The following is a 115343-nucleotide window of genomic DNA, read 5'->3' as shown; positions in this document are numbered from 1 at the left end:
GGTAGGTCAGCCTGTTAATTATGATGATGTGGTCCCTTTTAACGATATAGAAAAATTTGGTAGTCAGGTTTTCAAAAAGAGCCAAAAACCGGTATTTGTAACCTGCGGCGAAAGGGGCATTATCTCATTTGATGCCAACGGTCATTATCATGTCCCCGGTTTACAGCTGAAAAATAAACTGGATACTGTTGGAGCGGGCGACACCACAATCAGTGCAATAACGCTCTGTCTGGCCGCAGGAATACCTGTATCCGAAGCTGCTGTCTTTGCCAACTTCGCAGCGGCCGTAACTGTGCAAAAGAGATACACCACCGGCACGGCAAACGGAAATGAGATCAAAAATATCAGCCACGAACCGGATTTTATTTACAACTCCGACCTGGCCGCCGACGAAAGAAGCGCTGTTTTTGTCCCCGATACTGATTTTGAACTTTGTGATCCGGAAGTAATGGAAAAACTGGGGCATATCCGTCACGCCGTTTTCGATCATGACGGCACCATCAGTTCCCTCAGACAAGGCTGGGAGGAAATTATGGAACCTGTGATGATGAAGTCCATTTTAGGCGCGCAGTACACTACCATAGATCAGGAAACTTTCAGGAGCGTGTTGGCACAAGTGAAAGAATTTATTCACAAAACAACTGGTATACAGACCATTTATCAAATGGAAGGACTGGTGGGGCTTGTAAAAGAATTCGGATTTGTACCTGCGGATCAGATCCTGGATAAATTCCAGTATAAAGAAATGTACAACGATGCATTGATGGAGCTGGTGAACAAGCGCATGGCAAAACTGGAATCAGGTGAACTGTCACAGGAAGATTTTACAATGAAAGGCGCTGTAAATTTCTTGTATCTGCTTAAAGAAAGAGGCGTAAAAATGTACCTGGCAAGCGGAACGGATGTGGATGACGTAAAAAAAGAGGCAGAAGCGCTCGGTTATGCAGACCTGTTCGACGGGGGTATTTATGGTGCATTGAGAGAGTACACCAAGTTTTCGAAAAAGATGATCATTGAGAATATCATAAAAGACCACAATTTGAAAGGTAACGAACTGGCTGTGTTCGGAGACGGCCCAGACGAAATTCGGGAAGGAAGGCGGGCAGGAGGCATTTCGGTAGGGATCACGAGCAACGAGCAGCAACGTTTCGGACACAATCCGGCCAAACGTCCAAGACTTGTCAGAGCCGGCGCCCAATTGCTTATTCCTGATTTTTCTCAATACAAAAAATTGGCTTCGCTCCTGTTTCAGGAACAGGAAGACTATACAAATGCCTGATAATTATTCAATACAACAACTTATAATCAGCCACTCCACGCGCCTGATTTCCTTAAAATGAAAAATTATTTTTTAACAATATTACTATTCTGTTTGCCAGGCTTTTTGTCGGCTCAGATTGTACAGCAGGGACTGGTTTTTCCGCAACAGGAACAGCATGTACACGGCAGCAGCCTGGTGAACCTGCCCAATGGCGATATGCTCATTGCATGGTTTCAGGGAAGCGGCGAACGCAAATCGGACGATGTCAAGATAATGGGCGCAAGACTTAAAAAAGGCCAAAAAAACTGGTCCGAACCATTTTTGATGGCTGATACACCTCACATCCCCGACTGTAATCCTGTATTGTTTCTGAATAGCTCCGGAAAACTATTTCTGGTTTGGATTGCGGTACAGGCCAATTTATGGGAACAATCCATTCTGAGATTAAGAACTTCTGTAAGCTATGAAAAAGATGGTGCTCCTGAATGGAACTGGCAGGATAACATTCTCCTTAAACCCGATCAGAAATTTGCAGAAGAGGTTGAAGCAAAATTTAAAAAACTTCCGGAATCTGCCATTGGCTGGGCAGGTTATGCTCCCAAATATGATGCAATGATCATTGAAGCTTCCAGAGATTCACCAAAAAGGAGCATTGGCTGGATGACACGCATAAAACCATTGCTGTTACCAAAGGGCAAAATTGTATTGCCTCTTTATTCGGATGGTTACAACATGTCGATGATGGCAATATCGGAAGACGATGGTACAAGCTGGCTGCCCGGACTGCCCGTAGTTGGCCGCGGACCTATACAGCCTGCCGTTATCAGGAAAAAAAATGGAAATCTGCTCGCTTACATGCGTGATAGCGGCGATGGGCCTACACGTGTGCATGTCAGCGAGTCTGCTGATGGAGGCGTAACATGGGATGCCACAAAGAAGACAGACATTCCGAACACGGCCAGTGTGGAGTTATTGGTATTGCAGGATGGGCGATTGGCTTTTCTTGGAAATGACATTTACGATGGCCGCTATCAGTTAAGTCTGCGTATCTCAGACGATGAAGGGCAGACCTGGAAATGGAAAACCTATATTGAAAATGACGAGTCAAAAAAAGGTGGATACTCCTACCCTTCGCTGATCCAGACCAAAGACGGCATGCTCCATTTATCTTATTCCTATCATCCTGAGAAGAACAAAAAATCAATTAAATACGTGGTTGTGAACCCAAAGCTGATCAAATAATTTTTGGTTCCGATAGCAGATTATGACTCAACATCAAGGCAATTTTAAATACCAGACAATGCAAAAAATCCTAACCTTCCTTTTGATTTTAAGTATATCAGGAATGCTTTCCTGTTCTAAAAAATCAACCCAACCCGTACATGAAGACAAGCCATTTGTGCAGGATCTCAGTGTAAAGTATTATTCCGATACGGTAACACAAAACCTGCTGCAAGCCTTTTCGGACAACAACGGGAAAGTACAAATATTATCAAAACAAGGCCTGTTACATCCTCATAACGGTCGTTTTCTGTATCACGGCACCATTTCGCCGGATAACTCGTACCGGTTTATGAAAGACAAAAAAATATCCGCCATTGGCAGTTATGAGAATCAACTCGTATACCTGAGCGACTCCGTGGTTTTTAGCAATGCCTGGGCAGGAAAGCTATTTTCCAGACATACGCTCCCCGGTGCACGGATATTTGAAGGAGGACAAAATTTTGCTTTTCTTATCTCCGACGGCAGGTCATTACAGCTGATACAGGATTCTAAAAATCTTTGGAGCGGAAACCTTCCGGATGATGAAGTTTTGGAAATACGATACAATACAGTTGACTCCCAATTCTGGATTCTTGGAAAAAAAACGCTTTCAACATTTAGCCCAACTGACAAGAAGCTGCTAAAGGTATTGGAGGGTAGCAGCTTTACATCCTTTGATCTTTACAAAAAGCAAACCATTGCCATAATCGGAAGCAACGACGGTTATCTGGAATACGATATTAAAGCAAAGAAGCAACTTGGCGAAATCAACAGAAAATTGCCAGTCACCAACATCGAGTCGGTGAAAGTAATTAATGAAAAGCTGTGGTTTGGATCAACAGACGGCACATTTGCACTGCGTGCCGACGGAAAATATGATTACTACAACGGAGAACGCTGGCTACCGGGCAATAAGGTCCGACAAATCAGCGCAGGACCGAAAAATTCTGTGCTGGTACTGACTAATTCCGGTCTGGCGCAAATTGAGTTTAAGGAAATGACATTGGAACAAAAAGCGCTTTATTTTGAAGAGCAGGTAAGGCTTCGTCACATCCGTAATGGTTTTAATGCTACGGTACGCGGAATGAATCGCGGTGACCTATCCACCGGATTTATGGAAGATTCGGACAACGACGGACTATGGACTTCCATGTATCTGGGCGGCGAGATTTTCAGATATGCAGTTACCAAAGATTCTGCCGCGCTGCAAAACTGCCGGGAATCAATGGATGCCATGGAGAGGCTGTATGATATTAATCCGGTTCCTGGTTTTCCTTCAAGATCTTTTGAGCGATCCGGTCACATCAATGAACTTGGAGATCCGGAACGTTGGCAACATGCTTCAAATAAAGAATGGGACTGGAAATCGACTACGAGCAGTGACGAGGTAATCGGGCATATATTCGCCTTCGGAGCGATGGCGGAGCTGGTTGACGATACCAATCTTAAAACCCGCGCCATTACGCTGATCGACACAGTAATGTCTCATATCATTAAAAATGACATGTATCTGATCGACTTCGATGGCAAACCTACGATGTGGGGAAAATGGAATCCGGAATATGTGAACGCTTTTCCTGTCAATGTCGGGGATAGAAAACTCAACTCGTCCAACATTGTGTCGATGTTGCAAACGGCTTATCATTTTACCAAAAAGGAAAAGTATAAGGAAAAAGCATTGGAACTGATGACTAAAAACGGTTATCTCGAAAACCTGATGCGCCCGATGAGTGTGATTGGAAAAGCACCGGAAGATGCCGATGAACACAGCAAACACATGTCCGACGGCTGGAACCACTCCGATGATGAAATGTATTTTGTGGGCTATTGGGGACTTTATCGTTATGCATTGAACGACACCCTGAAGGCAAAATACAAGGAAGCAATTCTCGACCACTGGCAGGCAGAAAGACCAGAAAAAGAAGGAGCCTGGAATATTTTCACTGCCCTGACCGGCACAAACAAGTTTGACTTAAATGAAGCGGTCTGGTACCTGCAGGAACATCCTTTGGATCTGATCGACTGGCAGATTAGAAACAGCCATAGAAAAGACATTGAGATGGTAGAACCTAATTTCCGGAAACAGACAACCAAAGAAGTACTTCCACCCGATGAAAGACCAATCCAAAGACACAACGGAAATACTTTTAATCTCGACCGCACCCACAGCAACGGTTCTTCTGAACATAGTGCAGGTGACATATGGCTGCTTCCTTACTGGATGGGCAGATACCTTGGCGTGATTAGCGCACCGGTTAACAAATGATATAGTCAAGCAGGTTTTTCCTTTTCCAATAAACATACCCGCTGTAACTTTGAAATCAATTCTTATTATTTTACTTATTGCCGCAATGAGTTCCTGCCAAACCGATTCGAACGAGAAACAGATCACCACAGATTTGAGTTATAACCACGATCTGGACAACAACGATAATTTTTCGCCCGACGGTGAATGGCTGGTGTATGATACCCGCACGGATGAAGGAGGGATTCCGGCTTCGTCCAGGATCGAGAAAGTAAATATCCTGACAGGCGAAAAAAAGATTTTATTTGAAATAAAGAATAATCAACCCTGGGGACCGGGTGCGGGAGCGGTTAGTTATAGTTCAAAGGAGAATACAGTCGTGTTCATTCATGGATTGGCATCAGGTACCAAAGAAAATCCCTACCAGCAATGGCGCCGCACGGGAGTAATTATCGAAGATCAAAATCCGAATGTGCCTGTTTACATGGATGCCCGTGACGTAACATTTCCATTCACGCCCGGGGCTTTGCGGGGAGGAACCCACAGGCACGAATGGAGCGGAGACGGACAGTGGATTGGATTTACTTACAACGACGCCATTATGAAGGCATTGGAAGACAGCTCAGGTACCCGTCAAAATCTTCGGACGATCGGGGTTTCCCGAAGAGGAAAGGCTGTGGAAGTTGACACAAACGAAGAGAATGTTTCCGGAAACTGGTTTAGTGCATTGGTTGTACTTGTAGTGCCTGAGCCAAAATCAGGTAGTGACGAAATCAGCCATGCAGCCAGTGACAGCTGGATTGGCACAAACGGATATTTACAAAAAGACAACAAAAGACAACTTGCAAGGGCATTTCTGGGCACGGTAAGAGACAAAAACGGAAAAGATGTTCCGGAGGTATTTGTAGTGGATATACCCGAAGACATTACAATTCCCGGAGAATCTGGTCCATTGGAAGGTACCGAAACAACTTTTCCAATGCCACCAAAAGGTGCAGTTCAAAGACGCCTTACTTTCACCGCCAATTCAGCCAAACCGGGTTGTTCAGGCATTGTACGGTCCTCACCCGACGGATCCATGCTGGCATACATGGCATACGACCAAAATGGAGTTCAGCAGGTTTTTATTATTTCTCCAAATGGTGGGAGTGCAACACAGCTGACAGAACATAATTCGGACGTAGCAGGAAACCTTCGCTGGCATCCTGACGGAAAACATGTGAGTTATGTTTGGAATGGCAGTCTGATTTTGTGCAGAACAGGAAATGATCCTTTTAGCAAAAGATTTGAAAAACTAACAGAGGCCACTGCGCCTGCGCCTACCAATTCTGTTTGGTCACCGGACGGTAAAACAATTGCATTTAACAGGTTTGTAAAATCTGGAAAAAGCGGTGTTGCTACCCAGCAGATTTTTGTCAAAAGAGTAAGGTAAAAAAACACTTTGGTGACAGAACTAATTTACCTGATACTTTCCTGTCAACTTCAAGGAAGAGTCTCTGACAATCAGATCTGACTTCATGATAACTGTGTTTACAGTGTCCATACTCACGGTTCCGTTCAGATGGTCAATCATTGTTTTGACTGCAATTTCGCCCATTTCTCTGCCAGGATAATATATCGTAGTCAGGTTGGGCTCCACTACTTCCGCTACCGGATCATTGTTGAACCCTGCAACGGCAATATCCTCGGGAATTCGGTAGCCACGTTGTTTTAACTCTTTCACACAACTGATTGCACAGACATCGTTTGCTATAAAAATGCCATCCGGGAGGATTGACATATCCGCAAGTTTCGCAATTGCATCTTTGCCAGCCTCTCGTGAAAGATCCGTTTCGGTTACAAGTGACTCATCGAACAGCACACCATGAGCTTCCAATGCACTTCGATATCCCCGGTACCTTTCCGAATAAACGTTTCTTTTCAGATTACCCGTCACGTGCATAATTCTGTTGCAACCCTGCATGATCAGATGTGAGGTCACATCATAACCTGCCTGTTCATTGTCGATAACAATGGCAGCACAGGCATCATGATCGAAAATTCTGTCGAAGAACAAAATGGGGACATTCTTCTTTACAAAATTTTCAAAATGATCAAATCCGTCAGTATCATAGGCCAGAGAAACCAGCAGACCGTCCACCCGACTGTTATACATGGTTCGTGCATTGGCTCTCTCCTTGCTTTCCGATTCCAGTGACTGGCTTATTAACAGGTTATAACCGGCACGATTTGCAACAGATTCCATTCCTGCCAGCACCGCAGACATAAAACTACTATCCAGCCTTGGCACAATAACACCGAGCGTGCTCGTGCTTTTACGTCTCAGATTACTGGCAAATGTATTGGATCGGTAGCCCAATTCCGCCGCCTTTGCTGCTATGGAAAGTTTTGTTTTACTATTTATCGCCGGATGATCGTTCAAAGCCCGGCTTACCGTAGCCGGAGAAATATGGAGTATTTTGGCAATGTCGTATATAGTAACTTCTTTTTCCATCAGGCGGAAGGTCTTAAATTTCTATTCAATTAATTTCTTTCAAATGTAAGGGAAATTGCAACCGATTGCGTCACAATACATATCCCCCGATATTTTGCCGGCAGTAACATCCAAATTCAGAATAACCCAATTTATAATTATTTATGCAATCGGTTGCAATGCAAAATAATATAAAGATATTTATACATCAATTTTTAGCAGTGAATTAATCCTATGATACATACCATGCGCTGGTTCGGCCCCAATGACCCAGTCTCTTTGATGGATATTCGTCAGGCCGGCTGTACCGGAGTTGTGAGCGCGCTACATCAGATACCCGTGGGAGATGTGTGGAGCGTGGAAGCCATCCAGGAGAGAAAAAGCATCATAGAAGCTGGTAACGAGGAATACACTCCGTTGCAGTGGCTCGTAGTAGAAAGTCTGCCTGTTCATGAGCACATTAAAAAAGGGCTTCCAACCCGCGAGTTGTATATTGAAAATTACAAAGAATCGCTCAGGAATCTGGCTGCATGCGGTATCAACACGGTTTGCTACAACTTTATGCCGGTTCTGGACTGGTCGCGTACACAACTTGATTATACACTTCCGGAGGGACATAAAACCTTACGATTCGTTTGGGAAGATTTTGCTTTGTTTGACCTTTATATTCTGAAACGTCCTAACGCGGCTTTGGATTATGAATCTAAAATTCAGCAATCTGCTCTGAGCAAGTTTCAAAGCATGTCTCAAGATGAAATTGCAGTGTTAACGAATACTGTTTTACTCGGTTTGCCCGGTTCCGAAGAAGCTTTTGATCTTTCCATTTTTCAGTCTTTACTGGATGCTTACTCTGAGATAGGAGATCAGCAGCTTCGGGATAACTTATATTATTTCGTCAAAGAAGTCGCACCGCTTGCTCAGGAGCTGGGCATCAATCTCTGTATTCATCCCGACGATCCGCCAAGGTCGTTACTAGGTCTTCCGAGAGTTGTCAGTACCCAATCAGATTTTGAGCAATTGATGAATGCGAGTAATGTACGTGCAAACGGTATCACATTTTGCACCGGTTCACTTGGTGTGAGAGCAGACAATGATCTTGTAGAAATTATCAGAAATTATGGAGGCAGAATCCATTTTGTGCATTTGCGTACAACCAAAAGAGAAACGGGTACCCGAAATTTTCATGAAGCACCGCATTTGAACGGCGATGTGGACATGTATGAAGTTGTGAAAGCGCTTCTGGAAGAAGAACAGAAGCGAAAAGCAACAGATAATCCCGGTCAGGAACTACCGATGCGGCCCGACCATGGTTTCCAGATGCTGGAAGATTTACATAAAAAAACATATCCGGGATATTCCGGCATTGGCAGGCTGAAAGCGCTGGCTGAATTAAGAGGATTGGAAATGGGCATCAAACGAGCACATCATTTAGGCTGACATTTTAAAAACATCACATCATAAATCTATGAGTACAGATCACAATGTATCTGAGGCAAACATTCACCAGCAAGCTTTTTCACTGGCTGGCAAGATAGCAGTAGTAACAGGCGGAGGCAGCGGTATTGGATTTTATATCGCACAATCCATGGTACAGGCCGGCGCAAAAGTGATTCTCACCGGTCGCCGTGAATCGGTATTACAGGAAGCAGTCGAAACGCTGGGATCAAATGCATCGTATATGGTTAATGATATAACCAAACTGGAAACCATTCCTCAACTTGTTGCCGACATTGAAACCCGGAACGGACTGATTGATATTCTGGTCAACAACGCGGGCATCAATATGAAAAAACATGCTGTGGAGGTTACCGATGAAGATTTTGACAAGATTGTCCAAACCAATCTTTATTCTGTGTTTTCGATGACCAGAGAATGTGGAAAAAGAATGATTGAGCGTAAACAGGGTTCAATTATCATGATCACCTCCATGGCAGCGCTGTATGGTATCGACCGTGTGGTGGCTTACACAGCTTCAAAATCAGCAGTGGGCGGAATGGTGAAGGCACTGGCGACAGAATTTTCTCCGCACAATGTAAGGATAAACGCCGTAGCTCCTGGTTTTATAGAAACGCCTATGATGCTAACTGCCATGGGAGGTGATCCGGCGCGGCGTGACAAGGCAATGGACCGTACACCAATGGGAACCTGGGGCAAGCCAGACGATATCGGACTGGCCGCCGTATTCCTGGCGTCTTCCGCTGCCAAGTTTATTACAGGTGTGACATTGCCGGTAGACGGTGGAAATTCAATCGGTTTTTAATGCTTAATTCTATTCCTACAATGAAAAAAATCAGTTTCGTTAAAAGCTTTATTTGCCTCCTGATCCTGTTAGGAGCCGGTTTTAGCAATCCATCATTTTCTCAGAAAATTAAGTGGAACAAGGTAAAAATCCTGTTTTATACCAAAAATGGAAAAGGTTATGTGCATGACAACATCGCAAATTCGGTTGTTGCCATTCAAGCGTTGAGTAAGCAACACGGGTTTACCGTGGACGTTTCAGATGACCCTGGAAAATTTACCGACGAAAATCTTAAACAATATGATGCGCTTGTATTTTCGAACACGAACAACGATGTTTTCGATACGGATGCACAGCGGGTTTCTCTCATGCGTTACATTCAGGCAGGTGGAAACTTTGTCGGTCTGCACTCTGCATCGGGTACCGAGCGTAAATGGAGATGGTTTAAAGACTTGCTCGGCGGAACATTCTTCTGGCATGAACCCGGACAAGGTTTTACAGTGAATATTTTGGATGAGAAAAATCCGTCATTGGCTCATTTGGGAACAAAATGGGTTCGGGAAACGGATGAATTTTATTTTATCAAAGAATTGGGTGTCAACCTGAATGTTCTTGCGGTGAACGATCACACAACCATCCAGAAGCCAGGCGGCAAAGCACTTGATACATTCGGCACCGTATTTCCCTCCGTATGGTGGCATGAATACGATGGCGGCAGGGCGTTTTACACATCATTGGGACACGAAAAAGGTGACTATCTCAAACCTGATCTGCAAAAGCACATTCTGGGAGCAATTGAATGGGCAATAGGTCCGCAAAAGCCCAGAAATTACAGCAAAGCCTACGCAACCACCCCAAACGATCCGATAAAAAAACGCTAACCCTAGCCTGAAAGGCTTTCATCTCTCAAAGTCGGACAACGTCCGACGAACCGGGCACAACCGGCGAAGTAATGAATGACCAGTCAGCTCATATAACACATTCCTGAACTTAACCCAGAATAAAAATGAACATCAAAAAGGAAAACAACCAGGACAGAAGATCCTTCCTTAAAAAAGCAGCAACCGGAACAGCAGGTATTATCGCCGCTTCTATGTTCCCGACCATCGTGCCGGCGAGTGTTTTTGGCAAAAATGCTCCCAGCAACAAAATCAATATCGGTCAAATCGGTTTCGGACGGATTGGCTCCTCTCACGATTTGCCAGAAGTAATTAAAAATGAGGCTGCACACGTTATAGCAGTTGCCGATCTGGATAAAAACCGACTGGCGCAAGGAAAAGCCTGGATCGAGAAAAAATATGCGGAACGTACCGGAAAAGAAAAATACCTGGAAGTAAAAACTTATGACGACTACCACGAAATTCTTGCAAGAAAGGATATAGATGCAGTCATTATCAGTACGCCTGATCACTGGCATGCACAACCTGCTATGGAAGCTGCCGTGGCAGGAAAGCACATATACATGCAAAAGCCTACTTCCCTGACCATCAAGGAAGGAAGGGAAATGGCTGATATGGTGATCAAAAAGAAGGTCATTTTCCAGCTTGGGAGCCAGCAACGCTCCGTGAATCCCTGGCCACAGTTTAAAAGAACCTGCGAACTGGTCAGAAATGGCAGGATTGGGAAACTGAAAAAAGTATATGTTGGACTACCGGGCGATCCGGCAGGTGGGAATCCCGCTCAGATGCCAGTGCCTTCTAATTTAAACTATGACATGTGGCTGGGCTCAACGCCAGAAATATATTACACACTGGACCGGGTTCATTCACAAACCGACATGCACAACGAAAGACCGGGATGGTTGCGGTTGGAGCAATTTGGTGCCGGAATGATTACCGGTTGGGGTTCACACCACATCGACATTGCACATTGGGGAATGGATACCGAACTTACGGGACCAATAGAAATTGAGGGCACGGCAACATTCCCGGCTCCGGGTTCAGGGCTTTGGGATGTTCATGGCGATTTTTTGGTCAATTCTAAATATGCCAATGGCGTAGAAATGGAAATTGGCGGCACCAATCCAAACGGAGTGAAATTTGAAGGAACAGAAGGGTGGATATTTGTTTCCCGTGGTAATGTAGGCGTAACAGCAACCGATCCCGGCGCGTCGCAAGCCAAAGAAAACAAGGCATTTTATGCAAGCGATCCAAAGATTTTAGGATCGGTAATCGGTCAAAATGAAACCCATTTGTACGAAAGCCCTGAGCAACACCAAAACTGGATTGAAAGTATACAAAGCGGCAAGCAGACCATCAGCCATGCAGAAATTGCGCAGCGCTCCTGCACCGCCTGCCTTCTGGCGCATACAGCAATGAAGCTGGGGAGAAAACTGAAATGGGATCCTAAAAAAGAAGATTTTATAAATGACAAGGAGGCATCAGCAATGCTTTCCAGACCACAACGCGGAATTTATGGCACTTCGAAGGTGAAGGGATGATTCTTAGTAATTTTCATTTGTTTGAAACAACCTCTGTGGGAAGCCATAGAGGTTGTTTTCGTTTTGCGTGATTCAGGGAGAAAAGTATAAATTGCTCAAAATTCAGCAACAGGTTAGTTTGGCACCAACAAACATTAAAAATGAACAAATTAAAATTCCTGATCTCCCTCCTATTCTCCGGCAGCAGTTTGTTCGCTCAAACTAGCAAGCAAATACAGATTCCCGGCACCAAATACAGCATGGTTCCTCCGGCTGGTTTCGTGGCATCCAGCAATTTTAGCGGATTTCAGAATAATGTTGCCTGTGCTTCCATTATGGTCAGCGAACTTCCTGCACCTGTTTCAACAATTAATAATGGCTTAACAGCAGATGCGCTCAAAACCAAAGGAATGACTTTAATTGAAGAGAAAAGTGTAGATTTTAACGAAGGTAAAGCGAGAATTTTGAAGATCAGTCAGCCTGCGAACGGGACTGTATATTTGAAACAAATGCTGGTTTTCGGAGATAGCCTCAAAACGGTAATGGTCAATGGTATTTATCCCGAAGCATCTCAAACCAACGAAGCCGCGCTGCTGGACGCCATGCTTTCCACAACTTTTGATAAAAATCAGAATGACAACCCGCTGGATGCCGTTAATTTTAGAATTGACGTATCGGGTACCGAATTCAAACTGGCGAAATACATGAGCGGAAGCATCATTTATACGAAGGACGGCAAGATCCCGACAAACAAACCTATGTTCATTGCCGGTGGTTCTATTTCCAAAATGGCTATCCTTGATCGAAGGGTTTTTAGCATTGAAAGGCTGAGAAAATTACCTGGTGGGGAGTCAGCAACAGTTGAGAAAATCAATGAAGTTGAAATTGACAAGCTTCCCGGTTACGCCATCCTCGGACATAACGATTCGGATAGCAGTACGATTTACCAGGTGATACTGTTCACTGACACAGATGATTATTACATCCTGATCGGCATTGCGAAGGAAAACAAAGAAGAAAACCTCGCTTTGTTTAAGAAGGTTTCTGAGAGTTTTAGGAGGAAGTAATAAGATATCAGTTTCAGAAAATTATGTTCAGTTTATTGTAAAATTGCCTGTACTATTACGGACATCAGAAATATGAATCAACCGAAAATTATTGGAGAGGTAGATACACTTTATACCAGTATTGCTGAGCTAATTAGCCAAGCAAAAACGAAGGTTGCTATTACTGCCAATGCAGAATTAGCATTGTTAAACTGGAAGGTTGGGTTGTACGTCAATGAGTTTGTATTACAGGGTGATAGGGCTAAATACGGCAAACAAATTGTCTCTAATTTGTCCAAAATGCTTACTGCTAATTTTGGCGGCGGTTGGGGTGAAAAACATATTAGACATTGTCTCCGCATTGCAGAGACAATTGATGAAGAACAGATTGTCTACGCAGTGCGGAGACAATTGAGCTGGACACATTTAAAAACAATAGCTTATGAAGAAAATCCAATAAAACGACTGTTTTATATCGAAATGGCCATTAATCAACGCTGGAACACAAGAAAACTGGCGGATGAAATAGATAACATGCTTTATGAAAGAACGGCCATAGCAAAGCACCCCGAACAACAGATAAAACTGGCCTTACAAGAATTACAAACCAAGGATGTTATCAATCCGGATCTCTTTTTTAAAAGTACCTACGTACTCGATTTTCTGGGATTGAAAAACACCTATTCAGAAAAAGATCTGGAATCAGCTTTGGTGAGCAATCTTGAACAGTTTATTATGGAACTGGGTAACGGATTTGCCTTTATGGAAAGACAAAAACGAATCAGTATTGATGCTACTGACTATCACCTGGACTTGCTGTTTTACCACCGAAAACTAAAACGTCTTATTGCGATTGACTTGAAACTGGGAAAGTTTAAGCCCGGTTATAAAGCACAAATGGAGTTGTATCTGCGATGGTTACAAAAAAACGAAATGCAAACCGGCGAAGAAACGCCTATTGGCTTGCTGTTGTGCAGCGAAGGCAATACCGAACATATAGAACTCCTGATGCTGGACGAAACTGAAATTAAAGTAGCTCAATACCTTACCGAACTACCAAGTAAAGATTGGTTTGCCGATAAACTGCACAAGTCCATGGAAATTGCAAAAATGAACGAGTTAAACAAATACCAAAGAGAAGGTTAAATAAACGAAGGCGAAATTTTCGCCCTTTGCAGTCACAAGATATTTCTGATCAATAATTCCCCTTATACTCTCTCGGTGTATGCCCTATGTACCTTTTGAAATTTCTGTTAAAATTCGATAGAGAATCAAATCCGCTATCGTAGGCAATTTGTGCAATGGTCCACTGGTCTTCCAAAAGCAGTTTGCAGGCATGACCAATCCGGATCTCATTCACGAAATCAATGAAGGTTTTATTGGATCTTGCCTTAAAATAACGGCAAAATGCAGCTTCACTCATTCCTGCCAGTGATGCCACATCCCCCAAGCGAATTTCCTGCGCAAAATGCTGCAACACATAACTATGCACTTTTTGCATCCGTTCGGTTTCCGAAATCTTGTAAGTGTTCACATATCCGTAACTGGCAATAGGCGTTCCGCCTTCCTCCTGAGACAATTTGTGCAGCAATGTCATTAACCGAAGCACACTTTGAAAACCTTCTTCATGCATCATTCCGACCAGCTCTGAGCGAACGTGATCTCTTAACGCTCCCTTGTAAGCAATTCCCCTTTTTGAATCAATCAGCAATTGCCTTAGTCCAAGCATTTCTTGCCTGTCCAGAAAGTCCTTTCCCAAAAAATCCTCCTGAAAATAAACCACGATCCCATGTGTAGACAGCCCGGAATCCGGTAGAAAATAATCAGAATCGCTCCTCCATAAATGTGGAATATCCGGTCCCAGAAAAACCGTATCGCCTGGTTCAAAAGTATGAATTGAGTCGCCTATCAATCGCTTTCCTGTACCTTCCATCACAGTGAACAGCTGGTAGTGCGGATGAAAATGCCAATTGGGGTCAAAATGCGACTCTTTCAATTCCTGAACGGTCACTGTCCTCACCTGGCTTTCTATATTTTTATGGATGGGCGCCTTCATATCACACCTTTATTTTGATCAAAAATATTGAATTCAATACAAATATATATCAAAATATAGCGCAATTAGCATTTTTTTAGTTATTTTAAAATACAGACTTTCAGGACTGCGTATATCTCTTAAACGGCATTTATACAGATTCTGAATAAATAATTCGCAAAAGAAAAAGGCAGAAAAATCGTTATTATTCTACCCTAAAACTGAAACAATGCAGATTCTGGCATCATTTTTACTTGTCAGAAACGATATAACGTGACGCGTTAACCCATGTGAACATTGAAGAACACAATCCTTTTATTGGTCAGAAATATGCATTTTATGAGAAACTTTAAGCTATGGACAGTTTTACTGTTATCTGCTATTTTGGCTGGCTGTGGAAAAACCGCAACAACAATTGTTAGTGACAAAGAAATTACCGGAAAATGGGAACTCGAGAGCGTTGTTCAGAAAAGGGATACCATTCACAGACCTGCAAAAAAGAATGGCATGTACGACGTGAGCTTAACTTTTAAAGAGAAGGGCGACCTGGAAGCAACATCTTCTACCAATTACCTCACCGGATTTTACGAAACCGCTCAGTTGAATGCCATTCACCTTGGTGGTGACGGAACAGAAAGAAAAGAAACATCATGGGGCAACCTTTTCGTAAACGCTCTGCCGCAGGTAAACCTGTACGACCTCAAATCGAACAACCGCCTGATCCTATTTTATAATAATGATAGCCAGCTGATATTTAGCAGAGCACGATAAACAAAGCTATTTCAACTTTCTTAATAAAACCGAATCGCGAGCATGATCCGGTTTTATTTTGCCCGGCATACTTTATTTTGCCAGAAAAACCGACCATAACATGATTACAAAATCAATATTTAGTCAATACTAATCAAATGAGATTATATGGTTAGCATTTTATTTCTGTAAAATTGTACAAAAAAGCCTGTTAGTTCGCTTTCGGGCAAATGCTACTAAATCCATTTATGTAACTACGGTGCAGCCACACGGCTTTAACCGTTCAAAATTGATATTGATGAAATACAGTATGAACCTCCTTTTGTGGGGGAATCAAATTGATGAAAGTCTTTTTCCAACCCTTGAATTAATTAAAGAAATTGGTTTTGACGGTGTAGAAGTCCCCATTTTTAACACCAATCCTGAGCACTGGTTTGGCTTCCGCAAAAAACTGGACGAGCTGGGTCTTGCCTGTGAAACGGATACGATTTGCGGTCCGGATACCCACCTGATCAGCCCCGATCCGCAGATGCGCAGGAAAACGATCAATCATCTTAAAAGCGCATTGGACTGCTCGCTTGTTTTGGGTGCAACCAAGCTTATGGGCCCTTATCATTCCGCATTAGGTGTTTTCACCGGACAACCAGCAACCGAGCAGGAATGGCAATGGGGAATTGAAGGAATTCGTGAGGTTGCCGACTATGCTGAATCTCTGGACATTACACTGGGTTTGGAATATCTGAACCGTTTCGAGTTATACCTGACAAGCTGCGGAGATGAACTGATCCGGTTTGTTGATGAAGTAAATCATCCAAACTGCAAGATTATGTTCGATACTTTTCATGCAAACATTGAAGAAAAGAATATAGGCGATACCATGCGTAAAGCCGGAGATAGGATCTCATTTATTCAGCTTTCAGAAAACGACCGCTCTACACCCGGCAAAGGAAATGTAGACTGGGATGGTATTTTCAAAGCTATCAAAGACATTAAGTATGATGGCTGGATCAGTATTGAAGCATTCAGCCCAAAACTTCCGGTAGCCAATATATGGCGCAAAATGTTCGACTCGGAAGAGCAGTTGATGCGTGACGGACTGTCGTTTATTAAGGCGAATATTTAGGCAAGAATGGGAGAAAGAATCCTGTGTCAAAGCTTTCTCCCATTTAAGTATAAAAAGTAGCTATTCAATTTTAACGATTACAAACCCATTATTATAATTTCCTTTTAAAGTCTTTCCATTTTCAAGCATAAGATTAAAAGACACTTCATAAGAAGGCGCCTTACCACTCACATCGACATAGCCGGAAATTGCCTCAAATTCCTCAAAATCTAAGGCATCAGCATGTTTTTTCTGGTCCTTACTGAATAATACATAGGCATATCCAGAATTCTTTTCTTCTTGGCCGGTGGAATCTACGATTGTATATCTGCCATTTGTAAATTGATCTCCTCCACTATACAGATCCAGATCTATAAGAAAAGACATGGAAACATCTTCCACCTCTTTCGTTACAGGATTATAGGTTATCTTATCATCAAGCATGTAAAATTCCAGATTATACTCCTTCTCCCATGCGCCATAGTCCTCAATCAAGCCATCTTCCAATGATATTTTTCTTCCTTCGAAGTCAACTTCATTGGTGAATGGAGAAATATCTTCCTTTTTTGATTTGCTACAAGAACTTAATGTGAATACTAAAAAAAGAGCAGAAACAATTATAGACGCTTTCATAAACAGGAAGGTTAGTAGATAAATAGGACTAACAAGATCATTTAAAGTCACCTAGCACACATTAACTTATAACATCACCACTCAAAAAACCTGTTCAGATTAGATCTTTCCGAAATGAAAATCGAAGCTACCAACACTCTTTATTGCAACAATTTAAAATCAAATTCCTATAACCAAAAGTGACTTATTTTTTACACAAAAATTCTCTCTATATTATTTTGCATTAGTCTAAATAAGACTACTTTTGCTCCCCAATTCAGCAAAATTTTATTCAGACAATGAGAATATTCTTTACGTTTCTTCTTTCGTCACTGGTCTTTTCTGCATTTGCACAAACGGCCGAGATCAAAGGAAAAATCACCTCACAAAATAATCAGCCCGTAGAACTTATTAACCTCATTCTCAAAGAGACAGGAAAAGGAACGGTTACTTCCGAAACAGGAGAATTTGTGTTTACAGGACTCGAAGCAGGCAGTTATCAGATCATCGGTACCGGTATTGGATTCAAACGTATTGAAAAACAGGTATTGCTCGCAGAAGGCCAGATTGTAACTGTTGAACTCGAAGCCGTTGAAGACGCCCGCCTTCTTCAAACCGTGGATGTGATCGGAAATTTGGAGTCGAATTATAAAACAGATCTGTCATTTATCGGAAGTAAGACGGCAACTCCTATCAGGGAAGTACCGCAGGCGATCTCATACATTACAAAGGAAGTGATGCACGACCAGGGAACGTTTTTGATGGGCGACGCTGTCAAAAACATGAGCGGGGTGAATCAGTTTACCTTTTATGATGACCTTACAATCCGTGGCTTCAGAATGAATGGGGGCAGTACTACACAGCTGTTCAACGGATTACGTACGTTTTCTGGTTTCTGGAAACAACCACCCGTAAATTACCTTGAAAGAGTTGAAGTAGTAAAAGGTGCAGCATCGGCTCTGTACGGAAATACTTCGCCTGGAGGAACCATTAACAGGGTTACCAAAAAACCATTGATGACGCCAAGGAAGTCGCTGTCATTCACAACAGGAAGTTTCAATACGCTGCGCGCACTGGCAGACTTCACAGGTCCGATGAACGAAAATAAAACCCTCCTCTACCGACTAAATGTCGGTTATGTAAATGCGCAGGGATTCAGAAATATGCAGTTTGACAAAAACATCATCATTGCTCCATCTGTTTCTTTCCTGCCAACACAAAAAACCCGCATCAACTTTGACCTCGTATACAACAACTCAAAAAGCCGGCTGGATCGAGGACAGTCTGTGGCAGGCAATGACCTTTATTCGAGCTCAATTAAAACCTCACTCAATGCGGTGAATGATTATTTGAATGAAGAAACGTATCTGATCACGACATCGCTCAACCATCAGTTTACCCAAAACACTTCTTTAAACGTTGCCTATCTGCGTACAGGTTACAACGAAGATTTACTTGAACACAGAAGCAGCAATGTAAATGGCGTGGATTCAACGGGCGCGGCTGTGCCAAATCTGGTGGGAAGACAGGTTTTTATTCGCAAGACAAAATCGTTTATGGACAACGTAACCATGTTCGTAAACCACAATTTCAATACCGGAAAAGCAGAACACAAACTGGTTGCCGGTTACGATTACATTCAATCCTATACGCCGAAAGGATCCGGTCAACAGACTGCCAATGGTTATCTACTCAAAGCAGGAGGTGCGGCAAATTACAATAAGGACACACCTGAAAAATACGTGTTTTACAATTATACGGCAAATGGTATAACCCGAAGCATTCCAAAACCAAATATCACTCACTACGATCTGACGTTGCAGAATAACCAGATGGAAGATCTAAGCAAATACACTTATAACTTAGTTACAAATGCGGCTACAACACCAGTATTTTACCAGTTGCACGGTTTGTATTTACAGGAACAGGTGAAGATTAACCGTCTTCAAATATTGCTTGGACTTCGTTACGATACCTACATCGACAAAAAAGGATATACCACAAATAATGAAGAAAATGTGACCCAGCATGCTTTATTGCCACGGATCGGTGCTGTGTATACGGTTAATAAAAACATCAATATTTACGGAACCTACACCAAAGGATACAATCCACAGGATGCCGCCATCCAGGTAAATCCATTGGCAGGCGGACCTTTTGATCCTGTTCGCAGCAGTCTTATTGAAGGTGGAGTAAAATCGGAGTGGTTCGACGGACGCGTTACAGCAAACCTCTCAGTTTACAACATCACCCAAACCAATACACTTTACAATGCCAATGTTGACGGACGCCCGGATTTGTTGCAACAAATAGGCGAAGAACAGGCAAAAGGTGTTGAATTTGATGTAACCGGCAACATCCTGCCAAACTGGAACCTGATCGTAGCGTACAGTTACAACGATGCAAAAGTTACAGATGCAGGTACGAAAGCAATTGATCAGGTGTTGGTGAACATGCAGAAACCAAATGCTCCTAGAAATCAGGGTAGTATCTGGACAAAATATACATTTACAAACAGAGGCATCAACGGACTTGGTTTAGCTATTGGAGGTAACTTTGTGACAGAACGTAATTTATCATTAAGCAACACGCAAACTTTGCCTGGCTATGTAGTTCTGAACGGAGGTATTTACTATAAAATCGAAAAATTCCAGTTTCAGGTCAATCTGAACAACCTGGCGAATAAAACCTATTGGGTGGGTGGCTATGATTACCTGAGATTATTCCCGGGAGCACCACGTAATTTTATGGCGACCGTTTCCTATACTTTTTAGCATTCAATTTGTAAGCAATACCTGTGAAAAAAATATTGAAGAACATTGCTTCGCAACTGCATTTATGGCTGGGGGTTTCCTCCGGCCTTGTGGTTTTTATAGTGGCTCTTACCGGCTGTCTGCTCGTTTTTGAAGAAGAACTTGAACCGGTTATCAATAGATCATTTCACATTACAAGTGTACCCTCCGGTTCCGGACGTTTGTCTCTTGACAGCCTGACACAAGTCATTTCCACTGAATATCCGAACAACAAACTTTCCAGAATCATTGTCGAACCCGAAGAAGACCGGACAGTCGTTTTCGGTCTAAAACAAGGAAAAAGTGAAAAGGAGCTGCTGTCTGTAGCTGTTGATCCGTACACTGGTAAAATCACGGGTAGCCGCCAGGAACACGATACTTTTTTCGAAGTGGTGATACGCCTGCACCGGTATTTATGCATGGGCGACACAGGCAAAATCATTACTGGTATTTCATGTATATGCTTTTTAGTCATCATGATCACCGGACTGGTGCTCTGGTGGCCTGGTCGCAAAAACAGAAAACAGCGGTTTAAAGTTAAATGGGATGCATCACCTAAAAGGCTCAATTGGGATTTACACGCGGTTTTTGGTTTTTATGCACTGCCATTTGTTTTCCTGATCGCTTCAACAGGATTGGTGTGGAGCTACAAATGGGTAAATAATCTCATCTATCTTGCCTTCGACGGCAAACCTCAGCAAAAACGAGAAGCACCTTCAAACCTGATTTCGTCGGCAGCAAGCGTTACACATTATCAGCAAATACTCAACAAAACCGACCAACTTCGTTCTCACACCGGAAAAGTAACTTTCACCACGCTTGATACGGACAGTTTGAGTATTACCGTTGCCAAAACGGATGATGAAGCCGCGATCAGCAACATTGTGAGCTTTCTTTATTTTGATAAAAACACCGGCTCGCTGATATCAACCCGGCTATACGAAAACGAGACGCCCGGTTTTAAAGCAAGAAGGGTAGTTTTTCCAATTCATACAGGAAGTTTGCTTGGCTGGCCTACCAAGATCATCGCATTTATTGCCGCACTTATAACCGCCAGCTTGCCCGTTACAGGCATCATCATCTGGCTGGGACGCAAAAAGAAAAGGAAGAAAAAGGTGCAGAAAGCTATTTCCCAAAGCAGCCTCGTTGAAACGGAAGTTGCTGTTCAGAAAGGTGTTTTATAGGATTCCCTGATTTTGTGAAACGGAAAAAGAAGACGGAATACAAAGAATTTTATACTCTTTTGTATTCCGTCTTCTTTTCCAAAAAATTAATTAATATTCACCAAAGCCCACCAGGGAGCAGACTTTTCTCCGTTTTCATAGATCATACGAGCCTCATAATTTCCTGAGACAATATCTGCAGGAATTTTATATTCACAATAATACAATGGAATACTTGCGTCAGCATATGATGGATCTCCATTGGTTTTGGCAGAAATAACGATTACACTTTTGTTATTCTTTAATTCCAAATCAGGCATTTTTTTATTTGGATCCCAAGGTTTATAATAGTCTCCATAAATCCAGGGTTTGGGGTCTGCATAAAAAACCTGTCCTTTATTAAGACTCACTCTTTTTGAATCCTTAAACAGAATAGAACCTGACGGATATTCTAATTTTTCTGTCCATAATTTCCCTATACCTTTAACAGGCAGGTTCTCATCTGAGACTAAAAAATTTGTACTTGAAAGCAAGTTTTCGCCCTCGTAAATACTAAAAAGATAATCTCCATTAGTCACTCCTTCCGGAATTACAAAAGTTAAATTAGCTGGTGTTTGGACCTCGGCATTCAACCAAATCGGCTCCTTGACAAAATCATTTTCCATTTTCACCTGATACTTTATACCATTTATGAAATACCCGCCAGAGATTTCAATAGCTTTCTTTTTTGCAAAAAAAGAAAAAGTATGCATTCCAGCTCTGACATCCCCCCTTACTGGTTGATACGTATTGGGGAAAGTGAAAATTTTATCACCATACATAAGGCTTACCGAAAGTTTGGATGATGCAATTAATGATTGAGCATTGGGGAAGTCCAAATGACTGGCATAAGCTGATCCTTTGACAGTTATGTTTTTTTCTAAATCTGCCAATCCTGCACTAAGTGTTTTTAAATCTTCTGGTCGCTCCGGGATTGTTCCAACACCAGACAATAATTTGATTTGTGTATATATAGTTGATCTTGATTCTCCATAAATTGCCTGCATCTCCAAAGGTGATGTGATTTCGGCAGTGAGTTTACCCTGGTGCTCTACATAAACCTTATAATCTTTCGCAAACCAACGTTCGCCAGTCTTTTTCCTAATCGTAAAATCTACCGGTCGCGCCCCTTTGAAAATAAAACCAACTTTATTTTCTGTGATGTATGTATCTCCCTCATAATACTGTAAACTAGCACCGTCATGGAAGGTCAGATCCAGAGATACAATATTATCCGTATAACTTTCGGGAAGTAAAACCTGGATTACACTGGTGGTAGTATCCCAGGACACTTTAAGAGCTCCTTTCACATTCACGGTTTTGAGGAAATCCCTTTCTTCCGGATTCGATATTTCAATAATTGGCTGCTCCTTTTGTATCTCTGATTTTTTGCATGTCTGAAAAACCATTGCCAGACAGATGAGGGGTAAAAACAACCTGATTTTCATGATAACGAGTTGATGAATTTGGCAAATACAGTATCAATATTAGATCAATTTATATAATATTTATGATTAATGTAATGCCGCCAAATCTTTATGTTACGTAGAGAAACAAAAGAGTAAATGCAACAAAGAGCATAGTCAGTTCTCACCACAACAAAAGTTGCCACCAATGCACGGATAAAAATCTAAAATACATTCGTGTAAATCTGTGTATCCGTGGCACAAAATACAACAGAGCCACAGAGTTCTATTATATTTCTCTGTGGCTCTCCCTTTAAACTCTGTGCGCCTCCGTGTAACCTTCAACAACCCGCAACGACTTAATACACCTTCGCCAACAAATGCGGACGCTCTTTTTCCAGTTTCAGGATCAGCTCACCAAACAGCGTATTTACCCATGCAAACCATTTTCGGGTGAACTTCGCCTGATCGTCCTTATCAAATGACTCATGCATAAAACCGGTGTTATTGTGCGTCGTTTTCAATAAACGCAGCTGCGCTTCTATTTCCTTGTCGTCGGTTGAAGTTATAGCACGTGCGATGATTCCCATAGGCCATATCTGATCCACAAGTGTATGCGGACTACCTAATCCCTCTCCTGCTTTTCCTTTGAAGAAATAAGGATTTGAATCACTTAAAACAAATTTCCGCGTGTTGATATAGACAGGATCTTTCACCGACATCGCTCCCAGGTAAGGCATGCTGATCAGTCCGGGAATACCGGCATCGTCCATCAGCAGATAGTTACCAAAACCATCCACTTCAAAAGGATATATCTTACCAAACTGCGGGTGATTGTATACGGCATGTTTCTTCAATGCTGCATCAACCTCTGTTCCAAGAGCCTTAAAATCAGCAGATAACTTAGCGTCCTTTCCAGTTTTGTCAAGTATTTCGGCTACCTGCTTAAAAGAAACCACTGCAAAGAAGTTTGAAGGGATGAAGAACAGGTATTGAGAAGCATCATCGGACGGACGAAACGTACTGGCAATCAATCCGTTTGGCTTGATCGGATTTCCATATCCATTACCGGGCACCGTGTCAGTAGACCAGGCCGTGGTTCTGCCGAACTTGTAAGGACCACGATTTTCCTTTCGTTGTTGCTCCCGGCACGTTTGCAGCACAAGCCGCATTGCTTTAAGCCATTCGTCGTCGAATACGGAAGTATCTCCGGTCGTTTTCCAGTAATGGTATGCCAAACGAATGGTGTAACAAAGTGAATCCAGCTCCCACTTTCTTTCATGCAACATTGGCTTCATCTCCGTGTGATCGGTGGTCCACTCACTTTTCTTCGGCCTGTCGTAAAACGCGTTGGCATACGGATCGATGATGATGCATTTTGTCTGATGGTTGATCAGCCCTGCAACCATGTCCTTCAACTGTTTATCCTCTTTTAAAAGCGGCAGATATGGCCAAACCTGCGCAGTGCTGTCGCGAAGCCACATGGCATCGATATCGCCTGTAATTACGAAGGTATCCGGCTTGCCGTCAATGGGTTTGTAATGAACTGTTGTATCAATTGTGTTAGGGAAACAGTTCTCAAAAAGCCATGCGAGCTCCGGATCTTTGATCACCTTTTTCATACGGACAATCGTAGCCTCCACCGCTGCACTGGTAAAACTACGCTTATCAGCAGACGTACGAACTACCGGAAAATCAGCTGCGTTTTTAGCGAAAGACCAGTTTGAAATTGCCATTCCGGCCACAGCAAGTGTACTCTTTTTTATAAAATCTCTGCGTTGTGTCATTGGGTTCAGGTATTTATTAAAAATTTTAAAGAAGCAATTTAGGTAAAAATCAGTCTTGCGTTTTATTGTGCTGCAAGGTAATTTTCAAGATTCTCAAAAGGTTTTATAATAAACTCATATTCAGTTATTTTGAAATAGTTCAACCTCATAATAACTCGTAAAAATGCATAATTGTAATGCAACGATTTGTTTATATCTTTATGTGTAAATTAATATCAAAATGAAAATCAGCAAGATATACTTACCCTTGATCTTACTTGTTGCTATAGGCGGCTGTACGGAACAGGATATGGTTTCCACAGACGAGCCATTAATTCTTAGTCAGGAAATCTATTTTGAAGTAGCTCATAGCAACCAGGCATGGGCAAGCATGCACGAAGGATTTATTGTGGACAACGCAGGTGCGGTAAGAACTTACAAAAACCCAACTGCCTGGAACGAAGCAACGAATACCAAAGGATTGCTGACCTCGACTCAAATAAAAGAAAACATATCCAAAACCATAGCGACTGATTTGAAAGTTGATGTTACGGAGCTAAAAGCTCTCGTTGGAAAAATACCTAAAATCAGCACCACTGACTTCACAAAACGTATTGCAGGGGGCAATGATATGGGGCAAACCAACTTTTACGCATATCAGTATGACACCAAAAAGGAAGCTTATGTGCCCATTTTATTAAGTGAAACCGGCGACTGGCAAAGTCAGAATAAAGATAAGTCGGCAATAGAAATATCAGAGTGGCTTGAAACCATACAGGCAAAATTAAAGTAGACAAAGGTTCATTATGTAATACAACGCCTGATCACAATTCGAGATCGGGCGTTATTTTTTGCTAACAGGGCGGGTTTTACAGAGCCATGGTTGAACTACTCCTACTAAGTCTGCCTTACAAGTTCCGGAGAAACGCTTCAATTCTGCATGATAGCAGTGATACGGATGAGCATTTAAAACTTCCTACTAAAAAAGAGATGTTCTTAAAGCCGGAACTTTAAAAACATCTCTTCTACAATTTTCAGAAAAACGACACTATAACTTCAATACCGAGAAATTATAACTCGCTTTGTCATCCGATATTACCACCTGATACACGCCCGTTCCTAGCTTCGACATATCCTGCGTAACAACGCCTCCGTTGGCTTTAACCTTGGATTGCTCAATCACCACTTGCCCCGAAACATTAATGACCTTTAATGTAACCAGCTTCATATCCACATCAGGTAGCTCAATGCTAAGTACCGATTGTACCGGATTGGGAAAGGACTTGGTTTCCCTGGAGTTATGCGCATCTATGGCTATTATTTTGCTGTAGGCAAGGGAGCCGTCTTTATCCACCGACCTGAGTCTGTAATAGTTAAGCCCTCTTCCATATTTACTATCCGTAAAGGTGTAATTGTTGGTGATGGCCGAATTTCCGTTACCAGCCACTCTGCCAATCTCCGAGAATTTTTTGACATCGGAGGCCCGTTCCACGGCAAAGAAGTCGCTGTTTACTTCGGCAGTAGTTGCCCACTTCAGCAGGTTTCCTTCTGAACTATGCTTTCCTTCAAACTTAACCAGCGTCACCGGCAAACTGCCCACAGGTGGAGCATTGGACAATCCAAATCCTGAGAAGCCCGAAGTGAATTTAGCGGTATAGGCCCAATCGGTGTTAAACGCCGAACTTACCTGTATCTCGGCAAAAGAACCCGCACCAGTATTATCAATTGTGATACCATCTTCACTTTTACCCATCGAAGTAATCGACTCTTGATAAGCTCCCAATTCAGTATCTGTATAATAGAGTGTTATATTATACTCACCTGCCGGATTCGGGTTGGAGGGAGTCACCTTAACCGTTTTTTTGGTAATCCTATAAGCAGCAACCCATTCTTCGGAACCTGTACCTGCCCTATCTATCTGTACTGAGGTACAGCCATAATCATGCGTGGTTAGGTTCTCTATTTTTGCAATCAGGTTTTTCGATATGGGATCGTAAAAATAAGCCGTTGCCAATGGTCCGAGGTACTGCTCATCGGGAGGGGCAGTAACGGTGGTAGATATTTGTGTAGGGAACTGACCAGTAACCTTTATATTATCCAATGCCCAATAATAATCCCAATTTGCTGTGTACTGAAATCTAAGCTTCATTGCCGCATTGGCATATACAATTGGGATGGCAATATTTTGTGCGTTGGCGGCTCCGTAGGCACCGGATGTACCTGAGGCTTCTGTATGAGTTAACAAATTATGCCATGCGGCACCATCCCATACGTCAACCTTGGCACTCTCAGCAAAATCACCTGCTGCGTTGTACACCCTGAATGCTTCTAAAAATGAAAGATTTAAAGATGTCATTCCCGAAGTGTTGAAAGGAGCGGTTTCAATACTCCATGTTCTTTCTCCATCACCATAAGAGTCACTATCGGCAATTAAGAATGGTTGCCCCTCCGGCATGTTCGTATCCAGGAAAACGGAGTTAGGATTCTCTCCCCATACCACAGCCCAGTCATCTGGATAAATATTACCTCCTGACCAGCCTGGTGGCAAAGCCTTATCATTAAAATTGGCATTCAAAACTTCAACGGTGTTAACACCAGGTAGAAATTCATTATCCTGAATGGTTATTGTATGGATTTGATTTATACTTTCCGGAATTCCATTCCCACCTGACAATGTATATGACAACACAGCCGTTTCTTGACCTTCTACATACACATCGTTATATATTCGTACCGTTACATCCTGCATTAAAGAACCTGCCTGAAGAATGACAGAGGCTGGCGAGAAGGAATAATCAGCTGTTGCTCCCAAGGTAGCCGTGCCTGTTGGCGTATTGAAAGTCACTGTAACTGGTGCTGTGGGAGCCTGGTTAATTTTCACCTGTACGATCTTTTCTAGGTAAGGCAAACAATCAGCAGACCCGGGACCAGGGTTTACAGCTTCCGCCTCATTCACGATTGTTGTAGTGGTCACAAATTGAACGCCTGGAACAGCACAGGAATAAATGCGGACATCGTCAAGATACCAGCCATCCCAGCCACCACAACCATCAGTACCCAAATCCCATCGAAACTGAACTGATTCTCCGGGATCTACTCCCAGAGCCGTCAGATTGATGCGGCTTTGTCCCCATGTACCTGATACCGATCCCGCATCAGCTCCTGAAAATGCGCCCTGCCCGGCAAGTGGATCGGTATTACCTCCGGCAGTGGTAACCAAAGTTTGGTTGTATCCGTTTGCAACAAAAGCAGAAGCGGGCACGAGTATCCACGCTCCGGCTCCGATTTTATATCTAACATTACCTCCGTCGTATCCCGACTCCAATGAAATGTAGTGATCAAAGGCCAAAGTCAAATCCGTCGGTGCACCGGCTGGTATGGCCATTACGGGGCTTAACACGCTCATTACTCCGCTTTCGTTATCACCAGCACAATCTCCTCCGGGATAGTTTATAGCCGAAATTGCATTTCCCGGATGGTTATCAGGTGCAGCGCTGTTTAAGACCCACGTACGAGTAAACCAGGTCGCGTTGTCAACCGGCGTGCTTAATACCGTCCAGGCATCAGGACCAACACCAAGCCCAGATTCGAAATTGTAGGAAAACAGTGGAGTGTTGGCTCCTGCGCAAAGTGTCGCTACAGGTTTCAGTAAAGGGGCGTATCCGCAGGTATTTTCAGCTCTCATCTCAACTGCCAGCAGTACTTTCCGCAACTGTCCCAAATCAGCAGCGCTAATAAATTGCCCTGATAATGTTGGCAGAGCGTCAGCAGTAGACAGATTCGGCAGGTTCACATTTGCAGTTATCAAAGCCTGTGCCGCCGCTTCCAGAATATCAGCCTGAGCTGCAAAATCAGTTGTTTTACCCATAAAATTAGCCTGCGCATACCAGAAAATATGGGCGGCTTTGGTAAGGCCTATCCCAGTAATGGTTTGCCCGTTGTAGGTGCCGCCGTCTACCAGCAATGCATAAGCATGATTAATAACGCCGGAGTTAATATGCACGCCACCCTGATCATTGGAATTCGTAGGCTGCCCGGTCGTACAATAATATATCGGATCCAGAACACGCCCGGGATCGTTAAAACAGTTTGGATTATACATATCTCGTATCGCCCCATTCGGGGAGGTTGCCTGCTCACCCACTCTCCATCTTGACGTGGTTGCCACTGTCGGGCAGTCACCACCAGAAGGAGGTCTCATTGCTATGCCTTCCCCGCCATCAAAATAATTATTAAGCTGATCCACTGTTTCTCCCCATATATCCGAATACGCCTCATTGAGCGCTCCCGCCTGCCAGGCGTAGATAAGGCCGCTTGTGTATTCGGTGTAGGCATGCCCCCATTCGTGGGCTACAACATCGTCAGTAGCTATGCCTACACAATAGTTAGCTGTTACGCCATTCCAGTTCGCATTGGGACAACTGATGCCCGGATTATTGTGCGTGGTGATCATTTTTGCGTCATTATCATCATAAGATACATGACCAAAGGCATTTTTCATCATATGATAAATTTGGCCCGCAGAAACAATTTCTGACTGTTGCCAGGTATCCAATGCACCCGGAAAGGCCTGCCCCTCAACCCAGGTTACAGTTGGTACTGTGGATGTAGTTGATCCCGGAGGATAAGTACGCAATTCACGATTCAGAACCTCGTGCATTCCCGCAAATTGCTCAACCAACTCTTTTGAGTGTGCATCAATGTAAAGGAACTCTCGCACATCGGCATCATTACGTACTTCAACTTCATACACAAGATGTTTGCGTCCTTCGTACCCCTGTGCAAGCCCTTTTTGAAAAACGTAGAGCGTGCTTTTGTTAACTTTTAAGGGTGACTTCGGCGGATCTTTGAACTCCCTCGTTTTTTGGGACAAGACCATTTTAATGGCCAAAGCATCTGCAACTTCTTTACTAATGGTTGGCCTTGTATTCAACTTCTCAACCTTGATAAAATTCCCATTGAGCGAAGAAAGATCATTTGCCTTATTAAAATGGAATTTAAGCACGCCGTCAAACACAGGCACTCCGCTAACATATTGTTGCAGAGCAACATGTTCCATCCCGTAGTTGTCTTTTTTGCTTTCCTTAACCTTATATCCATCTTTACCAGACTGAACGGCAAATATGCCGGAGTTCTGACTGATAAAATTAAGGGCTTTTTCCTGCAATGTACCTCCAGTGAGTTTCAGGGGTCTTGATTCCGGAAATCTCAACGAACTGACAGAAGAAGTAGCCCTGTCAATGGTCGGGGCTGCTCCGGTTTTGGCGACAAATGCATCCAGTTCTCCCTGAACGGCATTTTGAGCATAAGTCACTGAGGAATACAGTAACAAAGTTGCAATGAATCGTAAAGCTAACTTCATATGTTATAGTTATTTGGGGTGATTTTTGCACAATGTAAATGAATATTTCCGTAGGGTCTGTAAATATTTATTTCTTGGTAAAAAATATTTACAGACCCTCCATTTACAAGGCAATTGAACCACAAAAACGCTAACAAACACCACAGTGAAATTTGTACCTGCCCCTCCTGTCGTAATTAAAATGCTGTGCAGAACACTTTCGTCTGCTGTGTATTTCCAAAAAAAATTTACACCACCTCCTTCACCATGTGAAAATAACGATGTCCCATAAACGCTTTAATTCCTGAAACCTTAAAACCCAGGTTTTCATAAAATTTTTTAGCCCGCGGGTTGTCCAGATCGACGATTAACCCCACACGGTTATATCCCAGCAATTGCGCCTTGTTGCAAAATGCATGAATCAGTTTTTTACCAATGCCTTTTCCCTGATGATCGGGATGAACATTGATACAATCGAGGTAATATTCGCCTGCTTCGGTTTCATCATCCGGCGAAAAATCAGGTTTCGTTTTTCGGAGCTGATCCAGAATGGGTTGCCTGAGCAGATGCAACAGCGCTCCGTCGTAACCAGTTACAGATCCTGTCACGACGCCTTCCTCTTCACATACCAGTGTAAATTCATGACTGTACTGATTTCCTTTCCTGATAAAAAAATCTTCAAAAAATGGAATTGCATCCTCGTAACGGTCCGAATTGGCAAAAATTCCCGCTATATGCCCCATTGCAAGAATAAAAAGGGGAGCAACCTGAGTTGCATCGTCGGTAGTGGCTGGTCTGATCATATCCTCAAAATAACCACTTTTAAATGATACTCACTGTTTCGAAAACCTGATTCGCTTTTAAAATTCACATCATAGTCGTTGATTATACCAATATTTTGCTCAAAAATAGCTGATCAAATAAATAAAGATCAAAATACAGCCACTACTAATCAAAAGACGAAAAGTTTTTAGCATTATTTTGTTTTAAAATTGTATTGTCAATTTTGTGCATTTTGAATGACCTTTTGCTTGCACGGTACAATATCATTCTTCATCCTAAATTCATCATTTTCAATTCAATAAATATGTCGAAGAAAATTAATGTTGCTATTGTTGGTCTTGGCTTCGGAGCCGAATTTATCCCTATTTACCAGCAGCACCCAAATGCGAACATGTATGCGATTTGCCAGCGTACAGAATCTAAAATGAATGCTGTGGGTGACCAATACGGTATTGATGTTCGCTATTCCAGCTATGACGATCTTCTGGCTGACCCGAATGTAGACGCGGTTCACATCAACTCCCCTATTCCTAACCATGCAGAGCAAACATTAAAAGCATTGCGGGCTGGGAAACACGTTGCCTGTACCGTTCCGATGGCAACTAGTGTTGAAGATTGCCTTGAAATTGTAAAAGCGGTTAAAGAAACAGGTAAAAAATATATGATGATGGAAACCGTGGTTTATGCACGGGAATTCCTTTTTGCAAAAGAGCTATACGAAAACGGCGAATTGGGTAAAGTTCAGTTCCTGAAAGCGAGCCATCAGCAGGATATGGAAGGATGGCCTGACTACTGGCCTGGGTTGCCTCCAATGCACTATGCAACGCATTGCGTGGGCCCGGTTGCAGGTTTGCTTAAACTGGAAGCTGAGTATGTGTCCTGCTTCGGTTCAGGGACTATCAGCGAAGATCTTGTGAAAATCCACAATTCTCCTTTCGCGGTAGAATCTGCTCATATTAAGTTTAAAGACAGCGACTTGTCTGCTTACGTGTATCGTTCTTTATTCGATGTTGCACGTCAGTACCGTGAAAGCTTTGAAGTATATGGCAGCAAAAAATCTTTTGAGTGGCCATTGATCGAAGGTGAAGATCCGGTAATCCACACTGCGAAAAAACCAGAACACGAAATCGCAGAACGCGTACCAACTCCTGATTACGCACATTTGCTTCCGAAGGAAATTCAGCATTTCACAGGAAAGGGCGTTTATGATTTGGACGACAACTCCCACCTTTCATTCGTACAAGGTGGTGGTCATGGAGGTTCGCACCCGCATTTGGCACATGAGTTCATCACGGCATTGATAGAAGACCGCGAACCTTTCCCGAATGCAGCCCAATCTGCAAACTGGACAAGCGTTGGGATTCTGGCTCATGAGTCGGCGATGCAAGGCGGAGCTTTGATTCAGCTGCCTGATTTTAAGAACGTTTGAAATTGAAATGTTTGATTGGTTTTTATTGCGGTGCTCTGCACCTTAAAGAATTAGTCAAGCATATCGTTTTCTACCGCGCGGCGGACCGCAATTAGCACGGTGCCCTGCACCTGTCGATCAGGTTATGAAAGGTGCAGAGCACCGAAATATTTGTAGAAAAAACAATACAGCAGGCTTTAACCTAAGGTGCAGCGCACCGAAATAAATAGCTCAACGTCGAACCAGAATATTAACATACTCAACGAAATCAATATGTAACAACCAAATCACTTCATCATCCCATGGCAAATACCTACACTCAATTATACATTCAGCTGGTATTTGCTGTGCAGGGAAGAGAGAGTTTGGTTAAAAAGATCTGGAAAGACGAGTTGTACGCTTATATAGGAGGCATTATCAACAACAATAAATGTAAACCTTTGGCAATAAACGGAATGCCGGATCATATACATATTTTTATTGGGTATAATCCAACAGTATCGTTGCCTGATTTAGTGGAAGAAATTAAAACATCATCCAACAAATTTTTAAAAGAAAGATACAAAACATCAGTATTTAACTGGCAAAGAGGTTACTCTGCATTTTCGTACAGCCGCTCGCACGTTGATGCAGTTATCAAATACATTATAAATCAGGAAAGTCATCACAAGAAACACACATTTGAAGAAGAGTATTTAAAAATGCTCACAGATTTCGAAATAGAGTATAACGACAATTATTTATTTGATTTTCAAGACGTTTCGAACTGGGATATTTAAAGAGAAAGTAAAGAAGACAAAAACCTATTTTAAACTATTTAAATGAAAACCAAAGCCTTATCCTTTCTATTCGGTCTCGTCCTGCTTGGATGTGCCGTGCAACCTTCTTCCCAAAAGGCTTCTTTGACGGCAGAATCTACAAAAGACGCAAAAAAGGCGCGCCGTTTGGAAATCCTGTTTATGGGAGACAAAGTGGGGCACCACAAGCCTGCCGAACGTCTTCCTCAGTTGATGGCGGCCTTGGGACCAAAGGGATTCAACTTCACCTACACGGATGATCTTGAAGACCTGAACCCGGAAACACTTGGCAAATACGACGCCCTGATGCTTTTTGCAAACTGGGATTCTATTGCGCCGCAACAGGCGAAATCTTTGCTTGATTTCGTAGCCAGTGGCAAAGGTTTCATTCCTGTTCACTGTGCATCTTACTGTTTCCGCAACAATCCTGAGGTTGTTAAGTTGATGGGTGGACAGTTCTGGAGACATACTTTTGATACGATTCAACCTGTATGGACGAAACCTGATCATCCGGCTATTGCTGGTGTAAAGCCATTCAAAACGGTGGATGAAACGTATCTTCACAAACTCCTTGAACCAGACAACATCGTACTTACCGAACGTCTGGTACAGGCAGATCAGGAAAAAGACAAGCCCGGACGTGCCAACGAACCTTATACATGGGTGCGTACACATGGAAAAGGCCGCGTATTCTACACAGCTTATGGTCACGATGAACGTACATGGGCTACCAAAGGATTCCAGGATCTGATTGAGAAAGGAATTCTGTGGGCAGTGAATGATGATGCTAAGAATGCATTGACTGCACTGGCGCCAAAGCCATTTGAATACCGCCCTGCTGTACTTCCTAATTACGAACAACGCCCTGGACAACAGCTGCAACAATTACCACTTTCACCGGAAGAATCTGTCAAACACATTCAGATTCCGGTTGATTTCACACTTGACGTTTTTGCACACGAACCAGATGTAATGCACCCGATCGCTATGACCTGGGATGAGCGCGGCAGATTGTTCGTATTGATTACAAAAGATTATCCTAACGAAAGAAAAGATACAGGTGGAAGCGACTACATCCTGATTTGCGAAGACACCAATGGTGACGGCAAAGCAGATAAGTTCACGAAGTTCTCTGATGATTTGAGTATCCCGACCGGCTTAGTATTTGCCAACGGAGGTTTGATCGTTTCTCAGGCTCCGCACATGCTTTTCTTGCAGGATACAGACGGTGATGACAAGGCTGATGTTAAGAAAATTCTTTTCTCAGGTTTCGGAACGGGTGATACGCACGCCGGACCATCTAACCTTCATTACGGATTTGACAACTGGGTATATGGTTCAGTTGGTTATTCAGGATTTAAAGGAGTAGCAGGCAAAAGCGATTCTCTTGATTTTGGACAAGCGCTGTTCCGCTTCAAACCGGACGGTTCTGACATGGAAGTGGTTGCCAAAACTTCTAATAATACTTGGGGACTTGGTTTCAATGAAGCTGGTGATCTTTTCGGTTCCACTGCCAACAACTCGCACGGCTGGTACAGTGCCATTCCTAACCGCTACTTCGGAAAAAGCCGTGTAGACAATGGAAGCCGCAGTACAGATACGCATAAAGACATGCAGCCTATCACAGAGAAAGTACGTCAGGTTGACGTTTTCGGAGGTTTTACAGCAGCCGCAGGTCACAATTTCTACACTGCCCGTGCATATCCTAAAAAGTACTGGAACAAAGTAGCGTTCGTATCTGAGCCAACAGGACACATCCTGCATCAGAACTTCATGGAGAAAAAAGGAACGGACTTTGAAGACAAACTGGGTTTCAACCTGCTTGCCGGTGCCGACGAATGGGTTGCTCCTGTATTTGCAGAAGTAGGTCCTGATGGTGCTGTGTGGATAGCAGACTGGTATAGCTACATTATCCAGCATAACCCAACTCCAAAAGGTGCTGAAAACGGAAAGGGAAATGCATATGAAACGCCTTTGAGAGATTTCACACATGGTCGTTTGTACCGTGTTGCTTACAAAAAAGCACCTGCCTACAAGCCGCTTTCATTAAGCAAAAGCCGTCCTGATGAACTGGTTGCGACTTTGAAAAACACCAACATGCTTTGGAGAAGACACGCACAGCGTTTGCTTGTGGAACGCGGAAACAAAGATGTGGTTGCCAAACTGGTTGAGCTGGTAAAAGACAAATCAGTAGACGAAGTAGGTTTGAATACTGCTGCAATTCACGCATTGTGGACTTTGCACGGATTGAATGCAACTGGTGATGCAAGCGTGCTTGCTACCATTACCGAAGCACTGAAACATCCATCCAATGACGTTCGTAAAACTGCGGTTCAGGTATTGCCACGCACCGCCGGTTCTGCACAAACACTACTTGCGATTGATGCATTGCATGATAAAGATGCACTTGTAGTACTTAATTCGTTGCTTGCTTTCTCTGAAATACCATATACTGCCGAAGTAGAAACTGCTATTTTAGGATTGCTTGATACTTATGCTCAGGCTGACGATCGTTGGATGCCGGATGCTTTTGCAGCCGTATTGAATGCGCAGGATGGCAAATTGATGAAAAAATATCTTGCTCAGCGTGCAAGCAAAGCTGGTTCATCGCAGTCATCTGCAAAAACAGATACCAAAGCAGCAGCGTCTTCGCATGCAGGTATGGACCACAGCAACCACGGTGCTAGCAAAGTAACTGTGCAGGGAACTGCCGAACTGGCAATTACCAACATTACCATTGACCCGGCTACACCTTATGTACGTGAAAATGCTCGTGTAACCATTGAGATCACCAACCAGGGAAGTGTAGCGGTGCCGAAAGGAGTTGTTCCTGTTGTAAATGTTGGAATCAGAAGCCGTTCATTGAACAGCAACTACATCAGCAAGCAGCTGATGAACGGGATAGAACCAGGTGAAACCATCAAACTTACCGAAGGAAACAATGGCCCATGGAAGAGCGTTTTCAACTTTACTTCTGATGAAGCAGGCAAAGTAAATGTAACGGCGACCATCGATCAGGACAACGTGGTTCCGGAGAAGGATGATTTCAAAAACAACACGTTGACAAAATCATTTGAAGTGCGCCGTCTGGATCGTTTGTCCGACTTCGCCCTCGAACGTGCTACACGTGGCTACACATCTTATGCAAGCGGAAGCGAAGTTGTTGATCTGATCAAAACATCTCAGACACTTGATGCACAGGGACGTAATGCAATACTGAAGGGTGTGCTTGGCGCATGGAACCCACGCAGAAAAGAAAAACCATCGGATGCGGATAAAACCATTCTTGCTTCAATCAAAAATGATGTTCCAGAAGACCTGAGCGCACGTTTCAATACACTTTTGGAATCATATGGATTGAAAGAAGAAGCTCCTGTGGATCCGAACGTACAGATCGTGAAAATCAAGGCGATTCGTGAAGAAATGAAATTCGATATCACAGAGTTTACGGCAGTTGCAGGTAAAACAGTGGAAATCGTGTTCGAAAATCCGGATGCGATGCAGCACAACATCGTAGTTGGAAAACCAAAATCAACCAATATCATTGGTACAGCAGCTGACAAAATGATTACTGCGAAAGACGGAGCAGAGAAAAACTATGTTCCTTCTATTCCGCAGATCATTGCAGCATCACCACTTGTGAATCCTGGCCAAACATTCCGCCTGCGGTTTGTGGTACCTGATGTACCAGGTGACTATCCATACGTTTGTACTTTCCCTGGTCACTGGAGACTGATGACCGGTGTAATGAAAGTTGTAAAACAATAAACAGTGTCTGTTAATAAGTGGTTTTATCAATCATTTTTTAACATTTAAACAAATACCGTTCAGCATATCAGAAAGAATAAGCTCTGATATGCTGAACATATTACTCTCCTGACGTTTGTGACCATCTACCCCGGTGGCCGGGAATCGTATTGCCATGTCAAAATAAATATATAATTAAAACAATATTTTATGAAATAAAACAAGTAAAAAAGAGAGAATATGTTTCCAATTCAGCTTCTAACCAAATCACTTTATGTTTAAACTTAGACGAAATCTCTTCCCGGGACTTTTCAGAGGATGCATTGCTCTGATCATTTCCGGAACATTTGCCCCCCAGCTGCTTAGTGCAGCCACTCCGGGCAGCACCACCCGAAAAGTAAGACTGATGAAAGTTATCGACAAGACACTTTCAGGTAAGATTGTTGACGAAAAAAATACGCCGCTTCCGGGTGTGAGTGTAGTTGTGAAAGGGTCAACGGTGGGTACAACCTCCGATGGCGACGGAAGTTTCAGCCTGATTGTTCCGGACAATACGCAAACGCTGACATTTTCCTTCATTGGTTACACGTCTCAGGATGCGACCGTTGGCAATCAAACTAGTTTCAATATCACCTTACAGCCGAGCAGTGAAGAACTGACGGAAGTGGTGGTGGTTGGATATGGTACGCAATCAACTGCAACTGTAACAGGTGCAATCAGCAACGTGCAGGCTAAGGACCTGATCAGAACACCGTCTGTCGGAACCTCAGATGCCCTTGTAGGTCGTGTGCAAGGAATCACTGCCAGAAAAGCAGATGCACGTCCAGGTAACGCAACCTCGATTCAAATCAGGAATCTGGGAACACCCCTGTATGTAATCGACGGTATACCATCGGACGCAGCAAACTTTAATAACCTGGGTCAGAACGACATCGAAAGTATTTCCATTCTAAAAGATGCTTCGGCTGCGATTTACGGTTTGCGGGCTGCAAATGGTGTTATATTGGTAACTACCAAAAGAGGAAAAGCAGGTGACGGTCCCGCCCGCATCAACATTTCAGGATACTACGGTTTACAGAACTTCACCCGCTACCCAAAACCGGCTAATGCTTATCAGCACATGCGCGGACTTGTGGAATCGGACGTAAACCAGGGGCGTACGCCTTCGATTACTCCAGAAGAACTTGCAAAATGGAAAGCAGGAACAGAAAAGGGCTACCAGAGTTTCGACTACTACAAAATGGTAATGCGCCCGAACGTACCTCAGTATTCCCTGAATGCCAATGTTTCCGGCGGAACCGATAAAATTAGCTATTTCCTTTCTGTTGGACATTTGAGTCAGGATGCGTTGATTGAGGATTTCAAATTCAAGAGAACCAATATTCAGGCTAACATTGAATCAAGTGTTACAAAAAGGTTAAAAGTCGGAGCACAAATAAGCGCCCGTTTGGAAGACCGCCAACAGGCTGGTGTTCCAGGGCTTGATGATTACTTCAATCCCTTCCTCAGTATTTTCACCATGTGGCCTACCGAGCGTCCTTATGCGAATGATAATCCGAAATACATCAATCAAACACATAATGTAAACGTAAACCCTGCTACTTACAAAAAATCTATCACGGGGTATGTTGATGAGATTGATCGTGTAGTGAAAGGAAACTTTTACGCTGAATATGATTTCTCGTTTGGTTTAAAAGCAAGAGGAACATACTCCTATCAATATCGCAATCATGATTTTGATGGTTTTGAGTATACTTATGATGCCTACACCTACGACGCAGCAAATGATGCTTACAATGTAGTTCCGGGTGGAGGTAACCAAAACCCATGGAGAGAACGCCGCAAACGGAATACGGTTGACCGCTTTGCACAGTTCCAACTGAGCTATAACAAAGCCTTCGGTGATCACGAAATTTCTGCTGTTGCTGCTTACGAACAGTCGGACCTTGTGCATACCAATCTGGTTGTACACACTGTTCCTCCTAACAATTACATCCCACTGATGTCATTTGCAAATCAGGATTTGCTTATCGATGAGTGGAATACAGAAGCACGTGCAGGATACATTGGGAGAATTAATTATAACTACAAGCAGCGATACCTAATCGAGGGTGTAGGCCGATATGACGGATCATTCCTCTATGCTGCGGGCAAACGTTTTGGATTCTTCCCCGGAGTATCTGCCGGATGGAGAATTTCAGAAGAAAATTTCTTCCAAGGAAAACTTAAAAACGTATTAAGTAACCTGAAACTTCGTGCCTCTTACGGACGTACAGGTAGCGACAGAAACGCTACTCTTCCAAACGATCCGTTTATTGTTGCTCCTTTCAGTTATTTGCCAGGATACAACTTCTTACAGGGAAGTGCAATATTCGACGGACAGTACAACATTGGTGTTCGTCCAAGGGGTTTGCCGATCACCACGCTTTCATGGATTACCAACGTTTCTACAAACATAGGTCTTGATTTTGGTCTTTTGGATGGAAAATTGAATGGACAAATTGATATTTTCGAAAGAAAACGTGAAGGACTTCCCGCAGCACGCTATGACGTTCTGCTGCCATCAGAAGTAGGTTATACCCTGCCAGATGAAAACCTGAACAGCGACACGCACAGAGGCGTAGAAGGTGTCTTGACCTACAAAAGCTCAGTCGGACAGGTTGAATATACCATTGGTGCCAATGCTACGCTTTCACGTCGCCGTGACCTGGACTTTTACAAGCCTCGTTTTGGTAACTCCTACAACGAATACCGTGATTCTTATGTGGATCGCTGGGGAAATATCAACTGGGGATATCAGGTAGTTGGTCAGTTCCAGTCTCAGGAACAAATTGACAGCCATCCGATCAACAATGACGAACAGGGTAACAGAACGCAATTGCCGGGAGACTTTATTTACAAAGATGTCAATGGCGATGGTATTATAAATAACCTTGACGAACGTCCTATCGGTTTTGCAGAAGGAGCCAACCCTTACCTGAGCTTTGCTTTAAACACAAGCTTCTCGTACAAAGGTTTCTCTTTGTTCATGGATTTTGCAGGTGCTTCACTACAAAGTTTCCAACGCAACTGGGAATTGAAAATACCATATCAGAACAACGGAACTTCTCCGCATTTTATGCTGGAAGATCGCTGGCACCGCGCCGATCCCTTCGATCCGAATAGCGAATGGGTTCCGGGAACCTACCCTGCTATACGCAAAGACAATTCGAGCCACGTTAATTTCCGCAAGAGCGATTTCTGGATTACGAACGTGAGATACATCCGTCTTCGCAATATTGAGCTGGGTTACACTTTTGATTCAAAAGTATTCAAAAAACTGGGCAGTAGCGGACTACGCGTTTATGTAAACGCCAGCAATTTGTGCTCAATTGATAACGTAAAGAAATATGAAATCGACCCGGAAATTTCGTCCGGAAATGCCTTGGTATACCCACAGCAGCGGCTATTTAACGCAGGTTTCAACATCACTTTTTAATTCGAATCAGCTATGCGCAAATTATCAACATATATTCTTGCCCTTTCCATCCTGATACTCTCGGGATGCGCAGAGGAATGGCTCGACAGAAAGCCGCAAAACATCATTCTGGAAGATCAGGTTTGGAACGACTCCAAAATGATCACGGGTTTACTGGCAAACTATTACGATCGTCTGCCATATCATACAGATCTGAACCACGGGTCGACAACAGACGTCAACATTCCCAATAAAGAGGGATGGCAGGATTTTGCCGCCTATGATGAGGCCATGTGGTCTAATAATGACGACGCAAGAAACAATATTGTCTCGTACGCTTTTCAGAGATGGAGATTGTGGGATTATGCCTTGATCAGAGATATAAACCTTGCTCTGGAAAATATGGATAAATTTGGTACATCTTTATCCGCTACTCAAAAGGCACAATTTTCTTCCGAATTCAGATTCCTGCGTGCGCAGGTATATTTCGACCTGGTAAAAAGAATGGGAGGGGTTCCAATTATCACTCAACAATTGATATACAATTTTGACGGGAATCCGCAAGCATTACAGCAGCCACGCAACAAGGAAGAAGAAGTGTACGATTTCATTGCCTCGGAGCTTGATGCCATAAAAGAAACCATCGGTAACGGCACCAGCAACACGCGTGCAAACAAGTATACTGCCATGGCACTGAAAAGCCGTGCAATGCTTTACGCAGCTTCTATTGCCAAATACAACAGTCGTATGGCCGTCCCTATTTCTACTCCGGGTGGAGAAGTGGGTATACCGGCATCCAGAGCAGCAGGTTATTATGCGCAGTCACTCGCCGCTTCGGAGGAGATCATCAATAGCGGCGTTTACCAGCTTTACAATACCAATCCGAATGTAGGAGAGAACTTTTATGAAGCCATCACTAAAAAAACTGCGAACAGAGAGGTAATACTTGCACAGGATTTCCTGGTAAGTAAAGATAAAAGACATGGTTTCACTTATGACAACATTGCCCGTAACGTGCGTGAGGACAACCTGTCGTCATCTTCCATTACGCCGTCTTTGAACCTTGTTGAGGATTACGAATATCTGGATGGAACCTCTGGTGAATTAAAGATCAGGAACGCAGGCAATACCGATTACATCTATTATGACAACCTACAGGGTGTATTTGCCAATAAGGATGCAAGGTTATATGGTACTGTCATTTATCCCGGCACCTCTTTCCGCGGCACACCTGTGCAGATTCAGGCTGGTGTAAAAGTATGGAACGCGGCTTCTAACAGCTTCCAGAATGTGGAGTCAAATACACTTGGATCCACATATGATGATGGCGGATTGCTGACCGGCGCCTCAGGACCTCAGCGCTCACAAACAGAAGTGACTAATTCAGGCTTTTACCTGAGAAAGTACGTAGATCAGGCTGCTATGTCCAGCACGCGTGGTATCCGGAGCGATATGTGGTGGGTAAGGTACCGCCTGGGAGAAATATATCTCAACGCAAGTGAGGCTGCACTCGAAACCGGAAAAACCGCAGACGCGATTAAGTATGTTAATGTTGTTCGTGAACGTGCAGGTTTCGGTGCTAACAGCTTAAAAGCGCTTACCATCGAAAGGCTTCAGAATGAAAGACGTGTTGAACTTGCCTTTGAAGACCATCGCGTTTGGGATTTAAAAAGATGGAGAATAGCACATGAAGTTTGGAACGGTAATGCAAACAATCCGGACGCAGTAATTTACGCACTGTATCCTTATCGCGTTATTCGTCCGGGCCATCCAACACACAACAAGTACGTATTCGACAAGTTGGTTGCGCCCCGATTCCGCGCGCCCCGATTCTTCCAGATGGGAAATTACTATTCGTCTATCGAACAGGTTGTAATAGACAACAATCCTAAAATTATCCGGAATCCTTTCCATTAATTCTGAAACTATGAAAAAGCAAATCATATTCTCATTCAAATTTTTCCTGGGAGCGTTAGTAGCCACGAGCTTACTCACTTCTTGTGAAAAGGACAATCGTGCAGAACCAAAATCGGTTTTAAAGGGACGTATCGTGCACGATGGACAAGCAGTAGGTGTCCGCTCCAATGGCGTGCAGCTGGAGATATGGCAAAGTGGCTATCAGCTTTTTACCAAAATTCCTGTTTACATTAATCAGGACGGAACATTTTCCGCTTCGCTTTTCGACGGCGATTACAAACTCGTTCGGTTGCGTGGAAATGGTCCCTGGGTTGACAATACCGACACCATCAATGTTGCACTTCGTGGAACCCAGGAGCTGGACGTACCGGTAACACCTTATTTCATCTTCCGCAATGATACCTATTCCAAAGGCGAAGGGAAAGTTTCCGCTACTTTCAATTTACAGCAGGTGAATACTTCCAGAACACTGGAGCGTGTAAACCTGTATGTGGGCACCACCATGATCGTGGATCCAAACAACAATGGCGGTAATGCTCAGCAATTGGCCGCAGCGATCACGGATCTTACAAAACCAATTACTTTAACTGCGACATTATCCCCTGCCCTGGCCGGTCGGGAATATGTGTATGCACGAATTGGTGTAAAAACTTCCGGTGTAGGTGAAATGCTTTTCGGAGCTCCACAAAAAATAATGTTGAAGTAAATATGATAAAGCATCTGGCTATTATCTTCATCGTAATCCTGAGCGCGAAAATTTCCTGCGCTCAGGATTCTTTGCAAAAGGACATCCCCGTTCATGATCCCGTCATGATCCGGCAGAATGGCACTTATTACCTTTTTGCCACAGGACGCGGTATAAGCACCTGGTCGTCGAAAGATATGAAAGACTGGAAAAAAGAAAAACCGGTTTTCAGTTCTCCTCCCGAATGGGCAATGAAAGAAGTTCCTGGTTTCAAAGGCCACATTTGGGCACCAGACATCTCCTTTTTTCAGGGCAGACACTATCTCTATTATTCAATTTCAACTTTTGGTAAAAACAGATCCTGCATAGGCCTTGTTACCAATGCAACGCTGGATCCTGATTCACCCGAATTCAAATGGACGGATCATGGAAAGGTTATTGAATCCGTTACAGGAAGAGATGAATGGAATGCGATTGATCCCAATTTTATACTGGACGAAAATCAAAAACCCTGGCTTAGCTTCGGCTCGTTCTGGAATGGCTTAAAACTTGTCCGTCTTACAGATGACGCCACCGCCGTTGAAACCAATCCACAGCAATGGCATAACATCGCCAGCGTTCCCCGAACTCCTCCGGCCAATGGCGCGATTGAAGCTCCGTTTGTATTCCAGAAAGGGAAATACTATTATCTTTTTGCCTCATACGACCTGTGCTGCAAAGGAGAAAACAGCACGTACAAAATGCGGGTTGGGCGTTCAGAAAAACTTACAGGTCCATATTTGGACAAGGACAACATACCGATGACCAAAGGTGGAGGAACATTACTCTTACAAGGTGATGCAAACTGGCACGGTGTCGGGCATAATTCAGTATACACTTTCGATGACACCGACTACCTAATTTTCCACGGATATGACGCCAAAGACAAAGGCCGGTCGAAACTGCGTGTAGAAAAATTAGACTGGGATGAACAAAATTGGCCTCACATCAAAATCAACAATTAGCGCAAAATTGGTAAAATACGCACACTTACTTATCATATTTTAACAATTAAGAAACCAGATTTATCATCTCATTGTAAATTTTGATCATATTTTATATTTTAACAAACCAATTTTGATTCAGACACCAAGAACCACCGTATTAGCCAGATGAAAGTTGTACAATTCACCATTCCTGTTTCCAAAGAAAACACCATTGTGGTGCAGGAAGACATCCTTCCGCATTATTACAACCATCTTCACCGGCATAGAGAAGTACAAATAGAATGGGTCATAGAGGGTACCGGAATTCTTGTTGCAGGAAATTACATGCAGCGTTTTGAATCTGGTGATGTATACATTATCGGAGCCAATCAATCACATATTTTCAAGAACGACGAGATCTATTTTGATCCGGACGAAGGAAAGCAAATTCATTCAGTATCCATCTTTTTTAATCCGACCCAACTTACCAACAACATCCTGAACCTTCCGGAAATGAGCGGGATCAGGAAGTTTGTGGACGGACTACATAACGGATTTCAAATACCAGAGGCTTCTGCTGATTTAATAAAGGCGACGATCTCAGAAGTGATGAAAACAAAAGACAGCCTGCGGGTAGCGTCGTTTATCACACTGCTTCATTTGTTTTCTACTGTAAGAAATATGAAACCGCTGGCTACCAACAACAGCGAGCACATCATTTCGGAAGTAGAAGGTATCCGTATGGACCAGATTTTTCAATATCTGGTTACCAATTACAAGAATCATATTTCTTTGAACGAGATTTCGGAAATAGCCAGTCTGACTCCCCAGGCATTTTGCCGTTATTTCAAAAAACATACTGACAAAACCTTCGTCAGTTTCCTCAATGAATTGAGGGTAAACGAAGCATGTAAAATGATTGTTTCGGGAAAATTCGATAGCTTTTCGGAAGTTTCGTATCAAACAGGATTTGATAACGTAACGAATTTCAACAGGGTTTTCAAAAAAACAATCGGGAAGTCGCCACGGGAATATCACCGGGATTTCCGTGCAAGACTGATCTGATAAATTTGTAATCGTTATTCCAAATAACTTGGCAACTTCTAGCAATCCAAACTGGAAAATAAATATTGATACCGGAGGTACCTTCACCGACTGCCTCGCAACAGCTCCTTCCGGGGAAACACTGCGTATCAAAGTACTTAGCTCCTCCCGTCTAAGGGGAAGGGTTACTGAAAAAGCAGCTCCGTTTATTTTCAGATTTGAAGCGCCCTGGTTACACGAAAGCAGCGTTCTTGCTGGCTATCATTTGCAGATTAATGGCGTTACAGCAAAGTTGTGCTCCATAGATTATGGCAACAGTACACTTACTGCTGACACGGATTTAGACTTCGCAGAAGCGACGGATTTTGAGCTTTACGCCAATGAAGAAGCGCCTGTACTGGCTGCAAGACTATTGACAAAAACAGCACTCAACGAACCACTTCCTCCCATAGACATGCGGCTCGGAACGACCAGGGGAACCAACGCTTTACTTGAAAGAAAAGGTGCAAAAACCCTGCTCGTTGTGACAAAAGGATTTAAAGATCTGGTTTACATAGGCAACCAGCAAAGGCCTTCGCTGTTTCAACTCAATATTCCCGAACCCCGTGTATTGTATTGCGATGTGCTGGAAATTGACGAAAGACTTGATGCCGACGGGAACACGATACAGCAATTAGACATACCTGAACTTGATGCAATAGATTTCCAGTCTGTCGCGGTTTCTTTATTGCATTCCTATAAATCTGACGAACACGAAATATCAGTTGCAGATGCTTTCAAACAAGCCGGTTCAAAATATGTATCTACATCAGCCAGTCTTTTTCCGTTCTCTCATTATCTGAGAAGGACCCAGACTGCTATTGTAAATGCTTATCTGGATCCGGTTTTGGATACATATCTGTCCAACATAAAAAATACATTGCAAGCCGGTAGTCTGAAAATCATGACCAGCACCGGCAGTCTTGCCGAGCTTGCCGGATTTCGTGCAAAGGATAGTCTGCTCAGCGGACCGGCCGGCGGAATGGTTGCGGCTGCAAACAAAGCCAGACAACTCGGTATTGAGAAAGTGCTCACTTTCGATATGGGCGGAACCAGCACCGATGTAGCAAGAATCGACGGCGAACCGGAGTTGAAATACATTACAGAAATTGATGGCATCGAGTTTCACAACCCAACGCTGGCCATTGAAACAGTGGCCGCAGGGGGCGGATCTGTTTGCTGGTTTGATGGTTTCACTTTGCAAGTAGGACCTGAAAGTGCAGGCGCTTCCCCCGGACCGGCCTGTTATGGAGCCGGTGGTCCGCTTACGATCACCGATGTAAATTTTTTATTGGGGAAACTCGATCCCGCCAAATTCGGAATACCAATCAGAATAGATAAGGCGATTGAAGCACTGGAAAAACTGGTACTTAAAATTGAAACTTCAACAGGTAATTCACTGACCGGCTACGAAATACTAACTGGTCTGGAACGCATTGCCAATGAGAAAATGGCGGATGCGATACGTAAAATATCCGTTGAAAAAGGCATTAGTCCCGAGGAATATGCATTAATCACTTTCGGAGGTGCGGGAGGTTTGCACAGTTGCCAGCTCGCCGATTTACTCGATATCAAAAATGTGATCATTCCCTACGATGCAGGGCTTTTCAGTGCAGTCGGTATTGGCGAATCACTGGTGAGCACGATCGTATCCAAACAAGTTTTACAACCCTGGGAAAACGCCAAAGCACAAGTTGAAAATTGGAATGAGGAACTGATCATTCAGGCAAAAAATATATTATTTCAACAGAAAATCAAAGATTACGAGATTGCGTTTTGTTCGGTTTTTCTTCGTTTTACAGGACAGGAAAATGCGATTGATGTAGCATGGCAGGGAGCTAAAACAATCGACCGCTTTCGTGAGCTATATAGCAATCAGTTTGGTTATTATCCTGAAAACATTCCCGTTGAACTGGAAAGTATCAAGATTAAAGTTCAGGAAAAAGCACAAGTTCAGCCTGTAAATCCTCAGTTGCGGTCTGGCGATCCGGCAGCTCCTATACGTAAGATCCAACCCGAGTTTTCAGCTGATAAAACCAGTGTAAATATTTATGAATGGGATGCTCTAAAATCCGGTGATCGTATCAATGGTCCGTCGATTTTGCTGAACAATACTTCCACTGTTTTCATACCCGATAATTGGGAATTGATCATCCAGTCGAATAAAGACGCTTCCGCATTCAATCTGGCACAAAGCGGCAGCCACATTACGGAGGATAAAGAAGAGGTTGCATTGCAGCTTTTCACCAATCGGTTTGAGGCAATTGCCGAAGAAATGGGCGCGCAATTACAACGGACAGCATTTTCGGTGAATGTGAAGGAACGACTCGATTTTTCCTGCGCATTACTGGATTCAGAAGGCGATCTTCTGGTCAATGCACAGCACATTCCCGTACATCTGGGTAGCATGGGAATATGCGGCAGGCTTGTATTGGACGCCATTGAAATTGGTCCGGGAGATGTTGTCATCACCAATCATCCCAAATACGGAGGTTCACATTTGCCTGATGTTACATTACTTTCAGGTGTTTTTACCAATGAAGGGGAATGTTTGGGATACGTAATCAACCGGGCACATCATGCCGAAATTGGTGGAAAAACACCCGGCTCCATGCCGCCGGATGCGACTTGTCTTGCAGAAGAAGGTGTTGTGATCCTGCCTCAATATCTGGTTAAAAACGGTGAATTTCAATGGGAGAATCTGAACCAGCTTTTCACTGAGGCATCTTATCCGACAAGGAACTTCATGTCTAATGAAGCCGATATATTGGCAGCATTGTCGGCGCTGAGGAAAGGAAGTGAACAGCTACTGAAACTTGCAGAAACGCATGGATCTTCAACCATAAAAAAATACATGAACTTGCTAAAAGCAAGTGCCGCTTCGCAGTTGAAAACAACCCTGTTACCGCTTCGTGGCAAAACATTCCATGCAGTAGAATTTCTGGATGATGATCACCGGATTCAGGTTTCGGTTTCTATTAATGACAACAAGCAAATCTTTGATTTTACAGGAACCTCGCCTGTGCATCCGAATAATCTGAATGCCAATATTTCCATTCTGCACAGTGCCATTCTATATGTTTTAAGACTTTTGGTAAACAAAAAAATACCGCTGAACGATGGTTTGATGAAGCATGTAGAAATCATTTTGCCGGAGAACAGCTTTCTGCATCCTCAGTTTTCCGACGATCCGTTACTTTGTCCGGCCGTGGTTGGTGGTAACACCGAAGTAAGCCAGCGTTTAGTAGATACTTTGCTTAAAGCATTTGAGCTTGCCGCTTGCAGCCAGGGAACGATGAATAACTTCCTGTTCGGCAATAAAGCTTTCGGGTATTACGAAACCATAGGAGGCGGAACGGGCGCCGGTGTCGATTTCAACGGACGATCAGCCGTTCACCAGCATATGACCAACACCCGCATCACCGATCCCGAACAACTCGAACGCAAATATCCTGTGCGTTTGCTCGAATTCGGAATCAGGAAAAATTCTGGTGGAAAGGGCAAGTACAAAGGTGGTGATGGTATCACACGAAAGGTCCAATTTCTGGAAAACTTGCAGGTGACGTTGTTGGGTCAGCACCGAAAATATGAACCATATGGCCTGGAAGGCGGCGAGAACGGCAAATGCGGTGAACATACTTTACAGACGAACGGAACGACATTGAAGCTGCCTGGTATATGTAGTTTTGAAGCACAAGTCGGTGATGTATTGCTAATAGAAACTCCGGGCGGCGGAGGGTTTGGATTAAATGAAAGTTGAGGAAACAAAAATTACACAGAGAGCCACAGAGATAAAAAGAGCGGACGCCGCGCGGGTTCACAGAGGAAAATTTGAAGCTCTTGTCCGTGAGTCTCTTTTTAACCACCACGAAACTCTGTGTTATGAAATGAAAAATGATTAAACAAAAATTACACAGAGATTCACAGAGTTAAAAAGAGGGGACGCCGTGCGGGTTCACAGAGGATAATTTTTCTCTAAGTCTCCCTTCATAAACTCCGTGTATCTCTTCAAACCTCCGTGAAACTCTGTGTCCCATTTCACTTTGTGTCCCATTTTAAAAATATATGGCTAAATCTACTTCTAAAACCTTGCTCGGTGCTGCCTTCCTGATGGCTACTTCGGCTGTTGGGCCTGGGTTTCTTACGCAGACCACCGTGTTTACCCAGCAGCTCACGACCAGCTTTGGCTTCATCATCCTGATCTCAATCCTGATCGACCTCTGCGTTCAGTACAACATATGGCAAATTATAACCGTGTCCGGAAAACATGCACAGGATCTTGCCAATGCGCTATTCCCGGGTTTGGGTTACCTGCTCGCATGCCTGATCGTGATCGGTGGACTTGCTTTCAACATCGGTAATGTAGCAGGAGCTGGTCTTGGTATAGAAGCTATGACAGGTATTCCGGTACATGTGGGGGCAATTGGCAGCGCAGCCATGGCAATTGGTGTTTTTCTATTCAAAGAAGCAGGAAAAGCGATGGACAGCTTTGCCAAAATCCTTGGACTACTCATGATCGCCCTCATTTTGTATGTTGCATTCACATCGCATCCGCCTTTGGCAGCTGCTGTCCATCACACTTTTTTACCGGAACAGTTTGATCCCATTGCCACGCTGACCCTCGTTGGTGGTACAGTGGGTGGATACATCTCTTTTGCAGGGGCACACCGTCTCCTTGACTCAGGCATTTCGGGAGAGGCAGCATTACCGCAGGTAAACAGAAGCGCGTCCACAGGAATTTTACTTACCGCATCCATACGCTACCTCCTTTTTTTGGCAACGCTGGGTATCATCATGACAGGCGCAGTCATCAATCCCGAAAATCCTACTGCTTCTGTCTTTGAAAGTGCGGCTGGCTCATTCGGCAGACAAATGTTCGGACTCATGATCTGGTGCGCAGCGATTACCTCGGTAGTTGGGGCAGCTTATACATCCATTTCGTTCCTTCGCTCATTCCATCCGCTTCTTGAAAAATACCACACATACCTCACCATTCTGTTTATTCTGATCTCAACTGTTGTATTTCTAGCCGTTGGGAAACCTGTTAAAGTGTTAATTTTTGTAGGAACGCTCAACGGATTTGTGCTCCCGGTTGCTCTCTCCATCCTATTGGTTGTGAGCAGAAAATCCAGACTAATGGGGAATTACAAACATCCGGTATTACTACAAATTGCAGGTTGGGCAGTTGTGCTCATACTGATAGCCATGGGAATCAATTTATTTTAAATCAACGTTTTAATTATGCTTAAATACTTCAAAACCTGCCTTTTTATATTCTTACCCATAATTTCATTTGCACAAAAAAGCAAACCACTTACTGTAAAGATAGACGTCCAAAAACAAGCACAACGCATCGACAATTTTGGTGCAGCCGGGGCATGGTTTTCGGAGGGAATTGGCAAAAACTGGCCAGCTCACAATCGTGAACAAATGGCGGAATGGCTTTTCAGCAAAGAATTGGATAGCAACAACAATCCGAAAGGAATCGGCTTATCAGCGTGGCGCTTCAATATTGGCGGAGGAACAGCAGAACAGGGCGATAACAGCGGTATTTCCGATTTCAGAAAACGTGTGGAAAGCTTTCTAAAACCCGACGGAACATACGACTGGACCAAACAATCGGGCTACTTATGGTTTACTAGGAAAGCGAAGGAATATGGTGTCGAAAATCTGATCGCGTTCTCCAATACGCCCCCGGTTTTTTTCAACAAAAATGGTCTTGGCTACAAAACAGATAAAGATTACGTATCCAATTTAAAGCCGGAAAACTATGGAAAATATGCCGGATTTCTTGCCACTGTGTTGAAACACTTTGACCAGGAAGGTTTGCATTTCAATTATATCAGCCCTGTAAACGAACCGCAATGGGACTGGTCGCACAGCCCGGGTACACCAGCCAAACAAGAAGGAACCCCATGGCGAAATGCGGAAATCGCAAAAGTCGTTTTGGCTCTGGACAGTGCATTGACCGCTACGCAATCATCCTCCAAAATACTGATTACCGAGGCCGCCCAGCTGGATTATATGTACGGCGCCAAAGGAGGTGCATCACGACAGATTCAGGCCTTCTTTGATAAAAACAGCCCTTTATATCTTGGTAAAACCAAAAATATGCCTTCCATTATAGGCGGCCACAGCTACTTCACCGACAAAGGAGACAGCAGCCGGATCGCCATCAGGAAACACGTTGCAGATACCACAGCAAAGTATGGTCTAACATTCTGGCAAAGCGAATATTCCATGCTCGCGGACGGTTATAAAGAAGGAAAAACAGGGAAGATTCCGGCAATCGATTGTGCGCTGTTTCTTTCCAAAGTGATTCATGATGACATTGTATATGGCAATGCTGCTGCGTGGCAGCTCTGGAATAGCTGGGAACCCGGCAGTGCAGATTTTGATACAAGATATTATGTGATCGCTTTAAAGCCAGATAATAAGGAATACACAAACGGGACCGTTACGGCAACGAAAAATCTTTGGGCGTTGGGGCATTACAGTCGGTTTGTACGTCCCGGAATGAATCGGTTGCAGGTATCAAGAAATGACAATCTATCTCCGATTCAAATTGCGCAGGATCTGATGGTGACAGCGTACACAAACGAAAAACAAATTGTATTGGTAGTGATTAATTATACCTCCGAACCCCGAACTTTGAAGCCGGAAATCAGCAATGCCAAATTTCAAACCAACTTTGACCAATACCTGACAACGGCAGACAAGGATGTAAATATGAAGTTTAGTAAAGGGAAAAATCTTACAAAAGGTGTTGTTGTTCCGCCAAGATCGTTGGTTACGATCGTTGTAGATAAAAAGTAATTTTCAAAAGTTTATAAATATGTTTTCAAAAGAAACCTACATCCAAAGACGTAAGGAATTAAAACAAAAAGTAGGGAAAGGATTAATTCTTTTTCTGGGGAACGAAGAAACGGGAATGAACTACCGTGACAACGTGTATACTTTCAGACAGGATAGCAGCTTTTTATATTATTTCGGGCTCGATGTGGCTTCGCTTCATGCTGTGATTGATGTGGAGAACGATCAGGAAATTATTTTTGGTGACGAACTGACCATTGATGATATCGTATGGACGGGTCCGAAAGAACCGTTATCTGAAAAAGCTGCCAAGGCGGGTATTGTAAATGTAAAACCTTCGGGAGCTATTTCGAGATTTTTGAAAAACGCAAAATCCTTGGCTCAGACCATCCATTTCCTCCCTCCTTACCGTGGCGAGCATTACCTGAAATTGCAGGAATGGTTGCAGATAGCGCCTGCTGCCGCGGCAGAGCTTGCTTCGGTTTCGCTTATCAAGGCGATTGTTTCCATGCGTTCCTATAAATCTGCTGAGGAAATTGCTGAAATTGAAAAGGCAGTGAATACCTCTGTGGATATGCATTTGGAGTTCATGCGCATCACACTCCCGGGAATGACAGAAAAGCAAGTTGCAGGCCAGCTACAAAGTATGGCAATAGGACAAGGCGGAGACATATCCTACCCTATTATCCTGACTGTGAATGGGGAAATCCTGCATACACATACCCGTGACCTGATCATGCGCGATGGGCAACTTTCACTTTGCGATGCCGGAGCCGAAACAGCCATGCATTATTGCGGCGATCTCACACGCACAATCCCGACAGGCAAAAAGTTTACAACCCTGCAAAAGGAAATGTATGAGATTGTACTGAACGCAGAGGAATCGGCTATTGCGGCCGCCAAACCTGGCGTTTTGTTCAAAGATCTGCATACGCTTGCCTCAACCAAATTGCTCGAAGGATTGAAAGCAGTGGGCATCATCAAGGGCGATCCGGCTGAGGCTGTTGCGCATGACGTCCATACCTTGTTTTTCCAATGCGGACTGGGTCACATGATGGGGCTTGATGTGCACGACATGGAAAACCTGGGTGAACAATATGTAGGCTACACCGACGAGCTCAAAAAGGGAACAAGTTTCGGATGGAAATCGCTGCGCCTGGGACGTGCTTTGGAACCCGGTTTTGTGGTTACAGTCGAGCCGGGCTTATATTTTATCCCAACGCTGATTGACCGCTGGAAAGCAGAAAACAAACTCTCGCAGTTCATCAATTACAACAAACTCGAAAGCTTCCGCGATTTCACGGGTATCCGCATTGAAGATGATGTGGTAATTACCGAAGACGGACACAGAATACTTGGAAAAAAGCTGGCTAAAAGCGTGGCTGAAATTGAAGCTTTACGGTGATACGAGAAAAGTAGAGGTCATAAATTGTAAAAAATGACACAATCATGATGTATAGATGATCAATTCTAAGTCTTAAATCTTTTTTGTAACTTTATAATTATGAAAACAAGACCAGAAAAGCTTTCGAAGCATACTACGAAGGATGGCTATGAGTATCTTACCAAAAGAACATTGGTGAGTAAGGCTCAGAGCGCAGGAAAGATTGCGGCTAAAAATGCCATGAATATCATGGGTTACATTGTTACCGTGCAGGATGGTTGGGTTGTAAAACGTTATGAAGACGGTAAAATTGAACAACTTCAACAACTTGAACAATTGTAGATTTGGTTGATAATATCCCTTCAAACTCTCAGTTACGCTTACGTGTATTTGCCGGTCCGAATGGGTCAGGTAAAAGCACCGTCATCAAGTCTATTCGGGAAACCGTCATTAATAACCGGAATCTGGATTTTGGCACATATATCAATGCAGACGACATTACAGTAGCCTTAAATGAAAAACGTTTTTCATTTAAGGCTTACAAATTAAAACCCAAAAAAGAAGACATAGTCAAATTTGCCGAATCGTCCGGTTTACTATCAACTCCAACTGATCTTCTTAATTTAACCAATTCTTTTGCGCTTAAAAACAGTAAAGTATTTTTATCTGACGGCTTCGAAGCAGATCGCCTTGCGCAAATTATAGCCCGCTTTTTAAGAGAAGAATTGCTCGTCTCAAGGCGTAGATTTTCTTTTGAAACGGTATTTTCTCATGAATCAAATCTTGATATCATGAAGAAAGCTGTGGAAGTCGGTTATAAGGTTTATTTATATTTTGTCTCAACAGAATCTCCGGAAATCAATAAATATCGAGTAAAATTAAGGGTAAAGCAAGGTGGACATACTGTGCCAGAAGATAAGATTGAGAGCAGATACTATCGTTCATTAGGTTTATTGAAAGAGGCGGCTGACATAGCTTATCAAGCATTCTTCTTTGATAATTCCATTGACAATCAACCTTACAAACTTGTTGGACATTTTAAAAAGATAGGTTCTCAAAAAAGGTGGGATAACATTGAAGATTCAGAGATTTCTAATTGGTTCAAAAAGTACTATCCCGGTGTTTAAGCCAAAGCCCAAATGATCAACTTGCTTTGTCTCACTAAATTTTAAATATTACAATTCCATTTAACCAATCCTATTACTGTTATGAAAGAATACAAAGTGGAGTCACTGATTTTTTATTCCAAAGTAACTCTTGATTCTGAACACATTGCAAAAAAATCAAAGGAAGACATACAGGTTAAACTGGACGAATATGCCGCGAATGGTTACAGGCTCGTGTCAACAAATTCGACCAACTTTGGCCTGGCGATTTATGTGCACTTGTATTTTGAGAAGGATATTTGATTTATCCCAAATGCGAAGAAATGATATTAAGTAAACAGTAAGAAGATCACAGTAGACACGACTGCTCTGCTTGATAGGCAAAAAAATGGCAACCGAACAGTACTTCACTGCATGGTTGCCATTTTTATGTAATCACGGAATTACACTACCGGCTCACGCCCGTTGCTGTACGTGGTTTAGGTAATTCTTTTCTTGGTATTTTCTGATCCAATTGTGCCGTGTTATACACAAAAGCGGCAACCACAACAGCCATTTGTTTCAAATCGTCCATAACCAGCCGCTCATAGGTATCCACGTTGGTATGATGCGTACGGGTATTGTATTCTATCCCGTCCTGAATAAACTGAAAGCCGGGCAATCCCACAGCATCAAAACTCTGGTGGTCAGTCCCACCTGTATTACGCGAAGTTACGGTTGGATGATCGATAATATCGACAAACGGAGCCAGCCATTTTTCGAAAGTTGAACGCGGACCTTCATTGCCTTGCAGATAAATACCACGAATACGCCCTGTTCCATTGTCAATGTTGTAATAAGCCGAAAGCTTCTCATGAGCAGGCAGCAATTTCATCGTCTGAGGATCTCCGAATGTATTTTTTACATAATTTCTCGAACCGTGTAATCCTTGTTCTTCACCTGACCAAAGAGCGATCCGTATGGTTCTTTTTGGTTTCAAACCAGCTGCCTGAATAATCCTTACAGCCTCCATCATCACCGTGCAACCCGCTGCATTATCCGTAGCTCCGGTTGCGCTATGCCATGAATCCAGGTGACCTCCAAGCATCACGATCTCATCTTTTAGTTTTGGATCGCTTCCGGGAATTTCCGCGATGACATTTCCTGTTTTCAGGTTTTTATCATAAAATGTAGTTTTAGATTCTGCTTCCAGCGTTACAGGAATACCACTTTCTACAAGTCGCGCAACAAGACCCGCATGCTCAGCCGCCAGCTCAAATGCCGGACCCGCAACCGGCGAATCGCCTTTGTAAGAAGCGCCATTACTGGTGAAGAATGTTCCATGTTTCCCGCTGCGGCCTGATAGCTCCAATTTGACATTTTGCGCTTTGAGTGTACTGTCAACCTTTCCGCGGAATGAACGTGCAGCCATTAACTTGGCCATTTGCTCAGGTGTAAAGTTGCTCTGGCCGAAAGGCTGGGAATTCGTCATTTTTTCCAGATCTTCTTCTGTGTAACGGGTTGCGTCAGGCTTAAAAGTTGGATCCGTGTCACTGGCACCTTTTACCAAAACAATTTTACCATTCAGGTTCCCGCCTGCATATTTTTTCAAATCCTCTTCATTCTGGATATTCACCACCACCACTTCGCCGGATACCGCACTTCCTGTTCCTGCCGTCCATGCTTTTGGAATGGCAATAAAAGGCATGTAATAGGGTTTCGTCATCGCCAGATAACTCTTTTCAACCTGCCATCCTTTTCCAAACTCACCCCATTCCTGAAGATTCGCATTTTTCAATCCCCATTCTGTCAACTGCTTTACCGACCAATCGGCCGCCCTTTGGAATCCCGGAGAATTAGTAAGTCTTGGTCCGGTAACGTCCGTGAGTTGGTGGGCGATTTGTGTCACTTTGGAATTTTCGAGCCCCTCTTTTCTAATTTTTGCAATAGCAGCAGGATCGGCTTCCTGTGCAAACAGAAATCCTGGATAAAGAAATAGTAAAGGGTAACAAATCCGTTTCATATAAGTCTGGTAATCGTTGAAATGAAATAATAAGCAAATGTAACTATTTTGAACTAATGGCACATACACCTATCAAAACGTTCAACAAATTAGATATTTACAAAATTAAATTTCGCACAATTAGCAAATAATACAATTTTAACAAAAGTTAGAACATTTACCCGGCAAACATTTTTTCTAGGTAAATTGACTCAGAAATAACTGAAATCACCGTGTAAAGATCTGCCAGCCGGTATCTGACACATCACCCGATTTTGGGTTTTTATTTCACGTAGGCATGAAATTTTAAGAATTAGCTTTGTAATAGCGATCATTTTAATACTTTGCAAAATGAACTCAGCTGAGCAAAAAGAATACGAACACGCGACTCCATCGGAAGATCAGATTGAGGAAACCATCCAAATGGTCTCCCGCAAATTACAGCATCCGATTACCAACCGGGACGAAAATATAGGCCTCAAGAACGGATATAGAGAAGCTATCAAGATCCTTGCCGGCAATATACGGTCTTATGACAAGATCGATCTGATGCTGGAAGCTGGATTACCGCTTTCCATTGCCGTAATGGCAGTTGACTATCTGAACGGAGAGTGCAGCCAAAAAGCACTGCTGGCAGTAGAACCTGCGAGGTAGATCACTTTAAGCCAAAGAGTACCAAATTTTGTAACAATTATAATCACCGGAACATCACTATGGGCAAGGGAAAAGACCTATTTGGACATTACAATGATCTTGGAAAAGAAAAAGGACCAGACAGCGAAGAATACAATTATGCCGGTGTTCTGTTTCAGGCATTATTGATTTTGGGAGAAAGAAAGACCTTTGAACTACTTGAAGAAGCTGATGTGACTGGCAAAAAATTGGCATTACAATATAGCGAAGCTACTCCTGACACCACTCCCACACCGTATGGAGTTACTTTAGTCTAACAGACTGAAATTCAAAACGTAACATCTCATAATGCCTTTAAAGAGCCGAATAAAAAACTTATTCGGCTCATATTTTTGTTATATTTGAGCCGAATAAATGAATTAATCGGCTCATGACATATAACTGGGAATTACCCGATTGGCCAAATTTCAGGTACTCGCTGAATGGCATAGAATCTCTGACATACCGGTTTGCACTGGAAACAGGTGAAATAAACGGCCTTCTAAAATCATTGCCTGAGCATATCAGGCAAGAGTTACTGCTGGAAATAATGCTTTTAGAAGCGATCAAAACCTCAAAAATAGAGGGCGAGTTTCTAAGCAGACAAGATGTTATGTCATCGATACGGAATAATCTGGGTCTGAATGTACCCCAGGAAAAAGTCAAGGACAAACAATCTCAGGGCATGGGAGAACTGATGGTTAGCCTAAGAACAACTTACCAAAAACCCTTGACTGCGGAACAGCTATTCATATGGCATGAAATGATTTTGGGCAGCTCATTGCATATCCGATCCGGACAATGGCGAACCGGAACAGAGCCGATGCAAATTATTTCCGGAAGCACCGGAAAAGAAAAAGTCCATTTTCAGGCACCTCCGTCATCGCAAGTTGTTTCTGAAATGGAAGCATTTATAAAATGGTTTAATGAAACCGCACCAGATGGCACCGCACTAATAGGCAGTGCTCTTGTACGTGCGGCAATAGTCCATTTATATTTCGAAACGATACACCCTTTTGAGGATGGCAATGGCAGAATAGGCAGAGCTCTGGCAGAAAAAGCCTTGGCGCAAACTTCCGGACAACCGCTGATGCTTAGTTTGTCAAGAACAATCGAAGCTGATAAGAAGTCCTACTATGAAGCTCTGGAAACAGCTCAAAAACACAACGAAATTTCCGCCTGGATTCAATATTTCTCCGAAGTAGTATTGAATGCACAAATTGCCAGCAAAAAACTGATTGATTTTACCTTACAGAAAACCAAAGTCTTCGATCAGTATGCCACTCAGCTAAACGAACGACAGATAAAAGTGACCAAAAAAATGCTTGAAGCCGGAGAAGACGGTTTTGAAGGAGGAATGTCGGCAAAAAAATACATGTCTATTGCCAAAACATCAAAGGCAACCGCGACACGTGATCTACAAAATTTGCTTGAAAATGGCGTGGTAAAAGTAGAAGGCGGTGGTCGAAGTGTAAGATATACTTTGGTATTGAAATAAAAAAGCCCGATCATTTCTGACCAGGCTTTGTCGGGATGACAGGATTTGAACCTGCGACCTCTTGCACCCCATGCAAGCACGCTACCGAGCTGCGCCACATCCCGTTATTTTCAAGGCTGCAAAGCTAACAATCTTTTTATAAAAGTATAAATGTCCCACACAAAAAGTCTGTGGGGACATTTATACTTGTCATGTTAAATACTTTCGTTTCTCCAATTTGGATTAATCACTTCCTGCTTTCCTTTACGGAACCATTTGTCTCTTATTCTCTCGTTCACATAATACATACACGGAACGAGCAAAAGTGTAAGTATGGTGGAGAAGGTAAGTCCCATAATGATGGTCCAGGCAAGGATATTCCAGAATACTGAACTGGCTCCGCCTGTAACAAAATTTGGCTCGAAGTATCTGAACAATCCAACAAAATCAAGCGTTAAACCGAATGCCAATGGTATCAGCCCAAGTACAGCTGCCGACGCGGTTAGTAGTACAGGAGTCAGACGGATCGCTCCTCCTTCAATGATGGCGTCACGCAATGGATAACCACGCTCACGAAGTTCGTCAATGAATTCAATGAGCAGAATCCCGTTTTTAACTACGATACCGGCAAGTGCTATAATACCAACCCCAGACATGATCACGGAGAAGGTTTTGTCGAAAATCACAAAGCCTAACAATACTCCGATCAATGAAAGTACGATGGTAAAGAATATGATAAGTGGCTTCACTACCGAGTTAAACTGTGTTGCAAGGATCAGATAGATCAGCAAAATAGCAGCTCCAAATGCACCTGTAAGGAAGTTCATAGATTCTGCCTGATCTTCCTGCTCTCCACCCATTTTCACCGTATATCCGCTTGGCACTTTCACATCAGTTAGTAAATCCTGTATCTGAGCTACAATTTCATTGGCATTAAATCCAGGCAATACATCTGAACTCAAAATCACAATCCGCTGCTGATCCTTACGATTGATCTGACTGAAAGTGGTAGTATATGAAATGTTAGCTACTGACGTAATCGGCACCTGACGTAGCGCTCCACCGGAGTTCATATCCCGGTATACGATATTCAAACTCAATAGTTTTTCGATCTGCTGACGGTCATCTTTTTTCAAACGAACCATGATCGGATACTCATCTTTGACGTCACGGAACTTGGAAACTTCCAGACCAAAAAGAGCTGTACGAATTGCCAGTGCAATTTGGGAAGAACTGATCCCTTCACGTTGTGCTTTCTCACGGTCAATATCGATGGTGATTTCAGGCTTGTTGGTCACCAAATCCGATTTCAACTGATCAATACCCTGTATTCCGGATTGCTGAACTTTCTGTAACAGATCTTTTTCAAGTGTCTGAAGTGTCTCAAATTCATCCCCCGAAATCTCGATTGAAATCGGCTTTCCGGTTGGAGGACCTGTACTTTCTCGTTCTACCGAAATTTCTGCTCCCGGTATTCCACTCACAGCATTACGCACTTTGGTAAGTAGCTCCTGTGTAGAGCGTCCGTCACGCGACTCACTCTTAACAAATGCCACAGTTACTTTGGATTTGTGTGGTGTAGCCGAACGGTCAGGGTTGTTAGGATCACCCGCATTTTTACCAACATTGGCAATAACCGAGTTCACGATGTTCATCGCTTTTTCATTTTTCAACACCGTGAAAACCCTTTTCTCAATAATCCTGGTTACCGAATCCGTTGTGAGTGCATCTGTACCAGCTGGCAGTTTGTTGTAAACATAAATGTAATCAGGATCTCCGCTTGGGAAGAAGGTTACTTCCGGCTTGGCAATACCGACAATCACAAAAGTGGCGAACAATAGCACCACCATGGATATAATAGCTGCAACCGGTCTGTAACCTTTAATCAGCCAGGTAATCAAACCTTTGTAATTGCGTTTAAGCGCCGGTAACAACCTGTCCTGGAAAGGAACCAATATTTTTGGCGTAAGTATGTAATGGTTAAATACATACAGACCCAGAAGAATCACGAAGAAATTACCAACACCGCGATCTATAAAATACCCTATTATAGCAATCACTCCCAGAATAATCATAGGGCGCATGATGGCTTTAATACTCGTATCATGTTTTTCTTTTTCATCCTCATGACGTCCCATAAACGACACTGCAAAAACGGGGTTGATCACGTAAGCCACGAAAAGAGATGACATCAAAGTAAGGATCAGCGTAAGTGGGAGGAATTTCATAAAGTCCCCCACAATACCTGGCCAGAACAACAACGGGAAGAACGGTGCAATGGTAGTGAGCGTACCAGAAAGTACGGGTACAAACACCTCGCCTGCTGCCGCTTTCACAGCCTGCTGGATCGTCCAGTCCTTGTGATTATTAAATAGCCTGTGCGTGTTTTCAATAACCACAATCGCATCATCCACCACCAGACCAATTCCCAGCAGGAAGGCAAAAAGAACAATGGTGTTCAAAGTGAATGCAGTGCCAATCAAAGGCCCTATCACAGGCATAAGCATAAAGGCAACCAGCGCCGACAAAGGTACCGACAGCCCGATAAAGATTGCATCACGGATACCCATGAAGAACATCAGAACCAATACCACGAAAATAAAACCGATGATAACCGTATTGATAAGCTCATGCAGATCTGCACGTGTACGCTCCGACTGATCGGCTGTGATACGAATATCCAGTCCGGATGGCAATTCGGTCTCTTTCATTTTATCAATAATCACTTCAATATCATCAGCTGCCTTCACCAGGTTGGAGCCGGCTCTTTTGATAACGTTGAGTGTAATTACAGATTTGTCATCCAGACGGGCAAAGTCAAGTTGTTCTTCGAAACTGTCTACAACCTCAGCCACATCACCAAGTCTTACCACGGCTCCGGTTGAGGTACGAATACGCAGATTGGACAGTTCAGTCATATCCAGGAATTCACCTTTCACGCGAAGCGTACGCCGAACTTTACCCACTTTAAGATCACCACCAGAAACGTTGATATTTTCACTTTGTACTGCCGACTGAATGTCATAGAAAGTGAGTCCGGTAGACTGCATACGTGGCAAATCCAGATTGATCTGAATTTCACGGTTCAATGCCCCAACAATATCCACACGGCTGATCTCGGGCATGGCTTCAATCGCATCCTGCATATCTTCCGCATATTCTTTCAACTGTTTCAGGGAGTAATTCCCCGCCAGGTTTATGTTCATGATCGGAAATTCCGAAAAGTTTACATCCTGAGCCGTAGGACCTGAATCCAGTTCCTGAGGTAAATCCTGTTTTGCTTTGTCAATCGCGTCCCTTACCCTCTGCAAGGCATCGGAAACCTCTACATCCGGCGTAAATTCTACCAGAATAACCGATACGTCCTGTAAAGCATTGGATTTGATGTGCTTAACACCATTGATCGATTTTAACTGCTTTTCAATGGGTTTATTAATTGTATTCTCCACATCCGCGGGAGCCGTACCAAAATACACCGTATTGATATAAATCTGGGGTATTTTGATATCCGGAAACTGCTCCTTAGGCAGGTTGTTGTATACCACAAAGCCTGTCAACGTGATGATAAACGTAAAGATGTAAATCGTCGTCCGATTCTCTACGCACCAGTTGGTAAAACTGAGGGTTTTATGATCTTCAAATTTCATGAGTATGCTAGCTGAAAGTGAATGTTTGTAAAGCGCCTGGCCAGGAAATATGATTTTCGCAAAATCCTATTTCCCGAACCCCATGCTCAAAGCTTAATACGAGATCGTTTGCCCATCAGCGACTTCCTGGTAACCAGTAGTGATGATTTGATCTCCCGCCTGTAAGCCTTCCGTAATTTCTATTTTACCATTGTAGATCAAACCTGTTTTAACCAGTTTCGATTTGGCAACTTTCTTGCTGCCCTCTTCCACGGCCACATATACAACCTGACCTTTTTCAGTTCCCTGAATAATATTCTGATCTACGATAAGTGTATTCTTTTTAGTAGCATCGTTAATCTGCACTTTGGCGATCATATTTGGCTTCAAAGAAGGATTTGAAGGAAGATTCGCTTCAATAGTAAACGTGCGGCTAAGCGGATCAACTGTTGTGCTCACGAAAGAAACCTTTGCAGTGTAGTCCTTTTGCAAGTCAGGGAAACTGATCAGAATTTCATCTCCGCGTTTCACACTGGCAGCGTAGGTATCAGAAACTTTTGCAACAACTTTAAGATTACCAAGATTTACAACCCTGAAAACCCCAACTCCCGGAGCTGCCGATTCTCCGATTTTGATATTAACCTGATCTACAACACCTGAAATTGGTGACACAATTTTGGATTGAGAAAGTTGAGCATTAAGCGTAGCCAGCTTTCTCTCAAGTCCTTCCTTATTGTTTTGTGCCTGCAGGAACTGAAGTTCGGTACCTATTTTCTGGTCCCAAAGATTTTTCTGTTTGTTATAAACCGTATTTGCCAGGGTTAGTGAGCTGTTGAGCTCTTCTATTGTTTCACGCAAAATACTGTCGTCAACTTTCGCCAGAACACTTCCTGCTTTCACCTGATCGCCTTCACGAACGTAAACGGCAGTAACCGAACCACCTGATTTTGGTGTTACCAAAACACTGTTTTTTGCATCAATAGATCCTTGAAGCTCTACATAATGGCTCAAAGTTCCGGCTGTAAGCGGCTGAACAGTAACAATTTTAATGTTCGTTTCTTCTCTTTTGGTAGTATCCAGTTTCGCTATTTCGGATTCAAGTGCCTTGATCTTTTTATCAGTCTCACTTTGTTCCGTTTTAAGCTTGGTAAGCTCTTCTCTTTTTCCTTCTAAACCTTCCTTTTTTTCACCAGAGCAGGCGGCAAGAAAAGCAGCTATTGTGGTTATTAATAAAATATGTCGTTTCATGATATTGATATGTAGTGTTATTTCCTAAATTCTTAATGCCGGGTCGCCGGTGCGATTAACGTGTTTGATTTCCAACTTAAAACCAGAAAATCAACCATTTCTTGTCCTGTTACTTTTCCGTGTAAAGCTCTCCTTTTGCCTTGCTCATATCCACTTTTGCAATCATCAGATCGTACAGTGCAGCGAAATAATTTGTTTGAGCTTCTTTGAAAGATGATTCCGCGTTGATCACCTCAATGTTGGAACCTACGCCTTCTTTGTATTTGATCTTGGAAACCCGAACAATTTCCTGCGCCAGATCCAGATTACGCTTTTGTGTTTCCAATGTTGCAAAAGCGTTTTTGATGTTAATTCCTGCCTGACTTGCTTCCAGATCAATGGATTGTTTCAACAAAGTCTGGCTGTTTTTGACTTTGTCCAGTGCAATTTTCTTTTGTTCAATCTGATAACGCTTGGTAAAACCATCGAAGATAGGAATGTTTAAATTCAGGCTTAGAACAGAATTGTTAAACCATTTGGTAGAGAAAAGATCTGTAAAGCTATTCCGTCCATTATTATGCCCATAACCTAATGACGCAGATGCGTTTGGCAAATATCCACTTCTGGTATTTTTTATATCCAGGTTTGCCAATTTTTCCTGCGTTTCGAGCAATGAAAATTCGATGCGGTTTGCATAACTCAAATCCCTCGATACCGTTTCTATTTTGAGTGCTTCAATGTCAACATCACTGATCTTGTCTTTCAAAGTAATGGGTTCGTCCAATGGAATAGACATCTGATACTTTAATAGTGCGTAGCTCAAATCAATCAAATTCTGCACTTTTTGGCGTTCTGTTCTCAGATTATTGATCTGAACTTCCAGGCGATTTACATCCAGTAGCTCCACGAAGCCACTTTCATTCATTGCTTTTGTTTCTCGCAAAAGCGTATCCACTCTTTCTATATTCAGGTCCAGAACCTTTGCTCGCTCTTCTGAAACCTGAGCGGAGTAATATGCTTTTGTAACAGATTCTGCCACTGTAACCTTGGATTGAACTACACTTTTACTGGCGAGTTCACGATATGTAGCAGCAGCTTTCAAGCCTACGAAGTATGAGCCATTGAAAATAAGTTGATTCACCGTTGCCGATACACTTCCTGAATATTTGATACCGAACGGAACGGCTGCCGTTGCGTCAGCTGGTGCAGTGGGATCAAAAATATTCGCTGGTAATATCATCTTTTGAATGATAAGATTGTCGACTACATTGAAGTTTGCAGATGCCTGCGGTAATCCTGCCGCACGTATTTCTCCGATTCGGGCTTCGGCAGAAACGGCGTCCAGCTGAGAATTTTTTACATTCAGATTATGCTTAATGGCATAATCAACGGCTTGCTCCAAGGTAAAATTTCCATCCTGAGCCCGCAATGGAGCAATACTCAGGCATACCGCAAGCATGAATAAACAGCTGCGTATTAATTGTTCATTTTTCATGGGTGTTAAATTCAATTACTGATTTATCTTTTATGGTGTTGTAATACTCAAAACCTTTTTCCGTCATAATCCCCCTCAAAAAATGATGTACAAACTGCATCTGTACGCGCATCATGTGAAATTTGTCGGGAGGAAATATGGATGGATCAAAGGCAATCTCAAATTCTTCTATGCGCAAAAGAGAAAGCACATCAACGTCAATATCGGGCCGGTAAAAACCCAGAGAAATCCCATGATACATATTGTCCCGTATCCCCTTTAAAATAAATTCGTGTTTGTAGGATTGAAATAATCCCCACGATTCGGGATAATACTTTTTAAGGTCATAAAGTAAGGCGGGATTCATATGCGCCATTGCTGTTCTCATCTGATCTGTCGCCTGGATCATCTGATCAATGGGATTGTCTGTCATTTCATCCAGCTGCTCCATGTCACATTGCTGTGAACTCAGCTCTTCCTGAATTACCACTTTTAAAATTGCTTCCTTATCGGAATAATGTTGGTAAATGGTTCTTTTGGAAATGCCCAGTTCTTTGGCAATATCATCCATGGTAACACTTTTGATGCCGTAGCGCCAAAAGAGATTTAATGCTGATTTTACGATTCTCTCTTTCACAAAGCAAAGTTGTAGTTTTCAAATGAAAAAAACTATGAAAACTTTCATTATGTTCAAAGTTTTCTAATAAGTTCAAAAAAAATGAAAACCACGCTAAATAGAAAAATACAATATTCAGCATAATATTATGATACACAATACTTTAAAAACATATACACGATGAACAGACAGGATTGATCACCATCACCCTTTCTAAGTTTTTACTTTATTTAAAAATTAGCAATTATAACTATATAAAGATTATATATTAATTCAGAAGACTAGACCAGCTCGAAAATTCACGCTCAGTTGTACACGATTACTTCCTAAAATTAGCGTAAATGCTGGCAGGCTGACAATCAAAAAAGGATGAGAAAGTGATTTCAAGGGATAAACGTATCGTTTTGAACGATAAACCTCATCCCATAGGAATGATTTATAAGCAAATGATGTTTGGAATTAACATATATTCTGGGCAATTTTCGGGTCTTTTTTGTTCCGCACTACCTGCAATATTAACAATTTGATAAATCGGGTAATCAGTGGCACTAAAGAATAATGAAATCCGGTTTTAAACGTATTGTAATCAATCACTCACAATTCTAAACAGCAGTCCGCAACCAACAATAAATGAAAAGCTACATTGACCTGATTCAGCAAACGTTCGAGTTTCCTACAATGGAATTTAACGTTGACAATAATGAATTGCTGTTCAACAATGTACCATTGATGGACATCATCAAGGAGCATGGTACGCCGTTAAAACTAAATTATCTTCCCAAGATTGGAGAACATATTTCAAACGCGAATATGTTTTTCAAAAATGCCTTTAAGAGGCATAACTACAAGGGAAGCTATACCTATTGCTACTGTACCAAGTCGTCGCACTTTAGTTTTGTGCTGGAAGAAGCCCTGAAGCATAACGTCCATCTGGAAACGTCATCTTCGTTCGACATTCCCATCATTCGCGAGCTGTACAGACGTGGCAAAGTGAGTAAGTCTACTTACATATTAGCAAATGGCTATAAAAGACCCCTTTATACACAGTATTTAAGCGAGCTCATTAACGAAGGATTCAACTGTATTCCTATTTTGGATAACCTTCGTGAAATAGAAGCTTACGAAAAGCTGGTTACAGCCGACTCTGTAAATTTGGGAATTCGTATTGCAACGGATGAAGAGCCTAACTTCGCCTTCTATACATCCCGTCTGGGTATCCGATACAATGATGTGACTGAGCTTTACAAGGATAAGATTGCATCGAATCCGAAGTTCAAGCTTAAAATGCTTCATTTCTTTATCAATACAGGAATTAAAGACAGTGCCTACTACTGGAGTGAGCTCACACGCTTTATGTTCAAGTACTGTGAAATGAAGAAAATATGTCCGGATCTTGATTCTATTGATATCGGAGGTGGCTTGCCAATCCAGACATCATTGTCGACCGGATATGATTACCAGCAGATGATTGACGAAATCGTTGAAAACATTCAATGGATTTGTAACAAGAATAACGTTCCTGCACCTCATATCTTTACCGAGTTCGGAAGTTACACTGTCGGTGAAAGCGGAGCGGTAATATATGAAGTGATTGACAAAAAACTTCAGAATGATAAAGAGCTCTGGTACATGATCAATGGCTCGTTCATCACGCAGCTTCCTGACTCATGGGGAATGAACCAGAAATACATCATGATGCCGATCAATAACTGGGACAGCCCGTATCAAAAGGTAAACCTTGGCGGACTGACTTGCGACTCGCAGGATTTCTACAACAGTGAGATGCACAGCGCCGATTTGTACATGCCGATTTACGAAGATGATGAACCACAATACATTGGTTTCTTCCATACCGGTGCATATCAGGAATCATTGGGCGGATACGGCGGCATACAGCATTGCCTGATTCCGGCACCAAAACATGTGTTGGTAGACCGTGATGAAGAAGGTAAGATCACCACCAAGGTGTTTGCGGTGGAACAAAACAGCGATTCTATGCTCAGAATACTGGGTTTCAAAGATGAATCCTATGTTTCGCCTGATGTGAAGGATCAAAAAGATGATGAGCCTGCTGAGCAGGTTGAAGAACTGGCAGAAACAAAAATCTGATCAGTTATATAAAGTTCTTTGAATGAGTTCGTTATTAGTCAGACTAAAACGCTCATTCAAAGAATTATTTTTTATAAATTTGCAGTGACATCTAACATTTCACACCTGATGAAAAAATTATTATTCCTTCTTGCAGTTTGCGGTACAATGGCAATGGCATCCTGCACCAAACATGCTTGTCCTGCTTACGGATCAAGTCAGAAAGCAGCACCAGTTAATCCTTCGGAGCGCGCTTAATTCATTTTTTTGTTGAATATTAAGCATACAGGCTTTCAATGAAGTTTGTATGTATTTTTATTTCGTGCCACTAGCCAATATTATTTTGGCTGCTTCCAGCAAATTAGCCGAAAAGTAATCCCCTGTCGCCGTCTCATCACCCGTCACGATGTGAATTGTTTGTAAGTCCACCTTTTTCCCTGCTTCCATATCACGGGCTCTGTCTCCTACCATCCACGATTGTGAAGGATCAATGTTGTATTTAGCTATGGCTTTTTCAAGCAGCAGAGAGTCCGGTTTTCTTGAAAGAGACCTTCCTGAAACAGAAGGATGATACGGACAAAAATAAAGATCATCCAACATGCCTCCCGAAGCTTCCTGCATTTTTTCATGAATGGCATAAACCAGTTCCGGACCATACAATCCTTTTGCAATACCAGCCTGATTGGTAATCACAATCAATAGAAAACCTGCGGATTTTAATAACTGCAATGCCTCGGGAACTCCTTCGGGAATGATCAGATCTTCCAGATTTTGTATATAATCACCCAATTCTTCATTCAGAACACCGTCACGGTCAAGAAATACGCATTTGCTTTTTGGGGGCATAAAGTGGTTTTAGGTTACACAGAGATTCACAGAGATTAAAAAGAGCGGACGCCGCGCGGGGTCACAGAGAAAATTATTGGCTCTTTAACCGGGACTTGAGATTTTAAATAAAACTCTGTGTACCTCCTTTTATCTCTGTGTAACCTAACAACTAAGCAGAATATTCTTTAACAGATTCGATGAAGCAACGTACTTTATCGGGATCAGTGTCCGGATAAACGCCGTGACCAAGGTTTGCAATGTAATTTTGCGTTCCAAACTGGTTCAGCATCTTCTTCACTTCCAGTTTGATCTGATCATAAGACGCATATAAAACACAAGGATCAAGATTTCCCTGTAACGTTTTATTTGGAATAAGCTTGCGGGATTCGGCGATATCCATGTTCCAGTCGAGCCCTACAACGGAGCAACTCAACTGACTGATTTCTTCTCTTGCAAAGAACGCACCTTTGGCAAAAACCGTAACAGGCACCTCCGTTATCGCATCGCAAATTTGCTTGATATACGGCAAAGAGAATATCCGGTATTGCTCAGGAGAAAGGATTCCAGCCCATGAATCAAATATCTGAACCAGATCAGCACCAGCACGTATTTGTGCTTTCAGGTAAGCGATTGTACTGTCTGTTATTTTTTGAAGCAACAAATGAGAAAAAGCCGGATCAGCGTAGAGATGTTTTTTGGCAACCGAGAAAGTCTTGGAACCTTTCCCTTCCGTCATGTAACAAAAAATCGTAAAAGGAGCTCCTGCAAAACCGATCAGCGGAACCCGGTTATCAAGTCCTTGCTTTGTCAGTTTGATAGCGTCAAGTACGTATTTAAGATCCGTTTCCGGTTCAGCAACATGTAGTTTTTCCAGATCCGCGGTTGTATGAACTGTATTCGGGAATATTGGTCCACGCTGTTCAGCCATTTCGTAAGGCAAACCCATCGCTTCGGGAATTACCAGAATATCGGAGAATATGATCGCGGCATCCACTCCAAGCAGATCCACAGGCTGCAATGTCACTTCCGCAGCCATTTCTGGCGTAGTCGCAAGGGTGATAAAACTTCCTGCTTTTGCACGTACAGCTCTATATTCAGCCAAAATGCGACCAGCCTGGCGCATCATCCAAACAGGAGTACGTTCGGTTTTCTCGCCCCGCGCCGCACGTAGTAAAAGGTCATTTTTCAAATTCATGCGGCAAAGGTAACCAGAAAGTAGATAGATAGACAAAACAGATGAGTTACGTTCACGATTTAGCTATCAAAATTTCTACAATATAGAAATCTCAATATTTGTATGCTTCTGTATCCTCTTAAAATCTGAATTGTTATAGGTGTAGAATTTTGTAAGAGAAAGACTTTCTGCCAAAGCAGTGTGAACGCAATCATTGATATGTTTAAAGCCTATCATTTTAGCAATATCCAACGCTCTTACGATATTGGCCTGTGTGACCACAGCAAGATCAAGCGAAGCGATGAACGAAAGTTTACTTTCAATTTCATCGTTTGAGAGGCCAAACCTTGCAAGACCGTAACCAACCTCCTGGATAGTGAGTGTTGAGGTAACAAAGGTCCCTTTGCCAATGGCTTTAAATACAAGATTCCTGGCTTCTTCATGCTTATCAGGATCCTGGATTACAAGAAAATTAAAAATTACATCTGAATCGAAATACTCCACAATCAACCATTCATTTCGTTAACGATGGAATTGAAATCAAGGTCATTGGAAACCCGTTTTGGGGGATATTTTTTTTCCAGTTCCAGAAACCGATATACAGGATCAAGAGCTTCACTCGTCTGTTCGGATGAAACGGTAATTGTCAACACTTCTTCTCCTCTAAATTGGCTTTTTATATCAGCAATGAGGCTTGTATTTACGTCACTTGCTTTTATGTGATATGTTGTTTGCATACAAATGGGTGGTTTTGCAAGTTCCTTTCAGTCCGGATTTAACATTAAATATAACGATTTATCAGATTATAATATACATAAGGACATTACAGCAAATCCCGTACCATTTTAACCTCGGAGTTAAAAGGAGTTTAAACACGGGGCTTCACTGAGATATTTTATTATAAAACTCCGTGAAACTCTGTATTTCCTCCTCTAAACTCCGTGGTCAATACTTAAAACTTAAAATTAACCCCAACTAAAAAATTCGTCCCGGCCTGCGGAAAATAGAAGTTCTCCCGGATTTGCTGGGGATTTGGCTGAGCTTGTGTTTTTTCAGGATAAAATCCATAAGTATAACCATTAGACTCATACCGCTCATTCAGAATGTTATTGACCAGCAAATTGAAGGTAATTTCTTTCATCCAGGATGGCTTCACCGTGTAAGTCAACCGTACATCATTGGTAAAATAGGCATCCAGTTTTCTGGTTTCGTTCGATGTGTTATCGAGATATTGCTTGCCTACGAACTTGGTCAGCAAGGCGAGTTCCAGGTTTTTCTTTGGGCTGTATGTCAACTGGCTGCCAACTATGACATTAGGAGAAAACGAGATATCTGTTTTCCCATGCCCGATGGTACGGTATTCATAAGTATCATAATCGATTACGTATTCTGTAAAATTATTGATCTTGTTCTGGCTAAAAGTGGCGTTTGCATTCCATTTCAGATTTTTATTAAACACAACGGCACCTTCCAGTTCAATACCCATCCGGTAACTTTTCGGTACGTTTACGCGCATCGCATTTCCTACGTCATTAATCTGCCCGGTAAGAACAAGCTGATTCTTGTAATTCATCAGGTAATAGTTGGCTGCAAAAGCCCAGATTCCTTTTTGTGTACGCACTCCTGCCTCTACATTATGAAGTGTTTCGTGTTTGGGGAATAATTGTGCCGTCGCGTACGTGAAATCGTCCCGGTTTGGCTCCCTGTTACCCATGCTGTAAGAGGCGTAAATTGAACTCTGAGGAGCAATCTGATACGTCAAACCTGCCTTGGGATTCACAAAAGAGTAAGATTGATCCACCGCATGATTGATCAGATCATTATCATTTCCATGAATGGAGTGACTCACAGTCCGGAATTGTACATCAGCAAATCCATTCAGCTTTTCGGTAAACTGATAATAGAGTTTACCATAGATATTGAAGTCTTTTTTAATACCAGTATTGAAATAGTACTGATGCTCATTACTAATGTTGCCTGCATTTTTTGCCCAGATAATCTGTCCGTAATGCTCGCCATCATATTTGTTCCATCCTCCGCCAACGCTTGCCGTCAGTTTTTTGAAACTGTTGTAATCCAGTGAGAAAGTCGTTCCGTAAAAGTAATTATCCAGCCACCTTCTTCTGATGATATCCGTTCGTTCCAGCGTGTCGGCTCCAACGACTACGTTCGGCAGATTGTAGCTGCTGTATTTTGCACCAGGCCTGAATTGCTCGTAATATCCCAAACCGCGAACCATGAATGCGTTCAGGTTAAGCGTAAGATTATCGGTAAGTGTATGTGAAGTCACAAGCTGGTAATGATCCTGGCGATAGTTGTCTACCTCATTTTTATAAGTATATGAATTGTAGGTTCGGTCATCTGAATTCAAAAGATTTTCTGCATCCTTTTCACTCAGTTCATTTCTACCAATGTATTCCAGCATACCTTCCCGATCACCCCTCAGCTTTGCCTCTGGCACACCGTTCCACGACTGATACGTACGCTCTTTCCCCGAAAAGACATTGGCACGTATAAAACTCTTTTTACCATAATATGCTCCCGACAAATAATAGGAATGAAGCTCCGAAGAAGCGCGGTCTACAAAACCATCCGACGATATTCTCGAAAGCCGGCCATCCACTGAAAACTTATTGCTGATCAGCCCGGTACCCAGTTTGATGGTATTTTTAAAGGTATTGAACGAGCCAAATGAATTATTCAATTCTGCATAAGCTTCTTCCCGGAAAGCATTGGTGCTGATATTGACACTAGCTCCAAATGCTCCTGCACCGTTTGTAGATGTCCCGACGCCGCGCTGCACCTGAATACTGCTGACCGACGAAGCAAAATCCGGCATATTCACCCAAAACACACCCTGGCTTTCCGCATCATTGTAGGGAATTCCATTAACCGTAACGTTAATGCGCGTTGCATCCGATCCACGGATACGAATTCCGGTATATCCCACACCACCACCGGCATCACTGGTGCTCACCAGCGACGGCGTAAAATTGAGCAAAACCGGCAAATCCTGACCAAGATTCTGTTTTTCAATAGTCTCGGCACTCACATTGGTGTAAGCCATTCCCGTTTTATCATTCACACGCGTTGCGCTGATGATAACTTCATCGGCTTGGTAAGTGCTTTTAGTCAGTGTTACATTTACAACGCTGCTCTGTTCCGTAAGATCAAGCTTCAGAGATTGATAACCAACATAGGAAACATTCAGGATAGAAATATTTTCGGCAATGTTCTTCAAAGAAAAGTTGCCGTTTTTGTCGGTGGTAGCTCCCCGAATTTCTCCTGCTCGGACAGTCGCACCAGGCAATGGTTTGCCATCGGCAGCATCGGTAACTGTGCCGGAAATTGTTTTTTGCGCCCAAACATGGGACACGGTTATTGCACTAAAAATCAGCACAAACAGATAGGTCGTAAATTTTCGCATAGCGATAAAAATATTTACGAACAGGCAGGGGCCACCTATCCTCGATTAAAAAAATAAAATGCGATAACAGCTAAGAATGGTATTCATTTGAAGGTTATTAACCTTCGTATTCTTTCATTTAAGCTTTCTCTCCCTACGCCGGCATTATCCGGATCAGGTTGTATGGGTATGATCTCAGCCCGTTCGGTTGGGCACCCCTATGAGATTCTGCTGCAAAGTTAGCGCAGGAATGCGAATGAATCACCAATAGCTCGATAATTATCCTCTATCGTCCCACAAAGCTGGATTTCTACTGGTATGTAGCACCGCTACAATTATTACTGTTTTGTATTATCATTAACCGTAAAATGAATCATGAATGGAAAAACATCCAACAAAGCAGTGTGCACGTCAGAGTAACGAACAATGTAAAGCTGAGGATTAAGTAAAACTTTGGAGACTTTTATTCTTACAAATCGGATGAAACGATTGCCAAGTCCCCGCTGCTGTTCATTGTACCAGAGAGCAGCTTCCTGAATGTCCTTTTTTGCATCAGGCAGAATTACAGCCCTGTACATCAGATATTTTTTTCTAAATCATCCATCGCCGATTCAAAATCCAAAGCGTACTCAGGATTTTTTTTAAATTCTTCCAGGCGAGATAAAACTACATCTTTGTGCCACTCAGGAATATCATAGGTTTCCTCTTCTTCTATTCCTTTGAACCTCGTTTTCAATTCCTCCCAATCGGAAATGGGTATATAAACACCAGTCGTAATACCCTCGCTATCTGCGATATATTGTAACTTCATAGTTGTGTTTCCTAGTTAATTGAATTATACGGATAGAAATTTAAATCCTTAGGCTAAAAACAAAAATCACTATTAACAAATATAATCATTTTATAAATTAATGCATGGCAACAGGCCATACCTGATAATCAGTAACCTTTTATGTATTTTTACTAACCAAATCTAACAACAGCTTAAAGGCGTATATTTAATGACTCACTATACAGATACTACTTTCGTGGATGCTTCTCAACATGCAATAGAGCTTGAATACCGCTACGGTGCTCACAATTACAAACCGATGCCGGTTGTGCTTGCAAAAGGCCTGGGTGTGCACGTATGGGACGTTGAAGGCAAGCAGTATTTTGATTTCCTGTCTGCGTACAGTGCCGTAAGCCAGGGACATTGCCACCCGAAAATTGTGAATGCAATGGTGGAGCAGGCTCAAAAACTCACACTTACTTCACGTGCTTTTTACAACGACAAACTTGGAGAATGCGAAAAGTTTCTGTGTGAATATTTCGGGTACGATAAAGTCCTGATGATGAATAGTGGCGTGGAAGGTGGCGAAACTGCACTCAAACTTACCCGCAAATGGGCGTACAAAGTAAAAGGCATTGCCCCAAACCAAGCCAAAACGGTATACGCTTCCGGAAATTTCTGGGGCAGAACGCTGGCAGCCATTTCGTCTTCAACGGATTCGTCAAGCACCGACGACTACGGTCCGTTTTTACCTGGAGTAATAATTATTCCTTATGACGACCTCGATGCTCTTGAAAATACTTTAAAGAATGACCCGGACATCGCAGGTTTTATGGTAGAACCCATTCAGGGCGAAGCAGGTGTGGTGGTCCCGAAGGAAGGATATCTGAAAGGTGTAAGGGATTTGTGTACAAAATACAATGTCCTTTTCATTGCTGATGAAGTTCAAACCGGAATAGGACGTACCGGAAAACGCCTGGCGTGTGACTGGGAAAATGTAAAACCGGATATTCTGGTTTTAGGAAAGGCGCTTTCCGGAGGTACAATGCCTGTTTCGGCCGCTTTGGCTAATGATGAGGTAATGCTAACGATTGCTCCCGGCGAACACGGTTCTACCTACGGAGGCAATCCGCTTGCCTGTGCAGTTACCATTGCTGCTTTGCAGGTGGTTGATGATGAAAACCTGGCAGATAATGCTGAGAAAATGGGACTCTTGTTCCGAAGTAGAATGGAGGATCTTCAAAAGCAATGTAATCTGATTGAAATCGTTCGTGGAAAGGGGCTTTTGAATGCAATCGTGATCAACGATACGGAAGAAAGTAATACAGCAATGGACCTTTGTTATAGAATGATGCACAAGGGTTTGCTTTGTAAGCCTACGCATGGCAATAAGATCAGGTTTGCACCTCCGCTGGTTATCAATGAGGAACAAATGAATGATGCATGCGACATTATATGTGAAGTTTTTATGGATTTCAACAATTAGAAAGATGCGATTAAAACGTCTGCTGGCAATTTTGATAATGGCGGGAGCCTTGTCTTCCTGCAAGGATAAAACGGTGGATCCGGCTTCGGACGGCCAGACCAATGACTGGATACTATCTAACATGAAGTACTGGTATTACTGGAATGAAACCATTCCGGCGAGCCCGGATAAATCTCTGAAACCAGGTGCATTTTTCAGTTCACTGCTTAACAAATATGACGCAACAACCAATCCCAACGGAGACCGGTTTTCGTGGATACAGGAAAGCGCGGATGAACTTGAGGAATCTCTGAACGGAAAATCGACAACTACCGGAATGGACTTCAAACTCGTGTATTACCCCAGCGGATCCACAAACGTGGTTGGAATTGTGTTGTACACGCTCCCGAATTCCCCGGCCGCCAAAGCAGGTTTCAAGCGCGGCGATATTTTCACGCACATTAACGACCAAAAGCTAACCGGCTCCAATTATAATGCTTTACTAAATGCCGACGGTGCTCTGACTTTCACACTAGGAAGCATCGACGACGCCGGAGTGATTACGGAAGGAACATTAAAAAAACAGGTTACAAAACTTTCGTTGCAGGAAGACCCTGTTCATTTTGATACCCTTTACCAATACGGCTCCAATAAAATTGGCTACATCGTTTATCACCAGTTTGTTCCGGGACCTGACAGTGTAAGCGGGTCAAAAGCTTACGATCAGAAACTGGAAGGTATTTTTGGCAAATTTAAATCTGCAAATGTAAATGCACTCATTCTGGATTTACGTTACAACGGTGGCGGTTATGTGAGCTCAGCCACAAGTCTTGCCAGCCTGATCGGGAAAGTGACTGCCAACGATGTTTTCTACCACAAAGAATACAACAAAACGGTAACTCCGGCTCTGGAAAAACAATATGGTGCCAGTTTCTTTTACGAGAAATTCCAGACAAAATCCCAGAACATCGGAGCGAACCTTACCAATCTTGTAGTTCTGACCTCCAAAAACTCAGCTTCTGCCAGTGAGCTGCTCATCAACGGGCTTAAACCATTTATGAACGTGACGCTGGTTGGTGATGTAACTTATGGTAAAAATGTAGGTTCCATCACGATTACGGGCAAGGACAAGGGTATAAAATGGGGTATGCAACCTATTGTTACCAAATCTTTCAACAGCCTGAAACAGTCGGACTACTCCGTAGGATTCACCCCCACTGCTAAAGTAACTGAAGGAACAAAGCTGTATCCATATGGCAGTGTAAAAGATCCGCTTTTGAACAAAGCGCTGTCACTCATTACAGGCGCTCCGGTAACCCGCCAAAGTTCGGCGCGTATCCAGGCAGATTACCAGGAAATAGGTTCTACAACAGCAAAAAAAGCCGGTGGCAGCAATATGTTTTTTGACAAATAATTAATTCGTTATCAACATTATTCCTGAATAGAATGAAGATGCTTTTTTCTGAGGCACGCTTTTTATAATATTGACAATTAATTTTTCACAATAAACTAAAGACATAATGGGAATTTTAACCTGGATCATTGTTGGCCTTCTGGCCGGAGCTATTGCAAAAGCACTTCACCCTGGTAAAGATCCGGGTGGTTTCATCATCACCATCCTAATCGGTATTGCCGGTGCAGTGGTTGGTGGATGGATATCGTCCATGTTCGGCTTTGGCACCGTCGACGGATTTAATATTGGAAGTCTGTTTATAGCAATACTTGGAGCCGTTTTGCTTCTTTTTATTTACAGAAAGTTCAGTACCAGAGCTTAAGATTTAAATCATACAAAGCTTGGTGAGGGAAACAGTTCCATTCTGTTCTCTCACCATTTTTATTTGCTATTTTTACGAAATTTCAAATTTAAGGTCTTAACCATCCCACACGTTATGAAACTGGTGAACGATATGACTGTCTGGTTTTTGAAGCGACGCTTTGAAAGGATAGAACAGTTTATGAAAAATCCGGTTGAAACCCAGCAACGTATATTTTCCGAGCTTATCGAAACGGCCCGGTATACCGAATGGGGAACAAGGCATAACTATGGCCAGATCAAAACGATTAAAGAATACCAGGAACAGGTTCCGGTCTCTTCCTACGAAGAATTATATCCATACATAGAACGTGTGTTGAAAGGCGAGCCGAATGTACTCTGGCCCTCTCCCATCGAATGGTTTTCAAAATCTTCCGGCACCACCAACGCCCGCAGTAAATACCTTCCCGTATCACCGGAAGCACTCGAAGATTGCCATTATGAAGGTGGAAAAGATATGATGTCGCTTCTGATTCATAACCGCCCCGAAACGCGCGTATTTGATGGAAAAGGTCTTTCTATCGGTGGAACTTTGCATGCTAATCCCTTCGATGACTATACACAGGTGGGTGATGTATCCGCAGTGATTATGCAAAATTTGCCTGCCTGGGGCGAACTGATGCGTACTCCTCCATTGGAAGTCGCACTCATGGATCACTGGGAAAGCAAACTTGAAAAAATGGCAACCATATGTTCCAAGGAAAATGTAACCAGTATTCTTGGTGTACCTACGTGGACGATTGTTCTTTTGGATCAGATTCTTGATCTGACCAAAAAAGACAATATGCTGGAAGTATGGCCGGATTTCGAGGCATTCATACATGGAGCAGTTTCTTTTGAACCATACCGAGAACTGTTTACTAAAAAATACTTCCCATCCGATCAGGTAACATATCTGGAAACGTACAGTGCATCCGAAGGCTTCTTTGCAATTCAGGATGATCTGAGCAAAATCGGAGAAATGTTGCTCATGCTGGATTACGGTATTTTTTATGAATTCATCCCCATGGATGAATTGGGAAAACCTCATCCCAAAGCGCTGTTACTGGACGAAATAGAAACGGGTGTAAACTACGCGCTCGTTATATCCACCAACGCCGGTCTTTGGCGTTACCTGATTGGCGATACGGTCAAATTCTCGTCCAAATATCCTTTCCGTCTGAAAGTAAGCGGACGTACCAAACATTTTATCAACGCTTTTGGAGAAGAAGTGATCGTTGAAAATGCGGACCATGCTATAAAAGTGGCGGCTAGTGAAACGAATGCACTTGTGGCAAACTACACAGCCGGACCGGTGTATATGGGCGACGGCTCCCGCGGACGTCACGAATGGATCATAGAATTTACTGAGGAACCTGATGACCGGGAAAGATTTTCACAAATTCTGGATAAAGTACTTCGTGAAGTAAATTCGGACTATGATGCCAAACGCTATAAAGACATGGCACTACTGGAACCCCTGATCCATTTTGTGCCTGCAGGAACATTCTATGCATGGATGGGCAAACGCAAGAAATTGGGCGGGCAAAACAAAGTCCCAAGACTGAGCAACGACAGAGATTATCTGGACGATCTGCTTTCCATGATCATGGACGAACCCTCGGCTTCAAGCAGATAAAAATTATCTTTCTAGAAATTGACCATTTAATAAGCCAACGGCCTTGGGCAACCTACCCAAAAGCTGAAAGCCAACCGCTGTGCTATGATTCCTAAATACCTCAAAATTAAAGGTTTGTATTCTTATCAAACCGAACAGGAAATCCATTTTGATGCACTTACGGATGCCTCCTTGTTTGGTATTTTTGGATCAGTGGGGAGCGGAAAATCATCCGTTTTGGAAGCCATTACTTTTGCCCTTTATGGTGATACTGAACGCCTCAACAAAGCCGGGGACGACAGAACATACAACATGATGAACCTGCGGTCAGATGAACTGTTGATCGATTTTGAATGTATTGCAGGAAAAAATGCAGAATTATACCGCTTTACGGTAAAAGGAAAACGGAATAGCAAAAATTTTAAAGAGGTAAAAACCTTCGAAAGAAAGGCATACATCTGGAAAGAAAATAACTGGATACCCCTTTCAGAAAATGAAACAACAGAAAGCATCATTGGTCTGAGTTACGATAATTTCAGACGTACGATCATCATTCCTCAGGGCCGTTTTCAGGAATTTATAGAACTGAAAGATGCAGAGAGAACCCGTATGATGAAAGAGCTTTTCCAGCTCGAAAAATACGACCTGAGCAGGAATGTGGGCACGCTAAGTAAACGCAACGATCTTGAACTTTCCAATCTGGATGGGCAGTTGCAAGGTATTGGCGACGTAACGCAGGAAATGATCGCTGAACAGGATTCCCTCAAAACGGAGGTGATATCAAAAATTACAGCAGTCAACAACCAGCTTATAAGCCAAACTTCGCAGCTCGAACAATTGCAGCAAGTAAAAGCCGCATTTGAGAAAATGCAGCTTCTTAAAAATCAGCTTTTGGGTTTTGAGTCGCAACAGGCAGGCATACTTGAACGTGAAGAAAATCTTAGAATTTTTGAAATCTGCTCGCTTCACCTCAAGACTTTTCTGGATCAGCAGAAAAGACTTAAAACTGATATAATCCGGGATCAGTCTTCTCATGAAAAGAATACCATTCGCGAAACGGAGCTGGCCAATCTATTAAATCAGAAAAAGGAAATCCTGACCAGCTTACACGATCGCTACGAAAAACGTCAGGAATTGCTGGACCTGGCCGAAGAACTCGAAAAAGTGATTCAGATTAAAGATCTGGCATCCAGGATAAAGAATCATTACATCGCACTAACTCAAACCGAAGAAAAACTAAAAAATCAGGAGGAGCTTATTGCGTTATACAAAAAAGAGAAACTAACTATTGAAGACGAAAATGAGCTCAAAAAAGGACAACTCATTGATGTCAATATATTAAGCCAAATTAAGGCATGGTTTGCTCTTTCAGACGAATTGGAGCAAAACCGGAAAGCAGTTTACAAAGAAGCCATTGACCTGGATGCCGAAATTAAAAACGCCACAACAGCACGTGAAGAAAAAATAAGCAAAGCAAGCAGTTTCTTCGGTCTGAACTTAGAGGTTGGTTCTTCAAAAGAGACGATCGCTGCCAGTGTTGAAAATTATTTAAGGACAAGTGAAACAGAAAAAGAAGGCCTGACCAAACAGACTCTATTGATCCAAACCCAAATGGCTTTGAATCAGTATGCAACAAATCTCGCAGATGGCGAACCATGTCCTTTATGTGGAGCAGAGCATCATCCGTCCGTATTGCATGTAGAAGAAAACTTGGCGGAACAAATTACAGTTAAGGACAGTCGCCGCAATCAGATTCAAAAACTGGAAGATTCCATACGCCGTTTCCACGCCGATATTGAAAAAGATTCAGCTGCAATTGATCATTTGGGAAAACAAACGACCGCTATAAAAGCACGGTATACAGATTTGAAGGACCGTATTAAGGCACATGATCTGCTTTTTGTCTGGGAAAAATTCAGCAAAGATAACCGTGAAGCTTTTGAAAGTAAGCTTGCACTTATGGAGCAGCTCCAAAAGCAGATTAAAGACAATGAGATTAAACTTAAAGCCAAAAACGCAGACATAGAAAAAGCTTCTCTCGACAAAACAGAGCAGATTGAAAAACCGCTGCAAGAGCTGAAAAATGAAATTTTAAGGATTGAGAATACTACGTCAACTTTGTCCGGGCAGCTGGTTCAGGTCAGTTTGACAGAATTTAGTCATACAGAAAAACAGGAAATAATTGAAAAAGTACTCAGTCTCAAAAAATCGTTTGAAGAAGTAAAACAAATTTACGAGCAGACGGAAACTCAGATTGACGTGCTGGACAAAGAAAAAAATACGATTTCGGGTAGTCAGGCTACGTTACTGGAAACACTCACAATCAACCAAAATGAATTGAAACGCATACAGGTGTCCATTCATGAGCAGTTGCTCAAACATGAGTTTGAATCAGAAAAACAAGTAGAAAGCATACTTGAAAAGCACATCTCAATTGATGTGGAAAGAAAAGAAATTGATGCTTTCAAAACTGCGCTGGGAACTGTAAAAAGGGACCTGGAAATCTTACAAAAAGAAAATCAGGACAAAATATACAGTACTGAACTGCACGAACAGCTTATTAAAGAAAAAGATGAACTTACTGTTAATCTGAACGCACTGCGAAAAGAGGAAGGACGGCTGGATGGTTTGCTCAAAAAACTAACAGACGATTTTTTAAAGAAAGGCCTTCTATTGAAAGAAAAAGGTCGTTTACAGGTCAGAAAATCACATCTTGATGATCTTGCCAAACTTTTCCGGTCAAGTGGTTTTGTCGACTATGCTTCCAGTATTTACCTGCAAAATCTGATTCAGGCTGCAAACCACCGATTTCATCAGATGACGCATCAGCAACTGCATCTCGAACTGGGCGAAGGAAATAGTTTCTGGGTGCGGGATCTGCTCAATGGCGGGCACATGCGCTTGCTCAAGACGCTATCGGGAGGACAGAAATTTCAGGCTGCGCTTTCCCTTGCTTTGGCACTTGCCGATCATATTCACATAAGAAATGAATCCAGACATAACTTCTTCTTTTTGGATGAAGGCTTCGGATCTCTGGATAAAAATGCTTTGCAAACTGTTTTTGAGACTTTAAAATCCCTTCGTAAAGAGAACCGTATCGTTGGTATAATAAGCCATGTAGAAGAGCTTCAACAAGAGATTCAAACCTATTTAAAGATTGAACAAACCGAAGAGGGTAGCCGTATCGTTTCGAGCTGGAAATAGTCACATCTTGTTGAGCGCATTCAGCCAGGAAGGCGAGATTTTGTTCAATAGGAAATTAGCCATTGCTGCTCACCTGTACAGTACAATGTTTGGTGTATACAAATTTTACGATAAAATAATTCGGAATATTTTTTAAAGACTACAAATAAGATATTTTTGCTATAAGAATTCGAATTAATTTTCTAAACAATTGGTATTAGAAAAATATTAAATCGTCATATTTGATAAATTTTACATCCCTAACAAATTCATCCTCTATGCCACATTTAGTTGAGCTGAATACTTTTAGCTCAGACGCAGGCAACCTCACCGTTCTGGAAAACATCGTCCCTGGCGCTATTAAGCGTGTTTTTTATATTTATGGAGCAGGAGATGCGAGCCGTGGCGGTCACAGACATCACAAAACCTGGAATGCACTGATTTGCATACATGGCAGTTGCCGGGTATATTCCAATGACGGTGTAAATGAGGAGTATTTCTCACTGAATAATCCAACGCTATGCCTCATTCTTGAACCAAAAGACTGGCACATCATGGATTCGTTCTCCGAAGATGCTATTCTCCTGGTACTCTCAAATGAATGCTACGATCAGGCAGATTATATTGACGAACCATACGAACTGAACCAGCTTATTTCTCAATGATCCCGTTTCTGGATTTAAATCAGATCAATGAACCTCATCTCGAGGCCATTGAACAAGCTTCACTACGCGTATTGAGATCGGGCTGGTATATTTTGGGTAACGAACTTAAGACCTTTGAAACATCATTTGCCAATTACTGCGAAAGTGATCATTGTGTTGGTGTTGCCAACGGACTGGACGCCATCACGTTAATATTGAAGGCGTTTGATTTCCCGGTCGGGAGCGAAATTATTGTTCCTGCCAACACCTACATTGCCTCGGTTTTGCCGGTAAGTTATCTTCACCTGACCCCCGTATTGGTAGAACCTGATAATAAGACAATGCTTTTGGATCCTGAACTGATCGAAAGCAGAATCACTGATAAAACGAAGGCAATTATTACGGTAGATCTTTATGGCAGAAGCTGCGAGATGGATCAGATTATGGAAATTGCCGGTAGACACAATCTGAAAGTAATTACTGATGCTGCACAGGCGCACGGAGCCGTTTATAAAAATCGAAAAATAGGAAGCCTTGCCCACGCAACTGCATTCAGTTTTTATCCGACCAAAAACCTGGGAGCTTTGGGAGATGCCGGAGCTGTAACTACATCGGATCCCGAACTTGCCGAAAAGATCGCTTATCTGCGCAATTACGGCTCCAAGGTGCGTTACAAGAATGATTATCAGGGTGTAAACAGCCGTTTGGACGAAATACAGGCAGCTATTCTGAGCATTAAACTTCCCTTCCTTGATTCTGACAACCAGAGAAGAAAGGAGATTGCGCAACGATATCTGAATGAAATAAAAGTTAAAAACCTGCTGTTACCTCCCGGCGACAGACCCGAAGAAGATGCATGGCATATATTCGTGGTGAGGCATCCGGAAAGACAAAAGCTGGTTGATCATCTTGACAGTATGGGTATACAAACCAACGTTCACTATCCTGTTCCGGTACACAAGCAGCTGGCTTACAAGCATCTTGCGAATCTGTCGCTCCCCATTACGGAACAGATTCACAATGAGGTATTGAGCCTGCCATTACATCCAATGCTGACGGAAAATGAAGTTTCGCAGATCATAGAAGCACTCAACAACTTCGACCTCTAATAAATAATTAAAATGAAGTTATCTGTAATTATTCCCGTGTACAACAGCGAGTCAACCATACGACAGCTGGTGGAGCGACTTCAAACTGCCCTGGAAACCATTTCTTTTGAAATTGTGATGGTTAATGACAGCAGTCGCGATGCATCGGAAACAATATGTAAACAAATAGCCTCAACTTATTCCAACGTTCGTTTCATATCGCTCAGAAGAAATTACGGGGAGTTTAATGCTGTTATGTGCGGGCTTAACTGGGCCTATGGCGATTACGCTGTCATGATCGACGATGACTTCCAAAACCCTCCAGAGGAGATATTGAAGCTACTTTCCGTAGCTGAAAACGGCCGGTATGATGTTGTTTATACTCACTATGCTAAAAAGCAGCATGCCCGGCACCGAAATTTCGGCAGCAAAGTAGTGAACTGGATCACCAGCTATTTACTCAACAAACCAAAAGATCTCTATTTATCGAGCTTCAAACTAATCAAAAAGGAGGTAGTTGAGGAAATTATTAAATATCAGGGACCCTATCCTTACATTGATGGACTGATCTTCCGGATTACCAACAACATTGGCAAAGTGCAGGTATCGCACTTAAAAAGGGAAGAAGGGACATCCAATTACACCTGGCGCAAACTGATATCCCTGTTCCTTAACATCCTTTTCTGCTATTCTTCACTACCCATCAGGCTTTTTATGCCAATTGGTCTTGGTTTGTTTCTGCTGGGATCTTTACTGCTCATGTTTCTGCTTGGGCAATGGGTTATAGGCCCCGATCCCAAAGGATGGCAGGTTGTTACTGCTGCCATTATGTTTATTGGTGGCATTCAATGTATGCTTCTGAGTGTGTTGGGTGAATACATCGGAAAAAGCTTCATGGCACAGAGCGGCCAGCCTCAGTATGTTATAAAATACAATAGCACCGAGAGTATATGATAGATAACCGGCTCGAATACCAAAAAATGTATGATGTGGAGCGAACACTTTGGTGGTATCAAATACTACACAACAAAGTTTTGACGCAAATAAAAAAACATTTTGGAGGAATCAATCCGGAGCTGAAAATAATGGATGCCGCCTGCGGTACAGGCGGACTGCTTTCATTTCTTAAAGAACAGGGTTTCAAAAATTTGTCTGGATTCGATTATTCATCCCACGCAGTTGACTTTTCATTGGAACGAAATCTGGATGTGGGACCAGGAGATTTAAAACGTGTCGAAGATTTCCGTCCATCTGAAATGTATGACGTCATCTGCTGCAACGATGCACTTTATTTTCTGACGGATGATGAGATTGTACATACATTATCTGTTTTCAAAAAAAGGCTAAAACCGAATGGAATCATCATCATCAATATTCACGCATTTGAAGCATTTTCAGGTACGCATGACCTGGCTGTGGGAAGCTCACGACGATTTGTGCTCGACGATTTCATCGGCTATTCCAAACGTGCAGATTTAAAGATAGATTACCGTACCTACTGGCCATTTTTACTTTCTATACCCATCTGGGTTGTGCGTCAATTTCAGAAATATCAGATTAAAAAAGGCCTGGTAAATGTATCCGAGCTCGATTCGGATGTAAAATACCCGGGTGATTTCATAAACGGTCTGCTCCATCTTACCATGAAAACCGAAGAAACAATGCTTTCAAGTGGCCCTTTTGGCAGCTCACTGTTTCTTGTTTTGAAGTAACGCTCTTTGCACTCAAAATTGCGACACTACGTTTATTGCATATCGTTCAATTTAAGTACACTTAAATATATTTAATTGACGCAATATCCAGCAGGCAGGCAGTGATTATGCCGAATAATAAGTAAAAGGTAATAACCTGAACGGTAAAGTATTATATCATTAATTTTATCAGAACCCTCACGGTGACGATCTTAATGATATAAACTATGGAAAGCGCAAATATTATTGCCGCAAAGGAAATAAAGCTTGCACCTGTATCGCAGCTCAACCGTATAGAAACCATTGATGTGCTGCGGGGAATTGCCCTTCTTGGAATACTCTTGATGAACATCCCGGGATTCTCGATGCCCTCCCGATATTCTGAAATTTTCAGGACTGATCCTGAAAACGTTAATTTTTGGGTGAGAGCGGTTATTCTGGTTGTTTTTGAAGGAAAAATGAGAGCCTTATTCTCAATGCTTTTTGGAGCAGGAATCCTTCTGTTTACAACAAAAAAGGAAGCAGCAGGCAAGTCAACCACATTTTTATTTTATCGCAGAATGGGCTGGCTTGTACTTTTTGGCCTCGCCGATGCCCATATCTTGCTATGGGAAGGTGATATTCTGTATTCCTATGGTGTCATCGGCATGATCGCCTTCCTGTTCAGAAAAATGAAACCAATGTACCTTGCTTTCGGAGTACCACTTGTGGCGATATTAGACTTCGGTTTGAGCCATTCATTTTACAAAGACATGCGTCAGAAACGGCTAGATTACGTGAAGGTGCAAAAGGAAATTCAGGCAGGTGATAAACCAAGTGCAGCTCAACAGACCGTGTTGAGTAACTGGCGCGAAATTGAAAAAGAGTTTATTCCCAACGAACAGGATATTCGTGATAATACAAAGAAGATGAAGTCTGATTACAGTACCGTTGCAAAAAAGATACGAAAATCGTCCTGGGACTTTCAGACAAAATATCTTATGTATACCATAGCAGATCCGCTGGCGCTCATGTTACTTGGCATGGCCTTTTTAAAATGGGGCTTTTTTACAAACCAATGGTCGAAACGACAGTACAAGTTCACCATCCTGCTAGGCTACGGACTTGGCCTTCCCCTTGTACTCTATGACTTTTATTACGGCTTTGTTAACATGCCGAATCTGGCTGCATCGTTCGTCCATATGGAGCAGCACCCAATTGTATGGGTTAATATCATTTACCCGTTTCAACGCATTTTACTGGTGATGGCACATGCATCTCTGGTTATGCTTATTATACGTTCAGGAGCTATGCAGTCACTTTTAAATAAACTGGCAGCTGTGGGGCAAATGGCTTTCACTAATTACGTCATGCATACGGTGATCTGTACGCTTTTCTTTTTTGGCTACGGTCTCAATTATTACGCAACCTTAGAATACTATCAAATTTTCTATGTTGTATTTGCAATATGGATTTTACAAATTTTCTTGAGTCCGCTGTGGCTGCGCCATTTTTATTTTGGTCCGCTGGAATGGTTGTGGCGCAGCCTTACCTATTGGAAGATCCAACCAATGCGAAGAAGGAATCAAAGCTGATGTGATATGTTTACTGTATAAAAAAGCCAGATGGATTCGTTTGAATATTGGTGGATATTTACTTAATCCGGAAAAGATTTATGTTTTCAAAACAAAATTAACTAGCTTTCTACAAGTAAACAGATTTGTGTCTGGCTCCAACGAGACGTGAGAAATGAAGCATATAAACCACAAAACAATCGATTCTGCTGCGAATACATCTGAAAACACGCATTCCTCAGATGATTCTTCCTTTTCTGAGCTCACCGAGGGTAAGCAAAGCAGACTCATTGAGAAAATCAAAGTGAGTATTGCTGAAATAGTGAATGGTTCTGAAAAACCGCTGAATACTAATTTCTCAAATTACCTTAGCGCCAAACTGAGATACAACTACACCTACATGGCAAACCTGTTTTCCAAGGCGCAGGGCATGACCATTGAACGTTATATCATGCTTAGAAAAATAGAGCGGGTGAAAGAACTGCTCATTCTCGGAAAACTCAACCTGACAGAAATCTCTTACGTGCTGCATTACAGCAGTGTAGCACATTTGTCGAACCAATTCAAAAAAGTGACCGGTTTCACACCCAGTTTTTTCAAACACAAGTCTGAAAAGCGATAGTCACCTATAAAATGTGTGAATCATGTAACTCTTAATTCATTTTGCACACATGAAACCATCTGCCGATTGGCTATCTTTGACATTCTACTTATTTCGATTACATCTCTAAATACCGAAAACATGTCAATGATATCCGGCTTGATCAAAAATCTGAGAGAACTGATCGGGCAATCAAATAATCAGGAAGACTCCGAAAAGAAATCAGATAATAATACACAACAAGTATACGTTCCTGTTCGCTACAATCCGTCCAAGAACGATAAATCGAAACCAGAAGAAGTGAGATAATAATTTGATCACTTCCATCAAAAAAGCACAGACCGTAACTGCGGCTGTGCTTTTTTGATATATGATCTACCAGAAAAACGCATTTTCTGTACTGAACGCTTTAAGCGAATAGTCAATGGTTAAACATCAATAGATGTACTCTCCCGTTTCAGTCTTAATGGTCAGCTTCTTAACCGGCGACTCCTCAACCCTGCCAATGACCTGTGCATCAATCCCAAATGACTGCGATATCGCCACTACTCTATCTGCATGTTCTTTCGGAAGATATATTTCCAGACGATGCCCCATATTAAACACCTTGTACATTTCCTGCCAGCTGGTTCCGCTTTCTTCCTGTATCAGTTTGAACAATGGAGGAATTGGCAGCAAATTATCTTTAATAATATGCAGATTATCTATAAAATGTAAAATCTTGGTCTGTGCGCCTCCGCTGCAATGTACCATACCGTGAATGTGCTCACGAAGTTCATCCAACAATGCCTTTGCAACAGGCGCATACGTACGAGTCGGAGACAAAATGAGTTGTCCAACATTCACCAGTGCTCCTTCCACAGTATCTGTCAGTTTTTTGGTACCGCTGTATATAAGATCTTCACTAACCTCCGAATCAAAGCTTTCGGGATAAATGGATGCAAGATATTTACCCAGCACATCGTGGCGTGCCGAAGTAAGTCCGTTACTACCCATTCCACCGTTGTAGGCAGTTTCGTAGGTAGCCTGTCCGTAGGAAGCAAGACCTACAATCACGTCACCCGCCTGGATATTGGCATTGTCGATTACTTCTGATCTCTTCATTCTTGCAACAACCGTACTGTTGACCGTTACCGTTCTCACAAGATCACCTACATCCGCCGTTTCTCCACCGGTACTGTATATCTCAACACCATAGCTGCGCAGCATTTCCAAAACCTCCTCAGCTCCGTTGATCACCTCGGCAATTACTTCACCAGGAATGCGGTTTTTGTTCCTGTCTATCGTAGAGGAATAAAGCATTGGACCTGTGGCGCCCACACAGAGCAGGTCGTCTGTATTCATCACAATGGCATCCTGGGCAATACCTTTCCAAACAGAAATATCACCTGTTTCTTTCCAATACAGATAAGCCAGGGAGGTTTTTGTTCCTGCACCATCGGCATGCATGATTGTGCAATATTCGGGATCTCCGCCAAGGGTATCAGGTACAATTTTGCAAAAAGCCTTTGGATATAAGCCTTTGTCAATGTTTTCAATTGCCTTGTGCACATCTTCTTTGGATGCTGATACGCCGCGTTGCAGATAACGGTTGGTGGTTTTCATTCAGGAACGTTTTAGAATTTACTCCATTTGGAGCCACAAAAGTAGGAAAAAAGAAGGGTCGGATGAAGGAAATATGTCTTTCAGGGCGGTCATTAAACCTTTACTTTCACAGAAAGCACCGTGTTTACTAGGTTTCAACGATTTAACAAAAACACTATAAAAAGATATGAAATTAAAAGAAAACAAATCAAAAAATGATGGCTAGCTTTACAAATCATAGATAAAATTACAAAAGGCAAAATATTCTCTTGTGCAGATATTTTGTATTCTGAACCAAACTGAATCCTGATGCAATTTTCGATTGGACGCTTAATTTTCTTTTTTACCATACTTTTAGTTTTCACTGCGGGGAACCCGTCAATCGCTCAAACCAATAAAAAAGCCGTAGCAGCTGCCGACACGCTTAACCCCATCGAATCCCTCGTTTCTTTCGCTACAAAACACCTTCACATACCTTATCGCTCCGGCGGATCATCTAAAAAAGGATTTGACTGTTCCGGTTTCGTGAGATACTGTTTCAATAAGTGGGATATTACATTACCACATTCCAGTGCCGCACAGGCAAAAAAAGGGCAACTTATTGAGCGCAAACAGGCAAAGCCCGGAGATCTTATCTTTTTTAAAGGCAACAGCACAAAAAGTGAGCACGTGGGTCATGTGGGTATTATCACAGAGGTGACGCCATCTTATGTTAAATTCATCCATTCAGCCTGGAATGGAGGTATCCGCTATGATCTGCTGGATGCCGATTATTACCAGAAACGATTTGTGGCCATTCGTCGCCTGATCGATTAAAACCAGAACTTCTTCCTATCCATAGCCGGAATTTCGGTCCATAGCGTGTAAATTTGCAAAGGAATAAATGAGAGATTTATCTCAATCACCTTTTCAACTTCTGCATTTTGAAACTCTGGCAAAAAGAAAATACGGTTACTTCTGAGAAAATAGAACGGTTTACAGTTGGTAAGGATCGCGAAATGGATCTGAATCTGGCGGAATTTGATGTGCTGGGCAATCTTGCGCATGCCACCATGCTGGAAACAATCGGACTACTTACCTCAGATGAACTTACTGCACTTCGCGTTGAACTTAAAAATATCTACACCCAGATAGAGAATGGTGATTTTGTGATTGAAGATGGCGTAGAAGACGTTCACTCACAAGTGGAGCTGATGCTGACAAAAAAATTGGGCGACACAGGTAAAAAGATCCATAGCGGCCGCTCCCGTAACGACCAGGTTTTGGTAGACATGAAGCTCTACACCCGTGACCGTTTGTTTAAAGTTGTACAGGCTACGGAAAAGCTCTTCTCCGTACTGACAAACAAATCGGAAGAACATAAAAACGACCTTTTACCGGGTTACACGCATTTGCAAATTGCGATGCCGTCGTCATTCGGACTTTGGTTTGGCGCTTATGCCGAAGGATTAATTGATGACGTAATACAGCTCAATGCTGCTTACAGACTGGCAAACCGGAATCCACTGGGGTCAGGAGCCGGATATGGTTCTTCTTTCCCTTTGAATCGTACACTCACAACAGAATTACTGGGATTTGAAGGCATGCACCATAACGTGGTGTATGCTCAAATGAGCCGCGGAAGAACAGAGCAGGCTGCCCTTACAGCAATATCATCTCTGGCCGCAACCGTTTCCAGACTGGCCATGGACGTATGCCTCTACAACAGCCAGAATTTCAGTTTCATCGTTTTGCCGGATGACCTCACAACCGGAAGCAGCATCATGCCGCACAAAAAGAATCCGGACGTGGCTGAGCTATTAAGAGCTAAAACCAATAGGATGAAAGCGCTGCCAATGGAAATTACCATGGTATTGAGCAATCTACCCTCCGGTTACCACCGCGATATGCAGCTATTGAAAGAGATTTTGATGCCTGCTTTTGACGAAATCCTGGATTGCCTCGACATTGCTGCTTTTATGCTGGAAAACATGAAGGTAAAACAGAACCTGCTCGACGACGCTAAATACGACCTGCTTTTCAGTGTAGAAAGGGTAAATGAGCTGGTGATCAACGGTGTACCTTTCCGGGACGCATACCGCCAGGTAGGTACCGAAATAGGCGACGGAACATACATTGCCCCACGCGAACTCAAGCACTCACACGAAGGAAGTATCGGAAATCTTCAGACGAAAGAGATTAAGGAGAGGATGGAGCGGGAGATTGCGGGGTTTGGGTTTGAGGAGGTGAAAGAAGCACTCGCTAGCTTGATTAGTAAGTAGCTGATATGTTGATAGTCAAAAAAGGCCTGATTGTTTCTCTTTCGGTTTGGATAACCAGCCTATCCATAAATACTACGGCAACCGAGCCACGTACGAAGCTCCTAGCTAACATAAACCCGATCCTGCTAGATTCAGCTACTTCCGGCAAGCAACTGGCTATTGAATACTGTCAGCGATGTCATCTTTTTCCTGAACCCGTTCTCCTGGACAAAAAAACCTGGATCTCAAGTGTATTGCCCAATATGGGACAACGGTTAGGTCTAAAGTTTCAGGGGTTGGATCCGCTTGAGGATCTATTACCCGAAGAAGAAAAGTTGATTCGTGAGCTTAACATCTACCCTGAAACCGCCGCAATATCTAAGGAAGATTGGGAGAAAATTGTAAAATACTACGAGCAGGAAGCGCCGGAAGAGCCACTTCCCCAGAAAAAAACGGCCGAAATTGCTGATCACCTTCCGTTGTTCAAAGTCCAAGAAATTTCTATTGGAGATAAGCCCTTCCCACAAACAACGCTCTTAAAATTTAACAAAGCGTCTTCGTCGCTTTACGTTGGAGATGCTCAAAATTCGCTTTATGTCCTAGACAGCTCTTTTCAATTAAAAGACACCTGGTGGATCGATACACCTCCTACCGATATTGATTTTCCAAAAAACGCCATGCCCCGATTACTTACCATTGGTATTTTCAAGCCTTCGGAACAAAAATTGGGAAGACTTATGTCGTTGAATAAAATATCAAACCCGACATCAGATGTTAACATTCAAACATTACCCAGACCTGTTCAATTCGCATCTGGCGATATCAATACGGATGGCAAAGAGGATGTTGTTATCTCAGGATTTGGAAATCATTCGGGTAAGTTGCTCTGGTTGGACAATTTTCAACCAGAAAAAGAACATGTTTTGAAGGCTTTGCCTGGTGCCCGTAAAGTAGAGATTACTGATTTTAACAAAGACAAAAAACCCGACATTATAGCATTAACAGCACAGGCGAGAGAGGAAGTTTCCATTTTTTACAATTTGGGAAACGGCAAGTTTAGAGAAAAGATTTTGCTACAATTCCCTCCTTCCTACGGCATGAGCTACTTTGAAATCGTCGACTTTAACAAAGATGGTTTTCAGGATATTCTGGTTACGAATGGCGATAACTGGGATCTTTCTCCTATTCAGAAGAATTATCACGGAGTAAGGCTTTACCTCAACGACAAAAAAGACAATTTTAAAGAAGTTTTCTTTTACCCATTACATGGAGCTAGCAAGGCCGTTGCAAGGGATTTCGATAACGACGGCGATATCGATATCGCTGCTGCGTCTTTCTATTCCGATCTTAAAAATCCAGCCCATGGATTTATCTATCTTCAAAATGAAGGTCAACAGGACTTTAAACCATTTTCCACACCAGAAGCAGCCTCCGGCAAATGGTTGACTATGGAAGCAGCAGATATTGATCAGGACGGCGATTTAGACATCGTCCTAGGCTCTTATTTCCACACGCTGAATGAAATGACCCAACTTGTTTTTAAGGGAGTGTTATCCTTTCCGCAACTTCTGGTTTTGAAAAACCAAACCAAATAAACTGTTCAGCCTTACGCCCTACCGATTACCAATAAAAAGGCCGACAAACTTGCCGGCCCATTTATACATTAACTAAATCAATTATTTTTACTCTTATTTTACATCCCAGAACAACTTGGTTGTAAGATTGTCTTTGGCTCTCACCGCCTCATAATTTGTTGGGTTGTAGGTAATTTCGTGGCTTGGAATCGTCCATCTGAAAGGAGGTAGAGTCTGGTTATTAGCGTTGTCAACCTGAAACTCCAGAGTCGGAAGATCTAATTTTCTAACATCCGCCCAGTTTTCGTAAGCCTGAACGATGTTGTAGTGTAACCATTTTTGTGTTGCGACCAAAGCTAGCTTTTGTGCACTTGTGGTAGCAGATGCCCAGTTGACGCCACTACCGGCGATATAGGCCGCAATTGAAGCATCTGTTGCCTGTGTAGGTATTGTTGCATCTGTAATACCTGTTGCATTTGTAATTGCCAAAATTCCATTATAGAATTTCACCGACTGTGTAATTGCAGTTTCATATGCCGTTTTAGCTGCTGCATCATTTCCGGTTCTCAGGTAATATTCCGCCTTGATCAGGTTCACCTGAGCAGCATTGATGATCACACCTGGGAAGAATTGATTGTGGCTCAATGTATAGCGATTGTATATCGCTACTTTACCATCCTGATACATTGCAGTTTGGGAAGCCGAAACCGCTGTTGGATCAATACCCATATAAACACCACCAGCTTTCTGTCCCGGTTCAAAAATAATTTTCAAACGAGGATCGGCATTTGTATTCATGTGATCAATCATCTTTTTACCAGCAGTGTTTCCAAACCAGTCACCACCAGAAGCAATCCCGTCTTTAAATCCCTTTGAATTAATATCGGTATTGACATCGTAAACATTTATTTGAATATTTTGATCATTACTTTCCACTATAGGATAAGTCGCAGCATTTCCTAAAATTTCAGTGATCTCAGTATTTGATCTTGATTTGAAGCTTTCCGCATCAGAAACACGATTTAGCATTCTTAAACGCAAAGAATTACAATAGCGCTTCCATGCAGTAAGGTCTCCTTTGTTGACGTAATCCTGAGTTTGGAAAGGCTTTTGATATACTGATTTTATTGTAATACTGTTTAGCTCTTGCGCAATACCTTTCAAATCGTCCAGCATAAGCGTATAAATTTCTTCGGCAGAATCAAACTTAGCATTTGAATTGGCATAATCTTCATTTTTCTTGGTTAGCAAACCTGCCTCAGTAAAAGGGATTGCTCCATGAAGGTCAACAATTCTTTGAGTATAGTCGTACAAATAAATCCTTGCTGTCAGCATGAATATCTTTTTGTCAGCTTGCTCCTCAGCAGATTTCGCGACGTAAACCTTTTCTAATTCGCGGTATTGGGCAAGTGTATTGTAGTAGTTAAACCAAAGCTCCTGCGCACCAGCGGAACCTGGAATATACTGCCCCGAAGCGTTTGGCCAGCCGACTGCCTGATTGTAACGGTTAAGGGATGTTCTTAACGTTACGAAATAGTTTCCATACCCGGGAAGAATGTACTCCCTGTTGGTATACATCATACCCGTGTATTCTTTTTCAATTGTCGTTTCCGCAATTTTTGAAGGATCCGGATATCTTTCCGTGAACTCCGATTCTTTACAGGACACTGCAACCAGCATAAACCCTGCTACTATGAAAGATGATATATTTTTCATTGTCATGATATTTTAAAATTAGAAACTTGCTCTTAACATAGCACCGAATGTACGGAACGACGGATTACTACCAGCGTTGGTGATATTCTCATACCATCTTGAACTGATGCTGGTTTGTTCTGCGTCCATATCTTTAATTGTTCTGTAGATAAAGAACAGGTTACGTCCGAAAACAGAGACTGACAAGTTTTGAGCTCCTATTTTACGTGCTATACCAGATGGCAATCTGTAAGCAAAAGAAAGCTCACGCAATTTGATGAAGGTATTCTCCTTAATGTAAAGCTCGTAACGTGAGCTTCCGTACTGCGGACCACCCCAGTTATAAGTACTGTTGTAGTAAGTAGCCTGAGATATCACGTTCGTATTTGGACTTGTAGTTGTCACCCCATCCTTCGTTGTAGCTACTACACCTTTCATAAGCATACCGTCATTGTACACAGTCTGACCAGCCGGCCCGACAGATTCTGATGTTTGTACACCTTTTCCGTTGGCATCTACGTAGTAAGAAAGACCACCATGTTCTTTGTCCATTGCAGTTAAACTTTCTTCTGTCAACCCTCTTGAAGTCATCCAGTTAATTCCTGTTGGCATGAGGTGACCTCCATAACGAAAATCAACTACAACATCAAGAGAAAAATTTTTGTAGCTCAAATTATTCAGCAAACCACCCGTTAATTTAGGCATTGCATTACCTACCTTTTTCCAGTTAACGCCGTCCAGCTGATAAAGACCATTAGGCCCTACTACATCTTCACCATTTGCATTTTTAAGAATTCCATGTGCAAAAATATCACCCATTGGCTGGCCTACAATTGATCTTACCTGAGCTGCATTTCCATCATAGTCAGCATGAAGCAATTCTTTCGAATTGTTAGCAAGCTTCTCAACTTTGTTTATGTTTCTTGCAAGATTCAGATTCAAATCCCAGTTGAAGTCATTGATGGTTGTTCCTTTGATAGGGCTAACGTTAAACGCTACTTCCACACCCTGGTTTCTTAATGTACCAATATTTGCAAGAATTGTTCTTGCTCCCGTAGTCGCAGCAATGTTCAAAGGCAAAATCTGATCTACGATCTGTGCATTGTAATAAGCGATATCAAAACCGATGCGGTTATTAAACAATTTGGTTTCCAAGCCGAATTCAAATTCTCTCTTTTGTTCTGGACGAATTTTGTCATTTCCCCGCTCAGCAGTCATTGTTGTATACAATACAGAGCCGCCCCCCTTTTCCTGTAAGCTCAAATTACCCTGATTAAATGCAACGTTTGCCCTATATATCTCCGGATAATTACCCACGATACCGAACGAACCTCTCAACTTACCGTAGCTAAAAAATGATGGCAGAGAAAAAGCATCGGTGAACACAAAGCTTGCGTTAACAGATGGATAAACAAAAGCATTGTTTCCCTTAGCCAACTGCGAAGTACGGTCCCGACGAATCGTTCCTTCAATAAAGAACAGGTTCCTGTAATCAAAATTAACAGTCCCCATGTATGCATCTCTAAGAGATCTTTCTCTTTTTTGCTCTCCATTAGCAGTGTTAACAGTAGCAGAAATGTCAAAGAAGTTTTCAGTACTCAACCCGCCATTAGTAGATCTTGACAAAAACGTGTTCAACATTTTATTGGCAGTGTATCCCCCCGTCGCAGAAACTGTTGCCTCCGAAGAAAGCTTTTTTGTGTAAGTAAGAAGAACGTCTCCGTACACATTGCTGAACAGGTTGTTTTTCATATTGAATTCTCCTGAATAACCAAATGCCAAAGGTACAGTGCTATATCCACGGTTTTCCAATCTTTCGTCGGTATAATCCGTTGCAATACGACCTCTTAACTTCAAATCCTCAATTATTTGCCAGTGCTGAGTCACACTAGCAATAACCCGGTTGGTATATTCATAAGCCTGATTTTTTCTCGTATTCCACACATATTCAGCAATATCACCTTTAAATCCGTTGTAACGAATATTTTCGTTAGGTGTTAAACTCTGTGTTCCAGCTCCGTTAACAAATCTATAACCCAGGCTGGTTTGATATCTGTCGTTGTACCAGTCAGCTGATTCAAAACGGTTCATCATTCCGGTAAAGTTGTTGATCATACGATCCACTTTAAAGGGTCTGTTGTAGGTATACTGGTTAATATAGTTTACCATCAAATCCGTTTTTAGCTTTTTATTCAGATTGAAGCTGGCATTCAGGTTAGCAATATTCTTGTTGTTTTTTGCACCATAACTGATCATCCCATTGTCCTGGCGAGTAAAAGAGAAACGCAGGTTAGAATTTTCAGTAGCTTTCGAGATAGAAAGGTTGATATTTGAGCTGCTCGCATTTTCAAACAAATCAGCGTAGCTGTTATTTGATGCCGAATATGGTCTTATTTTGCCATCCCATGCCATTACTGGTTGTCCGTCAAATTTAGGACCGAAGTTTACCGTTGCGTCCAAAAGCCCTCTTGTCTCATTTTTACCGTCACCATCTGTGTCGTAATATATAAAACCAGCTGCATCCTGACCACCATTGTTGTAGTTTAATGGATAGCCCGGCCCTCTTACATTTTGATATCTTGGCAGATAAGCGATTTTATCCACATTATAACTTGCGCTGAAATCAACACCAATTCCTTTTTTGCCTTTTCCTGTTTTGGTAGTTACAAGCAAAACCCCATTAACAGCCTCAGAACCATAAAGAGCAGCAGCAGAAGCACCTTTAAGAACAGAAATATTTTCAATATCAGCTGGGTTCAAATCCAACAATCCGTTTCCACGAATACGTTGATCGTTCCAGTAATCCCCGTTTCTTGACTCCCCATTACGGATTGGAATACCATCAAGAACAATGAGTGGCTGAGTATTACCTGTAATTGAACTGAAGCCACGAATGTTAATACTCACACCACTGGTAGCTCCACCTGGTGTAGCATTAATGGTTACACCAGGAGCTTTTCCGTAAAGTGCTGTTGCGAAGTTAGGCGATGCCGTTTTTACCAGCGATTCGTTATTAATTGTTGAAGTAGCATAACCCAAAGCACGCGATTCCTTTGCAATACCAAGAGCGGTCACCACAACTTCGTCCAATTGAGAAGCATCTTCTAACAGAGAAACCTCAATAACCGAATTGGCCCCAAGGAGTACTTCTTGTGACTTGAAACCAATGTAAGAAAACACAAGAGTTTTGCCTGATTCAGCAGAAATACTAAAAGATCCTTCACTATCAGTTGAAGTTCCGTTAGTTGTTCCTTTAACCAGGACAGACACTCCCGGCAACAGAGAGCCATCTGCCCCGGCCTTCACTTTCCCAGTGATGGTTTGTGCCAACACAGGGGAGCTTACCATCACAAAGACAATAAGTCTGAGTAAAAAATTTCGCATAGAATTTATTGAGGTTATAGTGAATATTAAACTTTTACATCACAAAAAACTGCATTATAATGATGAAAAGAGAATTATGGCACCAAATTAATAAATTATTTTAATAACTAAGATTAAGTTAGTTAATTTTCTTTTCATTATACTTCAAAATACAGCTTCCGATACCTATTAAACCAAAATTATCTATGGCAAATCAGCGCGTCTGCGGAAAATAATTTTAAGCATCAGCAAATAAGAAGTACAAACAAGTAACTGTAAAATAAATCAATTTTTTATTTAAATAGTATAATTTAAAACTCTCAGTTACTATTGAATGAGCTAAAACGGTTTAGTAAAATTATATTCCCTATGCAGAAAAAAGCATCGTCCCCGCCGAGCCGGCTACAGCCTGCCTGAGTTCACCCGCATGACAGATGATTACTTGTGATACCCCTTGCTGAAGGGCGGCAAATGCATTGTCGAGCTTTGGTATCATTCCTTTATTAATGGCACCGGTAGCTTTGTAAGAAGCGTAGGAATCAGGTGTAAGTGAAGCTATTACGGAATCATCATCGTCAGGATCGGAGAGCACTCCTCTTTTTTCAAAACAGTATATTAGTTTCACATCTGCCTGTTTGACCATGGCCACTGCTGTTGCCGAGGCCATTGTGTCTGCATTGGTGTTCAAGAGTAACCCCTCAGAGCTATACGTAAGCGGTGCAATCACTGGAACAAGACTGCTATTTAACAAGGCTTGTATCTGTTCTGCATTTACTGATTCGATATCACCAACAAATCCATAATCGATCGTTTTGACCGGGCGTTTTACCGAACGTATGATACCACCGTCGGCTCCAGTGAGACCGATCGCATTACAATTTGATGCCTGAAGTTGCGCAACGAGATTTTTATTAACCAACCCTCCATATACCATGGTCACAACATCCAGCATTGCCTGGTCCGTGATACGGCGACCTTCCACCATCTGAGTCTCGATTTGCAGCCGGGAAGCCATCTGAGTCGCTACTTTACCGCCACCATGTACCAGTATACGTAACGATGACAATTGGGAAAATTCTTTTAAAAACCGGGAACAGGCCTCCGGATTGTCAATTACATTTCCACCAATTTTAATAACGTATAAGGACTGAGACATAGAATCTGATATTTTTGTGCAAGCAATTTAGAGCGCCAAAGTTAAGTGTTCACTTTTGAACCTTCTTTGCCGCAATGAATTTTTTCCTGAAAATTACGTTCCATTAATGAAGCCAAGACAAAAGTCTATAAGTTTACTAGATAAAATCAATACTGAATTTATTTTTATTCAGCTTTTACCATTTTCCGACAAGATGAAGCGAATCATTTTTCTTTCCCTCTTTTTTCTCTCATTATTTACAACCGCTAATTCGTTTGGACAAATCCAAAAACCGGCGACCTGGACTTATACCTTCTCGAAAAATGAGGTTAAAAAAGGAGAAACGGTCGACTTGATATTTACAGCCATTTTGCAAAATGACTGGTACATCTATTCAACCGAATTTGAAGCGGACGGCCCTATTCCAACCAGTTTTACTTTACAACCTCATGCGTCTTTTGAGCTTGTCGGCAAGGTAAAACCACAGAACCCCAAGGAAAAGTATGATGAGATATGGGAAGGCAAAATTCGTTTTTTCGACAATAAAGGCGTTTTCAAACAAACCGTAAAAATACTGACCGACAATCCTGTTATTAAAGGTAGCTCGGACTATCAGACTTGTCGCCATACCAATGGTGTATGTGTTGGGGGTAATCAGGATTTTGAATTCAAAGGAATTAAAGTGCTTGCCGGTGCAGCTGTACCTGAAAAGGAAACAATTGAGACAAAAACAGAGGGCACCCAAGGCACGGCTAATCCCGAAGTTGCTGCTGCTACGGACACTACTTCCCAAGAAATCATTTCAGCAACCGGCGTAGCGACTGACACAACGGTTTCTACAACATCTGACGATAGTAACGTTGTCACCAGCACTGATGAGGCTGCCGGAGATAAATCACTCTGGGGTTTCGCTCTGGCCGCATTTCTTTCCGGTTTGGTAGCACTACTTACTCCCTGCGTTTTCCCGATCATCCCGATGACGGTGAGTTATTTTACCAATCAGGAAAACGGGAAAGTAAAGGCATTGCTTTACGGGATATCGATCATTCTTATTTATACCTTAATTGGCACCGTCGTTTCCCGAATCAACGGACCGGCTTTTGCCAACTTCCTGAGTACACACTGGTTTCCCAACCTGTTGTTTTTCGCCATTTTCTTTGTTTTCGGACTTTCATTCCTGGGCTTGTTTGAAATCGTTTTACCAAGCGGTTTTGTAAATAAAATGGATGCACGTGCCGACAGAGGTGGTTACGCTGGAGTCTTTTTTATGGCATTCACATTGGTACTAGTATCTTTCTCTTGTACAGGACCGATCGTTGGTAGTTTGTTGGTTGCTTCTGCGGGCGGTGAGGTTGTGAAACCTATCATCGGTATGGCTGCATTTTCAGCAGCTTTTGCCATCCCTTTCACGCTGTTTGCCTTATTTCCTCAATGGTTGAAATCGCTTCCAAAGTCTGGTGGCTGGCTCAATACAGTTAAGGTTGTGTTAGGATTTCTGGAACTGGCGCTCGCACTTAAATTTTTCAGCATTGCCGATCAGGTATATCACTGGCGACTGCTAGACAGAGAAGTTTATCTGGCTTTCTGGATTGTGATATTTGGCATGTTAGGATTTTATCTTTTGGGCAAGATCCGCACTCCACATGATTCGGTAACCGAAAAAGTGAGCGTACCGCGCCTCCTTCTTTCCATTATCACTTTCACGTTTGTGGTATACATGATACCTGGAATGTGGGGAGCTCCGTTAAAAGCGTTGGCGGGATATCTTCCTCCTCAATCGACATTGGACTTTGATCTGAGTAAACGGACATCCGGAACAGCCAAGGTCACCTCAGGCGAAGTAAAAAAATATGCGGATCTTTTTCATCTTCCACACGAATTGGACGGCTTCTTCGATTACAAGGATGCACTCGCGTATGCAAAAAAGGTTAACAAACCTGTTTTTATAGACTTTACCGGTCACGGGTGTGTGAACTGCCGTGAAATGGAAGCACGTGTGTGGCCGGATCCTGAGGTATTAAAAAGGCTGGAAAATGATTTTGTGATCGTTGCTCTGTATGTAGACGATAAAACGGAGCTGTCGGAATCACAATGGTATACCTCCAAATACGACAATAAGGCAAAAAAGACAATCGGAGCGCAAAATGGCGACCTGCAAATCGTGAAGTACAATAACAATGCGCAGCCTCATTACTGCATTGTGGACCATGAAGGCAACCTGCTTGTTCCACCTAAAAATTACGATTTGAATCCGGCTAGCTTTGCAAAGTATCTTGATAGTGGGAAGGCAGCGTTTGGAAAGAAGTGATATTCTATGTTGGAGTTATTAGCCAGTAAACGAAAAGAGGGATCCCTGGATCCCTCTTTTCGTTTATAAGTCGTTATCACCGAATCAAGGCACAACAAAAGATACCACAGCAGATTTACTGTCTGGATTTAATGAAGCAAGCACATAATTGTTTGTGATTTGATCTTGATATCCATCTAACAAATCTGTGGAACCATAAGCCTTTAAATTAACTGTATCTCCTGATTTAAAGCCACAGGCTTTCATGCACGACCTGCAAAAAGTAATTGCATTAGCCCCATTAGTCACTTTAAAAGTCCTGGAAAGATTTTTAGGTATTGATACAATGTCATTAAGCCCCACATTCGCATCAGTAGACATTATAAAACGAACGTATTTCAACCCGTTCGCTGGTGGGAATGACACATTTACGTCCATTTTCACTGAATCATCTTTCACGGTTGCAATCAAAGAATTTACAATGACATTGCTCGCCGCCTTCATAGTATACCCTAATCTATCTTTGCCCGAATTAATACTGTCTATCCGCGAAGGTGTAAGATATTCCTTGTACGTTCCAAAGCCCGGTTTGGAATAGACCACCACCAAATTTTTAGTATCATCCAGCTTAGGCAGCAAAAAACTCCCTTTTTCATTTGTAACTACACTAATCAAGGGATTGGAATTTTCAATGGATACATTCACACCGCTCCAATCTTTTAACAGATTATCATACTCGTCAAAAACGGTAACGTGCCCCAGATATTTTTCTAGATCGTCTTCTTGATTGATATCTGATCCTTTTTTCGAGCAGCTTGCAATAACAAAAGCAAGTAGAACAAAAATGCATAATTGTCTCATATTTTGGATTAGTTTGAAGGGTGAATATTAACCTTAAAACGATACAAATAATTTAATATTATACTCAAAAAAATGACCCTGAGATACCGAAACATCCCAGGGTCTGAACCTTAAATAATATCGCTGGATTGTTATTTACCCAAAGTTTTGATCAACATACCTTTGTCAACACGTTCTGTAAGTTCCATTCCGTTCAGAATAGCCAGGTCAGCCAATTTCCCATCAGGCATATTGAAATCTTTAAGTGCCTCGCGAAGCGTTGCGTTACGCTGAACGGTCTTTATTCTAACTCTTTCTGGCTGGCGATTCAAAATATTAGGATCGTTAACAGCCTTAAAACCTTGTGCTATTGATCTAAACTGCCCAACACTGTTTGCAAAGGTAGCTGCCGTGGAAACACCATGCATCGCATAAATATTTCCACCATACTGAATAAGCCATGAAGCCACTTGCGTAGTGGTTTCCGGAGTTTTAGCCTGTTGTTGCTGCCCTTCCTGAGCCTGCTCTACCTGCGTCGAAATAAGCGCTATGGCAGGATTACCATTAATGGTCACCTTATTATTTTCTGAAACCTGCAAACTATAATTTTTAATGACTGCCTGGGCTGCTTCATCCAATGTTTTTCCCTCTGCCATTGTAAATAGCATCATGGATTTGCCGTCCTTGGCAGCCATTTGGAACTGAGATGGGGTATTTTCGTATTGCCAGCCGCTTGGAACAGGAAACTGCATCTTTAATTCAGGGTGATAAAACTGACCATTCTCTACAAAACCCTGCTTAGGATCTTCTCCGTATATGATCCCTTCTATCTTGCGCAGATATTGATCCCGATTTACAGCGTATTGACCAGGATGATTCTTCTGATATTCGGCTGCCAGCTTTTTTACATTGTTAAGCCTGTCGCCCGGATCAGGGTGCGTAGACTGGAATGTTGGAATGCTCTGTCCGCTCTTATCACTCAGCCTTTTTAGTGTTCCAAAAAAATCAGCCATTTCAATCGCATCGTATCCAATCTTGCTGGAATAATCCACCCCGATTTTATCTGATTCCGTTTCATGATCCCTGCTGTAACTCAGGAAGAGCGCCTGCACAGCCTGAGCTGCCTGATCACCCATGCTACGGATCTGTGGTGAGAGTACCATACCTGCCATAAGTCCAACCTGGCCCAAAATCTGAGTGGTTTGCTGACGGGCAGAATGACGTGCCGTAACGTGCCCGATTTCGTGACCTAATACACCAGCGAATTCAGCTTCATTATTGAAATGAGCCATAATACCTCTTGTAAAGTACACATACCCACCCGGAACTGCGAAGGCGTTCACAACCGGCGAATCAACAATATGAAACTGATAATTGAGCTCGGGACGATGAGAAATTTTTCCCATTGCTGATCCCTTTTCATTGATGAAGGCCTGTAAATTTTTATCGTCGTATAAACCCATTGAAGCCACAACAGCAGGGTGAGATTCCGCACCTATTGCCAACTCCTTTTCTTTTGACATAAAGATGATCTCCTTCTTGCCCGTAACCGGGTTTTTAGAACATCCTGATAACATTCCAACGGCCAGAATACCCGTGAGAAGCTGTAACTGAACTTTCATTTTCATAAAATTAAGCTGGTGAGTTGCTTAGTAAGTTTGTCAAAATTAAACAAGTCTGCTCCCATTCTCAAACAATCATGCCAGGAGCTTTGTATATACGTTGGATGTTCAAACTGGTAACTAATTCAGGATTATAAAAAATATAAGAATGCTATTATTATATTGCCCCTGATAAGCGCAAAACGTTAATTTACTACTTTTGACGAAACATGCTTTGGTATATTTTGCTGGTATGAATTATAAAAAGAGCACATTTAGCTTACTGCCGTCATGGTTGGTCCCTCTGGATTTCTTCGGAATTTTCGAGAAGGACCCATTTGGCAATTACCTGGCAGTCAAACGTTTTTTCATATTTGTTATCGGCTGGTTTACCTATTACCGCTATACGGCGGTAAATAAAATCCGAATTACGGGTGCAGACCAGCTTTTGAATCTGCCGGACAACGGTGTCCTGTTCCTGTCTAATCATCAGACTTACTTCGCCGACGTCATCGCTTTTTACCATATTTTTTGTGCTGCTAAATGGGGTTATAAAGACACCATATCCCCACCGTTTTATCTCTTTTCGCCACGTGCACGCTGCTATTATGTGGCTGCTTCGGAAACAATGAAAGAAGGTTTGCTTCCCAAATTGTTCAGTATAGGAGGAGCCATCACAATTGACAGGTCGTGGCGTGCTAATGGGGAAAACGTAAAGCGACAGTTGGATAACTCGGCACAGGACAAAATTGGCATGGGACTGAAACATGGCTGGGTAGTAAGTTTTCCGCAGGGAACAACCAAACCTTATGCACCGATAAGAAAAGGTACCGCCCATTTAATCAAAGATCATCAACCCATTGTGATTCCTGTTGTAATTAACGGTTTCAGAAGAGCATTTGATAAAAAAGGTTTACGGTTCAAAAAGCGTAATACCAAACTTACCGTACATTTCAAGGAACCCATGCATTTTTTACCGGATGAATCCCTGGAAAGCATGATCGAACGCGTCACGAGGGCAATCGAACAGGATTCCCCGGGAGGAGTTGCTCCCGCCACAATCGAATAATGTAATGGTATGCTTTTTGTTGACCTGAATATGCGTGATTGAAAATCACGTTCTTATCTCAACCAAAAACTTCAATGGGACAAAAAGTACTGATTACCGGCGGAACCGGACTGGTTGGAAAGCGGCTAACCCAATTACTTTTAAAAAGAGGATACGATGTCGCGCTGCTAAGCCGGAAAAAGGAGACCATTCCTTCGGTAAAAGTGTACGAATGGAACGTTGAGAAGGACTACATAGAGGATGGAGCAATTTTTAATACATCCTATCTCATTCACCTGGCCGGTGCAGGCGTAGCTGACAGCAGATGGACAGACGAACGAAAAAAGGTCATTCTGGAAAGCCGCACTAAAACAACCCAGCTCGTTGCACGCCATTTAAAAGACCATAACATTACGCTCCGGTCTTTTATATCTGCGTCGGGCAGCAGTTATTACGGTGAAGATACCGGCAATCAGCAGCATACAGAAAGGGATTCTCCCGGAAACGATTTTTTGTCTCATGTAACTGTGGAGTGGGAAAAAGCTGCGGATGAAATTGCCGGATCCGGCGTTAGGACTGTCAAACTTCGGACAGGAATTGTATTAAGTAATGATGGAGGCGCACTACCCAAAATGTCCTTGCCCGCCAAATTCGGCTTTGGCGCGCCGCTTGGCACAGGCAAACAATGGATCTCATGGATACATGAGGACGACCTCTGCAATATGTACCTGCAGGCAATGACCGACGAATCGTGGAAAGGCGCCTACAACGCTGTTGCACCGGGCCCTGTAACCAATGCAGAACTTACAAAAGAAATATGTAAAGCACTAAATCGTCCGCAGTGGTTTCCCAACGTTCCTGCATTTGCATTAAAAGCAGCGTTCGGGGAAATGGCCAATGTGGTTTTGGGCAGTAACTACGTGATCAACGACAGGATATCTACCGAGACCGATTTTAAGTATCGCTTTACCGATCTGAGTGAAGCGCTGAGCGATGTTTTCAACAATCGAAAATAGCTGTTTCCCAAACATCGGGTTTGAGTTATTCCTCTTCCTCCGAAAGCGACTGTACCGTTGATAACCATTTATCTCTCTGCATTTTGGCACGAAAATCATCCATCACATTGAGCTGAATATTTCCGTTACTGAAAGTAGTCATTTGGAGGCCAACAAACGCCAATGCTTCATTTAGTCTGGTTTCCATCGGTTCATTCCCGAAAATGCACTCCTGCCAATACCATTCCAGACTTTCTCCAGCAACTTCTTCGGCAATGTCAATGTAGTCCTGAAGTGTATATCCAATAAAGGGTTTTCCAAAACGGAGCCAAAGCAACTGCATCACATTGTCCAGAGATTGCTTGTGATTGGTCTTTTTCCGAATGTATAAATCTAAAATCAGTGCAGCCAGAGCGCCTTTATGGTAAACCGAGACCTTCCTGTCAGGAATTCCTTTTTCGTAACCATCCAGCCAAAGATCAAATGATGATTCTGTTAAAGATTGGCGCGCTGAGCCGGCGTTTTCAAAATGCCGCTTCATGTAAACCTGCAATTCCTTAATATAGGCTTCGTGGTTAAAAACGCCCGAACGTTTCAGAAAAAGATCTCCGTAGTAAGTCGTGCAACCTTCTGCTACAAAACAGGTTGCAAAATAATTTTCTTTGGTAAAGTCATACGGCAAAAGCTCTATGGGCCTGATTCTGATGATATTCCAGGCATGGAACAATTCGTGAGAACTTACTCCAAGCAGATCGGTGTATAAGCCTTCACCTTCATCGTCGGGTCCCAATACTACCATAGTAGAATTGTGGTGCTCCACACCATGGTAAAAGGCTGTTGGAAGTATCAGATTCAAGAAATGGTACCGATTTTCAGGGAACTCACCCATCATAGCAATCTGCTCCCTCGAAAATCGCCTAAAATCCCGCTTGATACGCTCCCAATTCGGCCTCAGATTCCCATGCATCCAGATGCTGAACTGCACCTCACCCACCTCATAATTACATCTTTGTAAAGTGGTTGAAGCCAGAAGCGGACTATCCACCAATTCATAAAAATCATTGCCAACTAATGTATTCTGAATTCCGGGAGACTTCGCAAGTCCACAGGCAATTTCGAAACCGTCGGGCAATTCAAGTTTAATGGAACAGGGGTCTCCAATTCTTCCTTCTGTGTACATGCAGAAATTGATAAAATTGAGATACCACAGTTCTGAATCCACATAACTGCTGCCTGCATTTTGAATTGCAGCGTAATAAGAATACCGTATCTGCACTTCTTTTTCACCCTCGGTACGAACCTTCCACCGGTCTTTGGAAATCTTGTTCAGCGATAGTTTCTGACCCGATTTCGAGATCGCTTCAAAAAATTGAATATTTTTGGCAAAATTTTGAATTTCGTAACGCCCTGGTCTCCATGCCGGAAGCTGTATTTCTATATAATCGCTGCTGATATCCGGGATCGTGTAGGTTATAAAAAGAAAATGAGACGCGGGATCGTTTACAGAAATATGATAATGCATAAAAATAGAATAGGATTACAGGAGGAAAACTGAACAGGCAAACCAAAATCCAGTTTTTTTACGTTAAACTTTACAACAATATAAATAAACGAATAATAGATGAAAATTAAAATCCTCCTTTCATGCTTCACTGTGATAATGCTTTTATCGGTATCACAGGTAATTGCACAAACAGACGAATACTATCGTCCGGACACACTGGGAAAGGAAAAGCCTCAGAGAAAAGAAATACCACCTGTGGAAAAACAGGAAGTTGTAGAGAAGAAAAAAGAAGTAGATTTCAAACAGCAGCCTTTCATAGACCGTCTCCGTTTGGGTGGAAGTTTCGGTTTAAGCTTTGGTAGTGTTACCAACGTGAACCTTTCTCCAATGGCAGGCTACGAACTAACAGAAAAACTGGTAGCTGGCGTAGGTCTTACAGGTATGTATTTCAGGTCTAAATATTATGGCATTAACTCTCTGTATTATGGAGGTCGTGGCTTTATAATGTATAACGCATTTCCAATGGTCAATTTAATCGGAGAACTGGAAGGAATGAATGTGGAAGCTTCTTATCAAAAAAGAAAATGGCTTGCTTCTCCATTACTGGGAGCCTCCTATTCTCAGCCTATTGGTGCACGATTTATCAAGGCTGTGCACCTTACAATACTATATAATTTAAGTTACAACAATCAGATTGACCAGTACAGCGGACAAAACCTTTCGCCATATAGCAGTCCTTTTGTATTCAGAGTAACTTTCCTATAATTTTTTACATTACAATATCTGTTAAGGTCTCAGCGATTATTATTCTGATTTAATCAAACAGATTCATCAAATCAACATGGAAAACCCGGTTTTAATTTTTGGCGCAGGAGATATTGGTGTACAGGCACTCGACATTTTCAGAAGGAATAAAGTGCTTGTTTACGGCCTTTTAGATGATAAAAAAGAATTACACGGCCAGGAATACGGCGATGTGAGTGTATTGGGCGACACCGACGACACTGGTTTTGTAAACATTGTGGGTGAAAAATGTGAAGCATTTGTTGCCATTGGTGAGCGTTCGGTACGCGAAAGAATAGTAGAAACGCTTATTGAAGATCGTAAAGCAATGCCCGTCAATGCGATTCATGACACTGCCGTTGTTTCAGAAATGGCAGAAATAGGCCACGGGAATCTGATAGCAGCACGTGTAACAGTTGGGCCCAAGTCCAAAGTAGGCAGTCATTGTCTGGTTCAGGCAGGAGCTATTCTGGACACCTGGGTACAGGTTGGCAACTATGTTACGATCGGCAGCGGCGCCATTATCAACGACCGGGTTAAAATTGCCGATGGAGCGTTTATCGGTTCCGGAGCCATTATTGTTGCCGGAATTGAAATTGGCAAAAATGCGCGTGTTGGTGCAGGCTCCGTTGTGATTGAAAATGTGCCGGCAAAAGCGACCTATTTCGGAAATCCTGCGAAGAAGGTTTAGACACCGCAATTCGCCACACACACTTTATCAACTAAATACATATAGAATTGAAAAGAAACGATGCTTTATGGAAAGGCATACTAGAAAACATTACAGATGATTTCTTACGTTTTTTCTTTGCAGAGGCAGACACACTATTTTCATTAGAAAAAGGATTTCAGTTTCTGGACAAGGAACTAGAGCAGCTTTATCCAGCCGATGATATTCAAGCGCCTAAGTTTGTAGATAAACTGGTTAAGGTATTTACAAAATCCGGAAAAGAGGAATGGATTTTGGTACATGTTGAAGTTCAAGGTTATGATGACGATAACTTTGCGCAAAGAATGTTTACCTACTTTTACCGCATTCTGGATAAGTATCGTAAACCGGTAACAGCAATTGCTATCTTCACCGACAGCAACAGAAAATCCAGACCTACTTTTTTCGAATATGACTATCTCGGTACTAAGGCAACTTTTCAGTTTAATACTTACAAAGTAATTGAGCAAGATGAAGAAACCCTTGTCAACGATACCAATCCGTTTTCAATTGTAATTCTAACAGTATTGCTGGCGTTAAAAAAGAAGAATCTGAGTGACGAAGAACTCTATAATCTCAAATATAAATTAGCCAAAAACCTGCTAAGGAAACAAATTTCCAAAAGGAAGGTAGACGATCTGCTTATTTTCCTGCAGCGGTATGTATCTTTTGCAGACCCGGAATATAATATTAAATTTGAGAGGGTAATTGAAGTACTAACTGAAAACCAAAGAACTATGGGCATAAGGGAACTAGTGCTGGACATGGCAAAAAAAGAAGGGATTGCTCTCGGGGAGAAAAAAGGGATTGAAAAAGGCAGAGAAGAAGGAAAGGCCGACGTCATTAAAAATTTATTAGCGATTGGCAAATTTTCAACAATGGAAATTGCAAACTTTACCAATGTTACACCCTCGTTCGTCTTAGAGGTAGAAAAATCATTGAAAAAGTAGTTGATTTTTTAACACTGGATATTAGAAAGACTCTTTCCAGGAGTCTTTTGATTTTTGAAACCCGTAGAAATATGCTTTGCATGGAGTTATTCTTAGGGTTCTACCTACAAGACCAATAAAATTTCCTTATTGTTTTTTTATTAACACGAAAAGACACTACCTTTGCAGTCCTTTTGTCAGAAATAGTGAAAGAGCTAAGTAAATACAACATAGACATTTACGGTTTGGAAGACAAACTGTATGACTATGATATGGAATCGGGTGATGCGTTTTTTGAGGAATTGGAGCAGGATATTATTGAAAGCGGCCATTTCAAAACACATGTCGAACTAACCAAGTCGGCAACCATGATCCAGCTTCATTTTCATACAGAAGGAACCGTGGGCCTCGTATGCGACCGCAGTCTGGAACCTTACGAAGAGCCATTTATCTCAGACGATAAAATTATCCTGAAATTTGGTGAACAAAATCAGGAATTAACAGATGAGATCGAGATTATAAACAGAAACACCAACCGCATTAATATTGCCAGGTACATTTTCGAGTTTATAGCTTTATCGTTACCAGTTAAAAAAATACATCCAAGTTTAAGAACCGACGAGGATGATAATTTTTCGGAAGATGAAGACGAGGTAGTATTGGTTTACTCTTCGGAAGCACCGGAAGATGAAGAAGGCGAAAGCACCGACGAGAAAATTGACCCTCGCTGGGAGGCTTTAAAAAAACTAAAAGGAGAATAGATCAGGCTGAAAATGCCGGTATATAAATAAGAGTTTCAAAATCGAATATTAACACAAGAACATAAAGCATCATGGCACATCCCAAGCGGAAAATTTCCAAAACCCGTCGCGATACACGTAGAGCTCATGACTTCCTGACTGGCAAGCAATTGGGAACTGACTCTTCAACAGGTGAAATCCACCAGTTTCACCGTGCACACGTACACGAAGGAAACTTGGTATACAGAGGGAAAGTAGTGGTTGAGAATTACTCCAAAACGGTTTAATTTTTACCAGTGAAGATATCAATTTCGCAGCAGCCGTATAAAAGTTGTTGCGAAATTCTTTTTTACTAAGGCACAACTGCTAAATTTACACCTTCGATTTCTAACTTATTAGTATAAAATAACAGCGTGTAAATGAAAATTGCGGTAGATGCTATGGGGGGAGATTTAGCTCCACAGGCTATTGTTGAAGGGGTTATGCAAGCCGCTTCTGAACTACCATCGGAGGCACGAATTGTATTGATCGGGCGGGAAGGCATTATTTTGGATATTTTTAAACAAAATAATTACACCCCTACCAATATTGATATCGTTCATGCAGAAGATGTTATTGAGATGGGCGAACACCCTACCAAAGCACTTTCACAAAAGCCCAACTCCAGTATTGGAGTAGGTTTCAGGCTTCTCAAAGAGAAGGAAGTGGACATATTTTGCAGCGCAGGTAACACTGGTGCCATGCATGTAGGTGCACTCTTCAGCATTAAAGCTATCGAAGGTATTTTACGTCCGGCTATCGCAGGTCTGGTACCGCAGGTTGGCGGAGGGCATTCTATTATGCTTGATATTGGCGCCAATGCCGACTGCAAACCGGAGGTATTAGCTCAATTTGGTGAAATCGGATCTCTTTTCGCTCAGCATACCTTCCAGATCGACAATCCCCGTGTTGCTTTAATGAACATTGGAGAGGAAGAACAGAAAGGTTCATTAACCGCACAAGCAACTTATCCTCTGTTGCAAGGAAATAAAAAAATTAATTTTATTGGTAACATTGAAGGAAAAGACCTCTTCAATGATAAAGCTGATGTGATCGTAACAGACGGTTTCACAGGAAATATCCTGTTCAAACTTGGTGAATCGCTGTATGACATCATGAAAAAGCGAGGGATTCAGGATGATTTTATAGATCAGACGAATTATGAATCCATCGGCGGGAGCCCGATCATAGGCGTGAACGGAAATGTGATGATAGCCCACGGAATATCTTCACCTCTGGCAATAAGAAATATGATCGGCTGGGCATACAAACAGGTAAAAACGAAAGCGTACCTGCATATTGCTCAGGCACTAAATTAATTACCTATGCCTATAACCACGCTGTTATCAATAAAACGACATTGTCTTTTAACACAATCCAACCGGATTATGATTGTTACAATTGAACCATGACCCAAATTAGAGCCTCTATTACAGGAATACAAGGGTATGTGCCTGATTACATTCTGACCAATGCCGAATTGGAAACAATGGTAGCTACCAATGATGAATGGATTGTTAGCCGTACTGGTATTAAAGAAAGGCGCATTCTCAAAGGCGAGGGCTTGGGGAGTTCACACATGGGAGCTGAGGCTGTAAAAGGATTGTTGGCTAAAACCAATACTTCTCCCGGCGAAATCGATCTGCTGATTTGCGCAACCACAACCCCGGATTTCATTTTTCCCTGCACAGCCAACCTCATTTGCGATATGGTTGGAATACGTAATGTCGGTAGTTTTGACATTCAGGCTGCGTGTTCAGGTTTTGTTTATGCACTTACATTGGGATCTCAGTTTATTGAGACCGGAAAATATAAAAAGATAGTGATTGTTGGATCGGATAAGATGTCTGCAATAACAGACTATACTGATCGTAAAACATGTATTTTGTTTGGTGACGGCGCAGGTGCCGTTCTGCTTGAACCAGATACAGAAGGATATGGAATTCATGATTCCATCATTCGTTCTGACGGAATGGGATATCCATATCTGCATCAAAAAGCAGGAGGAAGCCGTTACCCGCCCACACATGAAACAATAGATAACCGCTGGCATCACGTTTTCCAGGACGGTGCTCAGGTTTTCAAATTTGCAGTTACAAACATGGCCAACGTTTCTGCTGAAATTATGGAGAAAAATGGCTTAACGGGAGACGATATTGCATGGCTTGTTCCACATCAGGCCAACCGCCGGATTATAGAAGCCACTGCTAACAGAATGGGGGTTGGAATGGATAAAGTAATGATGAACATTCAGAATTACGGAAATACCACAGCTGCAACCATTCCGCTTTGTCTCTGGGATTACGAATCACAACTGAAAAAAGGAGACAATCTGATACTTTCTGCCTTCGGAGGTGGATTCACATGGGGATCAGTATATTTAAAATGGGCTTACGGAGCCTAGCATAACGCTCTGGCTTTGGCCGTCTACATTTTTGAATTAAAAACAATTTCGAATTATTTATTGAATTAAAATGGCAACTACAGCAGATTTGCGTAACGGATTGGTAATACACTTTAACCATGATCTGTTTCAGGTTACAGAATTTCAACACGTTAAACCCGGCAAAGGAAATGCTTTTGTTCGTACAAAATTAAAGAGTTTAACATCCGGTAAAGTGCTGGACAACACGTTCTCATCTGGAGCTACAATTATTCCTGTACGTGTGGAGCGTCATAAATTTCAATTTTTATATAAGGACGACGTAGGATTCAACTTTATGAATTCAGAGACGTTTGACCAGGTATTGATTGACGAAAAACTGATCACCAACGCTGACCTGATGAAGGATGGCCAGGAAGTTGAAATTCTGATTAACACTGAAAATGACTCTGCTCTGCTTTGCGAATTGCCTCCTTTCGTTGAATTGGTAGTTACCTATTCTGAGCCGGGCTTAAAAGGTGATACAGCCAACTCCCCTAAAAAGGCGATTGAGGTTGAAACCGGTGCAAGAATTATGGTTCCTTTATTTATCGAAGAAGGACAAAAAATCAAAGTTGATACACGTACCTACGACTACGTAGAAAGGGTAAAATCATAAATTAATTTTTCTGGTAAAGGTAAAAGTTCTATCTACCCTGCTTATTATCAAGCAATAACGATAACTTCCCCGCACTGCTAAAAACTTTCTAAATGGAAACCAAAGAAATTCAAAAATTGATTGACTTCATCGCTCAGTCTGGTCTGGATGAGGTAAATATTGAAACCAACGAATTAAAGATTAAAGTGAAAAGATATGGCGCTGCTCCTGTGGTGTACACATCTGCTCCACAAGCAGCAGCTCCGGCCGCTGTTGCAGCACCGGTAGCCTCTGCTACCCCGACCTTTGCAGCAGAAGCACCAGCAGCTGCCGAAGCAGCACCTTCTTCTAATCTGATCACGATTAAGTCTCCGATGATTGGAACATTCTATCGTGCTTCAAGCCCTGAAACACCTGCTTTTGTAAGCATAGGTGATGAAATCAAACCAGGAAAACCTGTTTGCGTGATTGAGGCCATGAAACTTTTCAACGAGATCGAGTCTGAAATTTCAGGAAAGATTGTAAAAGTACTGGTTGAAAACGCAACTCCTGTTGAATTTGATCAGCCTCTGTTCCTGGTTGAGCCTGCATAAGGCAATGGATGATCTGTAAAACTTAACTGATTTTCATGTTTAAAAAGATACTCATTGCCAATCGCGGGGAAATTGCCCTGCGAGTGATAAGAACCTGCCGCGAAATGGGCATTAAAACGGTTGCTGTATACTCTACTGCCGACCGTGACAGTCTGCATGTCCGCTTTGCAGATGAAGCCGTTTGTATCGGTCCTCCTCCAAGCAGACAATCCTATCTGAGCATACAAAATATTATATCAGCTGCGGAAGTTACCGGTGCTGATGCGATACATCCGGGATACGGATTTCTATCAGAAAACGCAGAATTCTCTCAGATCTGTGCTGACTATGGCATCAAGTTTATTGGTGCAACAGCTGCTCAGATTAACGGAATGGGCGACAAGGCTACCGCAAAAGCGACAATGATTGCTGCCGGTGTTCCTGTTGTTCCGGGTTCTGAAGGTTTGCTGGAATCTGTTGAACAAGGTAAAAAACTTGCCGAAGGAATTGGTTATCCTGTAATTGTGAAAGCAACAGCCGGTGGTGGCGGACGCGGAATGCGTGTGATCAACAAACCGGATGAATTCGAAAAGGCATGGAATGATGCCCGTACCGAATCTGCTGCTGCTTTTGGTAACGACGGTTTATATCTTGAAAAGTTTGTAGTTGAACCTCGCCACATTGAAATCCAGATCATCGGAGATCAGTTTGGTAAAGTTTGCCACCTTTCAGAACGTGACTGTTCTATTCAGCGTCGTCACCAGAAATTGGTTGAAGAAACACCATCGCCAATTATCACACCTGAACTTCGTGAGAAAATGGGTGCCGCTGCCATCAAAGGTGCACAGGCTATTGGATATGAAGGTGCAGGAACGGTGGAGTTTTTGGTAGATAAATTCGGTGAGTTCTTCTTCATGGAAATGAACACCCGTATCCAGGTAGAACACCCTATCACCGAAGAAGTTACAGATTTTGACCTTATCAAGGAGCAAATAAAAGTAGCTGCCGGTGAGCCAATAACAGGTGTAAATTATACGCCGAAATTGTTTGCAATGGAATGCCGGATTAACGCCGAAGATCCTGCAAATGGTTTCAGACCATCTCCTGGTAAAATCACCAATCTGCATTTCCCGGGAGGGCATGGTATTCGTATTGACAGCCACGTTTACAGCGGATACACCATTCCACCGAATTACGATTCAATGATTGCCAAACTGATCGTGAGCGGCCAGTCTCGTGAAGAAGTTTTAACCCGTATGAAACGTGCTTTGCAGGAATTCGTGATTGAAGGTATTAAAACAACAATTCCGTTCCATATTAAACTGATGGATGATCCTGGTTTCAAATCAGGAAACTTCACTACCAAATATTTGGAAACTTTTGATTTTTCTTCGTTGTAAGTGTTTAAACGCAGAGTGATTTGAGTTAAACGCAGAGTTTTACAGAGAAATAATATAAACAAAGAAGTCCGGTCGTAATTGGCCGGACTTCTTTGTTTATATAGCTTGACTAGTCCTAAAATAGCGATACGGATTTAAGATTCGTTAAGTTATTACAATTAAGCCGTTGCAAGGTTATTCTTGTAACGGTTTTCTCTTTTATAGGTGCGTAT

General features: G+C 42.4%; 89 protein-coding genes, 1 tRNA gene and 1 riboswitch (1 of these 91 running past the window's edge). Of the genes, 63 read left to right on the top strand and 27 right to left on the bottom strand.

Annotated features, from left to right (window positions below):
- The 4 genes from LZG71_RS24775 to LZG71_RS24760 all read left to right on the top strand — a co-directional run.
- Positions 1-1279 carry the 3' portion of a PfkB family carbohydrate kinase gene (locus LZG71_RS24775; RefSeq protein ID WP_233825022.1) on the top strand. 647 nt of this gene lie to the left of the window's left edge, so 1279 of the gene's 1926 nt are visible here — the last part of the coding sequence; the start codon falls outside the window, past its left edge; it ends in the stop codon at positions 1277-1279.
- 57 nt (positions 1280-1336) lie between these two features.
- Positions 1337-2503 (top strand): exo-alpha-sialidase, encoded by a 1167-nt coding sequence (locus tag LZG71_RS24770; RefSeq protein ID WP_233825020.1) that lies wholly within the window; start codon positions 1337-1339, stop codon positions 2501-2503.
- Between the two features lie 58 nt (positions 2504-2561).
- Entirely contained in the window at positions 2562-4790 is a 2229-nt protein-coding gene (locus tag LZG71_RS24765) for a hypothetical protein (protein WP_233825018.1), read from the top strand.
- 85 nt (positions 4791-4875) lie between these two features.
- Positions 4876-6201 (top strand): DUF3748 domain-containing protein, encoded by a 1326-nt coding sequence (locus LZG71_RS24760; protein ID WP_233825016.1) that lies wholly within the window; start codon positions 4876-4878, stop codon positions 6199-6201.
- 21 nt (positions 6202-6222) lie between these two features.
- On the opposite strand, the gene LZG71_RS24755 is transcribed toward LZG71_RS24760, so the two are convergent.
- Positions 6223-7263, bottom strand: a complete 1041-nt coding sequence (locus LZG71_RS24755) for a LacI family DNA-binding transcriptional regulator (protein ID WP_233825014.1) — start codon at positions 7261-7263, stop codon at positions 6223-6225.
- Between the two features lie 213 nt (positions 7264-7476).
- Between LZG71_RS24755 and uxuA the strand changes: the two genes are divergently transcribed.
- The 6 genes from uxuA (at position 7477) to LZG71_RS24725 (ending at position 14092) form a co-directional block, all read left to right on the top strand.
- Complete coding sequence (uxuA, locus tag LZG71_RS24750; protein WP_233825013.1) at positions 7477-8679, top strand: mannonate dehydratase; 1203 nt, start codon at positions 7477-7479, stop codon at positions 8677-8679.
- A gap of 28 nt (positions 8680-8707) precedes the next feature.
- Positions 8708-9502, top strand: a complete 795-nt coding sequence (locus LZG71_RS24745; RefSeq protein WP_233825011.1) for an SDR family NAD(P)-dependent oxidoreductase — start codon at positions 8708-8710, stop codon at positions 9500-9502.
- 20 nt (positions 9503-9522) lie between these two features.
- The gene (locus LZG71_RS24740) at positions 9523-10362 is read left to right on the top strand and encodes a ThuA domain-containing protein (protein ID WP_233825009.1); all 840 of its coding nucleotides are present in this window, start codon (positions 9523-9525) and stop codon (positions 10360-10362) included.
- Positions 10363-10487: 125 nt separating this feature from the next.
- Entirely contained in the window at positions 10488-11921 is a 1434-nt protein-coding gene (locus LZG71_RS24735; protein ID WP_233825007.1) for a Gfo/Idh/MocA family protein, read from the top strand.
- 140 nt (positions 11922-12061) lie between these two features.
- Complete coding sequence (locus LZG71_RS24730) at positions 12062-12967, top strand: hypothetical protein (RefSeq protein ID WP_233825005.1); 906 nt, start codon at positions 12062-12064, stop codon at positions 12965-12967.
- 72 nt (positions 12968-13039) lie between these two features.
- A complete protein-coding gene (locus tag LZG71_RS24725; RefSeq protein ID WP_233825003.1) occupies positions 13040-14092 on the top strand; it encodes a YhcG family protein in 1053 nt (350 codons plus the stop codon).
- A gap of 49 nt (positions 14093-14141) precedes the next feature.
- On the opposite strand, the gene LZG71_RS24720 is transcribed toward LZG71_RS24725, so the two are convergent.
- Positions 14142-15002: an AraC family transcriptional regulator gene (locus LZG71_RS24720; RefSeq protein WP_233825001.1), complete on the bottom strand. Its 861-nt coding sequence runs from the start codon at positions 15000-15002 to the stop codon at positions 14142-14144.
- A gap of 318 nt (positions 15003-15320) precedes the next feature.
- Here LZG71_RS24720 and LZG71_RS24715 point away from each other — a divergent pair, with 318 nt between their 5' ends.
- Both LZG71_RS24715 and LZG71_RS24710 read left to right on the top strand, forming a co-directional pair.
- Entirely contained in the window at positions 15321-15752 is a 432-nt protein-coding gene (locus tag LZG71_RS24715; RefSeq protein ID WP_233824999.1) for a hypothetical protein, read from the top strand.
- Positions 15753-16029: 277 nt separating this feature from the next.
- Positions 16030-16854 carry a sugar phosphate isomerase/epimerase gene (locus LZG71_RS24710; protein ID WP_233824998.1) on the top strand — a complete coding sequence of 275 codons (825 nt, stop codon included), beginning with the start codon at positions 16030-16032 and terminating at the stop codon, positions 16852-16854.
- A gap of 60 nt (positions 16855-16914) precedes the next feature.
- Here the strand turns inward: LZG71_RS24710 and LZG71_RS24705 are convergent, their stop codons facing one another.
- Positions 16915-17466, bottom strand: coding sequence for a hypothetical protein (locus LZG71_RS24705; RefSeq protein WP_233824996.1), 552 nt, complete (start codon positions 17464-17466; stop codon positions 16915-16917).
- Between the two features lie 278 nt (positions 17467-17744).
- Between LZG71_RS24705 and LZG71_RS24700 the strand changes: the two genes are divergently transcribed.
- Positions 17745-20219 (top strand): TonB-dependent receptor, encoded by a 2475-nt coding sequence (locus LZG71_RS24700; protein WP_233824994.1) that lies wholly within the window; start codon positions 17745-17747, stop codon positions 20217-20219.
- Positions 20220-20242: 23 nt separating this feature from the next.
- A complete protein-coding gene (locus LZG71_RS24695) occupies positions 20243-21421 on the top strand; it encodes a PepSY domain-containing protein (protein ID WP_233824992.1) in 1179 nt (392 codons plus the stop codon).
- A gap of 86 nt (positions 21422-21507) precedes the next feature.
- Here the strand turns inward: LZG71_RS24695 and LZG71_RS24690 are convergent, their stop codons facing one another.
- Together LZG71_RS24690 and LZG71_RS24685 are read right to left on the bottom strand one after the other, a co-directional pair.
- Entirely contained in the window at positions 21508-22749 is a 1242-nt protein-coding gene (locus LZG71_RS24690; protein ID WP_233824990.1) for a hypothetical protein, read from the bottom strand.
- A gap of 455 nt (positions 22750-23204) precedes the next feature.
- Complete coding sequence (locus tag LZG71_RS24685; protein ID WP_233824988.1) at positions 23205-24632, bottom strand: glycoside hydrolase family 125 protein; 1428 nt, start codon at positions 24630-24632, stop codon at positions 23205-23207.
- 220 nt (positions 24633-24852) lie between these two features.
- On the opposite strand from LZG71_RS24685, the gene LZG71_RS24680 reads away from it, so the two are divergent.
- Positions 24853-25404, top strand: a complete 552-nt coding sequence (locus tag LZG71_RS24680) for a hypothetical protein (protein ID WP_233824986.1) — start codon at positions 24853-24855, stop codon at positions 25402-25404.
- A gap of 255 nt (positions 25405-25659) precedes the next feature.
- Here the strand turns inward: LZG71_RS24680 and LZG71_RS24675 are convergent, their stop codons facing one another.
- Positions 25660-29973: a M4 family metallopeptidase gene (locus tag LZG71_RS24675; protein WP_233824984.1), complete on the bottom strand. Its 4314-nt coding sequence runs from the start codon at positions 29971-29973 to the stop codon at positions 25660-25662.
- Between the two features lie 227 nt (positions 29974-30200).
- Positions 30201-30755, bottom strand: a complete 555-nt coding sequence (locus LZG71_RS24670) for a GNAT family N-acetyltransferase (protein WP_233824982.1) — start codon at positions 30753-30755, stop codon at positions 30201-30203.
- A gap of 284 nt (positions 30756-31039) precedes the next feature.
- Between LZG71_RS24670 and LZG71_RS24665 the strand changes: the two genes are divergently transcribed.
- From LZG71_RS24665 to LZG71_RS24595, 15 genes are all read left to right on the top strand, one after another.
- The gene (locus LZG71_RS24665; RefSeq protein ID WP_233824981.1) at positions 31040-32164 is read left to right on the top strand and encodes a Gfo/Idh/MocA family protein; all 1125 of its coding nucleotides are present in this window, start codon (positions 31040-31042) and stop codon (positions 32162-32164) included.
- Positions 32165-32445: 281 nt separating this feature from the next.
- On the top strand, positions 32446-32922 hold the full coding sequence (gene tnpA, locus LZG71_RS24660) for an IS200/IS605 family transposase (RefSeq protein WP_233824980.1): 477 nt from the start codon (positions 32446-32448) through the stop codon (positions 32920-32922).
- 42 nt (positions 32923-32964) lie between these two features.
- Positions 32965-36708, top strand: coding sequence for a PVC-type heme-binding CxxCH protein (locus tag LZG71_RS24655; RefSeq protein WP_233824978.1), 3744 nt, complete (start codon positions 32965-32967; stop codon positions 36706-36708).
- Positions 36709-36961: 253 nt separating this feature from the next.
- Positions 36962-40165, top strand: coding sequence for a TonB-dependent receptor (locus tag LZG71_RS24650; protein WP_233824976.1), 3204 nt, complete (start codon positions 36962-36964; stop codon positions 40163-40165).
- Positions 40166-40177: 12 nt separating this feature from the next.
- Complete coding sequence (locus LZG71_RS24645; protein WP_233824974.1) at positions 40178-42061, top strand: RagB/SusD family nutrient uptake outer membrane protein; 1884 nt, start codon at positions 40178-40180, stop codon at positions 42059-42061.
- A gap of 10 nt (positions 42062-42071) precedes the next feature.
- A complete protein-coding gene (locus tag LZG71_RS24640; protein WP_233824972.1) occupies positions 42072-42767 on the top strand; it encodes a DUF3823 domain-containing protein in 696 nt (231 codons plus the stop codon).
- 2 nt (positions 42768-42769) lie between these two features.
- Positions 42770-43750, top strand: coding sequence for an arabinan endo-1,5-alpha-L-arabinosidase (locus tag LZG71_RS24635; RefSeq protein WP_233824971.1), 981 nt, complete (start codon positions 42770-42772; stop codon positions 43748-43750).
- 147 nt (positions 43751-43897) lie between these two features.
- Entirely contained in the window at positions 43898-44776 is an 879-nt protein-coding gene (locus LZG71_RS24630; protein WP_233824969.1) for an AraC family transcriptional regulator, read from the top strand.
- A 28-nt stretch (positions 44777-44804) separates the two neighbouring features.
- Positions 44805-48554, top strand: coding sequence for a hydantoinase B/oxoprolinase family protein (locus tag LZG71_RS24625; RefSeq protein ID WP_233824967.1), 3750 nt, complete (start codon positions 44805-44807; stop codon positions 48552-48554).
- Positions 48555-48859: 305 nt separating this feature from the next.
- The gene (locus LZG71_RS24620) at positions 48860-50020 is read left to right on the top strand and encodes an NRAMP family divalent metal transporter (protein WP_233824965.1); all 1161 of its coding nucleotides are present in this window, start codon (positions 48860-48862) and stop codon (positions 50018-50020) included.
- Positions 50021-50035: 15 nt separating this feature from the next.
- A complete protein-coding gene (locus LZG71_RS24615) occupies positions 50036-51610 on the top strand; it encodes a glycoside hydrolase (protein ID WP_233824963.1) in 1575 nt (524 codons plus the stop codon).
- A gap of 19 nt (positions 51611-51629) precedes the next feature.
- On the top strand, positions 51630-53012 hold the full coding sequence (locus tag LZG71_RS24610) for an aminopeptidase P family protein (RefSeq protein ID WP_233824961.1): 1383 nt from the start codon (positions 51630-51632) through the stop codon (positions 53010-53012).
- A gap of 99 nt (positions 53013-53111) precedes the next feature.
- Entirely contained in the window at positions 53112-53333 is a 222-nt protein-coding gene (locus LZG71_RS24605; protein WP_233824959.1) for a hypothetical protein, read from the top strand.
- 2 nt (positions 53334-53335) lie between these two features.
- Entirely contained in the window at positions 53336-54118 is a 783-nt protein-coding gene (locus LZG71_RS24600; protein WP_233824957.1) for a hypothetical protein, read from the top strand.
- Positions 54119-54199: 81 nt separating this feature from the next.
- The gene (locus LZG71_RS24595) at positions 54200-54400 is read left to right on the top strand and encodes a DUF4177 domain-containing protein (protein ID WP_233824956.1); all 201 of its coding nucleotides are present in this window, start codon (positions 54200-54202) and stop codon (positions 54398-54400) included.
- Between the two features lie 145 nt (positions 54401-54545).
- Here the strand turns inward: LZG71_RS24595 and LZG71_RS24590 are convergent, their stop codons facing one another.
- Positions 54546-56099 carry a M20/M25/M40 family metallo-hydrolase gene (locus LZG71_RS24590; protein WP_233824954.1) on the bottom strand — a complete coding sequence of 518 codons (1554 nt, stop codon included), beginning with the start codon at positions 56097-56099 and terminating at the stop codon, positions 54546-54548.
- 330 nt (positions 56100-56429) lie between these two features.
- On the opposite strand from LZG71_RS24590, the gene LZG71_RS24585 reads away from it, so the two are divergent.
- From LZG71_RS24585 to LZG71_RS24575, 3 genes are all read left to right on the top strand, one after another.
- Positions 56430-56732: a hypothetical protein gene (locus LZG71_RS24585; protein ID WP_233824952.1), complete on the top strand. Its 303-nt coding sequence runs from the start codon at positions 56430-56432 to the stop codon at positions 56730-56732.
- Positions 56733-56791: 59 nt separating this feature from the next.
- The gene (locus LZG71_RS24580) at positions 56792-57028 is read left to right on the top strand and encodes a hypothetical protein (protein ID WP_233824950.1); all 237 of its coding nucleotides are present in this window, start codon (positions 56792-56794) and stop codon (positions 57026-57028) included.
- Positions 57029-57141: 113 nt separating this feature from the next.
- Positions 57142-58248, top strand: a complete 1107-nt coding sequence (locus LZG71_RS24575) for a Fic family protein (protein WP_233824948.1) — start codon at positions 57142-57144, stop codon at positions 58246-58248.
- Between the two features lie 30 nt (positions 58249-58278).
- On the opposite strand, the gene LZG71_RS24570 is transcribed toward LZG71_RS24575, so the two are convergent.
- From LZG71_RS24570 to LZG71_RS24550, 5 genes are all read right to left on the bottom strand, one after another.
- Positions 58279-58352, bottom strand: a tRNA-Pro gene (locus LZG71_RS24570).
- A 90-nt stretch (positions 58353-58442) separates the two neighbouring features.
- Positions 58443-61874 (bottom strand): efflux RND transporter permease subunit, encoded by a 3432-nt coding sequence (locus tag LZG71_RS24565; RefSeq protein WP_233824947.1) that lies wholly within the window; start codon positions 61872-61874, stop codon positions 58443-58445.
- Between the two features lie 93 nt (positions 61875-61967).
- Positions 61968-63101 (bottom strand): efflux RND transporter periplasmic adaptor subunit, encoded by a 1134-nt coding sequence (locus LZG71_RS24560; protein ID WP_233824945.1) that lies wholly within the window; start codon positions 63099-63101, stop codon positions 61968-61970.
- Positions 63102-63210: 109 nt separating this feature from the next.
- Positions 63211-64575, bottom strand: coding sequence for a TolC family protein (locus LZG71_RS24555; RefSeq protein ID WP_233824943.1), 1365 nt, complete (start codon positions 64573-64575; stop codon positions 63211-63213).
- Positions 64565-65191, bottom strand: a complete 627-nt coding sequence (locus LZG71_RS24550) for a TetR/AcrR family transcriptional regulator (RefSeq protein ID WP_233824941.1) — start codon at positions 65189-65191, stop codon at positions 64565-64567. The genes LZG71_RS24555 and LZG71_RS24550 overlap by 11 nt, the downstream gene beginning before the upstream one ends.
- Before the next feature lie 609 nt (positions 65192-65800).
- On the opposite strand from LZG71_RS24550, the gene LZG71_RS24545 reads away from it, so the two are divergent.
- Complete coding sequence (locus LZG71_RS24545) at positions 65801-67279, top strand: arginine decarboxylase (RefSeq protein ID WP_233824939.1); 1479 nt, start codon at positions 65801-65803, stop codon at positions 67277-67279.
- Between the two features lie 108 nt (positions 67280-67387).
- A complete protein-coding gene (locus tag LZG71_RS30505; RefSeq protein ID WP_255713198.1) occupies positions 67388-67516 on the top strand; it encodes a hypothetical protein in 129 nt (42 codons plus the stop codon).
- Between the two features lie 57 nt (positions 67517-67573).
- Here LZG71_RS30505 and LZG71_RS24540 read toward each other — a convergent pair whose 3' ends face one another.
- From LZG71_RS24540 to LZG71_RS24510, 7 genes are all read right to left on the bottom strand, one after another.
- On the bottom strand, positions 67574-68104 hold the full coding sequence (locus tag LZG71_RS24540) for an HAD-IIIA family hydrolase (RefSeq protein ID WP_233824937.1): 531 nt from the start codon (positions 68102-68104) through the stop codon (positions 67574-67576).
- 151 nt (positions 68105-68255) lie between these two features.
- A complete protein-coding gene (gene hemE / locus LZG71_RS24535; protein WP_233824936.1) occupies positions 68256-69281 on the bottom strand; it encodes a uroporphyrinogen decarboxylase in 1026 nt (341 codons plus the stop codon).
- 75 nt (positions 69282-69356) lie between these two features.
- Positions 69357-69764 (bottom strand): type II toxin-antitoxin system VapC family toxin, encoded by a 408-nt coding sequence (locus LZG71_RS24530; RefSeq protein ID WP_233824935.1) that lies wholly within the window; start codon positions 69762-69764, stop codon positions 69357-69359.
- A 2-nt stretch (positions 69765-69766) separates the two neighbouring features.
- Positions 69767-69997 (bottom strand): hypothetical protein, encoded by a 231-nt coding sequence (locus LZG71_RS24525; protein WP_233824934.1) that lies wholly within the window; start codon positions 69995-69997, stop codon positions 69767-69769.
- A gap of 215 nt (positions 69998-70212) precedes the next feature.
- Entirely contained in the window at positions 70213-72687 is a 2475-nt protein-coding gene (locus LZG71_RS24520; RefSeq protein WP_233824933.1) for a TonB-dependent receptor, read from the bottom strand.
- Between the two features lie 113 nt (positions 72688-72800).
- Positions 72801-72896: riboswitch (TPP riboswitch) on the bottom strand.
- Positions 72897-73004: 108 nt separating this feature from the next.
- Positions 73005-73244, bottom strand: a complete 240-nt coding sequence (locus LZG71_RS24515; RefSeq protein ID WP_233824932.1) for a hypothetical protein — start codon at positions 73242-73244, stop codon at positions 73005-73007.
- Positions 73244-73477 carry a hypothetical protein gene (locus tag LZG71_RS24510; RefSeq protein ID WP_233824931.1) on the bottom strand — a complete coding sequence of 78 codons (234 nt, stop codon included), beginning with the start codon at positions 73475-73477 and terminating at the stop codon, positions 73244-73246. The genes LZG71_RS24515 and LZG71_RS24510 overlap by 1 nt, the downstream gene beginning before the upstream one ends.
- Positions 73478-73667: 190 nt before the next feature.
- On the opposite strand from LZG71_RS24510, the gene rocD reads away from it, so the two are divergent.
- The 12 genes from rocD (at position 73668) to LZG71_RS24450 (ending at position 87382) form a co-directional block, all read left to right on the top strand.
- Positions 73668-74924, top strand: coding sequence for an ornithine--oxo-acid transaminase (rocD, locus tag LZG71_RS24505; RefSeq protein ID WP_255713194.1), 1257 nt, complete (start codon positions 73668-73670; stop codon positions 74922-74924).
- Positions 74925-74928: 4 nt separating this feature from the next.
- Positions 74929-76317: a S41 family peptidase gene (locus LZG71_RS24500; RefSeq protein ID WP_233824930.1), complete on the top strand. Its 1389-nt coding sequence runs from the start codon at positions 74929-74931 to the stop codon at positions 76315-76317.
- Positions 76318-76423: 106 nt separating this feature from the next.
- Entirely contained in the window at positions 76424-76678 is a 255-nt protein-coding gene (locus tag LZG71_RS24495) for a GlsB/YeaQ/YmgE family stress response membrane protein (RefSeq protein ID WP_233824928.1), read from the top strand.
- A gap of 114 nt (positions 76679-76792) precedes the next feature.
- Positions 76793-78334: a GH3 auxin-responsive promoter family protein gene (locus LZG71_RS24490; protein ID WP_233824926.1), complete on the top strand. Its 1542-nt coding sequence runs from the start codon at positions 76793-76795 to the stop codon at positions 78332-78334.
- 84 nt (positions 78335-78418) lie between these two features.
- Positions 78419-81517: an SMC family ATPase gene (locus LZG71_RS24485; protein WP_233824925.1), complete on the top strand. Its 3099-nt coding sequence runs from the start codon at positions 78419-78421 to the stop codon at positions 81515-81517.
- 257 nt (positions 81518-81774) lie between these two features.
- Positions 81775-82161: an FdtA/QdtA family cupin domain-containing protein gene (locus tag LZG71_RS24480; RefSeq protein WP_233824924.1), complete on the top strand. Its 387-nt coding sequence runs from the start codon at positions 81775-81777 to the stop codon at positions 82159-82161.
- Positions 82158-83249, top strand: a complete 1092-nt coding sequence (locus tag LZG71_RS24475) for a DegT/DnrJ/EryC1/StrS aminotransferase family protein (protein ID WP_233824923.1) — start codon at positions 82158-82160, stop codon at positions 83247-83249. Before LZG71_RS24480 ends, LZG71_RS24475 begins: the two co-directional genes overlap by 4 nt.
- Before the next feature lie 12 nt (positions 83250-83261).
- Positions 83262-84182 (top strand): glycosyltransferase family 2 protein, encoded by a 921-nt coding sequence (locus tag LZG71_RS24470; RefSeq protein ID WP_233824922.1) that lies wholly within the window; start codon positions 83262-83264, stop codon positions 84180-84182.
- Positions 84179-84940 (top strand): bifunctional 2-polyprenyl-6-hydroxyphenol methylase/3-demethylubiquinol 3-O-methyltransferase UbiG, encoded by a 762-nt coding sequence (locus tag LZG71_RS24465; protein WP_233824921.1) that lies wholly within the window; start codon positions 84179-84181, stop codon positions 84938-84940. Before LZG71_RS24470 ends, LZG71_RS24465 begins: the two co-directional genes overlap by 4 nt.
- Positions 84941-85146: 206 nt before the next feature.
- Positions 85147-86493 carry a DUF418 domain-containing protein gene (locus LZG71_RS24460; RefSeq protein ID WP_233824920.1) on the top strand — a complete coding sequence of 449 codons (1347 nt, stop codon included), beginning with the start codon at positions 85147-85149 and terminating at the stop codon, positions 86491-86493.
- A gap of 154 nt (positions 86494-86647) precedes the next feature.
- Positions 86648-87094 carry an AraC family transcriptional regulator gene (locus tag LZG71_RS24455; protein WP_233824918.1) on the top strand — a complete coding sequence of 149 codons (447 nt, stop codon included), beginning with the start codon at positions 86648-86650 and terminating at the stop codon, positions 87092-87094.
- A gap of 120 nt (positions 87095-87214) precedes the next feature.
- Entirely contained in the window at positions 87215-87382 is a 168-nt protein-coding gene (locus LZG71_RS24450) for a hypothetical protein (RefSeq protein ID WP_233824916.1), read from the top strand.
- A gap of 126 nt (positions 87383-87508) precedes the next feature.
- Here the strand turns inward: LZG71_RS24450 and LZG71_RS24445 are convergent, their stop codons facing one another.
- A complete protein-coding gene (locus LZG71_RS24445; RefSeq protein ID WP_233824914.1) occupies positions 87509-88678 on the bottom strand; it encodes an AIR synthase-related protein in 1170 nt (389 codons plus the stop codon).
- Positions 88679-88966: 288 nt separating this feature from the next.
- Here LZG71_RS24445 and LZG71_RS24440 point away from each other — a divergent pair, with 288 nt between their 5' ends.
- The 3 genes from LZG71_RS24440 (at position 88967) to LZG71_RS24430 (ending at position 92492) form a co-directional block, all read left to right on the top strand.
- A complete protein-coding gene (locus LZG71_RS24440) occupies positions 88967-89473 on the top strand; it encodes a C40 family peptidase (RefSeq protein WP_233824912.1) in 507 nt (168 codons plus the stop codon).
- 107 nt (positions 89474-89580) lie between these two features.
- The gene (gene argH, locus LZG71_RS24435; RefSeq protein WP_233824910.1) at positions 89581-90918 is read left to right on the top strand and encodes an argininosuccinate lyase; all 1338 of its coding nucleotides are present in this window, start codon (positions 89581-89583) and stop codon (positions 90916-90918) included.
- A gap of 5 nt (positions 90919-90923) precedes the next feature.
- Positions 90924-92492, top strand: coding sequence for a VCBS repeat-containing protein (locus tag LZG71_RS24430; RefSeq protein WP_233824908.1), 1569 nt, complete (start codon positions 90924-90926; stop codon positions 92490-92492).
- A 93-nt stretch (positions 92493-92585) separates the two neighbouring features.
- On the opposite strand, the gene LZG71_RS24425 is transcribed toward LZG71_RS24430, so the two are convergent.
- The 3 genes from LZG71_RS24425 to argB form a co-directional block, all read right to left on the bottom strand.
- The gene (locus LZG71_RS24425; protein ID WP_310587786.1) at positions 92586-94187 is read right to left on the bottom strand and encodes a SusD/RagB family nutrient-binding outer membrane lipoprotein; all 1602 of its coding nucleotides are present in this window, start codon (positions 94185-94187) and stop codon (positions 92586-92588) included.
- Between the two features lie 18 nt (positions 94188-94205).
- Positions 94206-97550 carry a SusC/RagA family TonB-linked outer membrane protein gene (locus LZG71_RS24420; protein ID WP_233824904.1) on the bottom strand — a complete coding sequence of 1115 codons (3345 nt, stop codon included), beginning with the start codon at positions 97548-97550 and terminating at the stop codon, positions 94206-94208.
- A gap of 346 nt (positions 97551-97896) precedes the next feature.
- A complete protein-coding gene (gene argB, locus LZG71_RS24415) occupies positions 97897-98685 on the bottom strand; it encodes an acetylglutamate kinase (RefSeq protein ID WP_233824902.1) in 789 nt (262 codons plus the stop codon).
- 193 nt (positions 98686-98878) lie between these two features.
- Here argB and LZG71_RS24410 point away from each other — a divergent pair, with 193 nt between their 5' ends.
- Positions 98879-100972, top strand: a complete 2094-nt coding sequence (locus tag LZG71_RS24410) for a cytochrome c biogenesis protein CcdA (RefSeq protein WP_233824900.1) — start codon at positions 98879-98881, stop codon at positions 100970-100972.
- A gap of 84 nt (positions 100973-101056) precedes the next feature.
- Here LZG71_RS24410 and LZG71_RS24405 read toward each other — a convergent pair whose 3' ends face one another.
- Entirely contained in the window at positions 101057-101812 is a 756-nt protein-coding gene (locus LZG71_RS24405) for a hypothetical protein (RefSeq protein ID WP_233824898.1), read from the bottom strand.
- Positions 101813-101943: 131 nt separating this feature from the next.
- Positions 101944-103419: a M48 family metalloprotease gene (locus LZG71_RS24400; RefSeq protein ID WP_233824896.1), complete on the bottom strand. Its 1476-nt coding sequence runs from the start codon at positions 103417-103419 to the stop codon at positions 101944-101946.
- A 226-nt stretch (positions 103420-103645) separates the two neighbouring features.
- Between LZG71_RS24400 and LZG71_RS24395 the strand changes: the two genes are divergently transcribed.
- The gene (locus LZG71_RS24395; protein WP_233824894.1) at positions 103646-104461 is read left to right on the top strand and encodes a 1-acyl-sn-glycerol-3-phosphate acyltransferase; all 816 of its coding nucleotides are present in this window, start codon (positions 103646-103648) and stop codon (positions 104459-104461) included.
- 74 nt (positions 104462-104535) lie between these two features.
- Positions 104536-105456, top strand: coding sequence for a TIGR01777 family oxidoreductase (locus tag LZG71_RS24390; protein WP_233824892.1), 921 nt, complete (start codon positions 104536-104538; stop codon positions 105454-105456).
- Positions 105457-105481: 25 nt separating this feature from the next.
- On the opposite strand, the gene LZG71_RS24385 is transcribed toward LZG71_RS24390, so the two are convergent.
- On the bottom strand, positions 105482-106957 hold the full coding sequence (locus LZG71_RS24385; RefSeq protein ID WP_233824890.1) for a M61 family metallopeptidase: 1476 nt from the start codon (positions 106955-106957) through the stop codon (positions 105482-105484).
- 99 nt (positions 106958-107056) lie between these two features.
- On the opposite strand from LZG71_RS24385, the gene LZG71_RS24380 reads away from it, so the two are divergent.
- The 10 genes from LZG71_RS24380 to accC all read left to right on the top strand — a co-directional run bounded on the left by LZG71_RS24380 (position 107057) and on the right by accC (position 115131).
- Entirely contained in the window at positions 107057-107704 is a 648-nt protein-coding gene (locus LZG71_RS24380; protein ID WP_233824888.1) for a hypothetical protein, read from the top strand.
- A 76-nt stretch (positions 107705-107780) separates the two neighbouring features.
- Complete coding sequence (locus LZG71_RS24375) at positions 107781-108413, top strand: NeuD/PglB/VioB family sugar acetyltransferase (RefSeq protein WP_233824886.1); 633 nt, start codon at positions 107781-107783, stop codon at positions 108411-108413.
- 47 nt (positions 108414-108460) lie between these two features.
- On the top strand, positions 108461-109381 hold the full coding sequence (locus LZG71_RS24370) for a hypothetical protein (protein WP_233824885.1): 921 nt from the start codon (positions 108461-108463) through the stop codon (positions 109379-109381).
- Between the two features lie 173 nt (positions 109382-109554).
- Entirely contained in the window at positions 109555-110121 is a 567-nt protein-coding gene (locus tag LZG71_RS24365; protein ID WP_255713192.1) for a DUF177 domain-containing protein, read from the top strand.
- A gap of 71 nt (positions 110122-110192) precedes the next feature.
- Complete coding sequence (gene rpmF / locus LZG71_RS24360; protein WP_233824883.1) at positions 110193-110387, top strand: 50S ribosomal protein L32; 195 nt, start codon at positions 110193-110195, stop codon at positions 110385-110387.
- A 132-nt stretch (positions 110388-110519) separates the two neighbouring features.
- Entirely contained in the window at positions 110520-111458 is a 939-nt protein-coding gene (gene plsX, locus LZG71_RS24355; protein ID WP_233824881.1) for a phosphate acyltransferase PlsX, read from the top strand.
- 89 nt (positions 111459-111547) lie between these two features.
- Positions 111548-112543 (top strand): beta-ketoacyl-ACP synthase III, encoded by a 996-nt coding sequence (locus tag LZG71_RS24350; RefSeq protein WP_233824879.1) that lies wholly within the window; start codon positions 111548-111550, stop codon positions 112541-112543.
- Positions 112544-112613: 70 nt separating this feature from the next.
- Positions 112614-113180 (top strand): elongation factor P, encoded by a 567-nt coding sequence (gene efp, locus LZG71_RS24345; protein ID WP_233824877.1) that lies wholly within the window; start codon positions 112614-112616, stop codon positions 113178-113180.
- A gap of 92 nt (positions 113181-113272) precedes the next feature.
- Positions 113273-113752: an acetyl-CoA carboxylase biotin carboxyl carrier protein gene (accB, locus tag LZG71_RS24340; RefSeq protein WP_233824875.1), complete on the top strand. Its 480-nt coding sequence runs from the start codon at positions 113273-113275 to the stop codon at positions 113750-113752.
- Between the two features lie 35 nt (positions 113753-113787).
- Positions 113788-115131: an acetyl-CoA carboxylase biotin carboxylase subunit gene (accC, locus tag LZG71_RS24335; protein WP_233824873.1), complete on the top strand. Its 1344-nt coding sequence runs from the start codon at positions 113788-113790 to the stop codon at positions 115129-115131.
- The last annotated feature ends 212 nt before the right edge of the window (positions 115132-115343 follow it).

This window comes from Dyadobacter sp. CY312 (assembly GCF_021390535.1).
GTDB lineage: Bacteria > Bacteroidota > Bacteroidia > Cytophagales > Spirosomataceae > Dyadobacter.
Note: the sequence above shows the minus strand (reverse complement) of the source record. Positions and strands in the feature narration are given on the sequence as shown.

Bases quoted from the DNA above. Each gene is read 5' to 3' on its own strand.
- LZG71_RS24765 (WP_233825018.1), top strand. From the start codon at position 2,562: ATGCAAAAAATCCTAACCTTCCTTTTGATTTTAAGTATATCAGGAATG.
- LZG71_RS24680 (WP_233824986.1), top strand. From the start codon at position 24,853: ATGAAAATCAGCAAGATATACTTACCCTTGATCTTACTTGTTGCTATA.
- LZG71_RS24410 (WP_233824900.1), top strand. From the start codon at position 98,879: ATGAAGCGAATCATTTTTCTTTCCCTCTTTTTTCTCTCATTATTTACA.
- LZG71_RS24745 (WP_233825011.1), top strand. From the start codon at position 8,708: ATGAGTACAGATCACAATGTATCTGAGGCAAACATTCACCAGCAAGCT.
- LZG71_RS24455 (WP_233824918.1), top strand. From the start codon at position 86,648: ATGAAGCATATAAACCACAAAACAATCGATTCTGCTGCGAATACATCT.
- LZG71_RS24390 (WP_233824892.1), top strand. From the start codon at position 104,536: ATGGGACAAAAAGTACTGATTACCGGCGGAACCGGACTGGTTGGAAAG.
- LZG71_RS24755 (WP_233825014.1), bottom strand. From the start codon at position 7,263: ATGGAAAAAGAAGTTACTATATACGACATTGCCAAAATACTCCATATT.
- LZG71_RS30505 (WP_255713198.1), top strand. From the start codon at position 67,388: ATGAAAAAATTATTATTCCTTCTTGCAGTTTGCGGTACAATGGCAATG.
- LZG71_RS24485 (WP_233824925.1), top strand. From the start codon at position 78,419: ATGATTCCTAAATACCTCAAAATTAAAGGTTTGTATTCTTATCAAACC.
- tnpA (WP_233824980.1), top strand. From the start codon at position 32,446: ATGGCAAATACCTACACTCAATTATACATTCAGCTGGTATTTGCTGTG.
- LZG71_RS24375 (WP_233824886.1), top strand. From the start codon at position 107,781: ATGGAAAACCCGGTTTTAATTTTTGGCGCAGGAGATATTGGTGTACAG.
- LZG71_RS24525 (WP_233824934.1), bottom strand. From the start codon at position 69,997: ATGCAAACAACATATCACATAAAAGCAAGTGACGTAAATACAAGCCTC.
- LZG71_RS24475 (WP_233824923.1), top strand. From the start codon at position 82,158: ATGATCCCGTTTCTGGATTTAAATCAGATCAATGAACCTCATCTCGAG.
- LZG71_RS24735 (WP_233825007.1), top strand. From the start codon at position 10,488: ATGAACATCAAAAAGGAAAACAACCAGGACAGAAGATCCTTCCTTAAA.
- efp (WP_233824877.1), top strand. From the start codon at position 112,614: ATGGCAACTACAGCAGATTTGCGTAACGGATTGGTAATACACTTTAAC.
- accC (WP_233824873.1), top strand. From the start codon at position 113,788: ATGTTTAAAAAGATACTCATTGCCAATCGCGGGGAAATTGCCCTGCGA.
- LZG71_RS24595 (WP_233824956.1), top strand. From the start codon at position 54,200: ATGAAAGAATACAAAGTGGAGTCACTGATTTTTTATTCCAAAGTAACT.
- uxuA (WP_233825013.1), top strand. From the start codon at position 7,477: ATGATACATACCATGCGCTGGTTCGGCCCCAATGACCCAGTCTCTTTG.
- LZG71_RS24350 (WP_233824879.1), top strand. From the start codon at position 111,548: ATGACCCAAATTAGAGCCTCTATTACAGGAATACAAGGGTATGTGCCT.
- LZG71_RS24575 (WP_233824948.1), top strand. From the start codon at position 57,142: ATGACATATAACTGGGAATTACCCGATTGGCCAAATTTCAGGTACTCG.
- LZG71_RS24380 (WP_233824888.1), top strand. From the start codon at position 107,057: ATGAAAATTAAAATCCTCCTTTCATGCTTCACTGTGATAATGCTTTTA.
- LZG71_RS24705 (WP_233824996.1), bottom strand. From the start codon at position 17,466: ATGAAAGCGTCTATAATTGTTTCTGCTCTTTTTTTAGTATTCACATTA.
- LZG71_RS24440 (WP_233824912.1), top strand. From the start codon at position 88,967: ATGCAATTTTCGATTGGACGCTTAATTTTCTTTTTTACCATACTTTTA.
- LZG71_RS24630 (WP_233824969.1), top strand. From the start codon at position 43,898: ATGAAAGTTGTACAATTCACCATTCCTGTTTCCAAAGAAAACACCATT.
- LZG71_RS24725 (WP_233825003.1), top strand. From the start codon at position 13,040: ATGAATCAACCGAAAATTATTGGAGAGGTAGATACACTTTATACCAGT.
- LZG71_RS24635 (WP_233824971.1), top strand. From the start codon at position 42,770: ATGATAAAGCATCTGGCTATTATCTTCATCGTAATCCTGAGCGCGAAA.
- LZG71_RS24740 (WP_233825009.1), top strand. From the start codon at position 9,523: ATGAAAAAAATCAGTTTCGTTAAAAGCTTTATTTGCCTCCTGATCCTG.
- LZG71_RS24655 (WP_233824978.1), top strand. From the start codon at position 32,965: ATGAAAACCAAAGCCTTATCCTTTCTATTCGGTCTCGTCCTGCTTGGA.
- LZG71_RS24665 (WP_233824981.1), top strand. From the start codon at position 31,040: ATGTCGAAGAAAATTAATGTTGCTATTGTTGGTCTTGGCTTCGGAGCC.
- LZG71_RS24580 (WP_233824950.1), top strand. From the start codon at position 56,792: ATGGGCAAGGGAAAAGACCTATTTGGACATTACAATGATCTTGGAAAA.
- LZG71_RS24640 (WP_233824972.1), top strand. From the start codon at position 42,072: ATGAAAAAGCAAATCATATTCTCATTCAAATTTTTCCTGGGAGCGTTA.
- LZG71_RS24555 (WP_233824943.1), bottom strand. From the start codon at position 64,575: ATGAAAAATGAACAATTAATACGCAGCTGTTTATTCATGCTTGCGGTA.
- LZG71_RS24710 (WP_233824998.1), top strand. From the start codon at position 16,030: ATGAAATACAGTATGAACCTCCTTTTGTGGGGGAATCAAATTGATGAA.
- LZG71_RS24540 (WP_233824937.1), bottom strand. From the start codon at position 68,104: ATGCCCCCAAAAAGCAAATGCGTATTTCTTGACCGTGACGGTGTTCTG.
- LZG71_RS24400 (WP_233824896.1), bottom strand. From the start codon at position 103,419: ATGAAAATGAAAGTTCAGTTACAGCTTCTCACGGGTATTCTGGCCGTT.
- LZG71_RS24490 (WP_233824926.1), top strand. From the start codon at position 76,793: ATGAAACTGGTGAACGATATGACTGTCTGGTTTTTGAAGCGACGCTTT.
- rocD (WP_255713194.1), top strand. From the start codon at position 73,668: ATGACTCACTATACAGATACTACTTTCGTGGATGCTTCTCAACATGCA.
- LZG71_RS24500 (WP_233824930.1), top strand. From the start codon at position 74,929: ATGCGATTAAAACGTCTGCTGGCAATTTTGATAATGGCGGGAGCCTTG.
- hemE (WP_233824936.1), bottom strand. From the start codon at position 69,281: ATGAATTTGAAAAATGACCTTTTACTACGTGCGGCGCGGGGCGAGAAA.
- LZG71_RS24430 (WP_233824908.1), top strand. From the start codon at position 90,924: ATGTTGATAGTCAAAAAAGGCCTGATTGTTTCTCTTTCGGTTTGGATA.
- LZG71_RS24450 (WP_233824916.1), top strand. From the start codon at position 87,215: ATGTCAATGATATCCGGCTTGATCAAAAATCTGAGAGAACTGATCGGG.
- LZG71_RS24730 (WP_233825005.1), top strand. From the start codon at position 12,062: ATGAACAAATTAAAATTCCTGATCTCCCTCCTATTCTCCGGCAGCAGT.
- LZG71_RS24460 (WP_233824920.1), top strand. From the start codon at position 85,147: ATGGAAAGCGCAAATATTATTGCCGCAAAGGAAATAAAGCTTGCACCT.
- LZG71_RS24590 (WP_233824954.1), bottom strand. From the start codon at position 56,099: ATGAAACGGATTTGTTACCCTTTACTATTTCTTTATCCAGGATTTCTG.
- LZG71_RS24395 (WP_233824894.1), top strand. From the start codon at position 103,646: ATGAATTATAAAAAGAGCACATTTAGCTTACTGCCGTCATGGTTGGTC.
- LZG71_RS24480 (WP_233824924.1), top strand. From the start codon at position 81,775: ATGCCACATTTAGTTGAGCTGAATACTTTTAGCTCAGACGCAGGCAAC.
- LZG71_RS24495 (WP_233824928.1), top strand. From the start codon at position 76,424: ATGGGAATTTTAACCTGGATCATTGTTGGCCTTCTGGCCGGAGCTATT.
- LZG71_RS24675 (WP_233824984.1), bottom strand. From the start codon at position 29,973: ATGAAGTTAGCTTTACGATTCATTGCAACTTTGTTACTGTATTCCTCA.
- LZG71_RS24670 (WP_233824982.1), bottom strand. From the start codon at position 30,755: ATGATCAGACCAGCCACTACCGACGATGCAACTCAGGTTGCTCCCCTT.
- LZG71_RS24760 (WP_233825016.1), top strand. From the start codon at position 4,876: ATGAGTTCCTGCCAAACCGATTCGAACGAGAAACAGATCACCACAGAT.
- LZG71_RS24615 (WP_233824963.1), top strand. From the start codon at position 50,036: ATGCTTAAATACTTCAAAACCTGCCTTTTTATATTCTTACCCATAATT.
- LZG71_RS24425 (WP_310587786.1), bottom strand. From the start codon at position 94,187: ATGAAAAATATATCATCTTTCATAGTAGCAGGGTTTATGCTGGTTGCA.
- LZG71_RS24650 (WP_233824976.1), top strand. From the start codon at position 36,962: ATGTTTAAACTTAGACGAAATCTCTTCCCGGGACTTTTCAGAGGATGC.
- argB (WP_233824902.1), bottom strand. From the start codon at position 98,685: ATGTCTCAGTCCTTATACGTTATTAAAATTGGTGGAAATGTAATTGAC.
- rpmF (WP_233824883.1), top strand. From the start codon at position 110,193: ATGGCACATCCCAAGCGGAAAATTTCCAAAACCCGTCGCGATACACGT.
- LZG71_RS24515 (WP_233824932.1), bottom strand. From the start codon at position 73,244: ATGTACAGGGCTGTAATTCTGCCTGATGCAAAAAAGGACATTCAGGAA.
- LZG71_RS24720 (WP_233825001.1), bottom strand. From the start codon at position 15,002: ATGAAGGCGCCCATCCATAAAAATATAGAAAGCCAGGTGAGGACAGTG.
- LZG71_RS24465 (WP_233824921.1), top strand. From the start codon at position 84,179: ATGATAGATAACCGGCTCGAATACCAAAAAATGTATGATGTGGAGCGA.
- LZG71_RS24520 (WP_233824933.1), bottom strand. From the start codon at position 72,687: ATGCGAAAATTTACGACCTATCTGTTTGTGCTGATTTTTAGTGCAATA.
- LZG71_RS24560 (WP_233824945.1), bottom strand. From the start codon at position 63,101: ATGAAACGACATATTTTATTAATAACCACAATAGCTGCTTTTCTTGCC.
- LZG71_RS24700 (WP_233824994.1), top strand. From the start codon at position 17,745: ATGAGAATATTCTTTACGTTTCTTCTTTCGTCACTGGTCTTTTCTGCA.
- LZG71_RS24470 (WP_233824922.1), top strand. From the start codon at position 83,262: ATGAAGTTATCTGTAATTATTCCCGTGTACAACAGCGAGTCAACCATA.
- LZG71_RS24510 (WP_233824931.1), bottom strand. From the start codon at position 73,477: ATGAAGTTACAATATATCGCAGATAGCGAGGGTATTACGACTGGTGTT.
- LZG71_RS24610 (WP_233824961.1), top strand. From the start codon at position 51,630: ATGTTTTCAAAAGAAACCTACATCCAAAGACGTAAGGAATTAAAACAA.
- LZG71_RS24620 (WP_233824965.1), top strand. From the start codon at position 48,860: ATGGCTAAATCTACTTCTAAAACCTTGCTCGGTGCTGCCTTCCTGATG.
- LZG71_RS24420 (WP_233824904.1), bottom strand. From the start codon at position 97,550: ATGCGAAATTTTTTACTCAGACTTATTGTCTTTGTGATGGTAAGCTCC.
- LZG71_RS24645 (WP_233824974.1), top strand. From the start codon at position 40,178: ATGCGCAAATTATCAACATATATTCTTGCCCTTTCCATCCTGATACTC.
- LZG71_RS24585 (WP_233824952.1), top strand. From the start codon at position 56,430: ATGAACTCAGCTGAGCAAAAAGAATACGAACACGCGACTCCATCGGAA.
- LZG71_RS24445 (WP_233824914.1), bottom strand. From the start codon at position 88,678: ATGAAAACCACCAACCGTTATCTGCAACGCGGCGTATCAGCATCCAAA.
- LZG71_RS24715 (WP_233824999.1), top strand. From the start codon at position 15,321: ATGAGAAACTTTAAGCTATGGACAGTTTTACTGTTATCTGCTATTTTG.
- LZG71_RS24685 (WP_233824988.1), bottom strand. From the start codon at position 24,632: ATGACACAACGCAGAGATTTTATAAAAAAGAGTACACTTGCTGTGGCC.
- accB (WP_233824875.1), top strand. From the start codon at position 113,273: ATGGAAACCAAAGAAATTCAAAAATTGATTGACTTCATCGCTCAGTCT.
- LZG71_RS24545 (WP_233824939.1), top strand. From the start codon at position 65,801: ATGAAAAGCTACATTGACCTGATTCAGCAAACGTTCGAGTTTCCTACA.
- LZG71_RS24770 (WP_233825020.1), top strand. From the start codon at position 1,337: ATGAAAAATTATTTTTTAACAATATTACTATTCTGTTTGCCAGGCTTT.
- LZG71_RS24565 (WP_233824947.1), bottom strand. From the start codon at position 61,874: ATGAAATTTGAAGATCATAAAACCCTCAGTTTTACCAACTGGTGCGTA.
- LZG71_RS24385 (WP_233824890.1), bottom strand. From the start codon at position 106,957: ATGCATTATCATATTTCTGTAAACGATCCCGCGTCTCATTTTCTTTTT.
- LZG71_RS24605 (WP_233824959.1), top strand. From the start codon at position 53,112: ATGAAAACAAGACCAGAAAAGCTTTCGAAGCATACTACGAAGGATGGC.
- LZG71_RS24405 (WP_233824898.1), bottom strand. From the start codon at position 101,812: ATGAGACAATTATGCATTTTTGTTCTACTTGCTTTTGTTATTGCAAGC.
- plsX (WP_233824881.1), top strand. From the start codon at position 110,520: ATGAAAATTGCGGTAGATGCTATGGGGGGAGATTTAGCTCCACAGGCT.